The sequence below is a fragment of the Pseudomonas sp. HN2-3 genome (assembly GCF_020691745.1).
In the GTDB taxonomy this organism is placed as follows: domain Bacteria; phylum Pseudomonadota; class Gammaproteobacteria; order Pseudomonadales; family Pseudomonadaceae; genus Aquipseudomonas; species Aquipseudomonas capeferrum.
In genome coordinates, this window is the sequence record NZ_CP085704.1 from 4,950,229 (window position 1) to 5,061,212 (window position 110,984).

Here is a 110,984-nt window from a genome sequence, read left to right on the forward strand (position 1 = left end):
TTTCTTGTGGCTTGAAGCTTGTAGCTTGTAGCTTTTCTTGTGGAAGTTGCCCGATGAAAAAGACCGTCCTGGCCTTCAGCCGTATCACCCCGGCCATGGCCGAGCGCCTGCAGCAAGACTTCAACGTAATCCTGCCGAACCCCAAGCTCGGCGACATCAGCGCCCAGTTCAACGAAGCCCTGCCCGAGGCCCACGGGCTGATCGGCGTCGGCCGCAAGCTTGGCCGTGCGCAGCTTGAGGGCGCGGCCAAGCTTGAGGTGGTGTCCAGCGTCTCGGTCGGCTACGACAACTATGACGTCGACTACTTCAACGAACGCGGCATCGCCCTGACCAACACCCCCGACGTGCTGACCGAAAGCACCGCGGACCTCGGCTTCTCGCTGATCATGGGCTGCGCCCGGCGCACGGCCGAGCTCGATGCCTGGACCAAGGCCGGCCAGTGGCAGGCCACCGTCGGCCCGGCCCACTTCGGCAGCGATGTGCATGGCAAAACCCTGGGTATCGTCGGCATGGGCAACATCGGCGCCGCCATTGCCCGTCGCGGGCGGTTCGGTTTCAACATGCCGGTGATCTATGCCGGCAACAGCCGCAAGACCGCGCTGGAGCAAGAGCTGGGTGCGCAGTTGCGCAGCCTGGAACAACTGCTGGCCGAAGCCGATTTCGTCTGCATCGTGGTGCCGTTGTCCGAGGCAACCCGCAAACTGATCGGGGCCCGTGAGCTGAAGCTGATGAAGCCAAGTGCCTTCCTGATCAACATTGCCCGCGGCCCGGTGGTCGATGAAGCGGCGCTGGTCGACGCACTACAAAACGGCACTATTCGCGGCGCCGGCCTGGATGTGTACGAAAAAGAGCCGCTGAGCGAGTCGCCGCTGTTCAAGCTGCCCAATGCCCTGACCCTGCCGCACATCGGATCGGCCACCGCCGAAACCCGTGAGGCCATGGCCAACCGGGCAATCGACAACCTGCGTGCGGCGCTGCTGGGCGAGCGGCCGCGCGACCTGGTTAACCCGCAGGTGTGGAAGGGCTGAGGTTTCCTCCTAGCGTGCCAACACGGCAGCTGGCTTGAGCGAAGGCTTGCGAAACACCAGCACGTTACCCGCCATTACCGCGACGAGCCCCAGCAACGCTGGGGCCGTCCATTGGTACCCTTCGGCAAACGCCGACACGTTCAACGCCACCAACGGGAACAGCACCGTGCAATAGGCTGCCCGCTCCGGCCCCATGCGCCCGACCAGGGTCAGGTAGGCGGTGAAGCCGATCACCGAACCCGGGATTACCAGGTACATCAACGAGCCGATGTAGCGGGTGTTCCATTCCATGGCGAAAGGGATGCCGTTGAACAGGCAATACACGGTCAGCATCGCCGCGCCATAGACCATGCCCCAGGCATTGGTGGTCATGGGTTTGAGCCCGGCCTTCTGCTGCATGCTCGACAGCATGTTGCCAGCCGAGAAGCACAGCGTGCCGAGCAGCGCCAGGCCGAGGCCGTACAAGGTTTCACGACTGGCCGCATGGTGGCCGAGTTCGGGCCAGAACAGCAGGCCCAGGCCCAGCAGCCCCAAAGCGCCGCCGCCCAGCACATTGGCGGCGATCTTCTGGCCGAAGAACACCCGCGCATTGAGTGCGTTCCACAAGGTCGCGGTAGAGAACACCACGGCGATCAGGCCGCTGGCGATCCACTGGCTGGCGGTGAGAAAGCACATGAAGTTGACGCAGAACAGGCACAAGCCCTGCGCCAGGCAGATGAGGTGGCCGCGGCGGCTCATCGGTTGCAGGCGGCGGGTGAGCAGCAGGATGGCGAACAGGATCAGCCCGGCCAAGGCGAAGCGGTAGACGATCGATACGGGGATGGCGACCACGCCCAGTTGCAGTTTCAGGGCGATCCAAGTGGTGCCCCAGATCAGGACGGTGAGCAAGTACAGGGACAGGTTCATGGCGGTGGTTCCTTGGGCCTTTCGAGATCGGTGCCCGGCGCTTCGCGGGGCAAGCCCGCTCCCACTGGTACCGCCCAGCCTCGAAACCTGCGGCGCATCCGTGGGAGCGGGCTTGCCCCGCGAATCGAGGGCGCAACCCTCGCCGAGGCCCTCAGTGTTCGCCCTGCTGGCCCCTTCGCGCTTGCACAAACTTGCGCTTTTGTACTGCAGCTAGCTGCCTGCGCGGCCAACTCGCAGTACGATGGCGCTCAGAGGAATCGCCCATGACCCCACTGTCCCAGTTGCAAGTGTTCAACGCCATGCACGCCTCGCCCCATGCCCGTCTGGAGCTGAGCGCGCACCTGGGCGACGGCCTGGCTGCGGCACTGTGGCGAAACCGCGACGATGCCCGCGACTACCAGGCGCCAAGCCATCACACACTGTCGTGCTACATCGCCGATGGCACCGGCACGTTTCGCCGCCAGCGCCCGGCCGACAAGGGCGCGCCGAACAAGCTGTGCGTCATGCCGGCCGGCCACGAGTCGAACTGGGTGGTCAATGGCGAGATCCGCCTGGCCCACCTGTACATCAGCGAGGCACAGTTCGCCCTCGGCTGTGTGCGCCTGCTGGACCGCGAACCGCGGGAGCTGCAGTTGCAGGAGGCGACGTTTCTCGACGACCCGCAGCAGGCGCTGCGCTTTCACCAATTAATCAGCCTGGACTGGGATGAACCCGGCGAGCGCTTGCTGGCCAGCAGCCTGGCGCACGAGATCGTCGACCACGCGGTGCTCAGCCAGGTTGGGCTACGTGAGGGCTTGCGGTTGAAAGGTGGGCTGGCGCCGAGCCTGCGTCGACAGTTGGTCGAATACATCGAGGCGCACCTGGACCAGCCCATCACCCTCGGCGAGCTGGCGGTGCGCTGCAATTTGTCCGAGTACCACTTTGCGCGCATGTTCCGCAGCAGTTTCGGCTTGCCGCCGCACCAGTACCTGCTGGCTCGGCGGCTGCATCGGGCTTGCCAGTTGCTGCGCCTGGGCCAGTTGCCACTGGGCGAGGTTGCGTTGCTGTGCGGGTTTGCCAGTGCCAGCCATTTCAGCAACCGGTTTCGTCAGGCACTCGGGGCGACACCCGGCGCCTATCGTGCAGCCTTCACCCTTTGATGGGGCCGCTGCGCAGCCCTTCAGAATTCCAAGGTGCTGGAAAGGCTCACCTGCCGCGCATCCCCCACCGCCACGAAGTACTGGTTCACCGCCGAGCTGTAGTACACCTTGTCGAACAGGTTCTTCACATTCAGTTGCAGGCGCACGTTGTGTTCGTCGAGCTTGGTCTCATACGTGGCAAAGGCATCGGCCACGGTATAGCTCGGCAGGTCGAAGGTGTTGGTCGCATTCCCCGCACGCTCGCCCACATAACGGGCCCCGGCACCCAAGCGCAGGCGGTCAGCGCCGAACAGGCTGCCAAAGTCATACACCGCCGACAACGAGCCGCTGTGCCTGGCCACGTTCTGCAGGCGGTTGCCTTCAAGGTCAGGGTCTTTGGTCACCTTGGCATCGGTAAAGGCATAGCTGCCGATCAGGCTCCAGCGTTCGCTGAGCTGCCCGGTCAGGTCCAGCTCGACACCGCGTGAATTGACCTCACCGGCATTGCTGTAGACCGTCTCGCCGGTGCCGCTGTCGAAATTGGCCACCAGCACGTTGCGCTTGGTGATGTCGAACAGCGCCAGGGTACCGGTCAGGCTGCCCGGCATGTCGAGCTTGGCGCCCAGCTCCCACGACTTGCCCTCCTCCGGCGCCACCGAGGCGTCCAGCACCACGCCGCCGGTCAGCGGCGCAATGCTGGAGTTGGGCTTGAACGACTCGCTGTAACTGCCATAGAACGACAGCTGGTCATCGACCTTGTAGACGATGCCGGCATGCGGCACCCAGGCCTGGCCGCTGGTGTCGGTATTGGCCTTGAACGGGCGGCCGCGCCCGGCGTACTGGTCGAACTGCTGGAAGCGCGCGCCGGCCACCACAATCCAGTGGTCGTCCAGGTGCACCGCGTCCTGCATGAACAGGGCATCGGTGCGCAGTTTGTCGGTCTGGTCGCTGTCGCTGGCGCGCACGCTGCTGCCCTCCACTTCCTGGCCATACACCGGGTTCACATAGCTGAAGCTGGACTGCGCGGTCTGGCGAATCAGGTCGCCACGAAACACCTTGCGGTCTTCGTGATCGATACCGAGCAGCAGGTCATGCTGCAGGCCGCCCAGCTCGACGTTGCCCGCCAGGCTGACGGTGGCGAACTGGTCGCGGCTCATGGCGTTGTGGGTGCCATCGATGCTGCGCGTCAGCGTGCCCTTGGCCTCGTTTACACCGGTCACACGGACCTGGCTGGCATCGTAGGTTTCGCGGTTGAAGCTGTAGCCGAAGTGCAGCTTCCAGTCATCGGCCAGTTGATGGTCGACCTCCAGGCGGTACAGGTCGGAGCGCCCTTGCATGTCGTTGAACGGCTCGTCCAGGCGACGCGTGGCCGGTATGTCCAACGGGTGGCCGTTGCTGCCAAATGCCGTGCCGCGGTCGAACGGGTAGCGAAACTCGCGGTGCTCGTAGGCCAGCACCACCTGGGTGTCCTCGCCCAGCCAGGCCAGCGACGGCGCCACCAGCGATTCACGGTGCACGCCGAAGTTGCGCCAGTAATCTTCATCCTCATGATCGACGATCAGCCGGTAGGCGAACGGGCTGTCGCCCAGTGCCCCGGTGCTGTCGAAGCCGCCGCCGCTGCCGTTCTTGCCGCTGCCATAGGTCGAGCCGCGCACGGTCAGGGCGTTGTACTGCTGCAGTTGCGGGCGCTTGCTGACCACGTTGATGACCCCGCCCGGGTCCTGGATGCCATACAGCAACGAGGCCGGCCCCTTGAGCACCTCGACCCGCTCGGTATTGGCGTTGAGGCTGCGGCCCTGCACGATGGGCATGCCGTCACGCATGATCGAACCGTCGCGGTTGTCACCGAAGCCGCGCTTCATCACGGTGTCGGAGGTGCCGCCGAAGTTATTGCCCTGGGTAATGCCGCTGACATGGGTCAAGGCGTCATCGAGGTTACGTGGGGCCTGGTCACGGATGACCTGGGCCGGGACTACGTTGATCGCCTGGGGAATGTCCTGGTTCGGGCCTTGGCCACGCATGATCGAGGCACTGGCCGGGGGCTGGTAGCTGTAAGCGTCCATTTGCGAGGTCACAGTGGTGGCCTGCAGGTTCAGTGCCCCATCGGTGCCCACGGCTTCGAGGGTCAGGGTGCGCGCATCGACGCGGCGCCAGGCCAGGCCGGAGGTGCCCAGCAATTGCTGCAGCGCCTGCTCGGCGCTGAACGTACCGTTGAGGGCGGGTGCTTGCACGCCTGGAAGCTCGAGGGTGTAGACCACGCTCTGGCCGGTGGCACGGCTGAAAGCATTGAGCGCCGGGGCCAGGGGCTGGCTCGGTTGGGCGAAGGTGTACGCCTGCATCTGCTCGGCGGCCCTGGCCAGCGGTGCGATGGCGATGACCGGGAACACTGCAAGACCGAGCCAGAGGGGGACGCAACGCGGGGTGAACTTCATGGACGCTGACCTGTAAGTGGGTATTGACTGCGAATGAATCGCACTTCCACTCATTACACGGATGCCACGCCCTGTTACCTCATCCGTTATCTGAAAAATTTTTGCGCGACCGGTGCCTAGCGGATAAGGGTCAAACGCCCCAATACGGTCTGCCGCGAAAAGCCCATCACCTTGCCGAGCGAGTCGAGCGCCGCCAAAGGCTCCTGCACCGGGAAACTGCCACTGACCTTGCGCTGCCCCAACTCTCCATCAAGCAACAGGATGCGCCCCGGGTAATAGCGCCCAAGGTCTTCGACCACCTGCGCCAGCGGCACCTGATAGTAATTCAGCCAGCCCTGGCGCCAAGCCAGGCGGCTCTCGCTGTCCACGCTCTGGGTGCTGCCCGCCCGGCCGCCAACGTAGGCCAGTTGCTGATTGGCCGTCAGTTCTCGGGCAACCTCGCCTTGCACCGGTGTCACCGCCACACGCCCACTGCGCACCGTGACTTGCGCGCCATCACCCTGCTCACGCACCTCGAACTGGGTGCCCAGCACCCGCACCTCGCCGCCCGCGGCGGCTACCAGAAACGGCTCACCCGTGTGGGTGACCTGAAAGAACGCCGCCCCGCGCAGCAGCCGTACTCGCCGCTCGCCGTGCGCAAAGTCGACCGCAATGGCGCTGCCCGCGTCCAGTGTCACTTGCGATTTGTCGGCCAGGGTCAGCTGGCGGACGTGCCCTGTGCTGCTGTAGTCGGCCTGCAGGTCCTGCAACCAGAAGCCGGGGTGCCAACCGCCCACAACGCCGACCGCCAGCACCAGGCAGGCTGCCGCCGCCAAGGCGGAGACACGTTGCCGCCAACGGCCTTGGGCAGGTGGCCGGGCGATGGCATCCAGGTACTGCTGCAGGCCTTCGCGCTCTTCATCGGCCAACCGCGCCGCCGGCACCGCGCTCATCTGCCACAGCGCCTTGGCCTGGGCATAGGCTTCGCGATGCCCCGGGTCGGCCAGTAACCAACGTTTGAACGCTGCGCCCTGGGCTTGCTCAGGCTGCTCGTTGATGCGGATCAGCCACTGCAGGGCGGCTTGTGACTGCGCGGCAGTGATCGAATTCGGACGGCTCATCGACGGGCGCTCCCTGGCCTGCGCATGGTGGACGCGGGCTCGGCGATACTCGCCTTGCACGCTTCGAGGGCGCGCATCATATGCTTTTCCACAGCGCTCTGGGACAGTTGCATGGCCGTGGCAATCTCGCTGTACGTGCAGCCGTGGATGCGGTTGAGCAGAAAGATCTGACGCGTACGCGCGGGCAAGGCACGCAATGCGGCTTCGATGCGTTGCAGGTCGTGATCGACCTCCAAGGCTTGCTCAGGCTCCGCGGCGCTGGCTTGCTCATCCACGGCGTGGGTGGCTTCTGCCACGCGCTCGCGGCTGCTTTCACTGCGCAAGTGGTCGATGGCGAGGTTGCCGGCACAGCGCAGCAGGTAGGTGTCCAGTGCCTCGACCTTGACCTCGGGGCGGCGCCAGAAACGCAGGAACAACTCCTGCACCAGGTCCGATGCCGTGGCCCGGCAGCCGACGCGGCGGTTGACCAACGCTTCCATGCGCGCCCGCTGCGCCAGGAACACCTGAACGAAACGCGCACGCCCGCTGGCGCTGTCGGCGTCAGGTTCGCGCATGTCTTGCGGCTGGCTCAAGCGGTCACCCCGCCAGCACAGCCAGCAGCGGGCCCAGCACCAGGCTGGCGGCGGCCAGGCCCAGCAACAGACGTGGCTGGTACGGCAGGACGAACACCCAGAGGGTCACCCCCGCCATCAACACCGCGATCCACTCCACCAGGCCATGGCCCCAGCCCCGCAGGTGCACGCTGAGTACCAGCGACAGCATCAGCAGCAGCCAGCCAGCGACGCGCAGCAAGCGCACCTGTTGCGGGCGCGGCTTGCACCCAAGCAGGTCGCTGAAGTGTTTTTCCATGGCCAGGCACAGGGCAGCGAAGCCTGCGAAGCCGATCAGCGCAATACCTAGCATCAGCCTACCTCGACCACGTCAGCAGTCGGTTTTTTTGCCGCGCGCGAGGCGCGCTTGGCCACAGGTTTGGGGGCGCGCAGCATCTTGCTGGCCGCCCAGGCCAGGAACAGGCCGACGGCCAATGCCGTGAGATCGAACCCGGCCATGGCCCAGTCGCCAACCTGCAGCGAATGATCCAGGCCCTGGCCGGTGGTCAGGCCATTGACCAGTGGTAGCAAGGCGAACGCCAGCGCGCCCAGCGCCAGTTGCTCACCCCAGGCGCGACGCCCGGGACGCAACACGGCATGCACCAGCGACAGCAGCCAGGCCAGGAAGAAGGCGTTGACCTCCCAGTCGGCGCGGCCTTCCAACGCCACAGGAACCAGCCGGTTGGCCCAGAAGAACCCCGCCACCGCCAGCAGCAGGCCGCTCATGCTGGCAATATTGAGCACCTCGACCAGGCGCAACTCGCTTGGCATGTGCTCGCTCTTGGCATGCTTGAGCTGACGCTTACCCAGCCACATCACCAGGCCTGTGCCGATCACCGCCGTGCCGGCCACACCGAACACGAAGTACAGCCAGCGCAGCCAGGGACCCGCGAAATTGCCCATGTGCAGGCCGGCGAAGCTGAAGGCCGTCGCCATCGCGCCGCTCTCCGGCGCACCTTGGCTCAGCAGCGCGCCGTTGGTGCCGTCGAAGGTCCACTTGGCGCTGCGCTTGTAGGCGATGTTGTCGGCGGAGGCCTGGGTGAAGGTGACCTGGGCATTGCTGTCGCCGGGGTTGTGCAGCTGGATGTAGCCGATACGCGCACCTGGCACTTGTTCCTGAACCTTGGCGTACAGCGTCGGCAACGGCACCAGCGGCGTCGCGACGTTGGCCGCCTTGGGTGGATCGTCACGGCCGAACAGCTCGTTGAAGTAATCGCCGGTGTTGCCGCTGTAGCTGGCCAGAATGCCGGCAGGCATCACCATGTACATGAACAGCACCAGGCTGCTGTAGCTGATCATCAGGTGGAACGGCAGCACCAGCACACCGATTGCGTTGTGCCCGTCCAGCCACGAGCGCTGGCCCTTGCCAGGGCGGAAGGTGAAGAACTCCTTGAAGATCTTCTTGTGGGTGATGATCCCGGTGACCAGGCCTACCAGCATGATGAAGGCACAGAAGGTCGACAGCCAACGGCCAAACGGATACGGCATCTCGAGCTGGAAGTGGAAACGGTAGAAGAACTCGCCGCCGCGGCTGTCGCGGGCCTCGACCGGCTGGCCGGTCTGCGCGTCGAGGCTTTTGCTGACAAAGCCGCGCCGCCCGGCCTCGGGGTCACGCCAGCTCACGCTCAGCGCAGCCTCGCGGGCATTAGGCAAACGGATCATCCAACTGCCGGCGTGCGCGGCATTGGCCTCCAGGTAGCGCTGGGCCAGGCCTAGGCTGTTGACCGGGTCGAGCGCATGGCGGCGCACTTCGGGCTGGGACCAGTGGTTGATCTCTTCCTTGAAGTAGGACAGCGTGCCGGTGAGGAAGATGGCAAACAGCAGCCAGCCGAAGATCAGGCCGGTCCAGGTGTGCAGCCAGGCCATGGCCTGGCGGAAGCCTTCTTTCATGGGGTTTTCATCCAGTAGGCAATCCCGCTGGCCATGGCCATCAGCAGGCTGGGCAACAGCACGCCCAGCCAGGCACGCCAGGCGCTGCGGCAAGCAAAGCACCAGATGAAGGCCAGCAGGTAGAAGACGAACGACAGCAGCAAGCCGATGAGCGTCGCGTCTACCCGTGACAGGGGCGCCAGCAACGCGATGCAGACACTGGCCATGGACGCCAGCAGATAACCGCCCAACAACGCGGCCAGGCAACGTGAAGCCACGGCCAGGCGGTAGCTGAGTGGGAGGCCGGCGGCTTTGCTCTTCATGGCGGAGGTCCGGGCATTTTCGGGGCTGCAATAGTAATGATTTCAATTCTCATAAGCAAAGCATTGCCTGTTGCGCAGGAGGTTGCGCGGCCCTCAACGTGCATTTGCAACAAGAAATTTATTTTCAAAAAGGGCTTGAAATCATGCCTCGGTTGCCTGACCTTAGAGTCAAGAGGCGCAGAAATTCCAAGGGTCTCAAGGGCCTAGGCACGCCTCCATGCGAGCAAGCTGAATAAGGATTGAATCATGCAAATCCAGGTCAACAGCAGCAACCATATCGAAGGTAACGCCCGGCTCGACGAGTGGGTCCGCAGTACGCTGGAAAGCTCACTCGAACGTTACGAGGACGACCTCACCCGCATCGAGGTCCACCTGCGCGACGAGAACGGCGCCAAGCCCGGACCGCATGACAAACGTTGCCAAATGGAGGCTCGCCCGAAAGGCCACCAGCCGATTTCCGTGACCCACACCGCCACCTCGCTGGACCAGGCGGTCGATGGTGCCGCCACCAAGCTCAACCATGCGCTGGAACACTTCTACGGCAAGCTGCGCAGCAAGCGCGGTGTGCTGGAACTGAGTGACCCAGACGCCTGATGGTTACAACAAAACGCCCGGCCTAGAGCCGGGCGTTTTCGTTTCTGCCGATCAACGGCGCTGAACCAATGAGGTTTTTGTCCGGTCAACCTGTGCAATCCATTTGCTGCAGAAGCATGACCATGAACAACCCATTCGAACTCATCAGCGCCGCCTTCGCCCCCGAGTACCGGGTCAACCTGAGCATCGCCAACCTCGATGGCAGCATCATGCTGACCCTGTCCGACGACGCCGGCGTGGTCGCCAAGCGCCTGATCAGCCAGGCCCAGCGCAACGACCCGGTGCGCCTGCAGCGGGTCATCGACAGCATCCGCCTGGGCCTGGCCATAGAACTCGGCCAGAACCCCATGCAGGTGCTTGCCGCGCTGACCCGTGATGCGCAACACGCGCCGCGTCACTTCGTGGCCAACTAGGGTTTGGCCAGGGGTTTTACTTGCCCTCCTCCACTTCCTTGCCGTTGGCATCCAGCACCTTGGTCGAGGGATAGCGGTACGAGGCGTAGCGCACCACCAGGATCGAGAACGCCAGCAGCAGGATGCCACCGCACAGGTACAGCAGGCCCTCATCCGGCGCCTTGTGATGCGAGACATCGCCGATCAGCAGGCGCGTCAGCGCAGTGATCGCCACGTACAGCAGGAAGCGGATGGGCATGTGGTTGGTCTTGAAGTAGATCCCCACCATCGCCCCCAGCTCCAGGTAGATGAACAGCAGCAAGATGTCATCGACACTGACCCCGCCCTTGCCGAGCATGTCCAGAAACGTCACCACCGCCGCGTAGGCAGTGATGGCACCAATGCCGAACAGCGCCAGATAATGGAATGCCTCGACGCACAGGTTGCCCAGTGAGTCGGCCGAGCCGTGCAGGCCCTTGCGCAGCTTTTCAGCCCATTTGATGTTCACGATTGTCCCATTCCCCGATACGCCATGAAGGATGATGCGCCACCTCTGTGACGCTTGTGCCTTGCAGTTAAAGGGCCAGGCCCCCCGCTTTGGAAGGCGACCGATTGCCGCAAGGCACCTGTGGGCTACGCTTTTGCGCAAGATTCTGGTTGCGCAACGATGCCCGATGCCATTACTGTATATAGATACAGTAAAACGCAACCCAACCAGCAAAAAGGCATAGAGGTGATGAATGGCCGTCGAAGTGGTGTACCGCAGCAGCCGCGACCCGGAGCGCTTGTTCATGGATAAGGCCGAAGCAGATCGTCACGACAAGATGCTCGAACTGGCCGAGCGCCTGGCCGAAGTGCTGCACAAGGCAGTGCCATCGCTGACCGAGCAGCAGGTCGAAGAAGCCGGTATCTACATGGCCAAGAACCGCGATGTGTTCGCCCGGGCGTTCAAGAGCCAGCCAGACGCTTTGGCCGAGCTGCTCGATGGCCAAGCAGCCGAATAGTATCGCGCGGCATTTGGGGGAGCAGGTTTAACCGCTCCCACAGGCAACAACGCCGCACTCAACCGTAGAGCAACCGCTCCGCCAGCATCTGTGCCACCCGCGCCGGCGAACGTTTCTCCGCCTGGGCATGGCCAAACACTTCGGTCAGCCGCGTGGGAATACGCGCCAGGTGCGCTGTGATGGTGCTCAGGTCCTCACCCCGATGGGTCAATGCCACATAGATCAGCCCACCGGCATTGATGACATAGTCAGGCGCATACAAGATGCCGCGCGACTCCAACTGGTCGGCCACCTGCAGGGTAGTCAGCTGATTGTTCGCCGCCCCCGCCACCGCCGCGCAACGCAGTTGCATCACGCTCTGCCCGTTGAGCACCGGCCCCACGCCACAAGGGGCGAAGATATCGCAGGGGGTGCTGATCAAGGCATCGTTGGTCACCGGGTGCGCATTGAACTGCTCGACCGCCAGTCGCACACGCCCAGGGTCCAGGTCACTCACCAGCAGCTCCGCACCCGCCGCGTGCAACTGCTCGGCCAAGGCATAGCCAACGTTGCCCAAGCCTTGCACCGCAACGCGCAAGCCTTCCAGGTTGTAGCTGCCCAGGCGGGCATAGGACGTGGCGCGAATACCCGCGAACACCCCCATGGCGGCATGCGGTGAAGGGTCACCCGAGGCTGTGGTGCTGGTCACATGCGGCGTACTCTGGGCGATGCAGTCCATGTCCACGGTTGAGGTACCGCTGTCTACGGCGGTAATGAAACGCCCCTGCAGGGTGTCGACGAAACGGCCGAACGCCTCGAACAGCGCTGCGCGGTTTTCGACATGGGGGTTGCGCATGATCACCGCCTTGCCCCCCCCCAGCGGCAACCCCGCCAGCGCGGCCTTGTAGCTCATGCCCTGGGCCAGGCGGATCGCGTCGGTCATGGCGCTCTCGTCATCGGCGTAAGGCAGGTAGCGACACCCGCCCATGGCGGGGCCCAGTTGCTCGCTGTGGATAACCACCACGGCCTTGAGCCCCGTAGGCGGGTCGATGAACAAGTGCAACGATTGGGTACGGGTACTTTGCATGAGTGCGAACATCGGCGGGCTCCCCAACGAGGTGCTCCTAGCAGTATAGGCACGCCCGCGAGCGTAGAGCCTTGGTCAGACCACTGGACGAAACAGCGCGCCACGGCTAATAGTTAAACGTGTGTGGAGATCCCCCCATGAAGCCACGTCAAGCCTGCCTGGCCTGCCTGGAACGCGAGCCTGTCGCCCTGCTGGAAGCCGCATTGTGGATTGCCGCCGAGCACGACGCTGCTGTCGAGCCCGCGCACAGCCTCGCCCTGCTGCACGACCTGCACCGCGAGATCAACGCCAACCTGCCGATGCTGCCCCTGTGCGAACTGGCCCAGCCGCTGCTGCGCCAACTCAATGCATTGGGTTTTCAGCAAGACGAATATCACCCATTGCGGCCCCAAGCGGCGTTGCTGAACAACGTCTTGCAACGCCGCCGTGGCCAACCGTTGACCCTGGCCATTCTGGCGCTGGAGCTGGCGGGGCGCCTGTCCATCCCGCTGGAAGGCGTGGGCTTCCCCGGCCACTTCCTGCTGCGCGTGCCCGGCGCCGACCACCTGCTTGACCCCTGCGGTGGCAGGCGCCTGTACCCAAGCGATTGCCGTGACCTGCTTGCCCGCCAGTTCGGCCCGCACGTGCCGCTGAACGCAGAGCACATGCGCACGGCCAGCCCACGGCAGATGCTGCAACGCCTGTCACGCAACCTGCGCCAGTTGCACATCAGCAACGACAACCACCTGGCCGCGCTGATCGATGCCGAGCGGGTCATGCAACTAGGCCCGGTGCAAGTCAGCGACTACACCACCCGCGCTTCGCTGTACCAGTCCCTGGATTGCCCGCAGGCCGAGCGCTTCGACCTGGAGCATGCCCTGCTACTGACGGACGACCCGGTGCAACGCCTGAAGCTGTCCGAACGTATCGGCAAACTCCCGGCGCCGACCCATTCCATTCACTGAACCGGGGTATCGGACTGCTGCGAGGGGTGCGCCTTGGCGAACGCCGGGTGCTGGGCAGCCAGTGCCGCAACGCGACGCAGCCGCGGGTAGCCGCTGAGGTCAATGTTGAAGCGCTCGGCAGCGTACAGCTGCGGCAGGAGGTAGACATCCGCCAACCCCGGCTCATCGCCAAAGCAGAAGCCGTGCTCGCCGATCAGTTGCTCGACCGCCGACAGCCCTTGGCTGATCCAGTGCGCGATCCACTGGTTGACCTGAGCCTCGTCCTGGCCGGCCTGGCGCAGCAGGTTGAGCACGCTGACGTTGTGCAGCGGGTGAATGTCGCAACCGATGATCGCCGCCACGCCGCGCACCTTGGCCCGCGCTTCGGCCGTGTCCGGTAGAAGCGCAGGCTGTGGATAAACCTCTTCCAGGTATTCGATGATCGCCGGTGACTGCACCAACAGCGCACCGCTGTCGGTGCGCAGGGCCGGCACTCGGCCCTGCGGGTTCACCGCGACATAGCCCGCATCGCGCTGCTCGCCCTTGAGCAGGTTGACCGGCAGTGACTGGTAATCCAGCCCCTTGAGCGCCAGCGCGATGCGTACCCGATAGGACGAGGTGGAACGGTAGTAGGTGTACAGCTCCATACCCCTGCCCCCTCAGTTGGCCGCGATGACAGTGCCGCGGCATTCGCCGAAGCCAATGCTGGCCACGCCATCACGCGTGCACCGGGCGCGCAGGATGATCTCGTCGCCGTCTTCGAGGAACTTGCGCACCTCGCCGCTGGCCAGTTCCACCGGCAGCTTGCCGCCCTCGGTGATCTCCAGCAGGCTGCCAAAGGAGCCCGGCGTTGCGCCCGACAGCGTGCCCGACCCGAACAGGTCGCCCGGTTGCAGCTGGCAACCGTTGACGCTGTGGTGGGCCACCATCTGCGCCACGGTCCAGTACATGCTGCGGGTGTTGCTCAGGGTCAGGCGGTGAGCGGCAAGGCCTTGCTCGCGCATGCGCTCGGTGAGCAGCAGCACTTCAAGCTCGATATCAAATGCGCCATTAGCCTGGTCACGCGCGTCCATCAGGTAGGACAACGGCTGCGGATCGCCTTGCGGGCGCGCCGGTTGTGCCGTGCGGAACGGCTCGAGGGCTTCGGCGGTCACCACCCAGGGCGAAACGCTGGTAATGAAACTCTTGGACAGGAACGGCCCCAGTGGCTGGTATTCCCAGGCCTGGATATCACGCGCCGACCAGTCGTTGAGCAGGCAGAAGCCGGCCACATGCTCGGCGGCATCACCCACCGGGATCGACTGGCCCATGTCGTTGCCCTGGCCGATCCAGATACCCAGCTCCAGCTCGTAGTCCAGGCGTGCGCAGGGGCCGAAGCTCGGCTCGCTGTGCCCGGCCGGCAAGGTCTGGCCTTTGGGGCGGCGCACATCGGTACCGGACGGACGGATGGTCGACGCACGGCCGTGATAACCGATTGGCACGTGCTTGTAGTTGGGCAGCAGCGGGTTGTCCGGGCGGAACAGCTTGCCCACGTTTTTGGCGTGTTCGATGCCGACATAGAAATCGGTGTAGTCGCCGATGCGGGCCGGTACATGCAGTTGGCAATCAGCGGCCGGGTACAGCGCGGCGTTGAGCGCCGACTGGTGTTCGCTGTGTTCGCCGAGCAGTACCAGCAAGCGCTCGCGCAGGGCCACACGGGCGCCACGGCCGAGGGCAAAGAAGGCGTTCAGCGCACCGCCGCGGGTGGCTTCTGCCGCCGCCTTGGCTTCACCTTCGAACAGCCCCGCGGCAAGTACTGCCTCGAGGTCAAGAATGGCATCGCCGATGGCCACGCCGCAGCGCAGCGCTTCACCCGGCCGACTGAAGATGCCCAACGGCAGGTTCTGCAGCGGGAAATCGCTGTGCCCGTTGGCATGCTCGACCCAGCTATGGGTAATGGCGGTCTGGTTCATGGGTTATCTCCGGTTCGGGTTGAAGGTGCTCGGCAAGGTGGCCCAGCAACTATCGTAGTCGGCCTGCAATTGCGGGCATTCGAGTGCATGGCGGCTCGGACGCAGCACTTGGCTGGTCTCGAACATGAAGGCCATGGTGTTGTCGATCTTGTGCGGCGCAAGGTCGGCGGCGATGGCCTTGTCGCAGGTATCGGCGTCCGGGCCGTGGGCGCTCATGACCCCGTGCAGCGAGGCGCCGCCAGGCAGGAAGCCCTCGGCCTTGGCATCGTAGGCACCCTGGATCAGGCCCATGAACTCGTTCATCAGGTTGCGGTGGAACCAGGGTGGACGGAAGGTGTTCTCGGCCACCATCCAGCGCGGCGGGAAGATCACGAAGTCCATGTTGGCAAGGCCATGCACGCTGGTGGGCGAGGTCAGCACCGTGAAGATGGACGGGTCGGGGTGGTCGAAGCTGACCGTGCCAATGGTGTTGAAGCGGCGCAGGTCGTATTTGTAGGGCACGTTGCTGCCGTGCCAGGCGACCACGTCCAGCGGCGAATGCTGCAGCTCGCAGGCCCAGTGTTCGCCAAGAAACTTCTGCACCAGTTGCACGGGGCCTTCGGCCTCTTCGTAGTGCGCCACCGGGGTGAGGAAGTCACGCGGGTTGGCCAGGCCATTGCTGCCGATCGGCCCGAGGTCCGGTATACGCAGCGGCGCGCCATGGTTTTCGGCAAGGTAGCCACGAGCCTGGCCATCGAGCAGTTCGATGCGAAACTTCATACCCCGCGGGATCACCGCGATTTCCAAAGGCTCGACGTCCATGATCCCAAGCTCGGTGGCGATCCGCAGGCGGCCCTGTTCCGGCACCAGCAGCAGTTCGCCGTCGGCATTGAAGAACACGCGCTCCATGGAGCGGTTGGCGCTGTAGATGTAAATGCTCACACCCGCCGGCTTGTCCGCTGGCGCATTGGCCACCATCGGCACCCAGCCTTCGATGAAGTCGGTGGGTTCGGCCGGGATCGGTTGCGGGTTCCAGCGCAGGCGGTTGGGCGTGACCGCACCCAGCGGCCCAGCCAGTGGCTGGCGCGCCAGGCGTTCGAAACGGGGGTGCAATGCAGACGGGCGGATGCGATACAGCCAGGTGCGACGCAACTCACTGCGGCTCATGGTGAAGGCCGTGCCCGAAAGCAGTTCGGCATACAACCCATAGGGGGCTTTTTGCGGCGAGTTCTGGCCGACCGGCAAGGCGCCAGGCAGTGCTTCGCTGGCAAACTCGTTGCCGAAGCCGCTCAGGTAGTGAAGGTCGGGGGACGTGTCGCGGTTCATCGATGCCTCCGGGCTCTGGCAGAGCCGTTGCTGGCAGCTGGCTGCTGACCTGGCCCGGCGGTTTCCGGGGTCAGGCACTGGGGTGGCAGCACGTCTGCATTGTTTTTATCGTAATCAGATTACGAATAACGTAATTTGCTACGGACAAGGCGTCAAGCTATAAAGGCGCCACTCGACGAATCCGGAAGCCCATGCCCATGGCCAAAGCCAGCTCACCCACTGATAACGGCAAGCAGAAGGTCCGCTCGGCGGAAGTCGGCACCGATATTCTCAAGGCACTCGCCGAACTCGCCCCCTCCACGTCGCTGTCACGCCTGGCAGAGCATGTGCAGATGCCGGCGAGCAAGGTGCATCGCTACCTGCAGGCGCTCATCGCCAGCGGTTTCGCCGAACAGGATGCGGCCACCAACCACTATGGCCTGGGGCGTGAAGCGTTGCGCGTGGGGTTGGCGGCGTTGGCCAGCATCGATGTGCTGAAGATCGCGGCGCTGCCGCTGTCGCAGTTGCGCGATGAGCTCAACGAAAGCTGCTTTATTGCCGTATGGGGCAACCAGGGCGCGACGGTGGTCAGCATTGAACCGGCGGTGCGCGCGATCACGGTGGTGACCCAGATAGGCTCTGTGCTGCCGCTGCTCAGCTCGTCCACCGGGCTGGTGTTCGCCGCCTATCTGCCAGAACGCGAAACCATCGACTTGCGCGACCGGGAGCTGACTGCGCTGCAGCACCAAGCCTGCGACTACGCAGCCTTGCTGGAAGGCATTCGCGTGCGTGGCCTGCACCATGTGCATGGCCTGCTGATGCCAGGTGTGGATGCGCTGTCGGCACCGGTGTTCAATGCCATGGGGCAGATCGCTGCGGTGATGACCGTGGTGGGGCCGACGTCGATATTCCATGCTGACGAACATGGCCCTGCGGCGCAGCGATTGTTGGCGGCTGCGCGGGATACCAGTTGGCGGATGGGGTATGCGCCTGCGGGTTGAGCGAAGGGGCACTATTGCCCGAAACGTAAAGGTGAATGTCATAGGCGGCTATTTTTCCCACGGGATCAAGCGCTTATTCTTGACTCACTGGCCGGCATGAAGGGCACTACCCCCCCGCCTTTCAGGCCTGCGAGGTTCACCGACGTAGATTTTGAAGCTCCTTGATCTAACGTCTCGATTGGCCGCTGCGATTGCAGCGGCCTTTTTTTTTGGGTGATCGCCTGAGGGCTGGGAGGGGCAAGCCCCCCCTCAAGACCACGCCACCTTCTGCTGCAAGAAACTCAGCGGTTGCTCACGAAAGGCCAGGTAATGGCGCAGCACCTGCACCGGCGCTTCGGTATGCGGGTAATGCCCGATGCCCTGCAGCAGCACGGTATCCGGCTGCGGCACCAGTTGCCGGTAGCGCTCGACCATGCGCCCGCCAGACACCGGGTCGACCACACCGTTGATGAAACGCAGTGGCACCCCCTCGCGTTGCAACGCACCCACCCAACGCTCGCGATGCACGGTGCGCTCCGGCAAGTAGCCGACCAGCTTGTGCAAGATACGCGTGCCCCGGTTGGCGGCGATCAGGCTCCAGCAATCATCCAGCGCGCTTTCACTCGGGTGGGTGCAGGGGCCATAGACCTGCGACACGTTGCGCACCAGGTCGTCCCGCCCGAACGAGCGCCCCACCAGCCAGCCCAGGCGGCTGAGCAACAGCTTCTGGATCAGCAGCATCCGGTAGCTCTCGGGGAACAGCCCGCTGTTGAGAAACACGCAACTGGCGATGTTCGCTCGCTGCTCGTGGTGCCGCGCCAGCAGCTCCTGGGCCACGCTGCCGCCATAGTCATGGGCCAGCAGGTGCACAGGCTGGTTGACCTTGAGATGGGCAAGCAACGCTTGTTGCAGGTCTGCCTGTTCCATCAGGCTGTAGGCATGGTTGACCGGCTTGGCCGAATCGCCAAAGCCGAGCATGTCGCAGGCAATCAGCCGAAAACGCTGCGCCAAAGGCGTCCATAGGTAGTGCCAGTCCCAGCTGGCGGTGGGGAAGCCATGTAACAGAAGCAGGGGCTCTCCTTGCCCTGCGGTCCAGTAGCGGATGCTCTGGCCCCGGAAGATGAAACTCTGTCCCCGGGTACGCCAGACGCACAATGGAATTTCGGCCAAAGGCATCAGATCGGTCCCGGTGGAGTTGTGTTGACGGAATAGGGCAAGGCTGCGGTCATTGCATGTTACCTCGGCACTTACATGTGCTCTCTATGTCGAGGCTGAGTCTAGCCAGCAGCCCATGGGCTGAAACTTGCGTTGCCAGCCAGCTTGATGACCTTGCGAGTCAGTGGCACGAACGGTCAGAGCAGCATGGCCAGCAGCGGTGCGGCGAACAGGTTCAGCAACCCGGTCAGGACCATGACCAGGCCGGCCACGGAACCTTCTTCGCGGCCCATTTCCTGCGCCCTGCTGACTCCGGCACCATGCGCGCCCACCCCGAACAACGCGCCCCGCGCCAGCGCGGTACGCAACGGCAACCAGCGCAGCAGCACACCGCCGAACAGGGCGCCCAGTACCCCAGTGAACATCACGAACACCGCAGTCAGTTCCGGCACGCCGCCCAAATCGTGGGCCAGCGGCATGGCAAACGGCGTGGTGATCGAGCGCGGCACCAGCGACAGGCTGGTTGCATTGTCCAGCGCCAGCAGGTGGGCCAACCCCCACGAGCTGGCGATCGAGGCCGTGCTGCCAGCCAGCATGCCCATCATCAGCGCCGGCCAGTGACGCGCCAGCAGCGCCCGCTGTTGCCATATGGGCACGGCGAACGCCACGGTCACCGGGCCGAGCACGGCCATCAGCCAATGGGTGTTGCGGGCGTATTCGGCATAGGCGGTATGCAGCGGTACGGCCACCGCCAGCAGCAATGCGGGCACCAGGATCAGCGGAGACAGCACATAGCGCCCGCTGCGCCGGTACAGCCAGCGGCTGCCCAGGTACGCCAGCAAGGTCAGCGCCAGCCAGAACAACGGCATGGGTTCAAGGCTCATGGCGCAAGCTCCAGCGGCACACCAGTTCGACGGTGAGTGCGGTCACTACCATGACCATCAACGTGCTCACGGCAATCACCAACAGAATGCGCCAACCTTCTTCGCGCACCAGGGTGCCGTAATCGAGCAGGCTCATCAGCGCCGGAATGAAGAACAACAACATCTCGGCCATCAGCCAGCCGGCGCCCAGTTGCAGCGTGGCCGGCTTGACCACGCCGCTGGCGAACAGCAGCAGAAGCAATGCCAGCCCCATGACCCCGGCGGGGATCGGCCAGCCCAGCCAGGCAGCCAGCTGGCCGCCGAACAGGAACAAGGCATAGAGGGTCGCCAACTCGACAAGCAGGCGCAGGGCTTTTTTCACTAACGCAGGTTTCATGGGGCTTCCTCGACAGGCCCTCATTTTAAGATTTGCCTGCCTAGGCCAGAAGCGAATTGTTAGACTGGCCTGCATTCCAGAATGGAATTGGAAACATGGAATTCAAACAACTGCGCAGCTTCATCGAAGTGGTCCACCGCGGGGGCTTTACCCAGGCGGCGCAGACCCTGCACATCAGCCAGTCGGCGGTGAGCAAGCAAGTGGCTCAGCTGGAGCAGGACGTGGGCCAGCCGCTGCTTGAACGGCAAGCCTCGCAACTGCACCTGACTGCGGCCGGGCGCATCGTGCTGGAGCGCGGCGAAGCACTGCTGCGCCAGCGCCAGGCATTGCTCAGCGAACTCGATGACCTCGGCCAGATGGCTCGCGGCGAACTGCGCCTGGGCTTGCCGATGCTGGGCAGCGATGCCCTGTTCGCCGGCCTGTTCGCCGAATACCGGCAACGCTACCCGAACATCACCATCCAGTTGCTTGAAGGCGGCAGCCGTAGCGTCGAGCAAGCGGTACGCAGCGGCGAGCTGGAACTCGGTGGTAGCCTCACGCCCAGTGACAGCGCCTTCGAGCACCAGCCTTTCTGCAACGAACCACTCGATGCTCTGCTGCCCGCCGGGCATGCGCTGGCGGGCGCGGATGGCGTGCATCTGCGGCAACTGGCCGATACGCCGTTTCTGCTGTATCAGCGCAGCTTCGTGCTCAATGACCGGTTGCTAAAGGCCTGCCAGCAACAGGGCTTCACCCCGAAAGAAGGCGGGCGCAGTGGCCAGGCGGATTTTCTGGTGGCGTTGGTGGCAGCGGGCCAGGGCGTGGTGTTGCTGCCCCGGGTGGTGGCCAAGGCCCTGGAACGCCCCGGGGTGGTGCGCTTGCCGCTGCAGGCGCCGCTGGACCTGCGCTGGGACATCGCGTTCATCTGGCGGCGGGGGGCGTACTTGTCACGGGCAGCGCAGGCGTGGTTGGCGTTGCTGCGTGAGCGCGCCAGTTGAATCGCAGGTTGGAGCGGGTCAGCCGTTGAGGGCCTGCGCAAACGAGGCCAACCACGGTTCGGCATCGGTTTCAGGGGTCACCGTCTCACTGGCATCCAGGCGCAGCATGGGCTGCACTTCATGCACCCCCAGCTCAGCGAACAGCTCACGCATCTGCTCGCCACCGCCGCAGTACGTATCACCATAACTGGAGTCGCCCAATGCGATCACCGCACCCGGCAGACCACGCCAGGCGGCGGGCAAAGTGTCGCGAATCATGCTGTACAGCGGCATGAGGTTGTCCGGCAGCTCGCCCATGCCGGTGGTCGAAGTCACCGCCAGCAATGCCTCGGGGGCAAAACCTTCTACGTCCTGCAGGGTGGCACGCGCGGCATGCCAAGCCTCATGGCCCGCAGCCTTGAGCAACGATTCGGCATGGCGGGCGACTTCTTCGGCGGTGCCGTACACCGACCCGGAAATAATGGCGACTTTCATCGGGAAGAGGATTCCGAAACTGAGTGAAAACGTAGGATACTAGCATTCAACGCTGGCAAAAGGCCGCCTCGACCCAACTACCAGCCCCCTTTTCTCGCCCAATGGCCCGGACATGATCAACGCGCAACTGCTGCAATCGATGGTCGATGCGTCCAACGACGGCATCGTGGTCGCCGAAAAGGAAGGTCAGCCGCCAGGTCGAACTGGAGCGCGAACTGGCAGAAATGTACGCTCGTCAGAAATCTGACCTACGCTCCTGAACCAAGCGCGCCTCGCACGGTCAATCACGTTGAAGAAATCGCCACCGCCGAGTTCGATCATGCAAGCAGATGCGCTCCTGACCCAGGACGAGCTGGATTTCATACAGAACATGCAGCACTCGCCCCAGTTCAACCTGGCTGACACGATGTCCAGCCTGCTGGTCAATGGCGACCGCCGGATTCAGACCTTGCTCACCCGCCTGGTGGCCAACGAGCAGGTGACCTTGCAGGCGCAGTTCAACAACCAGCAGATCAGCTTTCCGCTGCAACTGGTGGAAGACGAGTTCCATGCCCTGCACCTGCAGTTAGGCTCCCCGGAAATCTACGAAGACGGCCCGATGCTGCGCCCATGGCGCTTGTCCATGGACCAGCCAAGCGCCCTGCTCGATGCACATGATCAGCAAAGCGGCCTGTGGGTTCGCGAGATCTCGTTCAAGGGCGCTTTACTGGAGGTCCGCGACCTGGCACAAGCCCCTGCGCGCTTCGAATTGTGCTTTGCACCTGCCGGCATTGCCCCTATCGAGCTGCACGGCGTGCTGCGTCGGCGCATTGGCCCCGACCTTGCGGCCTACGATTTGAGCTGCAGCCCCGCCGAAGAGATCGAGCGCCTGCGCGAATACATCCTGCAAGCCCATCGCCAGGCTCACCCGGAGCTGCACAGTCACGTATCGAGCTGACCCCCCAGAAACTGCCGCAGCCGTTGGCGCATCACGCTGCCTTGTGCCCCCAGGCACGCTACCGGGCTGCCTGCCAGGCTGTCCTGGGCGAGCTCGGCCACTTTACCGGCCAGCAGCAACGGGCACTCAAGGCCCACCACCAGGCGCCCAAGGCGCTTGCTCAACTCGGCGGTCGGCGCCTGGTTGGAAAACAGCACCAAGGCATCAGGCCTGAGCCGCTCGCAAATCAGCGTCAGCTCTTGCAAAGGCTGCCCTGGCGCCAACACACTTACCTCCACCTCATCGCACCCCAGCAACAAGGCCGTCACCAGCAATTCCAACTCGTGACAAGGCCCCGCCAATGGCGCCAGCAAGACGCTGCGGCTGCGCGGCATGCGCGATAGCTGCAAGCGCACGAATACGCGGCTGCGCATGAACTGATCGAAGAACAGCCATTCACTGGCCTGGCCGAAGGCCCGCTGGCCGTAGCCGCTCTGGCCTGCCGCCAAATCGTGCCACACCGGCATGAAGATTTCGCCGAATACCTGATCCAGCGAATGGCTCGCGAACGCCTTGTCGAACAGACGGTGCAGGCGCGTGCCATCAAAGCGCAGAACCGCCTCGTGTATCTGCTGCCGCCATCTCAGCCGGGCACTTTGCTCATCGCCGTTATCCTCCACCAGCGCCTGGCTACGGACAAGGATGCTAGCCACCTTGCTCACTGCAACGCCGCGCTCCAGCCAGCCGAGAATGTTGCGGATATCATCGATATCGGCTTGGGAGTACAGGCGATGGCCACTGTCGGTACGGGTGGGCAGAATGAGCCCATAACGGCGCTCCCAGGCGCGCAGGGTCACTGGGTTTACGCCCGTCAGGCGGGAGACTTCACGAATCGGGAACAGCTCCTGGTGTTGCAGTCCCTCGTCGATCGGCGAGGTACGTCCCTGTTTGCTCATCTGCACTGAGTACCCGTGTGCGGAAGCTGAACGCGCATGTTACTACGAACAGCATAGTGCGCATGTTAACAACTGTTCGCCCCTTTGCTCTTGCGGTACGACGCCATATCGCGATAATTCGCGCCCGATTCTTGCATGCATGCCTGCGTCGCCCACCACCCCGGGCGACGCCGCCAAAGGGGCCAGCTACCCGCCAGCCCCGTCGCCAGGAGATACACGATGTCTACCCCACCCGTCACCTTGCTGGTGTCGCGCCGCGCCGCCAATGGCCGCTACCAGGCCCTGCTGGCTTGGCTCCACGAAGGCGAGCAACTGGCCACCGACTTCCCCGGCTACCTCGGTTCGGGCATCTTCGCGCCGCCTCGCGATAGCGATGAATTCCAGATCATCTTTCGCTTCAGTGACGAACCTACACTGCACGCCTGGGAACATTCCGCCTCGCGCCGGGCCTGGCTGCAACGTGGCAACGGGCTGTTCGAACGCCCCAAAGAAGCGCGCGTAAGCGGTCTCGATGACTGGTTTGGCACCAATAGAGTGCAAAAACCGCCACGCTGGAAGCAGGCAGTCGCTATCTGGCTAGCCTTTTTCCCAGTCTCGTTGCTGTTCAACCTGTTGTTCGGGCATTGGCTGGCAGGCATGGACCTGGTGCCGCGTGTGATGCTCAGTACCCTGGCCCTGACGCCTGTGATGGTGTACCTGTTCATCCCCCTCTCCACACGCCTGCTGGCGGGCTGGCTGCATGCCGCCCCAGCTACTGCTGCAGCCCTGCGCAGCCGCTGAGGGCTGGTCTACAAGAAGGAAACAGTTCGGGTATGCTGGGCGGCAACGAAAGGACAGACAAGTTGACCGCCCCGAACATGAACAGCCCAATTCTCGTTACCGGAGCCAGCCAGCGCGTCGGGTTGGCCCTGGCCCTCGAACTGGCGCAAGCCGGCCATACGGTGGTCAGTGCCAGCCGCAGCCTGCAGCCGCAATCCGCACACCCCAACATCGTGCAGTTCCAGGCCGACCTGTGCCAGGCTGCCGACCGCCAGGCGCTGATCGACTACCTGCAAGGCCACTACGACGGCTTGCGCGCGATCATCCACAACGCGTCCCTGTGGCTCGACGATGGCCTGGCCAACCTCGACACCATGTTCCGCCTGCACGTCGAAGCGCCGTACCACCTCAATCTGGCCCTCGGCGAGATGCTGGGCAAGGCAGGCAGCGTGGGCAAGGCCGACATCATCCACATTTGCGACGAAACCTCTTCGCGGGGCAGCAAGAGCCACATTGGCTACGCCGCCACCAAGGCCGCGCTGCAGAACATGGTGCTGTCGTTCGCCGAAAAGTACGCGCCCAAGGTGCACGTCAACGGTATCCTGCCCGGGCTGCTGATCCTCAAGGAAGGGGGTGACGAAGCCTACCGCCAGCAGACCCTGAAAAAGGCCCTGCTGGAATTCGAGCCCGGCGCCGGCCCGCTGATCGAGACGGTCAAATACCTGCTCGAAAGCCAGTACAGTACCGGTAGCCAGGTGGTCATCAACGGTGGCCGCCACCTGAAGAATCGCATGACCTGAGAGAAGCCCATGACCCCGCAACAACAGCTCGAACTCGAAGCCGCCGCGTTCCGGCGCCTGGTCGACCACCTGCAAAAACGCACCGACGTGCAGAACATCGACCTGATGAACCTGTCCGGCTTCTGCCGCAACTGCCTGTCCAAGTGGTACAAGGCCGCTGCCGACGAGCGCCAGGTCGATGTCAGCCTGGATGACGCCCGCGAAGCGGTGTACGGCATGCCCTACGCCGAGTGGAAAGCCCAATACCAGAAAGAAGCCAGCGCCGAACAACACGCGGCGTTCGAAAAAGGAAAACCTCGTGACTGATCTGAACACCCTGCGCGCCAGCCTGAAAAGCGGCGAACACGTCTTTGCCGATACCTTGGCGTTCATCGCCGCCCACTACAGCTATCAGCCACAGGCCTTCAACAACGGCGGCGTGGAAAATGCCGCCGGGCAGAACGAAGGCTCGTGCAAGACCCTGGGGCTGGCGCTGCTGGAGGGCTTGAGCGATGAAGAGGCCCTGTTGGCCTTTGGTGAGCATTATCGCGATGTGGTGGCCACGCCTGAGGGCAGCGACCATGGCAATATCCGTGCGCTGATCGCGCATGGCCTGGCTGGGGTGAAGTTCACCGGGCAGCCACTTTCGCGTAAGGCTTGAGCGTGCTGGGGCCGCTTTGCGGCCCTCTTCGCGACGCGAGGCCGCGCCTACAAACGTTACCCGATCCCTGTTATTTGATGACCGTCCCCGGCACCTCTTCGGGCAAGCCGCCCTGCTGCAACCACGCCAAGGCAATCGGCCACAGGCTGCCCCGAAAGCGGTCATGGAAAAACGCAAAATGGCCAATTTTCTCGACCGAGATATCCACAGGTGCAATACGCAGGTGCTGACGCTCAGCCCCCTGCAGGTACCCTAGCAATCGCTCTGTAGCCGCCACGGTGCCAAACGGGTCATCGGTCAGGCTGATTGCCAGCGTCGCCCCCCGCACCTGTGCAAACGGCACCCCCTGCAACCGGCGCCCGCTTGGCCGGTGCTCATAGCGTGGCGTACGGGTCGTCCAGTCGTGCACCACCCCGGCCGGCGTGTCTTCCATCCAGCCCAGGCGCTTGCCGGGGAAGTAGCCGAACGCACGGGTCAGCAAAGGCATCACCAGATGCCATTTACCGAACAGCCGCCAACGCTGATCAGCGGCGTAATCGCGCCAGTAGGCGAATTGCGCACCCACCATCACCACCCGCCTGACCTGCCCGGCAGACGGTGCCAACCCCACCGCGCAACCGCCGAAGCTATGCCCCACCACGTCCACCGGTTGCCCGGGAAACGCCTGCGCGGCGTGGGCCAGCATGGCTTCGAAGTCCAGCCGGCCCCAGTCGCTCCAGGACGCCTGGAAGCCACGCAGTGACGGCGGCCGTGATTCGCCGATGCCTCGGTAATCGTAGGTCAGCACATCGCAGCCATGGGCGAACAGGTAGTCGGCAAAGCGGGCGTAATAGCGGCAACGCACAGAGGTGGCGGCGTTGATGATCACCAGCGGGCGCAGGGGGTTGGGCTGGGCGTGGCGCCAGCAGAAGCCGCCGAGGCTGTAGCCGTCGGCTGCGGTGTGGCGAAAGGCGGTGGCCGGTTGGGTGAGGCTGCTCATGGCGCGCGTCCTGTTGTTGTGCGCCAACGCTAGCAAAAAAATCGGGGGCTGTACCGGCCTCTTCGCGGGGCAAGCCCGCTCCCACAGGATCCCCATTGAGCCAAAGCCTTGTGGAGCACCGGTGGGAGCGGGCTTGCCCGGCGAAGAGGGCGGTACAGCCCCCTCATGTTTCAGCCGTGCTTACAGCTCGATGCAGTCGAACTTCACATCGGTGGCCACGTCTTCGTCGTAGTTGACGTCAGCGCGCTCGAAGCCGAACAGGTTGAGGAACTGCTTCTTGTAACCGGCATAGTCGGTCAGCTCGAACAGGTTCTCGGTGGTGACTTGCGGCCACATGGCCTTGCAGGCGTCCTGCACGTCATCACGCAGCTCCCAGTCGTCCAGGCGCAGGCGGCTCTTCTCGTCGACTGCGGCCGGGGCACCGTCTGCACGGTACAGGCGATCACGGAACATGCGGTCCAACTGGTCCTGGGTACCCTCGTGAACACCCTTCTCCTGCATGATCTTGAAGACCATCGACAGGTACAACGGCATCACCGGAATGGCCGAGCTGGCCTGGGTGACCACCGACTTCAGCACGGCCACATTGGCGCCGCCCTTGATTTCGCCGGCCAGTTTCTGGTCAAGGCGCAGCGCGGTTTCGTCCAGGTCCTGCTTGGCCTTGCCCAGGGCACCGTGCCAGTAGATCGGCCAGGTGATCTCGGTACCGATGTAGCTGAAGGCCACGGTGCGGGCGCCTTCGGACAGCACGTCGGCACCGGCCAGGGCATCGATCCACAGCTGCCAGTCCTGGCCACCCATGACGGTGACGGTGTCAGCGATTTCCTGCTCGGAAGCCGGCTCGATGCTGGCCTCGATGATGGTGTCCTTGTTGGTGTCGATGGCGGTCGACTTGTAAGGCTGGCCGATAGGCTTGAGCGCCGAGCGAATCACTTCACCGGTTTGCGGCAGCTTGCGCACGGGGGAGGCCAGGGAGTAGATGACCAGGTCGACCTTGCCACCCATTTCGTTCTTGATCAGCTCGATGACCTTGGCACGGGCCTCATCGGAGAACGCATCACCGTTGATCGACTTGCTGTACAGGCCTTCGGCCTTGGCAAACTTGTCGAAGGCGGCGGAGTTGTACCAGCCCGCAGTACCGGCCTTGGTCTCGGTACCTGCTTTTTCGAAGAACACGCCCAGGGTGTCGGCCTTGAAGCCGAACGCTGCGGTGATGCGGGCCGCCAGGCCGTAGCCGCTGGAAGCACCAATCACCAGGACCTTCTTCGGGCCATCCTCGCGCACGCCCAGCTTGCGGGTGGCTTCGATCTGGTCACGGACGTTGAGCTCGCAGCCCTTCGGATGGGTCGTGGTGCAGATGAAACCGCGGACCTTAGGATGAATGATGGCCAATGTCTGTACCTCGTCAGGTTTATGCCAGGGAAGCGCCGCCACGGGCGATTCCGATTGATCAGAGGGTGAGACTACCCCCGCCGGTTATCCGACACATATTACGGGGTGATTGGGGGTATACAAAACCCAGGTTGCCGCCGAGTACCGCTTTCAGCCACTGCAGAAACGGCTGCGCCAGTGGATCGTCCTGTTGCACTAACACGCAACGCGCCATGCCTGGCGCACAACTAAAAAGGGCCAGCCAAATGGCCAGCCCTATTGCTTTCAACCGCCTGGTCAGGCCGCCTTGTGCTTCACAGTGATATCAATTTCCAGATTTGCGCTGGCCAGCATGTTCACCAGAGCATCCAGGGAAAATTTGTCGATTTTCCCATTCAGCAGCTCGCTCAAACGCGGCTGTGTTACGTGCAGCTGACGTGCTGCATCTTTCTGTGGGAGGTCCCAAGACTTAACTGTCTTGGTAAGGATACGCATTAGCTTTGCGCGTACCCGAAGGTTCTCGGCGTCTTCTGGCGAGTCAACCAACGCGTCCCAAACGGAGGTAGTGCGTTCGTTTGCCATTTTATATGTCCCTCTGTTACGGATTAGGTTGTTTCTTGCACAAAGCAATTCGTAAGTTAATCGAGTGGGCCCTAGGTCTAGAACTTTACCCCTTGCCGTGAGGGAAGGGGTATCCAAGTCCTTTACCCCCAGCATTGGCAGGGGATAGCAGCAGTCCATCAGTCCAGCGACTTGTACCGAGCCTTACCCAGGTCGATATCGCGCTTTTCCGTCTTTTCAGTGGTCTTGCGAAACGCATGCAGGACGTATACCGCTTCCGGCCGGTTTACCACATAAAACACGCGAAAAGCCCCGTCTTTGCATTTGATACGGATTTCCCGCACCCCCTGCCCTACGCTTTCCATTGGTTTCCAGTCGTTAGGTTCATCACCGTACTGGATCAGCTCCAGCTGGTAACCAGCCCGCTGTTTCGCACCCTCCGGGAAATCCCGCAGGTCTTCCCTACTGCTGCCAACCCATTCGAGGGGCTTTTGCTCGTCTTGCATGGGACAAACTCCTTAATCGTTCGTGACAAAAATGTTGAGCGCTCATCATGAGATCCATCCTGGTATTGGTAAGGGAGGCTGAGTACCCGGCGTGCCTATCGTGGGGCTCAAATGCGCGGGGTTAGCGACATCAGCAAGGCGAAGATTATATCGGTTTCGAGATAACATCAAGCTCCCGTCACGATTTTTATATCGATATCAATATACGACAAAGACACCACCGCCCAGCCTACAGGCTCTACTGTGTGGGATTTTGAAGAGCGTCGGGGCATCGAGCGCCATTGCGGCAGGGGGTGACGGCATCTATTGCGCGACCCATCAGTGCCCGGCGGTGTAGGTGGCCGCGAGCGTAAAACGCTCACTGATCTTCCGGTAATCGTCTCCGGCCGGTGATCATCGACAAGGGCAGGTTCTCGCCCAGGCGCAGGCTTTCGACGATGGCTGCCAATACATGCACGCAGACCAACGCCAGCACCGCGTCGGCCAGAAAGCTGTGCAGGCTCATCGGCCAGTCGGCGCCCCACAGGGCGTCGACCTCTTGCGACGCCCAACCGGTCAGGCCCAGGCCCGCGATGCCGGTGAGCATCAGCAGCATCACCAGGGCGCCGATCGGCGAATGCCCCAGGCGATGGTAGGGCTGCCCGCTTATCAGCGCGCGGGCGTGGGCGGCCAGGCGTGCCGGGGTCGGCCAGAAGTCGGCCCAGCGCGCGCTTTGCGGCCCGACGAAGCCCCAGACCAGGCGCAACATCACGCACGCCAACCCGTAATAGCCCAGCCACTGGTGCCAGTCGTCGCCCTCTTCATTGAAAAAATAATCCGCGAAGAACACCGTGGCCAACGACAGGTGGCACAGCCGCAGGAGCGGGTCCCACAGCTGTACCGTGGGGCGGGCCTTCAATCGTGGTACTCGGTCTTGACCGCCTTGCCGCTGACCGGGTCATGGTAGATCTCGATCTTGCGGCCATCCTTGTCGAAACCATAGATTTCGTAGCAGTTGCCTTTAGTGACCTTGAACTTGCTGATCTTGTAGCCCTGATCCTTGAGCTGGGCCTGGAACTTGCCCGGGTCTTGCCAGGTGCTTTTGTCTGCAGTGGTGCACTGGGTGGCGGCGAATGCTGTGCTGCTGCCGATCAGGAGGGTAAGAGCGATCAAGATGCGCATGGCCATGAGCTCCGTTGCGTTGAGTGAAACAGCACGACATCCAGCTTAGACCCAGGGTCAGCGCCTTGCCTGCTGGGCCGGCATCATTCATTTGCTTTCCAGAACAATCACAAAGAAAAACAAACTTAACAAATGAACCAAACCCGCCGATGCTGACAACATCCTGCCCTCGCGGCGCCCACCCTTGCACGGAGAACAACAACATGAACGACGTGGTCATCGTCGCCGCCACCCGTACCGCCATCGGCAGCTTCCAGGGCGCCTTGGCCACAGTGCCCGCCGTCGACCTCGGCGCAGCCGTGATCAAGCGCCTGCTGGAACAGACCCAACTGGACCCTGCCCTGGTCGACGAAGTGATCCTCGGCCAGGTACTCACCGCCGGCGCCGGCCAGAACCCAGCCCGCCAGGCCGCGATCAAGGCCGGCCTGCCCTACAGCGTGCCCGCGCTTACGCTCAACAAGGTCTGCGGCTCGGGCCTCAAGGCCCTGCACCTGGCAGCCCAGGCTATTCGTTGCGGTGACGCCGAGGTGGTGATTGCCGGCGGCCAGGAAAACATGAGCCTGGCCCCCTACGTCATGCCTTCGGCCCGCACCGGCCAGCGCATGGGCCACGGTCAACTGGTCGACAGCATGATCACCGACGGCCTGTGGGACGCCTTCAACGACTACCACATGGGCATTACCGCCGAGAACCTGGTGGACAAGTACGGCCTCAGCCGTGAACAACAGGACGCCTTCGCCGCCGAGTCCCAGCGCAAGGCCGTGGCCGCGATCGAGGCCGGCCGATTCAAGGACGAGATCACGCCGATCGTGATGCCGCAGAAAAAGGGCGAGCCCACGGTCTTCGAGCGCGACGAACAACCCCGCCCAGGTACCACTGCCGAGTCTCTGGGCAAGTTGCGCGCAGCCTTCAAGAAAGAGGGCAGCGTGACGGCCGGCAATGCTTCCAGCCTCAATGATGGCGCCGCCGCCGTATTGCTGATGAGTGCCGCCAAGGCCAAGGCCCTGGGCTTGCCGGTGCTGGCGAAGATCGCGGCCTATGCCAGCGCGGGCGTGGATCCGGCGATCATGGGTATTGGCCCGGTTTCGGCTACCCAACGCTGCCTGGACAAGGCGGGCTGGCAGCTGGCGGACCTGGACCTGATCGAAGCCAACGAGGCCTTTGCCGCACAGGCGTTGGCGGTGGGCAAGGCCCTGGAATGGGATGCGGCGCGGGTCAATGTGAATGGCGGGGCGATTGCCCTGGGCCACCCGATCGGTGCGTCGGGGTGCCGAGTGCTGGTGACCCTGTTGCACGAGATGATCAAGCGAGATGCCAAGAAAGGGCTCGCCACGTTGTGCATTGGGGGTGGCCAGGGGGTAGCGCTGGCGATCGAGCGTTGATCCGTCATTGATGCCTGCAGGCTCGGCCCCTTCGCGAACAAACCCGCGAAGAGGCCGGGCCTGGTTACTCAGAAGCGCTCATCGGCAATCGCTGGCAGTGTCAGCTCACGCACATAACTGGCCGCCGACAGTTCCAGCATCGTGCGCACCACCAGCACCACATCGTGCAGCGGAATCAGCCCCCCTTCCCCGCGCGCCGCGGCTTCTGCCACTGGCACATCCAAGCCATCCTCGGTGTTCAGGTAGCCCAGGTTCAGGCACGTCACACCAAGCCCCTGCTCGCGATACCCTTCACGCAAGGCTTCGGCAATACCGCGCAGGGCGAACTTGGACGCGGCAAAGGTCACTTCAGGGCGCCCGCTTTGCGGCAGACCCGAGGTGGAACCGGTAAGCAGGATCCGTGGCTTTTCGCTTTCGAGCAGCATCGGCAGCAAGCGCTTGATCAGCAGGATGGTGGCCGTGATGTTGCAGTCGACCATGCCTTGCAGTTCGGCATCGCGGTCGGCAAGAAAGCTGTAGTGCTCGGCAAACGCCTCGGCTTCCCACAGCCCGAGGTTGTAGATGAGGGTATCCACGCCACCGCCCGCCAGCGCCTGGGCAATGGCCTCGACGGCGGCGGCCGGCTGAGCGAGGTCGGCCGCGATCCACTGCACCTCGACATCCTTGCTGGCCACCACCCGCTCGGGGCGCGAGCGGGCCACGCCGATCAGCGTATCACCCGGTTTGCCCAGCCCTTCCATGAAGGCCTTGCCCAGCCCCTTGCTGGCGCCGACTACCAGAACTCTCATCGCATCATTCCCTGTCGATTACCTTTCGAGCCGGCATTATAAGCACCCGTAGCGGCCCGATGATCAAGCCGTGGCGCGCAACGCGCGGGCAGCCTCTGGCGCGTCGAGCGCTTTGCTCAGCGCGGCCACTTCCTGGCACTTCTGCACGGCGAAGGCCAACCCGCCTTTGCGCTCGGCGTCGAGCTGGTCTTCACAGGCCAGCCCCAATGGGTTGTGCAACAGCGAGCAGGACGGCGCGACCCACAGGCGGTCACCCAGGCGTTCGGCCGCGTGCTGCAACACAGCCAGGGCTTTTTCCAGGTCGCAGGCCGAGACACTAGAGCCGTCGACCAGGCCCAACGACAGGATCTTGTAAGCCGGCAGGCGGTCGAGCAGGGTCGGGTACTGGTCTGGCGCACGCACCAGGTCGATGTGCAGGCCATCGACGGGCAGGTTCGCCGCCAGGCCCAGGTTTTCTTCGAGGCCCCCAAAGTAGGTGGCGATCAGTTTCTTCAGCGGCGCACGTTGCAGGATGTTGTAAACGCGCTCGTAGGCGTTTTTCCAGTCTTGCGGCAAATCCAGCACCAGGATCGGCTCGTCGATCTGCACCCATTCAACGCCCTGTGCGGCCAGGCGGTTGAAGATTTCGTCGTACAGCGGCAACAACCGGTCGACCAGCTCCAACTTGTCGACGTCGGCGCCTTGGGCCTTGCCCAGCCACAGATAGGTCAGCGGGCCGATCAGCACAGGTTTGACCGCATGGCCCAGGGCCTTGGCTTCTTCGACCTCTTCGAACAGCTGCTCCCAGCTCAGGGCAAACTGTTGGTCGGCGGTGAATTCCGGTACCCGGTAGTGATAGTTGCTGTCAAACCAGCGGGCCATTTCCTGGGCGTGGGCACCGCCGCTGTCGCTGCGCTCGGTCGTGCCTCGCGCCATGGCGACCAAGGTTTGCAAAGTAGGCTTGGCACCATCGTGGCTGCGAAAGCGCTGCGGGACGACACCGAAGGTCAGCGAATGGGTCAGCACCTGGTCGTGCCAGGCGAAATCGCCCACCGGCAGCAGCTCGATGCCGGCGTCCTTCTGCACCTGCCAATGGCTGGCACGCAGCGCGCGGCCCACAGCGCGCAGGCCGGCTTCGTCGAGTTCACCTTGCAAGAAGGCTTCCTGGGCTTTTTTCAGATCGCGATCATGGCCGATGCGTTGAAAGCCCAGGGAATGTGCCAGTGCCATGTCTCGTGCCTCAGAATGTCTAAATGAATATGGGCATTTTCGGGACCAACGAGCGCTGAGACAAACTCATTTAATTTGATATGAAATCAAGATTTACTCATGTTGATGTGTCCACCTGCATGTCTCGTTCAGAGCAGCACCCTACGCATCCGGACATGACCCCATCGGCCCTTTGCCGCACAATGCCACCCTGCCCCAACCCGGTGCCCGATCCATGAGCCTGCTGAAAACGGCGCTGCACGAAAAAACCTTCGTCTGCGTCATGGAGTTCGTCCCCAAGCCCTCGGCGGAACGTTTCGCCGCCATGGAAGCGATCATGGCCCGTGCGCACCTGTGTGGCTGGCCGATGACCCTGGCCATCGGTGATCGCGTCGGCAGCCCACTGGACCTGTCGCCCCTGGACGCCCTCGCCAGCTTCAGCTCACCCGTGCCTGCCCTGCCGCACTTTTCTGGCAAGGACCGCGAACGGCACCACTTGCTGGCGCAACTGCAACGCATGGATGCCGACGGGCTTGACCAACTGCTGCTGCTCACTGGCGACCGCCTGCCTGGGCATCAACCCGCAGAGCGCCCGGTGCGCTACCTGGAATCGGTGGCCGCCCTGCAGCTCGCGCGCCAGGCTTGCCCACACTGGTTGCTCGGTGCCGCGCTCAACCCATTCAAGTACTGCGAGGAAGAAGGCGGCGCGCAGTACTTCAAGGCCGAGAAAAAACTGGCTGCGGGCGCCGACTTTCTGACCCTGCAACTGGGCTTCGATGCCAGCAAGCACCAGGAAGCCCAAACCTGGATGAACCGCCAGCCGCACCCGAAACCCTTGCTGGCCTGCCTGATGAGCCTTACCCATGGCCGCGCCGCAATGCTCGATCACGTGGCTGGCGTGACGGTCACGCCGTCCATGCGCGACATGCTCGAAGCGGAAGCAGCCGTGTCCAAGGCCCACGCCCAGGCGCGCAGCGTCGACCGGCTGGCGCTGCAGGTGATTGGTGTAAAACTGATGGGCTACGCCGGGGTGCACGTGTCGGGTATTCACGAACTCAAGCAGCTGTTGGCCCTGGAACAACGCATCGAACACTGGCAAGCGCAGATCCACTCACTGGAACAGTGGGCGCCAGCCTGGGCGGCCAGTTGGCAGGTGCCCGGCCTGCCTGCCGTGGTCTTTCATCCGCCGTCAGCGAGCTGGCGCCAGGGCGAGTCGAAGGTCAGCGCGTCGAACAAAGAGAAGGCGCGGTACCACCTGCTGCACGCGTCCCATGCCTTGCTGTTCAGCCGCAGCAACTGGCTGAGCCAGGCATTCGGCTGGGCCGTTCGCCAACCGTTGTGGGCAACAGCCCGCGGTGCGCGCGTGCTGCACGGGGTGGAGCGTGCGCTGAAGCGACCGCTGGTGGGCTGCGATACCTGCGGCCGCTGCCGCCTCGAAGACACCCTCTACATCTGCCCGGAAACCTGCCCCAAGGGCCTGGCCAACGGCCCCTGCGGCGGTACCTCGCTGAACCGCTGCGAATTCGGCGACCGCGAATGCATCCACAGCGTCAAATACCGCACCGCCAAGGCTGCGCGGCAGACGGCTGTGCTCACCGAGCGGCTGATCCCGTGCATCGAAGTGCAAACCCGCCACCGCAGTTCATGGCCGGCCTGGTTCGCGGCCCAGGCACCTCACCGGCTCAAGCCCTGCTCAAAGCCTCGAACCCAGCCCGAATCGTAGCCTCGGGCAGGTCATCGGCAATGAACACCAGCACGCTTTCGCGGGCCTCGCCTGCTGCCCATTCGGCATCCCAGTCAAAGCCGTAGAGCTTGAGCACGCCCTGAAACACCAGGCGACGATCGTCCCCGGCAATGTTCAGCACGCCCTTGTAACGCAGCAATTGCTTGCCGTGGGTTTCCAGCAGCGCGTTCATGAAGTCGCTGAGGCGGTCGATGTCCAGCGGGGTGTCGGTGCGCAACACCAAGGTCGAGATACGGTCCGGGGTGGCCGGCTTGAGCACCGGGCGCAGGGCCGGCTTGAGGCTGGCGCCCAGGTCGCTATTGAGGTTGAAACCGCGCACATCGAGTAGTTCGGCCAGGTCGATGCGCCCCTGTTCGACCACACGAATGGCGGCACGGCCGTTGATGCGCGACAGGCGCTCGCGCAGGGCATCCACCGCCGCAGGTTCGACCAGGTCGGTCTTGCTCAGCAGCAGGCGGTCGGCAAACCCGACCTGGGCCTGGGCAATGGCCTGGGTCAGGTGCAGCTCGGCATGGGCGGCGTCGACCAGGGTGATGATGCCGTCGAGGATGTAGCGATCACGCAGGTCCTCGTCGATGAAAAAGGTCTGCGCAACCGGTGCAGGGTCGGCAAGCCCGGTGCATTCGATCACCAGGCGGTCGAAGGCGATCTCGCCGGCGTCCAGGCGCTCCAGCAGCAGGTACAGGGCGCGAGTGAGGTCGCCATGGATGCTGCAGCACACGCAGCCGTTGGCCAGGGTCATGACCTGCACCGGCTCGTCGCCCAGCAGCTGGCTGTCGATACCGGCCTCGCTGAACTCGTTCTCGATCACGGCGATCTTCAGGCCGTGCTCGGCCTTGAGCATGTGCTTGAGCAAGGTGGTCTTGCCGGCACCCAGAAAGCCGGTCAGTACGGTGACGGGAATAGGCGATTGCACGCAAAAAGCTCCTGAAGCTGAAAATGAATGTGGGAGCCCGGCTGCCCGGGCTCCCACAGGTTCACAGGTGTTGCAGGCTCAACAGCACTTGGGCCCGGACTTGCCACCGTAACGCGCTTCCTGGCGTTCACGGAAGAACGCCTCGTAGCTCATCACCGGTTTGTCCGGGTGCTTGTTCTGCATGTGTTCGACATAGTTGTCGTAGTCGGGCATGCCGACCATCAGGCGGGCTGCCTGCCCCAGGTACTTACCCAGTCGACCCAGGTCGTTGAACATAGCTGCAGTCCTCTCGTTTACGCGTCAGGCAGCGCCTGGAACGGGGTTTCCTTGTCGGTGCGTTCCTTGCGGCCCCAGGCGGCGTAGCCGACCTTGATGGCGAAGAACAGGATGCTGAACACCACCAGCAGGAACAGAATCGTCAGGCCCGCGTTGGTGTAGGCGTTGTAGATCACGTGCTGCATCTGCCCGATGTCCTTGGCCGGGGCCAGTACCTGGCCGGCGTCCAGCGCAGTGCTGTACTTCTTGGCCAGGGCCAGGAAGCCAACGGCCGGGTTCGGGTCGAACAGCTTGATCAGGCCTGCGGCAGTGGTACAGATCAGCAGCCACACGGCCGGCACCAGGGTGACCCAGATGTAGCGCTGACGCTTCATCTTGATCAGCACCACAGTACCGAGCATCAAGGCGATACCGGCCAGCATCTGGTTGGAGATGCCAAACAGCGGCCACAAGGTGTTGATGCCACCCAGCGGGTCGATCACGCCCTGGTACAGCAGATAACCCCACATTGCCACGCAGCCAGCGGTGGCGAGCAGGTTGGCACCCCACGATTCGGTGCGTTTGAGCGCCGGCACGAAGCTGCCCAGCAGGTCCTGCAGCATGAAGCGCCCCGCACGGGTACCGGCGTCCACGGCGGTGAGGATGAACAGGGCTTCGAACAGGATCGCGAAGTGGTACCAGAAGGCCATGGTGTTCTCACCCGGCAGCACCTGGTGAAGGATCTGCGCGATGCCCACCGCCAACGTTGGCGCACCACCGGCACGGGCCAGCACGGTGTGCTCGCCAATGTCGCGGGCGACCGCTTCGAGCTGCTCAGGGGTGATCAGGAAGCCCCAACTGCTGACCGTCTGCGCCACCGTAGCAACGTCGGCGCCTACCACCGCAGCCGGGCTGTTCATGGCGAAGTACACGCCAGGCTCGATCACCGAGGCGGCGACCATGGCCATGATGGCGACGAACGACTCCATCAGCATGCCGCCGTAGCCGATGTAACGGGCGTTGGTTTCGTTATCCAGCAGCTTGGGCGTGGTGCCCGAGGAGATCAGCGCGTGGAAGCCCGATACCGCACCGCAGGCGATGGTGATGAACAGGAACGGGAACAATGTGCCCTTCCAGACCGGCCCAGTACCGTCGGTGAACTGGGTCAGGGCCGGCATTTTCAGCTCTGGCGCGATGATCAGGATACCGATGGCCAGGCCAACGATGGTGCCGATCTTGAGGAAGGTCGACAGGTAGTCACGCGGTGCCAGCACCAGCCATACCGGCAGTACGGCAGCGACGAAGCCATAACCCACCAGCATCCAGGTGATCTGCACGCCGGTGAAGGTGAACGCCGGGCCCCAGACCGGGTCCGCAGCGATCACGCCGCCCAGCCAGATCGACGCCAGCAGCAGCACCACGCCGACTACCGAAATCTCGCCGATGCGGCCCGGGCGGATATAGCGCATGTAAATGCCCATGAACATCGCGATCGGAATGGTCGCCATCACCGTGAACATGCCCCATGGGCTCTCGGCCAGGGCCTTGACCACGATCAGCGCCAGCACCGCGAGGATGATGATCATGATCAGGAAGCAACCGAACAGGGCGATGGTGCCCGGGATCCGGCCCATTTCCTCGCGCACCATGTCGCCCAGCGAGCGACCGTTGCGGCGGGTAGACATGAACAGGACCATGAAGTCCTGCACCGCACCGGCCAGCACAACGCCGGCGATCAGCCAGAGCGTGCCGGGCAGGTAGCCCATTTGCGCGGCAAGTACCGGGCCCACCAGTGGGCCGGCGCCGGCAATAGCGGCGAAGTGGTGGCCGAACAGGATGTGCTTGTTGGTCGGGACGTAGTCCAGGCCATCGTTGTTGAGCACCGCCGGGGTGGCTCGGCGCGGGTCGAGTTGCATCACCTTGGTGGCGATGAACAGGCTGTAGTAGCGGTAGGCGACCAGGTAGATGGCCACTGCCGCGACCACGATCCACAAGGCGTTGATCGCCTCGCCGCGACGCAGGGCGACAACACCCAGCGCGCAGGCTCCTATGACCGCCAACGCCAGCCACGGGATGTGGCGTAGCAGGCTGTTATTGTTGTTCATGGCATGCTTCCAGCTAAGTGGTTGGAATAGACAGCCCCTTGAGTCTAGGGCCTGCTTGACGGCTTTACCATCCCGATTTGGTGCTCAGCCACTGACCAGCACGCGCTCTAGCACGCTGCTAGCCGAACTACCCGCAGTCCATGGCGACAACGTTACTTCGGCTGACCTGTCATTTCTGCCAGTTGCGCAGGGAGGCCCCCGCGCATCCAATGATCAGGCAAACCCGTTGTCACGACATGACGCACGGGTTCAAGTGCGCAAACGCTCGAACCGTGCGTCGAACATTTGATAACCAGCAAGCAGGGACCGATGATGACTCAGGATAAGAGCAGCTCCACGTGTGACTCAGACCCAATCGAACTCCAACATGGCTCGATCTCGACGCCCAAGTCCCGAGCGACTTTCGCTGAGGAGAGACGCCTCATCGAGGGAAATCTTCACAACGGCATCGAAAGCGGCAAATTCTTCCCTCAGACCACGGGCGGGCTGGCCGACCCCTACGCCAAGGACGACGTGAGAAGTATAGCGCCACCGGTCGATGGCAAGATTGCCAGCGGCGCGCAGCGGGGCGCTACCTACCTGGACCGCACAGATGTCGACTGGGACAAGCATGACGTGACCAGCGGCACACCGCTGGAGTTCGTCTGGAGCTTCACCGCGCGCCACAAGTACCGCCGTTTCAACTACTTCATCACCAAAGCCGGATGGAACCCGACTCAGCCGCTTTCGCGTGCACAGTTCGAATCTGAACCCTTCGCCACTTTCCTCAATGAACGCCAACCCTATTGGAGTTACTCGGACGAAGAAATGTGGCCGGAGCAGCCGACCAGACACACCCTGACGTTGCCTGAGCGCGACGGTTATCAAGTGCTGCTTGGGGTATGGGAAATTGCCGAGACCGATAAAGCCTTCTATCAGGTGGTTGACCTGAATTTCGTCTCCAAGTAAGGGTGGCACCGGGCGACGCCCGCAGACGGTACCTTGTCGCTCGCCCTCAGGCAGAAAAGGCCATGGCTGGTCTATAGTCAGAACATCTGACGAGGGGCCCGCCATGACCACTTCTTCCAACAATCGCCGACGCTTCCAGCGCATAGACTTCGACGCCCCCACCGAACTGCGCCAGGGTGACCGCCGCTGGCCGGTCAAACTGCTTGACCTGTCGCTCAAGGGCCTGCTGGTCGAGCGCCCCCAGCCGTGGAATGCCGACCTCTCACAGGACTTCGATGCGGTCATCCATCTTGACCCGCATACCCACGTGCGGATGCAGGTGGAGCTTCGTCATGAAGAAGCACAGCGCCTGGGCTTCGTCTGCCTCTACATCGACCTCGATTCGATGAGCCATTTGCACCGTCTTGTAGAACTGAACGTGGCCGACAGCACCGAAATGATGCGTGAGCTGCGAGAACTCATCGAATAATGGGATCTCTTAGCTAGCTAACATCCTTCCCACCTAGCGTTTCCTGTCTACCCAGACAGCTTTAAGCCTGGGTAGCAGCTCTTTGTACACACCCCTCTAATACAGCCTTTCATGACTTGGTACGCGTTCTGCATTGGGATTCAGGCCACCCTGAAGCCGGGCTTGTTCGCGCTCCGATCAAAATATTGTATACAATTCTTGTAGCAATCAATTGTAGGAAGTGTCTACAGTAGCGGCACAACAATAAACGCAGAGAGCCTGCTCCATGACTACGTCCCCTAGCACGTCTCCCGCCAAGCGCCCCGAGGATGAAAACCTCGGCCTTGGGGCCAACCTGGCCTATGGTCTGCAGCATGTGTTGACCATGTATGGAGGGATCGTTGCGGTACCCCTGATCCTGGGGCAGGCCGCGGGCCTGAATGGTGCCGAAATCGGCATGCTGATCGCCGCGTCATTGTTTGCCGGTGGCCTGGCCACCTTGCTGCAGACGCTTGGCCTGCCATTCTTCGGTTGCCAGTTGCCGCTGGTGCAGGGCGTATCGTTCGCCGGCGTGGCAACCATGGGCGCCATTCTCAGCAGCGAAGGCGGTGGTGGCCTGCCGGGTGTGCTGGGTGCGGTCATGGCGGCTTCGTTCATCGGCTTCCTGATCACGCCGGTGTTCTCGCGCATCACCAAGTATTTCCCACCGCTGGTAACCGGCATCGTCATCACCACCATCGGTTTGACCCTAATGCCGGTGGCCGCACGCTGGGTGATGGGCGGCAACAGTGCTTCGCCGGAGTTCGGCAGCGTGGCCAACATCGGCCTGGCGGCACTGACCTTCGCCATCGTGCTGCTGCTGAGCAAACTGGGCAGCGCGACCATCTCGCGCCTGTCGATTCTCCTGGCCATGGTGTTTGGCACCCTGATCGCCTGGGCGCTGGGCATGACCGACTTCAGCAAGGTCACCCAAGGCCCGATGTTCGCCTTCCCCACGCCGTTCCATTTCGGCATGCCGGAATTCCACATCGCCGCGATCCTGTCGATGTGCATCGTGATCATGGTGACCCTGGTGGAAACCTCGGCCGACATTCTCGCGGTGGGCGACATCATTGAAACCAAGGTCGACTCCAAGCGCCTGGGCAATGGCCTGCGTGCCGACATGGCGTCGAGCATCCTGGCACCGATCTTCGGCTCGTTCACCCAGAGCGCCTTCGCCCAGAACGTCGGCCTGGTGGCCGTGACCGGAGTCAAGAGCCGCTACGTGGTGGCCACCGGTGGCGTCATTCTGGTGGTGCTCGGCTTGCTGCCGGTCATGGGCCGGGTAATTGCCGCCGTGCCAACCCCGGTATTGGGCGGCGCGGGGATCGTGCTGTTCGGCACCGTGGCAGCCAGCGGTATCCGTACCCTGTCCAAGGTCAGCTACAAGAACAACGTCAACCTGATCATCGTCGCCGCTTCGCTGGGCTTCGGCATGATCCCGATTGCCGCACCGACCTTCTACCACCACTTCCCGAACTGGTTCGAGACCATCTTCCACTCGGGCATCAGCTCGGCGGCGATCATGGCGATTCTGCTGAACCTGATCTTCAACCACTTCACCACTGGCAACTCGGACCAGCAGTCGGTATTTGCCGCAGCCTACGAACGCACCATCCAGTATTCGGACATTTCTGCACTGCGCGATGGCGATTACTTCAAGGATGGCAAGCTGTTCGATGCCGAGGGTATTGAAGTGCCGATGCTGGAGCTGGACGAGCATGGCAACGAGGCGCCCAGGCGCAGCCCGGTTGCCGAGCATTGACCGCTGATTGAGCGGTTAAGCAAGGGGAGCCGATGCGCATCGTCGGCTCCCCTTTTTGTTTGCCTTTACAGGCAATACATCACTCGAACAGGGCATCCAAAGCCTGTTCCAGCCGGGTCACGGCGATCACCTGCAACCCTGCCGGCGGCTCCTTGGGCGCATTGCCCTTGGGCACGATGGCCCGCTTGAAGCCATGCTTGGCCGCCTCTTTCAGCCGCTCTTGGCCACTGGGCACCGGCCGCACCTCGCCCGACAAGCCAATCTCGCCAAACACCAGCAACCCATGGGCCAACGGCCGGTTGCGCAGGCTAGACATCACCGCCGCCAACAAAGCCAGGTCAGAAGCCGTCTCCAGCACCTTCACGCCGCCCACCACGTTGAGGAACACATCCTGGTCGTGGGTAGGAATGCCGCCATGTCGGTGCAGTACTGCCAGCAACATGGCCAGGCGGTTCTGGTCCAGGCCCAGGGTCACCCGGCGCGGGTTGGCCAGGTGGCTGTCATCGACCAGCGCCTGCACCTCGACCAGCATCGGCCGAGTGCCCTCCCAGGTGGCCATCACCACACTGCCCGGCACCTCTTCCTGGGTGCGATTGAGGAAGATCGCCGAAGGGTTCGAAACCTCCTTGAGGCCGCGGTCGGTCATGCCGAACACGCCCAGTTCGTTGACCGCACCAAAGCGGTTTTTCACCGCCCGCAGCAGGCGCAGGCGGCCATCTGACTCGCCCTCGAAATACAGCACGGTGTCGACCATGTGCTCCAGCACCCGCGGCCCGGCCAGCGAGCCTTCCTTGGTGACGTGGCCCACCAGGAAGATGGCCGTGCCGCTCTGCTTGGCGTAACGCACCAGCAACGCCGTGCTCTCGCGCACTTGGGCCACGCCACCGGGCGCTGATTGCAGCTGTTCGGTGAAAATGGTCTGGATCGAGTCGATGACCATGACTCGGGGCTTTTCCTGGCGAGCCGTGGCGATGATGGTCTCGATACAGGTTTCGGTCATCACCTTGAGCTGGTCCTGGGGCAGGCCCAGGCGGCGCGAGCGCATCGCCACCTGCTGTTGCGACTCTTCGCCGGTGACATACAGCGCAGGCATGTGCACGGCAATGTTGCACAGGGTCTGCAACAGAATGGTCGACTTGCCGATACCCGGGTCACCGCCGATCAGCACCACCGAGCCATCGACCAAACCGCCACCCAGCACGCGGTCCAGTTCGCTGCTGCTGGTGGTGAAGCGCGGGATCTCTTCCACGCTGACTTCGGCCAGGGTCTTGATCTGCGCCTGTTGCCCGGTCCAGCCGGCACGGCCACTGCTGGGTGCCGCCGCCCCGCCGCTCTCGATCATGGTTTCGACCAGGGTGTTCCAGGCCCCGCATTCGCCGCACTGGCCGGCCCATTTGGGGAAGGTCGCGCCGCATTCGGTGCAGCCATACAAGCGCTTGGCCTTGGCCATGGGCGGTTTCTCCTGGAAAAAACCGCCATGATAGCCGAGCGAGACGTGTCTCGAACGCTTCGGCGTGCGACAAAACTATTCGTTCTAACCGCAGTCACTACCCCTGAACACAACGCATGAAGCGTTTTAGTGGCTTACACTGCGTTAACCTCACCATTTGTTACAAAGGAATCGAACATGGGCATGATCAGTGAGTTCAAGGCCTTCGCGGTCAAAGGCAACGTCGTCGACATGGCGGTCGGTATCATCATCGGCGCGGCCTTCGGCAAGATCGTCTCGTCCTTCGTGGGTGACGTAGTCATGCCACCACTGGGCCTGTTGATCGGTGGCGTGGACTTCAGCGACCTGGCCATTACCTTGAAGGCTGCAGAAGGCGACGTTCCGGCAGTAATGCTGGCCTACGGCAAGTTCATCCAGACCGTGATCGACTTCTTGATCGTTGCGTTCGCCATCTTCATGGGCGTGAAGGCGATCAACCGCCTGAAGCGCGAAGAGGCCGTGGCACCGAGCGCGCCACCCGTGCCAAGTGCCGAAGAGACGTTGCTGACCGAAATCCGCGACCTGCTCAAGACGCAGAACCAGAACCGCCTGCCTTGAAGGTGCCGGGGCCGCGTTGCGGCCCCCGTGTCACCAGTAGTTTTCTACCGCCACCTGCCCTGGCCGCTTGCTCAGGCTCAACTGCAGATCACGCGCCTTGAGCACCTTGCGCGTTTCATCGATCATCTCCGGGTTGCCGCAGAGCATCACGCGTGAATGCTCGGGCGACAGCGCAAGCCCCGCCGCCTTCTCCAGCTCACCGTTCTCGATCAACGTGGTAATGCGTGCATTCAACGCGCCCGGATGCTGCTCACGGGTCACTATCGGGATGAACTGCAATTTGCCGGCGTGCTCTGCCAGGTAGTCGCGCTGCTCCAACTCGGCGATTTCCTTCACGTAGGCCAGCTCCTTCGCTTCGCGCACCGAGTACACCAGCTTGATGCTGTCGAAACGCTCCCAGGCCTCGAAGTCCTGGAGGATGGACATGAACGGTGCAATGCCGGTGCCGGTGGCCAGCAACCACAGGTCGCGGCCGCCAATGAAGCGATCAAGTGTCAAAAAGCCAAAGGCCTGCCGATCGATCAGCAGGCTGTCACCCTCGCCCAGCCGGCTCAGCTCGCTGGTGAACTCCCCGCCGGGCACCACGATCGAGAAGAAGTCGAGGTACTCGTCATGGGGCGCGCTGACCATGGAATAGGCGCGCCACACCACACTGCCATCGGCCTTGGTCACCCCGAGACGAGCAAACTGGCCGGCCCGGAAGCGAAAGCCCGAATCGCGTGTTACCCGCAGGCTGAAGAGGTTCGGCGTCAGTGGCTGAACATCGAGCAGGGTCTGGCGGGTGAACTTTTCGGCGCTGGCAGTCATATCGGGCTCCAAGGTTGACGTGCGCACAGTGTCGCGCAAAGCGGCCTGGATAAAAACCACCCGTTTGTAAGGCCTCACCACCTCGATGCTGCCGATGTCGCAGACAAACATGATCGCTATAACAAAAAATTCCCAACGCTTTGGTAGGTTTTTCCTACAATGATGCGGGTATGCAAACGGATTGGATCCTGTTGCCCCATCCATAGGAGCGTTACGGATGCCTCACTGGAAACCCGAGCATCTCCATCAATTTGTCAGCGAGCGGTGCCCGCGCAAGTTGTTCAACATCGCTGTGCATCTGGTGCAAGACTTGGGTATGGAACACTTGGGGCTGAACATTCGCATCCAGATTGCCACGCAGACACCCCGGCTTTACCTCTACAGCAATTACCCAAGCGAATGGATCGAGCGCTATCAGCGCGATGATTTCTACAAGCAAGACCCGGCCGCACGCTTGAGCCATGGCCAGACCACACCTGTATTGTGGACCGACGAACTGTATTGCGAGGCCCCGCAATTTCGCGAGGCTGCCTGCCAGCACGGGCTGCGTCATGGTTGGACACAGTCGCTGCACGACCTGCAGCACAATGAAAGCCAAGTCAGCGTCGCCAGGCCAGCAGGCCAGATTGCAATCAACGAACTCTACGAAAAAGCCGCCAGCGTGCAGTGGCTGTGCCACACCCTGCACTCGGTACTGTGCGAGCACCACCTGGACGCGCTCTGCCCGCCTCAGCCGAAAATGAGCGAGCGGGAGCTGGAAGTGCTGAGGTGGTCAGCTGCAGGCAAGACCGCCGCCGACGTTGCCTCCATCCTGTCGCTGTCACAAAGTACGGTCAACTTCCATATCCGCAGCGTGATCACCAAAACCAACGCCTCCAACAAGGCAGGCGCCATCGCCATAGCCGCCCTGCGTGGGTGGATCTGATAGCCACCCCTGCGACTACCGGCAAAGCCCTGTAGAATGGCGCGGCAAAGCCCGTGGCGATCCGCAACGGGCAGATTCGTACCCGAGCCAGACGCCATGCCCTTGTTGACCACCCCCTACGCCGAACTCGACCTGATCCGCCAGCCGGACCAGGCCAACGAACCTCTGCAGGCATTCGACGCCGCTGACGAGTACCTGCTCGCGCACTTGCATGAGCAGGCGCCTGACGCCAGCTGCCGGGTATTGGTGCTCAATGACAGCTTCGGTGCCCTGGCCGCCAGCCTGGCCGGGCAGCTTGCAGTGACCAGCAGTGGCGATTCGCACCTGGCGCACCTGGCCTTGGAAAAAAACCTCGCGCGCAACGGCAAGCCGTTCGACAGCGTGCCGTTCGTACCGGCCAGCGAACCGTGGCAGGGTCCGTTCGACCGGGTGCTGGTACGCGTGCCCAAGACCCTGGCCTTGCTCGAGGAGCAACTTATTCGTCTGCAGGGCCACCTGGCGCCCGGCGCGCAGGTGATTGCCGGGGCGATGATCAAGCACCTGCCCCGTGCCGCCGGTGAGCTGATGGAAAAGTACATCGGCCCGGTTCAGGCCTCGCTGGCGCAAAAGAAGGCCCGACTGCTGACGGCCACCGTTGCCGACCGCCCGGCCGCGCGCTCGCCCTACCCTAGCCGCTATCAGCTCGAAACGCCGGCCCTTGAGCTGCTCAACCACGCCAACGTGTTCTGCCGCGATGGCCTGGATATCGGCACCCGTGCCTTTCTCCCTCACCTGCCGCGCAACCTGGGCCAGGCCCGTGTTGCCGACCTTGGCTGCGGCAACGGCGTCCTGGCGATCGCCAGCGCACTGGCCAACCCCGAGGCGCATTACACGCTGGTCGACGAGTCGTACATGGCGGTGCAATCGGCGCGGGAAAACTGGCAGGCGGCACTGGGCGAGCGCCCGGCATTGATGCTGGCGGCCGATGGTTTGGCGGGGGTAGAAAAGCAGTCGCTGGACGTGGTGCTGTGCAATCCGCCGTTCCACCAGCAACAGGTGGTGGGCGACTTCCTCGCCTGGCGCATGTTCCAGCAGGCCCGGGAGGCACTGGTGGTGGGCGGTGCGTTGTATATCGTCGGTAACCGTCACCTGGGTTACCACAGCAAGCTGGCGCGGCTGTTCCGAGGGGTGGAACAGGTGGCGGCGACGCCGAAGTTCGTGATTCTCAAGGCCCGCAAGTAAGTGGCTGGGGCCGCTTGGCGGCCCCAGCCCCTTTAATGGGTAGTCAGGCCGGCTGCCCCCATGAACAGCCGCATTACCCAGGCCGCCACCCCCAGGGCCGCCACGCTCATCGCCCAGATCAGCACCAGCCAACCCAGCCGCTGCCACAAGGGCTTTTTCTCTTCTACACCATGCTTGCCGGTCATCATGCGGCCCTCCTAGTGATAGCCGTCTTCGTGAGTCACCTTGCCGCGGAACACGTAGTAGCTCCAGAAGGTATAGCCAAGGATGAACGGCAGGATGAACAACGTCCCCACCAGCATGAACCCTTGGCTCTGCGGCGGCGCCGCTGCGTCCCAGATCGAGATCGACGGCGGGATGATGTTCGGCCACACACTGATACCCAGGCCGCTATAGCCGAGGAACACCAGCACCAGGGTCAGCAGGAACGGCGTGTAGTTGGCATTGCGCGCGACTGCCTTGAGCAACCCGTAGAAGGTCACCAGCACCAGGATCGGCACCGGCATGAACCAGATCAGGTTGGGCATGCTGAACCAGCGATCGGCAATCTGCGGGTAGGCGAGCGGCGTCCACAGGCTGACGATGCCGATTACCACCAGCAGCACCAGCGCCAGCGGCCTTGCCAGGTCATGCATCTGCAGTTGCAGCGGCCCCTCGGTCTTCATGATCAGCCAGGTGCAGCCCAGCAGGGTGTAGGCGACGATCAGGCCCAGGCCGCTGAACAGGCTGAACGGGGTCAGCCAGTCGAGCGTGCCACCGGCATAGTGGCGGTCGACCACCTTGAAGCCCTCGATGAACGCGCCCAGGGCAACCCCCTGGAAGAAGGTGGCGATCAGCGAACCCCAGATGAACGCCTTGTCCCAGATGTGGCGCTTGTCGTCCTTGGCCTTGAAGCGGAACTCGAAGGCCACGCCACGGAAGATCAGCCCGATCAGCATGAGTATTAGCGGCAGGTACAAGGCTTCGAGCACCACCGAATAGGCCATCGGGAAGGCCCCGAACAGCCCGGCGCCGCCCAGCACCAGCCAGGTCTCGTTGCCGTCCCATACCGGGGCGACGGTGTTCATCATCACATCACGGTCACGCTCGCCCTTGACGAAGGGGAAGAGCATGCCGATGCCCAAGTCGAAACCATCCATCACCACGTACATCATGACGCCGAAGATGATGATCACGGCCCAGATCAGCGGAAGGTCGATACCCATGGCTCAGTTCCCCTTGCTCAGGCTGGCAGTGTCGGCCTCATGGCCATCATCGGCGGCGGACAACGGCCGCGCCGGCGTGCGTTTCTGGCCTGGGCCACCCGGGTTGGGTTCATCACCCTCGCCCGTCTGCGGCCCTTTGCGCACCAGGCGCATCATGTAGCCAAGGCCGGTGCCGAACAGCGCGAAGTACACCACCACGAACGCCACCAGGGTAAAGCCGAGCTGCGCATAACTGTGGTTGGACACCCCTTCGGAGGTGCGCATCAGGCCATACACCACCCACGGCTGGCGGCCGATTTCGGTGGTGAACCAACCCGCAAGGATGGCGACAAGGCCAGAGGGGCCCATCCACAAGGTCAGGTACAGGAACGGCCTGGAGCTGTAGAGCGTGCCGCGCTTGCGCAGCCACAGGCTCCACAGGCCAACGAAGATCATCAGCAAGCCCAGCCCGACCATGACCCGGAACGACCAGAACACGATGGTCGAGTTAGGCCGGTCCGCCGCCGGGAATTCCTTCATCGCCGGCACTTGCTTGTCCAGGCTGTGAGTCAGGATCAGGCTGCCAAGCGCTGGGATCTCGACCTTGAAGCGCGTGGTCTCGGCTTTCATGTCGGGGATGCCGAACAGGATCAGCGGGGTCGGCTCGCCCGGCACGTTCTCCCAATGGCCTTCGATGGCCGCGATCTTCACGGGCTGGTGCTTGAGCGTGTTGAGGCCGTGGAAGTCACCGATCACCGCCTGGACCGGCGCGACGATCAGCGCCATCCACATGGCCATCGACAGCATCTTGCGCACGGCCGGGTTGTCACGCCCGCGCAGCAGGTGCCAGGCCGCCGATGCACCGACGAAGAAGGCGGTGGCGACGAACGCGGCGGTGGCCATGTGCATCAACCGGTAGGGGAACGAGGGGTTGAAGATCACTGCCAGCCAGTCCACCGGCACCACCCGGCCATCGATGATTTCGTGGCCTTGCGGGGTCTGCATCCAGCTGTTGGACGCCAGAATCCAGAAGGTCGAGACCAGCGTGCCAAGCGCCACCATGACCGTGGCGAAGAAGTGCAGGCCACGGCCCACACGGTTCCAACCGAACAGCATGACGCCCAGGAAGCCTGCCTCGAGGAAGAACGCCGTCAGCACCTCGTAGGTCAGCAAGGGGCCGGTGACGGCGCCGGCAAAATCGGAGAAGCGGCTCCAGTTGGTGCCGAACTGATAGGCCATGACCAGGCCAGAGACCACGCCCATGCCGAAGTTGACGGCGAAGATCTTCGACCAGAAGTGGTAAAGGTCACGGTAGACCTGGTGGTGGGTCCGCAGCCAAAGGCCTTCAAGGACCGCCAGATAGCTCGCCAGACCAATGGTGATGGCCGGGAACAGGATGTGAAAGGACACGGTAAACGCAAACTGGATTCGGGCGAGATCTAGGGCCTCTAAACCGAACATAGTGCTTCCTCTTCAGATAATCCGGCGTTCGGGCTCGTGGCCTTTGCGCCTACTGCCCCCACGGTATCGAGTGCGGCGAGTTTGAATTGTTCTGTGCAATCGCAGGGATTCCGGCCCAAGGGCCACATCGTTGCCGGTTCGTTGCAAATACAACGATTGATCCAGATCAACGACTGACTGCAAGCATAGTCCTGAATAGCCAGCCGGGCCGTGTGGTTGATTGCCGCGTGACCTGTTGCCCCACCCTCTTTCAGAACCTGTGAAAAAGTGCCGATCACGGCAAACAGTAACTGCTTGTTACAAACAGATGATAATCTGCCGGCCCCTCTACTGCGCCGAGGCCACAGGTTTCCGATGCCCGATTCCGCACCGCAGCTGTTGCGCCATCATCGCCCCTTCCTCGCCTTCTGGCTGGCCCGTGTGTTCACCGCCAGCGGCTTCCAGATGCTCACCGTGGCCATTGGCTGGCACCTCTACCAGCTCACCGGCAATGTGCTCGACCTGGGCCTGGTCGGCCTGGTCGAATTCGCCCCACGGGTGCTGTTCATGCTGCACACCGGGCATGTCGCCGACCGCTATGACCGGCGCAAGGTCGCGGCCCTGTGCCAAAGCCTGCAGGGGCTGATTGCCCTGGCGCTGGTAGTGGGCAGCGCCACCGACAACGTCAGCCGCGAGCTGATCTTCGCCCTGGCCTTCCTGCTGGGCGCCACGCGCTCGTTCGAGATGCCGGCCACCCAGGCCCTGCTGCCCAATGTGGTGCCGCCGGGGTTGTTCCCACGGGCGGTGGCGGCCTCGGCCTCGGCGACCCAGGCAGCCACCATCGTCGCCCCGGCGGTGGGCGGGTTGCTGTATGCCTTCGGCAGTATCTGGGTGTACGGCCCGACCGTGGCGCTGTACGCCATTGCCTGTGCACTGACATTGAGCCTGGACGCACGCCAGCAAGTGGCCCAGCGTGGCCGTGCCAGCCTGGAGTCGCTGCTGGCCGGCATCCGCTTCATCCGCAGCCGGCCAGACATCCTCGGCGCCATCTCGCTGGACCTGTTCGCCGTGCTGCTGGGCGGTGCCACCGCGTTGTTGCCGGTGTTCGCCAAGGACATCCTGCTGACCGGCCCCTGGGGCCTGGGTCTGCTGCGCTCGGCACCGGCGGTGGGGGCGTTGCTGATGTCGCTGTGGCTGGCGCGCTTCCCGTTCGAGCGCAAGGTAGGCCGCACCATGTTCACCGCCGTGGGCGTGTTTGGCGTGGCGACCATCGCATTTGGCCTGTCGACGTCGTTCTGGTTCTCGCTGGCGGTGCTGGTGGTACTCGGTGCGGCGGACATGATCAGCATGGTCATTCGCAGTTCGTTCGTGCAACTGGAGACGCCGGATGAGATGCGCGGGCGGGTGAGCGCTGTGAACGGGTTGTTCATCGGTGCCTCGAACCAGCTCGGTGAATTCGAATCGGGGGTCACCGCGCACTGGTTTGGCACAGTGCCGGCGGTAGTGCTGGGGGGCGTGGGCACGCTGGTGGTGACCGGGGTGTGGATAAAATTGTTCCCGACCCTGGCCAAGCGCGACCGCTTGCACAGCGGTTGATGGCTCGGCGGTACTGGCCTCTTCACAGCTAAACCCACTGCCACGGGCGATGGAAAAGCCATTCCCCGAAGGCCATAGGCCCCTGCCGAGCATGCTGGTATGATGCGCGGCTTTTTTCCGCCCCAGATAAAACCACGGCAACCGGTACGGTCTGTGCTTTGCTGATGGGGTCGATATATATCACGGCGCCGGGGGCGCCTTGGGGAGCGGGCATGCTGGAAAGGCTGTTTCAACTAAAAGCACACGACACCAATGTGCGCACCGAGATTCTTGCGGGCGTCACCACCTTCCTGGCCATGGCCTACATCCTGTTCGTCAACCCCAGCATCCTGGGCGAGACCGGCATGGACAAAGGTGCGATCTTCGTCGCCACCTGCCTGGCCGCGGCCATCGGTTCGGCGACCATGGGCCTGATCGCCAACTACCCGATCGCGCTGGCGCCGGGCATGGGCCTGAACGCCTTCTTCACCTATACCGTGGTTCTGCACATGGGCCATACCTGGCAGGTTGCGCTGGGTGCTGTGTTCCTGTCGGCGGTGATGTTCTTCCTGTTGTCGATCTTCCGCATCCGCGAATGGATCGTGAACAGCATCCCGCTGCCGCTGCGCTCGGCCATTGCCGCAGGCATCGGTTTGTTCCTGGCACTGATTGCCCTGCATAACGCGGGCATCGTCGTCGATAACCCAGCCACCCTGGTGGGCATGGGCGACCTCAAGCAGCCCTCGGTGATCCTCGCCACGCTGGGCTTCTTCCTGATCGTCGGCCTTGAGTCGCTGAAGGTGCGCGGCGCGGTGCTGATCGGCATCCTGGCCGTCACTGTCGCGTCGATCGCGATGGGCGTCACGCCGTTCGGCGGCATCGTGTCGATGCCCCCTTCGCTGGCACCGACCTTCCTGCAACTGGACATCGCCGGTGCCCTCGATGTGGGCCTGATCAGCGTGATCTTCGCCTTCCTGTTCGTCGACCTGTTCGACAACTCCGGCACCCTGATCGCCGTGGCCAAGCGCGCCGGCCTGATGGGCAAGGACGGCCACATGCCGAAGATGGGCCGCGCCCTGATCGCCGACAGCACCGCGGCCATGGCCGGTTCGCTGCTGGGCACCTCGACCACCACCAGCTACATCGAATCGGCTGCCGGCGTGAGCGCGGGCGGGCGTACCGGCCTGACAGCCATCGTGGTGGCCGTGCTGTTCCTGCTGGCGCTGTTCTTCGCACCGCTGGCCGGTAGCGTACCGGCCTTCGCCACGGCACCGGCGCTGCTGTTCGTCGCCGTACTGATGGCTTCGGGCCTGGCGGAAATAAACTGGGACGACGTCACCGAAGCCGCGCCCGTAGTGGTGACGGCCCTGGCCATGCCACTGACCTACTCGATCGCCAACGGCATCGCCTTCGGCTTCATTTCCTGGACTGCCATCAAGCTGATTTCCGGCCGCCACCGCGACCTGAACCCGGCCCTGGTGATCCTTTCCATCCTGTTCGTCATCAAGCTGGGCTGGTTCAACGCATGAGTGCTGCTTTCGACCCCTCCTCCTACGCCACCCAGCTGGACGCCAAGGTTGCCCGGCTGCGCGAGCTGCTGGCGCCGTTTGGCGCGCCGGAACCGGCTGTTTTCGATTCGCCGCGCGAGCACTACCGCCTGCGCGCCGAGTTCCGCCTGTGGCGCGAGGACGGTCAGCGCCACTACGCGATGTTCGCCCCAGGCGAGAAGCACAAGGCGATCCTGATCGACGACTTCCCCATCGCCAGCGAGCGCATCAACCTGCTGATGCCGCGCCTCAAGGCGGCCTGGCAGGCCAGCGAGGCGCTGAGCAACCGGCTGTTCCAGGTGGAGTTCCTTACCACCCTGGCGGGCGATGCGATGGTCACGATGTGCTACCACCGCCCGCTGGACGAGGCCTGGGAAGTGGCCGCACGGCAACTGGCCGAAGACCTGGGGGTGAGCCTGATCGGCCGCTCCAAGGGCAAGCGCCTGGTGATCGGCCGTGATTATGCGGTGGAGCAACTGGACGTGGCGGGCCGCGTATTCAGCTACCGCCAGCCAGAAGGCGCGTTCACCCAGCCCAACGGCGCGGTGAACCAGAAGATGCTGAGCTGGGCCTACGACGCCATTGGCGAGCGCGACGATGACCTGCTGGAGCTGTACTGCGGCAATGGCAACTTCACCTTGCCGCTGGCCACCCGCGTGCGCCAGGTGCTGGCCACCGAGATCAGCAAGACGTCGGTCAATGCAGCGCTGAGCAACCTCGATGAGAACGGTGTGGATAACGTGCGGCTGGTGCGGCTGTCGGCTGAAGAGCTGACCCAGGCACTGAACGAGGTGCGGCCGTTCCGCCGGCTGGAAGGCATCGACCTGAAAAGCTATACGTTCGGCACCGTGTTCGTCGACCCGCCGCGTGCTGGCATGGACCCGGACACCTGCGAGCTGACCCGGCGTTTCGAGCGCATTCTGTACATCTCGTGCAACCCGGAAACGCTGGCGGCGAACATCGCCCAGCTGCAAGATACCCACCGTATCGAACGCTGCGCGCTGTTCGACCAGTTCCCGTATACCCATCACATGGAAAGCGGGGTGCTGCTGGTTCGGCGCTGATCCGTGTCGCGTTGGGGCCTGGCCGGCCCCAACGCACACTGCCAGGAGAGTTGCGCCGATGGACCAGTTCAGTGCCATGCACACCTTCCGCCGGGTCGTAGACCTCGGCAGCTTCAGCGCCGCCGCCAACCAGGCCGGCGTCTCGCATACCGTGCTGTCACGCCAGGTGAAGCACCTCGAACGCCACCTCGGCACGCAGTTGCTCACCCGTACCACCCGCCGCCTGCACCTGACCGAAGCCGGTGCGCTGTTCTATCGCCATTGCGTGCAGATCCTCGAACAGATGCAGGCCATGACCCTGGAACTGTCCGAGCATCAGCAACAACCTGCCGGCACCTTGCGCCTGGGCGTTGCCACGGCCTTTGGCGAGCTGGAACTGGGGCGTTGGTTGCCAGATTTTGTCGAGCGCCATCCACAGCTACAGATCGAGCTGCACTGCAGCGATCGCTTCGTTGACCTGCTGGAGGAGGAGATCGACGTGTGCCTGCGGGTCACCGACCACCTGCCTGACTCCAGCCTGGTGGCACGCCGTCTGGCCACCAGTGAAGTCCTGCTGGTGGCCGCACCGCGCTACCTGCAACGCCACGGTACGCCCGCCTCACCCGACGACCTGGCCGGCCACCCGTTGCTCGGCTACAGCCAGTTGCTGCACCCGCAACGCTTGCAGGTGGCCAACGACGCGGGCGAGCAGCGTGAAATCCTGATGCCCCGGCGCTTGAGCGCCAACTCCCCCATGGCCCTGCGCGCCGCCGCCATCGGCGCCCTGGGCATCGCCAGTTTCGACCGTTTCATCGTCGATGATGCGCTGCGCGACGGGCGCCTGGTGCAGGTGCTGAGCCATTGGCGGCAGCCGGCGCGCAGCCTGTTCGCGGTTTATCCACAGAGCCGTTACCTGGCGCCCAAGGTGCGTGCGCTGCTGGATTACGTGCAGCACTACTACGCAACGCCCAGGTGGCAGGACTGATTTGTGCTTTATCTGCACAAGTCTTGCGGAGTTTAGGCCGTATTTGTGCTCTTGATGATTCATTAACCTTCGCTGCACGTTACTTCAGCGAAGGACTCATCATGAAATCATTGCAGGCAGTCATCACCGGCATCGCGCTCAGCGCTGTGGCAATCGTCGCCCATGCAGCAGAACAAACCGTTTCGGTCCCTGACAACGCGGGCTTGAAGTGGCAGGACGTGCCCAACACCCGCGGCGCCGTCAGCTACGCCAACGTCGAAGGCGATATCTTCGGCAAGGGGCCGTATTCGGCTTATGTGAAATTCAGAAAAGGCACCGACAACGGCCTGCACCAGCACAGCCAGACCTTGCCGACAGTGGTATTGAGCGGGACGTTCTACGCAGTGATCGATGGCAAGCGCACCGAGTACCCGGCCGGGGCCTACTACAAACTGCCCGCCGACCTGGTGCATGAAAGTGGCTGCACGGCGGCTGCCGATTGCCTGTTGTTCCAGTATCAGGCCGATGCCTTTGACCTGAAACCGGTCAAAGGTTGAGAGGCCGGGGCCGCCTTGCGGCCCCAAGCTTCACTCAGAAGTCGAAGAACACCGTCTCCCCTTCCCCCTGAATACGGATATCGAAACGATAGGCCGTCTTCCCATCCACTTCGCAACGCTTGGCAACCAACGTCTCACGGCGCTGCGGCTGCTCGATCAGGTTGAGCACCGGGCACTTGGCGTTGGCTTCGGCTTCATCGTCGAAATACAGGCGCGTGTGCAGGTGGATGTTGATGCCACGGGCAAACAGGCTGATGTTGATGTGCGGCGCCATCGGCACGCCAGCAGCATTGTTCACCACACCCGGCTTCACCGTTTGCACGGTCCATTCACCGGCATCAAAGGTGGTGGCGGTGCGGCCAAAGCTGTTGAAGGCGTTTTCCAGGTTGTATTGATCCTGGTACTGGCCGGCGGCATCGGCCTGCCACAGCTCCAGGAACGAATCGCGCACCAGGTGCCCGTTACCGTCATAGACCTGGCCGATCAACAGGATGTGTTCACCCGGTGCTTCTGGCTTGGCCAGGCGGTTCCAGATTTCCTGGTCGCGGGTCGGGTTGCCGGCCGCTTCCAGGGCCAGGCCGATGTGCACGTAGGGGCCGGCAGTCTGCGAAGGGGTTTCCGGCAGCAGTTCGATTGGCATGGCGGGGTCCTCAGCAGTTTTCGAAGTGGGTCTTGCGCTGGCCGCGCAGCACGATGTCGAAGCGGTACGCCAGGCAGTCCATCGGGTTGGCGTTGCTCATGTCGAGCTTGGCGATCAACTGCTGTACGGCCTCGGGGTTGGCGATCGACTTGACGATCGGGCACTTCGGGATCAGCGGGTCGCCCTCGAAGTACAGCTGGGTGATCAGCTTGGTGGCGATCGACGGGCCGCTGATGCCGAAGTGAATGTGCGCAGGGCGCCAGTCATTCGGGCCGTTGCGCCATGGGTACGGGCCGGGCTTGATGGTGCGGAAGCTGTAGTAGCCGTCGCGGTCGGTCAGGCAACGGCCAACGCCACCGAAGTTCGGGTCCAGCGGGGCCAGGTAGCGGTCGTTCTTGTGCCGGTAGCGGCCGCCGGCATTGGCCTGCCACATTTCTACCAAGGTGTTGGGCACCGGTTTGCCGTACTGGTCGACAACCCGGCCGGCAACGATGATGCGCTCACCGACTGGCAGGCCACCGTTGTTGAAGTTCAGCAGCAGGTCATGGTCGTGGGCACCGAAACCCAGGTGGGTGAAATCCGGGCCGGTGGTTTCGCTGATCGACTGCGGGATGCTGACCAGTGCCTGGCGCGGGGAGCGGGCAATGGACGTCTTGTAGTCGGGGGTCAGGGCTTTGGGGTGCCAGTTGCGATCACGGATCACGAAGCGGCTGGTGTCCTGGGCGGGCATGCCGTTTTCCTCTCTTGGTATTATCAAAACGCCTGTACGTGGCAGGCGGACTTGCAGTTTCGGATAACTCGCGTGGGATGAATACTGAAATCAGCCCCTCAATACATAACCATATGGTTATGGCTCAACACCTTTGGCTGACACCTTTCGCTGAGGTGAACTAATCTTTGTCTTCTTGTTTCACGCTCCGGAGAGCATTCATGGAATGGCGAAAAGGCCGACGCAGCGACAACGTGGTCGATGCCCGAGGCGAAGGTGGCGGTGGTGGCGGCATGCGCTTTGGCGGCGGCAAGGGCCTGGGGCTGGGGGCGATCCTGCTGATCGTGGGCATTGGCTGGCTCACCGGGCAAGACCCGCTGCAGATCCTTGGCCAGCTCACCGGGCAAATGCAACAGCAACAGCAGGCCCCCAGCAGCGTGGGCACCAAGGCGCCGCCGGCCAATGACCAGCAGGCCGAATTCGTCGCCTCGGTGCTGGGTGACACCGAGGACACCTGGAAGGCGCTGTTCTCCCAGGCCGGCAAGCAGTACCGCGACCCCAAGCTGGTGCTATTCAACGGCCAGGTCAACTCTGCCTGCGGCTTCGCTTCGGCGGCGGTGGGCCCGTTCTACTGCCCGGCCGACCAGCGGGTGTACCTGGACATGTCGTTCTTCCGCGAGATGGAAACCCGCTTCGCCGCAGCGGGCGACTTCGCCCAGGCCTATGTCATCGCCCACGAAATCGGCCACCACGTGCAGACCCTGCTCGGCGTGTCGGCCAAGGTTGATGCGGCCCGTCGCAATGGGCAGCGCATGGAGGGCGACAACGGCTTGCTGGTACGCCAGGAACTGCAGGCCGATTGCCTGGCCGGGGTGTGGGCGTATCAGGCACAAAAGCGCCTGAACTGGCTGGAGCCAGGTGACGTCGAGGAAGCACTGAATGCGGCCAACGCCATTGGTGACGACCGCCTGCAGCAGAAAGGCCAGGGGCGCGTGGTGCCCGACTCTTTCACCCACGGCACCTCGGCGCAGCGCGTGCGCTGGTTCAAGGCTGGCTTTGCCGAGGGCGAAGTGAACAGCTGCGATACCTTCAGTGCACGTAACCTGTGACACCCTGCGGGGCTGCCTGGCAGCCCCCGCTTCAACCGGACGACCGGTTACAAATCTGCTGAAAAAGCGTTTCAGCTTCCAGATTCATTGCCGATAACCCCTGCACGAATCAGCGGGCACCCAGAACAACAACGCCTTGCGATCGACGATCAAGAGAGCGAAAACAACTTCTGGAGTGCGTGCATGAACAGCTGGTTTGCCAACATCAGCGTCAACCTCAAACTCGGCCTGGGCTTCGGCCTGGTGCTGATCCTCACCGGCCTGCTGGCCCTGACCGGCTGGACCAGCCTCGGCAGCCTGATCGACCGCAGCAACTGGATGAGCGATATCAGCCAGCTCAACAAGGACCTGACTGACCTGCGCATTGCCCGCCTGCAGTACATGATTGCCAACGGCGACGATGCGGCGGCTGCCAACACCCTGGCCAAGCTGGATACCTTCAGCAACCAGCAGCAACGCCTGGTCGGCTCGTTCAAGAGCCCGGAGAACGTCAAACTGCTGCACGACCTTGGGCAGACCATCAGCCAGTACAAGGTGTCGCTGGGCACCATGCGCGCAGGCTACAACGCCACCCGCGCCGCCCGCGATGCCATGAATGTTTCTGCAGCCAAGGCCGACCAGGCCATGGATGCCCTCAGCCAGGACGTCATGGCACGCCTCGAAAGTGACAGCGTGCGCCTGGCCCAGTACCAGCTGATCAGCAAGGCCCGCCAGCAACTGCTGCAGGTGCGCATCGACGTGCGCGGCTACATTGCCGATAACAGCGCGGCCAACGAGCAGGCTGCGCTGCGCCAGCTCGAAGCGGCGCTGGCCGAGGTCGACAACCTCAAGCGCCAACTGCCCACTGCTGATGCCCGCCTGCAACAGTTCGAACAGTCGGTGCTGGCCTACCGTGACGCCGTGCGTCAGTTCCGCGATGCCCTCGCCGATATCACCAGCGCACGCGCAGAAATGACCGTCCAGGGCGCCGACATCGTCAAGACCAGCGACGCGCTGTACAAGATCCAGCTGGAGCGCCGCGACATCGAGAGTGCACAGGCCCGCAGCCTGCAGGCCATCGCGACCCTGCTGGCGTTGCTGGTAGGCGTACTGGCAGCGGTGCTCATCACCCGGCAGATCACCCGCCCGCTGCAGGAAACCTTGCAAGCGGTGGAACGCATCGCGGGCGGCGACCTGACACACGACCTGCGTGTCACCCGCCGTGATGAGCTGGGCGTGCTGCAACAGGGCATCGCCCGCATGGGCACCACCCTGCGCGAACTGATCAGCGGCATCCGCGACGGCGTCACCCAGATCGCCAGCGCCGCCGAAGAGCTGTCGGCCGTTACCGAACAGACCAGCGCAGGTGCCAACAGCCAGAAGGTCGAAACCGACCAGGTGGCCACCGCGATGCATGAAATGGCGGCAACCGTTCAGGAAGTCGCCCGCAACGCCGAGCAGGCCTCGCATGCCGCCACCGGTGCCGACGACGAAGCCCGCGCCGGCGACCGTGTGGTCGGTGAGGCAATCAGCCAGATCGAACGCCTGGCCGCAGAAGTGCACCGCTCCACTGAAGCCATGAGCCTGCTGCAGCAGGAAAGCCAGAAGATCGGCAGCGTCATGGACGTGATCAAGTCGGTGGCCGAACAGACCAACCTGCTGGCGCTGAACGCCGCGATCGAAGCCGCCCGTGCCGGCGAGGCGGGCCGCGGCTTTGCCGTGGTCGCCGACGAAGTGCGCGGCCTGGCGCAGCGTACGCAGAAGTCCACCGAAGAGATCGAAGAGCTGATCGCCAGCTTGCAGCACGGCACCCAGCAAGTGGCCACGGCCATGCAGGGTAGCCGGACCCTGACCGACAGCAGCGTCGAACTGGCACGCAAGGCCGGTGCCTCGCTGGAAAGCATCACCGGCACGGTGTCGAACATTCAGTCGATGAACCAGCAGATTGCGGCGGCGGCGGAAGAGCAGAGCGCGGTGGCGGAAGAAATCAGCCGGAGCATTCTGAATGTGCGGGATGTGTCTGAGCAGACCGCGGCGGCCAGTGACGAGACGGCGGCGTCCAGTGTTGAGCTGGCGCGGTTGGGGGGGCAATTGCAGATGCTGGTGAGCCAGTTCCGCGTTTGACCTTTAGATAGCATTCGCGGGGCAAGCCCGCTCCCACAGGTTTACGCTCTCGGAAGGCAGCGGTAATCCTGTGGGAGCGGGCTTGTCCCGCGAAGAGGCCAGCACTGAGTCTACAGAATTACTTGACGATCATCCCCACCCCACGCCCACGCGGGTCAGAAGCCGTCTCAAGCTTGTCTCCGTTCACCCGGATCGCCTGGATATCGCCCATCTCCCAGCCTTGGTCTTCGAGCACATAACCCATTTTCTTAAGGTCGTCCGCTACCGGCCCGGTCAGCGGCGCATAGCTGTCGAAATAAAGGGTGTCCTTGGGCAGCAACTGATGGTGCACGCGCTGTGCGGCCACCGCTTTCTCAAGCGGCATTCCGTAGTCGTACAGGTTGTTCATCACCTGGAAGATCGACGTGAAGATCCGCGAACCGCCCGGCGTGCCGATCACCAGCTCGACCTTGCCATCGCGGGTCATCAGGCTTGGGCTCATGGATGACAGCATGCGCTTGCCGGGCTCGATGGCGTTGGCATCACCGCCGACCACGCCAAAGGCATTGGCCGCCCCCGGCTTGGCGCTGAAGTCGTCCATCTCGTCATTGAGCAGGAAGCCGGCGCCCTTGACCACTACACCACTGCCGTAGTCGAGGTTGAGGGTGTAGGTGTTGCTGACCGCATTGCCCTGCTTGTCGACGATCGAGAAGTGCGTAGTCTGGTGCGGCTCCAGGCCCGGCTTGACGTCGTCGGTTGCCGAAATGGCCTTGGGGTTGACCTGCGCGGCGCGCTTGGCCAGGTAATCCTTGGCAATCAATTGATCCACCGGCACCTTGGTGAACGCCGGGTCACCCAGGTAGTCGGCGCGGTCGGCGAACACGCGCTTCTCGATCTCGGCCAGCAAGTGGATGTACTGCGCAGAATTGTGCGCGACGCCTTTGAAGTCCGCCGCACGGTCTTCCTTGATACCCAGCAGCTGGGCCAGGGCCACACCGCCAGAGCTTGGCGGCGGCGCGGTGTAGACCACGTTGCCACGCCAGCTCAGGGCCATCGGCTCACGCCAGACGGCCTTGTAGTCCTTGAGGTCTTGCTTGGTGATCAGGCCTTTGTCCGCCTGCATCTGCGCCACCAGCAGGTCGGCGGTCTTGCCCTGGTAGAACTCGCTCACGCCCTTGTCGGCAATGCGTTCGAGGGTCTGGGCCATCTCGGGCTGCTTGAACAGCTCGCCCACCTTCATGGTGCCGAAATAGTCGTTGAAATTGGTCGCGGTCTTGAACAGGCCTTGGGCATCGTTGCGGTACTGGTATTGCTTTTCGGCGATCTTGAAGCCGTTTTTCGCATAACCGATGGCCGGGGTCAGCAACTCGCTCCAGGGCAGCTTGCCGAACTTCTGGTGCGCCTCCCACAACCCCATCACCGTGCCGGGCACGCCGGCGGCGCGCACGCCAACCAGGCTCAGGTTCTCGATCACTTCGCCCTTGTCGTCCAGGTACATATTGCGGCTGGCGGCCTTGGGCGCCACTTCGCGGTAGTCGAGGAAGTAGGGTTTGCCGTCGACGAACAGGGTCATGAAGCCACCGCCGCCGATGTTACCGGCTTCAGGGTAGGTCACCGCCAGGGTGAACGCCGTTGCCACGGCGGCGTCCACGGCGTTGCCGCCTTTTTTCAGAATATCGGCGGCCACCTGTGCGCCATATTGATCAGGCGCGGCCACTGCGCCACCCTCAAGGGTGGCCGCAAAGGCCGAGGAACAGCTCAGGATAGCGGCTCCGAGGGCCATGGACTGGAACAGGACAATACGCATGACACTTCCTTGGTGTTGTTTTTGTTGATCAGTCAGTAAGGCCGAAGCGCGTCGACTGCGCAATCCAACGTAGGAAGTTTCGCCGCCTTTGGGCAGGATTTGTCGCGTTCAGGCAACTCAGCAGGCGTACATCGCCAGCTTGCGCTGGATGAAGTCGAGGAAGCACTGGATGCGCAGCGCCAGCTGGGTGTTGCGGTAATACACCGCATGGATCGGCTGACGGTACCCGTTGTTGGCATCGCCCAGCAGCACCTGCAGGCGGCCGCTGCGGATGTCTTCGTGGGTCATGAAGTGCGACAGGCTGACGATGCCCTCCCCGGCCAGGGCCAACTGGCGCAGGGTCTCGCCGCTGGAGGCGATCAGCGCGGGGCGGATCGCCCAGCGGTCGCCCTGGGCATGGCGCAACGGCCAGTGGTTGAGCGACTCAGGCTGGCTGAACCCCAGCAGGCAGTGGTTGGCCAGGTCTTCGACGTGCTGCGGCGTGCCATGGCGTTCCAGGTAGGTAGGGCTGGCCAGCACCTGCACCGGGCTGCAGCCCAGGTTGCGGGCGTGCAGGCTGGAATCGGCCAGCTCACCGATGCGGATCGCCACATCGGTGCTTTGCTCCAGCAGGTCGATGATCAGGTCGTCGGTGTTGAGTTCCAGCTCGATGCCGGGGTACTGGCGGCGGAATTCGCCGATCCAGGGCAGGATGGCATGCAGCATGAACGGCGCAGCGGCGTTGATGCGCAGGCGCCCGGTGGCGGTCTGGCGGTTCATCGACAGGCGCTCTTCCATCTCGTCCATCTGTTCCAGAATCACCCGCGAGCGCGCCAGGAAGAAACGGCCTTCTTCGGTCAGGTCCATGCGCCGGGTGGTGCGGTTGACCAAGGTGGTGCCGAGTTTGGCCTCCAGGCGTGACAGGGTGCGGCTGACGGCGGACGGGGTCTGGCCCATCTGCTCGGCAGCGGCGGAGATCGAACCGCAGTCGATCACGGCGACGAATACCTGGAGTTCTTCGGATCGGGTTTTCACGCGCTTGGCCTTGGCTGGAGTGTGCGGTGATAGATAGCGGGTCAGTGGGGTCTGTGCAAGGTGGCTGCTGTGCAGCCCCTGTCACAGGCGCTTACGCAGCCTTGCCAAACACCTCGCCCAGGTGCGCTTCATAAGCGGCCAACGCCGCTGGTACATCCGGGCGCTTCATTACATCCACCGCCAGGAAGGTCGGCAACCCGGTCATGCCGAGGAACTGGTTGGCCTTGTGGAACGGGAAGTACACGGCGTCCACACCCTTGCCCTCGAAGAAATCGCCAGGGTTGTCGAACGCTTGCTGCGGGGCATTCCAGGTCAGCGACAGCATGTACTGCTTGCCCTGGATCAGGCCACCGCTGCCGTACTTCTGCGAAGCATCCGAGCGGGTCCGGCCGTCGCTGGCGTACAGGCTGCCGTGCCCTTCGGTGAAGACATCATCGATGTACTTCTTCACCGTCCACGGTGCGCCCATCCACCAACCGGGCATCTGGTAGATCACCACATCCGCCCAGAGGAACTTCTCGACCTCCTCCTGCACGTCGTAGCCACCATCGATGAAGGTCTGGCGCACGTCGAAACCGGCACGGTCCAGATGAGCGAGCGCCGCTTCGTGCAGGGTCGCGTTGAGGCGGCCATCGGAGTGAGCGAACTGTTTACCGCCGTTGAGCAAAAGGATCTTTTTCATGCTGGCCTCGATGTGTCGATGTCGATCCGAGGCCTGATTGCCTTGATCGAGTCAAATGGGATGACCGGCAGATTAGGGAGTCGCTGGCCTGGGAAAAAGCAGGCATGAGGCAAAATACAATTGACTTGAAATCACGAATGACCAAGCCATTATTGCCTTAGAATCGTTTCATCATTCATCAGCGAGTAGCGATCCATGAGCGAGCAGTACGCTTTTATCCTCAAAGCCAAGACCCGCCCGGAAATGGCCGAAGCCTTCGAAACCCTATTCCGCGCCTATGTCGAACCAAGCCGCCAGGAGCCGGGCTGTATCGAGTACCACATGCTGCGCGACAAGGCCGACCCCAGCCTGTTCGTGTTCTACGAGGTGTGGGCAGACAAGGCGGCACTGGATGTGCACTCGGCCCTGCCGCACATGGCCGCGTTCTTCGAAAAGCGCATGGACTACCTGGAGCGCGAATTCGATGTCCAGTTGATCGACATGCTCAGCGCCGCCTCTGCTAACCGTTGATCAGCAAATGGCCGCCGAGCACGGCCAGGCCGATCAAGAAGCAGCGTTTGAACAGCGCCGCGCTGATGCGCTGGCGCAACCACTGGCCCGCCAGCATGCCCACCAGCGCTGGCGCCAGCATCAGCAATGACGCACCCAGCGCCTGGCCGCCCAAAGCATCTTGCCCGGCCAGGCCCAGGGCCAATGCCACGGTCGAGACCGTGAACGCCAGGCCCAGCGCCTGGATCATCTCGTCACGGTTCAAACCCAGGCTTTGCAGGTACGGCACTGCCGGCATCACGAACACCCCGGTAGCGGCCGTTACCACGCCCGTCACCAGCCCGCAGATCGGCCCTAGCCACCACTCCCGCCTGTGCGCCACGCTCAGCCCAGGGCCAATCAGCCCATACACGGCATAGGCCACCAGCGCTGCGCCAAGCGCATGCACCGCCCAGGGGCCGCTGTTGATGCCCAACCAGGCGCTGCCGGCCAGGGTGCCGACGAAGATCATCGCCAGCATTGGCCCCAGCCGCCGCAGCAGTGCCAGCAGATGGCCCCCGGCCGCCAGTTGCCAGAGGTTGGTGAGGGTCGAAGGTACGATCAACAAGGCGGCAGCCTGCGCGGGCGGCATAGCCAGCCCCAGCAGCCCCATGGCGATGGTCGGCAGCCCGAGGCCGATGACACCTTTGACGGTGCCTGCCAGCAGGAAGGTAATCACCACCAGCAAAGTCAATGCCGGGCCGAGGGTCTGATAGAACGCGATCAAGGTATTCATGCCGCCATGATGGCGTGCGGCTGGCTGGCTGAAAATCTGCCATATACTCAGCCAGACTATCGCCAGGACAGAGGCACATGCACTTCGACCTGATTGACCTCGCGCTTTTCCGGCACACCCTGGAGTGCGGCAACATCACTGCCGGCGCGCGCCGCAGCCACCTGTCGCTGCCCGCTGCCAGCGCCCGTATTCGCGCCATGGAAGCCTCCCTGGGTACACCGCTGCTCGCGCGTAATCGCCGTGGCGTACAGCCGACCCCAGCCGGCCAAGCGTTGCTGCAACATGCCCGGCTGATCGGGCAGCAGGTCGAGCGCCTGCAGTTCGACCTGGCTCACTATGCCCAGGGCCTGCAAGGCCAGGTACGGCTGCTGTGCAACACGGCGGCGCTGACCGAATACTTGCCCGAGTTGCTGGCCTGCTACCTCGCCGACCACCCCGCCGTCAGTGTCGATGTCCAGGAGCTGCCGAGCTTGCACATCGTGCAATCGATCACTCAGGGCATGGCGGACCTGGGGATCATCTCGAGCGCAGCGCCCAGTGAGCATCTGCAGACCCTGCCGTTTCGCGATGACCCACTGGTGCTGGTGACACCCCTTGAGCACCCCTTGGCGGCGCACCCTGCCCCGAGCTTCATCGACAGCCTCGCCCATGGCCATGTCGGGCTGGGGGCGGACAGCGCCTTGGCGTTGTACCTGGAGGAACAGGCACTGCGTGCGGGCAGGCGTATGCGCGTACGGGTGCGGGCCGATGGCTTCGATGGGGTGCTGCGCATGGTCGCGGGCGGCGCGGGGGTGGGGGTGGTGCCACTGGCTTCGGTGAAGCGCTGGCAAGGGCTGTTGCCGCTGCACTGGGTGGCGCTGCACGAGGGCTGGGCCAATCGCCGGCTGCTGGTGTGTGCACGGGACTTCGCCGCATTGCCGGGGTATGCCGCGGGTTTGGTCAGGCGCTTGACCAGCCGGCCAAGCGCGGTTTTGTAGGCGCGCAAATTTGGCGACCGCGCTTGCCGCCAGGCGGGCTCTTTGCCCACAATCAGGCTGCACCAAGAAAAGGAGTTTCCAGTGCCATCGATCTACCAGCTCAAGCCCCGCTTCCAGGCCCTGCTCCGCCCCGGCGTGAAGCGCCTCCACGAGCGCGGCGTCACCGCCAATCAGGTCACCGTCGCCGCCGGCCTGGTGTCGGTCCTGCTGGGCCTGCTGCTGGCAGGCCTCAGCCACATCACTTGGCTGTTCATCCTGATCCCGGTGTGGATGCTGCTGCGCATGGCCCTCAATGCCGTCGACGGCATGCTTGCGCGCGAATTCGGCCAGCAATCCAGGCTCGGCGCCTACCTCAACGAACTGTGCGACGTGATCGCCGACGCCGCGCTGTACCTGCCCTTCGCCCTGTTGGCCGGCGTCTGGCCGAGCCTGGTGGTGCTGGTGGTACTGAGCGCCACGGTGAGCGAATACGCCGGGGTAATGGGCCCGCTGGCAGGCGCATCCAGGCGCTACGACGGGCCGATGGGCAAGAGCGACCGGGCATTTGCCTTCGGCGTGCTGGGCACCGCCGTAGCCTTCGGCCTGCTCGATGCCAACTGGCTGAACGGCCTCTTGCTGGTCATCTTCGCGCTCTCGCTCTATACCCTCTACAACCGGGTTCGCCGAGGGCTGGCCGAAGCCCGCTGAGCCCATCGCCCCGGACAAGGATTCTCGCCATGCGCCAAGCGCAATCGCTGCATTTCTCCACCCATGACGGTGTCGAGCTGCACTACCGTCATTGGCCCGCTACCCGCAACGAACACCAGCCACGCCGTGCCGTGGTGATGTTCCACCGTGGCCACGAACACGGTGGGCGCATGGCCCACCTGGCCGACGAACTGGACATGCCGGGCTTCGACTTTTTCGCCTGGGACGCCCGCGGCCACGGCCAGTCGCCGGGTGCCCGCGGCGACAGCCCGGGGTTCGCCACCAGCGTGCGCGACGTGCAGACCTTCATCGAGCATCTGCAGACCGTGCATGGCATCGCCGAGCAGGACATGGTGGTGCTGGCGCAAAGCGTCGGTGCCGTACTGATCGCCACCTGGGCGCACGACTACGCGCCCAAGGTGCGCTGCCTGGTGCTGGCCTCGCCGGCGTTCAAGGTCAAGCTGTACGTGCCCTTCGCACGCCCTGGCCTGAAACTGCTCAAGGCCGTGCGCGGCAACTTCTTCGTCAACAGCTACGTCAAGCCGCGCCTACTCACCCACGACCCCGAGCGGGTCATGTCGTATGTGGCCGACCCGCTGATCAGCCGGCCGATTTCGGTGACCATGCTGTTGGGCCTGTACGACGCGGCCGACCGCGTAGTGGCGGACGCCCAGGCGATCCAGGTGCCGACCCAGCTGCTGGTCTCGGGTGCCGACCTGGTGGTCGAGCGCAAACCGCAGGTGCGCTTCTTCGAGCGCCTGGGCAGCGCGCGCAAGGAAATGCACACCCTCCCAGGCTTCTTCCACGACACCCTCGGTGAGCGCGACCGCGCCCATGCACTCAGGCGTATCGAGCGTTTCGTCGGGCATTGCTTCGACAGCCCTGTGCAGGCCCCTTCGCTGCTCGATGCCGACAAGGTCGGCGCCAGCTGCGCAGAGGCCGAGAGCCTGGCCGCGCCCTTGCCGCGCAACTCGCCCCGCGACCTCTACTGGCGTGCCACCCGCGCCGGCCTGCGCCTGGGCCAAGGGCTGGCCGAAGGCGTGAAGCTGGGGTTCGACACCGGCTTCGACTCCGGCAGCACCCTCGACTACGTCTACCGCAACCAGGCAACAGGCAAAGGCACGCTGGGCCGCATGATCGACCGCAACTACCTCGACGCCATTGGCTGGCGCGGCATACGCCAGCGCAAAGTGCACGTCGAAGCGCTGCTGCGCGAGGCCATCACCCGCCTGCGCGCGCAGCAACGGCCGGTGCATATCGTCGACATCGCCGCCGGCCATGGTCGCTACATCCTCGAAGCCCTGCAGGACCTCGAACAACTGCCAGACTCGATCCTGCTGCGCGACTACAGCGAGCTGAACGTGCAACAAGGCAGCGCATTGATCGCCGAAAAAGGCCTGGCCGAGGTTGCCCGCTTCGTCCAGGGCGATGCCTTCGACCGCGCCAGCCTCGCGGCGCTGCAGCCAGGCCCTACGCTGGCGGTGGTATCCGGCCTGTACGAACTGTTCCCCAGCAACACCCAGGTAGGCAACTCTCTCGCTGGCCTGGCCGATGCCGTCGAAGAGGGCGGTTACCTGGTCTACACCGGCCAGCCCTGGCACCCGCAACTGGAAATGATCGCCCGCGCCCTGACCAGCCACCGCGGCGGCGAAGCGTGGGTAATGCGCCGGCGCAGCCAGGCAGAGATGGACCAACTGGTCGAGGCGGCGGGCTTTCGCAAGCTGGCCCAGCGCATCGACGAATGGGGCATCTTCAGCGTCAGCCTGGCGCAACGGGTGCGTGAATGAACCCACCGCGTGAGCCCGGGCTGATCCGCCGTGGCGTGCTCTGGCTCCTGCTGCTGGGGCCGTTCTTCTTCCTCAGCTATGGGCTGGTGAACACCCACACCGCCGGGCGCAGTGATGTCGGCAGCCTGGTATTCGGCTGGGAACAGCACATGCCGCTGTGGCCGTGGACGATCATCCCGTACTGGTCGATCGACCTGCTGTATGGCTTGTCGTTCCTGCTGCCGCGCACCCGCCGGGAGATGGACCGGCATGCCCTGGCGTTGCTCACGGCACAGGTGATCAGCGTGAGCTGCTTCTTGCTCTGGCCGCTGCGCTTCACCTTCGAACGGCCCGAGATAGGTGGGCTGTATGGCGGGTTGTTCGATGTGCTGATGGGCTTCGACAAGCCTTACAACCAGGCGCCATCGCTGCATATCGCCTTGCTGGTGATCATCTGGGCGATGTTCGCCCGGCACGTGCACCGCCAGCCCTGGCGCTGGGCCATGCACAGCTGGATGGCGCTGATCGGCGTGTCGGTGCTGACCACCTGGCAGCATCATTTCATCGACGTGCCCACCGGCGCGCTGGCGGGGTTTGCCTGCCTGTGGCTATGGCCGCGCCAAGGGCTGTTGCCGTGGCAGCAGGCGCGGCTGGCGCGCGATCGTAAATGTTGGCGGCTTGCGCTCTACTACGGTTTGGGGGCGTTGCTGTGCGCGCTGGCGGTGTTCACGGCAGGTGGCGCATGGCTGTGGTTGGCATGGCCTGGCGTGGCGCTGCTGCTGGTGGCGCTGAACTACAGCGTGTTCGGTGCCGGCGGTTTTCAGAAAGACACGCAGGGGCGCTTGTCGGCTGCTGCCTCCTGGCTGATGGCGCCCTACCTGATCGGGGCGTGGATCAACTCACGGCTATGGACCTGGCGCCGTCCGCAGCCAGACGCGGTATGTGACGGTGTATTCCTGGGGCGGCTACCTGGGCGTGGCGAAGGTGGGCAGTTCGCTGCCATCGTCGACCTTTGCGCAGAGCTGCCGCGCCGTTCGGCCGGCACTGGCCCCTTCGCGCAGCAGGGCTATCGAGCGCTCGCCACCCTGGACCTGATCGCCCCCGACAGCACCCTGCTGCACGACGCCGCCGCCGCCATCGAGCAACTGCGCCCTCAAGGCCCCTTGCTGGTCTGCTGCGCCTTGGGTTACTCGCGCAGCGCCAGCGCCGTGGCGGCGTGGCTACTGCTCACTGGCCGCTGCCCCGACGCAGAGCAAGCCGAGCAGCGGGTTCGCCAGGCCCGCCCTGGCGTGGTCTTGCACCCCGCCCATCGGCAGGTGCTGCAACAGCTAGGCGCGCAGCGATGAGCCTGCACCTGATCGCCAGCCTGCTGGCCCGTGGCCGTCAGCTGGAGCACCTGTCGGACGGCATCACCCTGTTGGCCCTGGGCTATGGCCTGGCCCCCTTGCTGGGCGCACAACTGCCTGCCCTGGCCAGCCTGTTGTGCGCCGTGTTGCTGGTGCTGGGTGTGCTGCACAAGTACTGGGCCATCCGCGTCGCGCTGGACGCCGAGCTGTTCGCCCGCCTCGCCAGCAGCCCTGACCTGCCAGCCGACACCCAGGCCCTGGACCGCGCCCTGTTCGACCTCAACCTCAAACCGCATGCCACCGACAGCCGCGACTGGCCCGCCCGCAGCCACGCCGCGCTGGCCCTGCTGCGCCGTCAGGCCGCGTGCCTGGGCCTGCAACTGTCGCTGACCTTGGCTACCCTGCTGACACTGCCTTTTACCGGATGACTACCGCCCCATGCTTGCGACCCTGACCGCCTTCGTCATCACCTCCGCCGCCCGGCTGATCACCGGTGCCCGTGCCTTGTGGCTCGGCTGCACGCCGTTGCCGGTGCAACGCCTGTACTTCGCCAACCACAGCAGCCACGGCGACTTCGTGCTGCTGTGGGCGTCGCTGCCAGAACCCCTGCGCAAGCGCACCCGCCCAGTGGCCGGAGCCGACTACTGGGCAAAGCCCGGCATCCGCGATTTTCTCATCCGCAAAGTCTTCAACGGCATATTGATCGAGCGACAGCGCACAGAAGGCCAAGGCAGCCCCCTGCAGCCAATACTCGAAGCGGTGGCCCAAGGCGACTCGTTGATCTTCTTCCCGGAGGGCACCCGCAACCTTGGCGACGAACCGCTCATGCCGTTCAGAAGCGGGCTGTTCCACCTGGCCGCAGCCAACCCCGAGGTCGAGTTGGTGCCTGTGTGGATCGCCAACCTCAACCGGGTCATGCCAAAGGGCCGCGCCCTGCCATTGCCGCTGCTGTGCACATTGAGCTTCGGCGAACCCCTGAACCTGCACGCTGATGAAAGCAAGCAGGCCTTTCTGCAGCGGGCCAGCCAGGCCCTGCTGAACCTGGCGCCGAAGGATGCCTGACATGGATGACAACACACTTTCCCTGTTCGCCGGCATCGGCGCCCTGCTGCTACTCGCCAGCGTGATCGGCCGCCTGCTCAAGTGGCGTGCCGGCCCGGCGCCGCATGCGGTGATCGACAACCTCAATGCCCGCATCAACGCCTGGTGGGTGATGGTGCTGGTGATCGGCATCGCCTTCGTATTTGGCAAGTACGGCGTGATCGTGCTGTTCTATGGCGTGTCGTTCTACGCCCTGCGCGAGTTCATGACGCTGACCCCGACCCGGCGCAGCGACTACCCGGCGCTGGTCGCCGCGTTCTATGTGGCGCTGCCGGTGCAGTACCTGCTGATTGCCATGGACTGGTACGGCCTGTTCAGCATCTTCATTCCGGTGTACCTGTTCCTGCTGCTGCCGATCCTGGCCAGCTTCGGTGGCGATACCACACGCTTTCTGGAGCGCGCATCGAAGGTGCAGTGGGGGCTGATGATCGCGGTGTACTGCGTTTCCTCCGTGCCCGCGCTGATGACGCTTGATATCCCGGGTTTCGAGGGCCGCAACCTGCTGCTGATCGCCTGGCTAATCCTGGTGGTGCAGATCAGCGACGTGTTGCAGTACGTGTGCGGCAAGCTGTTCGGCAAACGCAAGGTGGCGCCCAACCTGTCCCCCTCGAAAACCCTCGAAGGCCTGGTCGGTGGCGTGGCACTGGCCACTTTGATCGGCGCCCTGCTGTGCTGGATCACCCCGTTCAACTTCTGGCAGGCGGCCCTGATGGCCCTGACCGTCAACGCCATGGGCTTCTTTGGCGGGTTGGTGATGTCGGCGATCAAGCGTGACCGTGGGGTGAAGGACTGGGGGCACATGATCGAAGGCCACGGCGGCATGCTCGACCGGATGGACTCGGTGTGCTTTGCGGCGCCGGTGTTCTTTCACTTCGTGCGGTACTGGTGGGCTTGAGTAATGAGCGGCTCTGACACGCCGGGGCCGCTATGCGGCCCATCGCAGGCAAGCCAGCGCCTACAGGTGCCGCGTATACCCTCGGAAGACCAGATATAGCGCGGTCAGGCACCTGGACGTCGAGCCCAGGCAACTGCGGCCCGGCCGATAGCCCTATGGTGACGGGTCATTCATCCAGTCACCAGGAGTTGTGCCATGTCCGATTTCATCACCGTCCTGCGCGAGACCTGCCCGACGCCGGTCGTGGACGCCACCAAGTGGAAGCGCATCGGCGGCGATCCGCACACCGTCAACCTCAATGCCTACCTGTCGGCCGACGGCAGCAAGATCATGGGCACCTGGATCTGCACCCCGGGCAAGTTCGAGGTCAACTACGACAAGTGGGAGTTCTGCCACTTCCTCGATGGCTACTGCATCATCACCCCGGAAGGCGAAGAGCCGAAGCACCTGAAGGCAGGTGATGTATTCGTGATCGAACCCGGGATGAAAGGCACCTGGGAAGTGGTCGAGACCGTGCGCAAGTACTTCGTTTTCGCCTGATAGCCAAGCCCTGCTTACGCAGGGCACCTTCAGCATCCGTAAATCCTGGGCAAAAAAAATCGCGGAGCAGGTGCCCTTCCCTCTGGTGCGCAGTTACAGAGGGAAGGCCGCCTGGCCCGCGATGAAGTCCACCTCGCTCGTCAATCCTTTTTGCGGTACCCCTCGACGATGGCCGAGAAGTCCTTGCCACCCTCCCCGCGCAGGCTCATCGCCTGATACAACTGCTGGGCCACAGCCCCGAGAATCACCGGCTGGTGCGCCTGACGGGCAGCCTCGGTAGCCAGCCCCAGGTCCTTGAGCATCAACTCGGCGCCAAAGCCGCCGGTGTACCCGCGTGAAGCAGGCGCGGTCTCGATCACGCCGGGCCATGGGTTGTACGTGTCTGAGCTCCAGCAACGGCCGGTCGAGCTGTTGATGATGCCGGCCAGCACCTGGGTGTCGATGCCCAGTGCATTACCCAAGGCCATGGCCTCGGACACGCCGATCATCGAAATGCCCAGCAGCAGGTTGTTGCAGATCTTGGCAATTTGCCCGGTACCCACCTCACCGCAATGCACGATGTTGCGGCCCATCTGCTCCAGCACCGGTTTGAGCGTGGCGAACAGCTCGGCGCTGGCACCGACCATGAAGGTCAGGGTGCCGGCCGCCGCGCCGCCGGTGCCACCGGAGACCGGTGCATCGCCCATGTCGACGCCCTTGGCCGCTGCGGCCTTGGACACCTCACGGGCGGTCTGCGGGTCGATGGTGCTGCAGTCCACAGTCGGTGTGCCGGGGCGTACGCCGGCCAGCACGCCGTCATCGTTCAGGTAGACGCTGCGCACATGGGCTGCGGCCGGCAGCATGGTGATCACCAGTTCGCTGTTGGCCGCTGCTTCCTTGGGTGAAGGGCTGACCTGCCCGCCCAGTTCGGCGAGCTCGGCCAACACGGTCTTGTTCAGGTCGAACAGGTTCAGCTGATGCCCGGCCTTGATCAGGTTGCGGGCCATGGGCGCGCCCATGTTGCCCAGGCCGATGAATGCGATACGCATGGCGAACTCCTTAGCGCAGGCTGATGGTGGTGTTCACACCGTCATTGACGCTGTCGTCATCGAACCAGCGGGCGGTGACGGTCTTGGTCTGAGTGTAGAACTGCACCACTTGCTTGCCGTACGGGCCGAGGTCGCCGAGCTTGGAGCCGCGCGAGCCGGTGAAGCTGAAGTACGGCACCGGCACCGGGATCGGGATGTTGATGCCGACCTGGCCGATATCGATCTCGCTCTGGAACTTGCGCGCCGCCGCGCCGCTCTGGGTGAACAGGCCAGTGCCGTTGCCGAACGGGTTGCTGTTGACCAGGGCGATGGCCTCATCGAGGGTATCGACCTCCAGGGTTACCAGCACCGGGCCGAAGATTTCCTGGGTGTAGACCTGCATGTCGGTTTTAACCCCGGAGAACAGGGTTGGGCCGACGAAGTTACCTTGCTCATAGCCTGGCACTTTGACGTCGCGGCCATCGAGTTCGAGCTTGGCGCCTTCCTTGATGCCGCTTTCGATCAAGCCCAGCACCCGCTCCTTGGCACGCTTGGAGACCACCGGCCCGACGTCGGTACCCGGCTCGGACCCTGCATTGACCTTGAGCTTGCTCGCGGCCTCCTTGATGTCCGGCAGCCACTCGCGGGCCTTGCCCACCAGCACCGCCACCGAGGTGGCCATGCAACGCTGGCCGGCAGCACCAAAGGCCGCGCCGACCAGGGCATTGACGGTCTGGGTGCGGTTGGCGTCAGGCAGTACCACGGCGTGGTTCTTCGCGCCCATCATCGACTGCACACGCTTGCCGTGCTGGCTGCCCAAGTTGTAGACGTGGGTGCCGACTTCGGTGGAACCGACGAACGAGATCGCCTTGATGTCCTGATGGGTGCAAATCGCATCCACCACCTGCTTGCCACCGTGCACCACGTTGAGCACACCGGCCGGCACGCCGGCTTCGAGCGCCAGCTCGACCAGCATCATGGTCGACAGCGGGTCCTGTTCGGAAGGCTTGAGCACGAAGGTGTTGCCGCAGACGATGGCCATGGGGAACATCCACAGCGGGATCATGGCCGGGAAGTTGAACGGGGTGATGCCCGCGCACACGCCGATGGGCTGGCGCAGGGTGTAGGTGTCGACGCCGCCGGCTACGTTCTCGGCGAATTCGCCCATCTGCAAGGTGCCGATGGACGCCGCATGCTCGACCACTTCCAGGCCGCGGAAGATATCGCCTTCGGCATCGGCAATGGTCTTGCCCTGCTCGGCGCTGAGGGTCTGGGCGATGCGTTTGGAATGTTCGCGGATCAGCGCCTGCAGCTTGAGCATGATGCGCATGCGCGCGCCGATCGGGGTGTCACGCCAGGTCTTGAAGGCGCGATGGGCAGCCGCCACGGCAGCGTCGACTTCTTCGACGGTGGCGAACGGCACCCGCGCCAGCACTTGCTGGGTGGCCGGGTTGACGATATCGCGCCACTCGTCGGTCTTGGATTCGACCCACTGGCCATCGATCAGCAGCTTGACCTGCTCGACCTTGGTCTGGTCGGGGGATTGAGGTGCGTTCATCTGGGTTCTCCTTGGAATTATTGTCGGGTCGAGATCGCCAGCGCCGTGCAAACGCGAGGTGGCGTCCTGGGGCTTGTTTCGAGTATAGATGTGCAAACATCCAACAAGAACGCACAAAAAAACCGGATCATCATGCAAAAAGACCTCACATCCCTCAGCTCGCTCAACTGGGACGACCTGAAGTTTTTCCTCGAAGTGGCACGCACCCGCAAAGCCAGCAGCGCCGCCAAGCGCCTGAGCGTCGACTACACCACGGTGTCACGGCGCATCACGTCGCTGGAGGGGGCGCTGGGCACGCTGTTGTTCGAGAAGTCCCGGACCAACGGCTTCGTGCTTACCGCCGAAGGCCAGCGTTTGCTGGGCTATGCCGAGTCGATCGAGAGCACGCTGCACATGGCATGCGAGCAGGTGTCAGGCTCGGGGGTGGCGTTGTCGGGGCATGTGCGCATGGGCTGCACCGAAGGTTTCGGCAGCTTCTTCGTCACGCCGCAACTGAGCCACTTCGTCGATGCGTATCCGGCCATTTCGGTGGATATCCTGCCGCTGCCGCACTTCATCAGCCTGTCCAAGCGCGAGGCGGACATCGTCATTGCCCTGGAACGGCCCGAGCACGGCCCTTATGTGTGCTGCAAGCTGTGCGACTACCGGTTGCGGCTGTATGCGACCCAGGCGTACCTGGATAACCACGCGCCGATCCGCCAGGTGGGGGATTTGGCCAAGCACCCCTTCATCAGCTACGTGGATGACCTGGCGTTCAGCTCCGAGCTGCTGTACCTGGCCAACCTGATCCCCAATGCCAACGCGCATTTGCGCAGTACCAGCGTGATTGCGCAGTACACCGCAGCATTGCAGGGGCGTGGGCTGGCGATTCTGCCGTGTTTTCTGGCGGCGCAAGACCCGCGATTGGTCACGGTGCTACCAGAGCAGATCGAGGTGACGCGGCAATTCTGGATGTATTGCCGGGAAGATTTGCGCAAGTTGAAGCGCATTACCCTGCTGTGGGATTACATCCGTGGGGTGACCGAGGCGAATGCGCCGTTGTTGATGGGGGAAACCCGTGAGATGCGGTTTGCTCAGGAATGATGCAGCCCTCAGCAACGGCGCCGTACAGGTAGGAGCTGGCTTGGCCTGCGATGGGCCGCAACGCGGCCCCAGGTTGTTGCGGGCTATTGAAGATTCTTGCCCATGCCCCGCTCCATATCATCGATCAGCGCCTTCGCCATTTCGCTCAGGATTCTCGCTGCACTTCCTGCCACACGGTCATCCTCCATTTCAGCTTCAGTGGTCAGGTGACGAATGCAGCCGAGCAGCACTGACAGCTGAGAGAAAGCATGCTTGAAAGGTACGTTTGGTTGCAGGCGAAACAGATCGAAGGTTTCTACACCCGCTGTCGAAGAGTCTCTTGGATTGTGGGTCATCTAGACACTCCCTGAGCCGTGGCGCGAGAACTTTTGTGATCGGTAAGGGCGTTGATCACTCGGCACAGCAGACGGATATTCATGCCCATGGCGTCGCGCATGAGGCTTGGACCGCTCTCGATCAGAACGGTGGTGGTCTGTTCCACTGTCAGAGTCAAAGCTCGGATCAGCAGGTCGCATTCCTCGATGCCAGGAGGATCTTGGAGTGATAGGCGGGGAGGATCTAACAGAAGAAGGGTTGATGCAGGAGGATCGGGGACGAGCTTTTTCATGATGGAGCTCCCTTAAGCAAACCAGGAACTGCCTCCCTCTTCGTCTCAAGGATTTGGGTGGCAGTCGTGCACGGTTTGAGACCCGGGACACATGAATACCGGCCAGGCCGAAGCCTGCCCGCGCACGACCGCCATGAAGCGGTGCCAACACATGTAGTCCGGGGGTCTCAAGCCCGATCGCCTTGAACGGCGACTCAGGGACGTTATCCCAGGGGCTCTTTCCCGCCTACGTGGCAACTTCTGACAGCGGCGTAGGATAGTTCGCTATATGCCGAAACCCGAAGCAATTGGTTTCAAACTCAGAAATGTCTTACGGCTAGACGGCCAAGTCGAGGGCTGCGCCCTCGATCGCAGCCAAGCCAGCGCCTGCAGGGACCGAGTCGGTCTGCAAGAGATCGCTCAGTACGACGCGACAACAATCGACACCCGTCGATTCTCGGTGCGCCCGGCACTGCTGCGGTTGTCGGCCACCGGTTGGGTACTGCCCAGGCCGCGGGTCTGGATGTTCTGCGCAGGCATGCCGATACCGATCAGCGTTCTGGCCACACTCTGCGCCCGGCGCTCGGACAATTGCTGGTTGTAGGCCGCCCTGCCCGAGGCATCCGCGTGCCCATCCACCCGCACACCCTGGATACCAACCCCCAGCAGTGCCTTGCCGATACGCTCGACAATCGCCTGGCTCTGGCTATTCAGGCCGTCCAGGTCACTGCCGAACAGTACCTTGCCCGACAGATCGAAGGCCCAGCCTTCATCAGTCGGGGCAAAGCCTTCGCGCTTGAGCACGGCGATCTGCTCGGCAGTCAGGCCCTTGGGCGGTGTGCTCTGGCAGCCGGTCAGCGCGAGCAAGGTGAGCAGCAAAGCCCAAAGGGGGAAACGCAAACGATGAATCACGGGTTCAACTCCTGTTTTTGATTTCGGCGGCGGACCGTTCCGTCTGCGCCACTTGCCACTGGCCACGGCGTTTTCGCTTGGCCTGGTACATTGCCGCATCGGCGGCGTCGAGCAGGCTGGCAGGGTCAGTGCCATCGACCGGGTAATAGGCGATGCCGACACTCAGCGAGGTGGCAATGCTGCTGCCACTGTCCAACTGCACCGGCAGCTTCATGCTGGCGACGATCTTCTCGGCGATGAGCTCGGCGTCTTCACGCGAATGCAGCGGCGTCAGCAACACCGCAAACTCGTCACCGCCCAGGCGCGCCACCAGGTCGTGCTCACGCAGTTGGGCGCGGATGCGGTCGGCAACGCTGATCAGCACCTCGTCGCCTACGGCATGGCCCAAGCTGTCATTGATCTGCTTGAAGTGGTCACTGTCGAGGAACAGCACCGCCAGGTGATCCTGCTGGCGCGCAGCATTGCGCAGGCAACGGCTGAGGCGCCCTTCGAAGAAGGCGCGGTTGGGCAGGCCGGTCAGGCTGTCATGGCTGGCCTGGTGGGCCAGGGTCTGGTTTTCGCTCTGCAGGTGGCTGTGCCACACCTCCAGTTCATCGAGCAAGGCGTTGAAGTCGTTACCCAGCTCGTTGAGTTCGGCGATCGGCGCCTCCGGCACGCGACGGTCGAAGCGCCGTTCGCGCCGCGCGGCATGAGCAACGCTGGCCAAGCCGCGCAATGGCCGGACGATGTCGCCGAGCAGGCGCCGCGACAAGTACAGGGCGATGACTGCGCTGAGCACCATGCACAACAGGATCCCGCCCAACCCGCCGAGCAGGAACAGCAACAGGCTGCGGCCTTGGCCAATCAGCTCGATGTGCCCGACCTTTTGCTGCTGGTGATGGATCGGCAGGTTGACCGGTTCGTCCAGCAGCGTGGTAGCGACAAGGGTTTCCAGGTGGGCGAGCATGCCGCTGTCGTTGCGTTGCCAGTGGGCCAGTTGCTCACCGTCATTGTTGAACACCTTGGCGTCGGCCACCTCTTCGGTACTGGCGATCAGCGCCAGCGCCTCATTGGCTGCGACGCGGTCGTCGAACACCACGGCGGCTTCCACGGTGTAGGTGATCGAGCGGGCGATCAGGTGCAGGTTGTGGTTGGCATAGACCTGCAGGGCAAGCACGCCCAGCACGGTCAGCGAAACACCGACCAGGCCTACGGCGAGCAGGGCAACATTGAGGTGCCCACGGCCGAGCACCGAACGCAGGGTCGGGCGCATGCGCTTGTTGGCAGCTTTCATGGCTGCGCACCTCGGCGCCGGGACAATTGCAGCACGCTGGGGTGGATGCGTACGCCCGAACGGGCCACGGAGTCGAGGTTCACTTCAAAGGCGACCTGCTGATCGCTGACCCGCAGGCAGAACAAGCTGCCGACGGTACAGGGGTCGTCGGCCTCGCTGATGCTCAATACCGGGTGACCGCTGACGCGCTGGAACAACCGATCGCGTTGGCCTTGATCGAGCTTGCCGATGTAAATGGCATCGCAGGCCTGGGCGACTTGTGCATCGTCAGCCAGCAGGCGACGCACCTGCAAAGGCCGCCCGGATTCCTGCACATGCCCTTTGATCAGGTCGTCGGCGTACTCGGTAGGGCCGACCAGGCACAGGCGCAACGGCGCAGGTTCGGCTGGCCAGCGTGCGTAGCTGAAGATTCCCAACACCACCTGGGTGACGGCCTTGGCGCGTTGCTGTGCTTGCACAGCGGTGGCTGAGGATTCCGCCCAGGCAGGGCCTGCCGGTAGCGACAGGGCGGCCAGCAACAGCGAAAGCATACAGCTCGTCAATCGCCTCCCGGCCACGGTCATGTGGGAAATCTCTCGAAGTCCTTTCAGATATTGGCGCAACGATAGCACATGGCCGCCAACCCTGACTTGCGTGGCTTTTGTAGGAGCGGCCTTGCGTCGCGAAAGGGCTGCGCAGCGGCCCCGGCGATCTTGTTGCAACCACAGAACCTTGTTGCAACACAGAACCTGGGGCTGCTGCGCAGCCCTTTCGCGACGCAAGGCCGCTCCTACAAAGGCCGCGCCGCAATGATGGCAGCAGTGGGCGATTCAGACCTGTTCGAGCATCAAGCCGGAAATCCGCCGTACCTTGCGTGACACCGCCTCTTCGAATATGCCCTGGCGTGGCTCGATCAGGCTGAAGCAATGCTTGGCCCGGGTGATGCCGGTGTACACCAGCTCCTTGGTCAACACCGGGTTGAGGGCATCCGGCAGCACCAGCGCGGTATGGCTGAACTCCGAGCCCTGGGACTTGTGCACGGTCATGGCAAACACGGTTTCCACCTCGTTGAGCCGGCTTGGCAAGACAAAACGTACTCCGCCGTTGCCATCGTTACGCGGGAAGGCCACCCGCAGCAGCGGCTCGCCCCGCTCATCCGGCAGGCGCAAGGCGATGCCGATGTCACCGTTCATCAGGCCCAGGCCATAATCGTTGCGCGTCACCAGCACGGGCCGGCCCTCGTACCAGGGCTGCTGGGCGTCGATCAGCCCGGCATTGTGCAGCACCCGAGCCACCCGCTCATTGAGGCCCTCCACCCCCCAAGCGCCCCGGCGTACCGCACAGAGCAGCTGGAAGTCCTCGAAACCGTGCAGTACCTTGCTCGCCCATTGCTCCCACAGTGGGTCGTCATAAGCGGTGCCAGGTGCCGGCCGATAACGCCCCAGGGTCCGCAGGTAACTGCGATAGCCTTGCGGGCCCTCGGCGCCGCGGTTGAGGCCGTCGAGCAGCAAACGGTCGAAGGCCCGGTCCTGTTCGTTCTTCAGCGACAGGCCATTCACATCGGGCGGTGGCAGGGCGAGCAGTTTGCGCGCCGCATGCGATTCCTGACGGTTGACCAGCCGAGCCAATTGGCCAATACCGCTGCCCTCGCCGAAGCGCCGGGAAAAACGCAGCATCACCACTTGCTGCGCCAGCGGATTGCGCTGCGCATCACCGGCCACCAGGCCACTGCCCTGCAGCGACTGGCCGCCGATCTGCTCCAGCCACGCCTGGGTCGCGGCCGAGTAGCAACCGTCCTCGGCATCCCGGCACAGGTCACCCAGTACCGCACCCGCCTCGACCGAGGCCAACTGGTCTTTATCACCCAGCAAGATCAGCCGCGCGCGAGGTGGCAGCGCATCGAGCAGGTTGGCCATCATCTCCAGGTCGATCATCGAGGCCTCGTCCACCACCAGCACGTCCAGTGGCAACGGATTACCCGCATGGTGGCGGAAGTGCCGCGACCCTGGGCGGCTGCCCAGCAGCCGGTGTACGGTGCTGACCTCGGTGGGGATCTGCCCGCGCACGGCAGTACTGACCTGCAGCCGCTCGACCTGCTGGCCGATGGACTCGGTCAGGCGCGCCGCCGCCTTGCCGGTCGGCGCGGCCAGGCGAATGCGCAAAGGCCTGCCCTGCTCCACCGCCGGCGCCTGCAGCAAGGCCAGCAACCGCACCACCGTGGTGGTCTTGCCGGTGCCGGGGCCGCCAGTGATGATGCTGAAGCCGGCCCGGGTCGCCAGGGCGCAGGCAAGCTTTTGCCAATCGACCTGGCCAGCCAGGGCGCCTTCGTCGAACAACTGGCCCAGGCGAGCCGGCAAGTCGCTGGGCGCTGCCTCGTGCTGGCTCAGGCGCTGGCGCAGGTTGTGGTCGATGCGCCGCTCGTAGCTCCAGTAGCGGCGCAGGTACAGACGCTCGCCACTGATCACCAGCGGCCGCGCCTGCTGGCCGGGTGTGTCACCACTGGCCACCAGTGGGCTGGCCGCGATGCGCTGACGCCAGGCCTGAAGGTCCAGGCCGGCAAGCAGTTGCGAAGGCAACAGCAAGGGGCCGATCAGGGCGTCACCCTCCGGCGGCAGCGACAGCGCGAAGTCTGGCTCGGCCAGGGTCTGCTGCAGGTCAAGGCAGACATGCCCATGGCCCAGCTGATGGCTTGCCAAGGCTGCCGCCAGCAACAGCAACGGATCGCTGCCGGGCGCACGTTCTTCGAGAAACGACACGAAGGCACGGTCGAGGGCACGCAGCCAACCACGCTCGACCCAACGGTCCAGCAGTAGCAGCAGGTCGCCGCTGTCGCGCTGCGGCGCGAGGGCCAGCAGGTGCTCGGCATGCAAGGGGGTGGGCAACAGGTCGGTGAGGCTGCGGCTCATGGCGCGGCTCCGGCAAACAGGTCCTGCTGCTCGGGCGCAGACTCACCCCGGAACAGTGCATCGAGTGCTTCGATCAGCACACGCGGCGGCTTGGCGAAGTACACGCCATGGCCGCTGCTGCTGGCACCACGCAGGAAGATGAACAGGGCGCCGCCGACATGGCGGTCGTAATCGTAATCAGGCAGCCGGGCGCGCAACTGACGGTGCAGGGCCAGCAGATACAGGACGTACTGCAAGTCGTAGCGATGCTCGAGGATGGCTTTTTCCATGGCCAAGCTGTCGTAAGCCTGGACGTCCGGGCCCAGCCAGTTGGATTTGTAATCGGCCACGTAATAGCGCCCGTCCAGTTCGAAGGCCAGGTCGATAAACCCCTTGAACATGCCGTTGAGCAACGTCGGTTGCGCCGCCGGGCGCGCATGGCCTGGGTGGGTGTGGCGCGCCACCAGCCGATCGAGCTGTTCGGCGTCGACCTGATGGCTGGCGAACCAGAACTCCATTTCGATCTGGTAATGACGCAACTGCGCAAGGGTCAGGCTTACTTCCTGGCCCAGGACAGGCATTGGTTCGTTCAGCAACTGGTGCAGCCAGGGCGTCAGCGTCGCGATCCAGCCGGTCCAGTCACGCCGATTGCAGCGCTGCCCGACGGTGCGTTCGATCAGTTCAAGGTTGCCGCTGACCTCGGCGAAGCCTTCCCGGCCGGCCCACTCCAGCAGGCCGTGCAGGAAGGTGCCGGGGTTCGGCCCCCGCGGGAAGCGGTGGATATCGCCGCCTTCTGCCGGCAACTCGCGCAGTACCTGGGCGTCGACCACTTCGTCATCCAACAGTTGCTGGGCCTGCGAGCTGTCGGCGCCGAGAGTCTGCTCGCCGACGCGCAGGGCACTGTAGGACGCGATCCACCAGTTCTCTGCGGCCGCCCGCCGGGGTTTGCGCGCAGGCAGCAGCTCACGTTCGGCATGCGGCATGCGATACCCCTGATCGTCGGCCAGCGGCAGCGGCGGGCAGGCAATGTACGGGCAGGCCGATGCCAACGCCTGCAGCCAGCCCGCCAGTTGCTCGGAACTCGGCAGGGCAAGGCCACCGCCCAGCAGGTAACCGAGCGCCGAACGGTGCAGTTGCGAGTGCTTCTGGTTGCCGCGTTTCAGGTCGGCGACGCCAAGCCAGCAGGCATGCTGGGCGCGGGTCAGAGCCACATAGAGCAGGCGCAGGTCTTCGGCCAGGCGCTCGTCATCGGCCCGGGCGATCTGCTCTTGATCAGGCGTAAGGGTCAGGTGGGCGTTGCCTTGGCTGTCATGCCAGGCCAACGGCAGGCGCGTACCGTCTACCGGCTTGCTGGTGCAGATGAACGGCAGGTAGACCAAGGGGTATTCCAGGCCCTTGGACTTGTGGATAGTCACCACCTTGACCAATTGCTCATCGCTCTCCAGCCGCAGGATCTGCTCTTCGCCGGCCTGGCCGGAGCTGGACAGGTGCTCGGCCAGGTGACGGATCAATGCCTGCTCGCCATCCAGCTCACCTGCCGCCTGTTGCAGCAATTCGGCCAGGTGCAGCAGGTTGGTCAGCACGCGCTCGCCGTCACTGCGGGCGATGAGCGTGCGCGGCAGCTGGAAGTCATGCAGCAGGTGCCGCAGCATCGGCAGCACACCCTGGCGCTGCCAGGTCTCGCGGTAGCGACGAAAACGCATGACCCAGTCTTCCCACACGCGCTCGTCCTGGTTCAGCTTGTCCAGCGCGGCCAATGACAGGTCGAGGGTGAGGCTGGCCAGGGCGGCCTTGAGCAGGCGCTCCGAGTCCGGTTCGGCGCAGGCCTTCAGCCACGCCAGCAGGTCATGGGCCTCCTGGGCGGCGAACACCGAGTCCTTGTCGGACAGGTACACGCTGCGCACATCCCGAGCAGCCAGCTCGCCACGGATCATCTGGGCTTCGTGGCCGTCGCGCACGAGGATGGCGATATCCGATGGCAGGCAAGGGCGCAGTTCGCCTTCGCCGTTACGGAAACCCGCCGTGCCCTGCTGGCCACCGTTGAGCAGGGCGACGATATGGCTGGCGCAACTGGCCGCCAACTGCTGACGGTACAGGGTGCCCGAGACCGGTTCTTCGCTCTGCAGTTGCCAGCATTGCAAGGCTGCACACACCTCGCCATCCACCAGCAACTGTTCACCACGGCCTTTGGCACGCACCTCGATGAACGGCAACGGGTTGTCATCGGCTTCACGGAACAGGAACGCCCCTCGCCCCTGGCTTCGCGTCTCGGCCTGGAGGAACACCTGGTTGACCGCCGCGACCATCGCCTGGCTCGAGCGGTAGTTGGTGTCCAGGCTGTGCAGGCGCCCGGTGGTGGCACGCCGGGCGGCAAGGTAGGTATAGATGTCGGCGCCGCGGAAGGCATAGATCGCCTGCTTGGGGTCGCCGATCATGAACAGCCCGGTTTCGGTGCGGTTTTCGGTGATCTGGTAGATCCGCTCGAAGATGCCGTACTGGACCGGGTCGGTGTCCTGGAATTCGTCGATCAGTGCCACCGGGAACTGCTCACGAATCAACCCGGCCAGGCGCTCGCCGGCCTCGCTGGCCAGGGCATGTTGCAGGCGCAACAGCATGTCGTCGAAGCCCATTTCGGCGCGCCGACGCTTCTCCACTTCAAAACGCGCCGAGACCCAGCTGGCAGCATGTTCGAGCAGCCGCGCATCCGGGCTGGCCAGCGCCTGCAATTGCTGCTGCAGCGTCTGCATGGCACGCAGCCCCGGGTGATCGGGTGGCTCGCCTGACTTCCAGGCCTCGGCCATGCCGGCCGGGGTCAGGCGGGTGAAGCCGGTACCCAGGTCGAGTTCGACGATGTGTTCGTCGGCGGCCCATGCGCTCAGCTTGTCGAACCAAGGTTCGAAGTAGCGTGCCTGCATCTTGCGGCCGTCGGCCAGCTTGGCGGCCACGGCATCGCGGCAGATCTGCCGCAGCTCATCAGCCCACTGTGCCCAGGGCGCCTTGAGCTGGGCCAACTGCTCGGTACGTTGCGCAAGCGCGTCTTCAATCAACGCCTCGGGTTCTTGCTCGTGCTGCTGGGCCCGTACCCGACCGAACAGCGGGCGAATGCGCGGCAACAGCGCGTCGGGGCTGCCCCAGTGGCCACGCACCCAGGCCAGCGCTTCACCCTGCATGCCATAGCAGAACCGCCGCCAGTAATCGCGCATGACCTGGCCAAGCAGGTCGGTGTGATCGGTCTCCAGCGTCTGGGTGAACAGGCTGCCGCTGTCGAACGCGTGCTCGCGAAGCATGCGCTGGCACCAACCGTGGATGGTCGACACCGCCGCTTCGTCCATCCATTGCACGGCGATTTCCAGGCGGCTGGCGCAACGCGGCCAAGCTTCTTGCGGGTAATCGCTGCGCAATTGATGCAGCAGTGGGTCGGCCGCTTCAAGCTCGCCACGGAAGAACCGCGCCGCTTCGGCCAGGCGGGCCCGTATGCGTTCGCGCAGCTCTTTGGTGGCGGCGTCGGTAAAGGTCACCACGAGGATCTGCGGGGGCAACAGCTCACGGCCGAAAGCCTGTTCGCCGCCGTGGCCGAGGATCAGCCGCAGGTACAGCGCCGAGATGGTGAATGTCTTGCCGGTACCGGCGCTCGCTTCGATCAGCTGGCTGCCATGCAGGGGAAAACTCAGTGCCAGGGGACGGTCCAGCGTCATGCGCCACTCTCCGGGTTGCCCAGGGCCTGCCAGGGTGCGTTGAACAATGGGCGGTACAAGGTTTCGCACCAGCCTTCAAAGGTTTCGTCGGCGCTAAGCGCGGCGAAATCACGGAACTGCCGGGCCAGGGCAATACTTTCGCTGCGCTCGCCGAAGCTGTTGCGCTCGTCACCTTCATAGGCACGGGCCGCTGCGGCCAGCGCCTTGTCGGCATCGTCCTGGCCCAGCCAGGCAAAGGCGGTCTTGGCTGCCACCGACAGTGGCGCGTTCATTGCCGCCTGGCGCGCTACCAGCAGGTCGCCGAGCAGCTGCGCCGCCTCACCTTGCGGCAAGGGCGCGAGCAGCAGGGTCAGGTCACTGGCCACCAGCGCACTGTTAAGCGGGTAACCCGCAGCACAGGCGGCCAGGTGCATGACCCAGGGCGCGATCAGCCGGTGCCACTTGTAGTTGTTGCGCCCGGCGCTGATGGTGTTCGGTACCGTGGTGATACTGAGCAGGCTTTGATCTTCTGCCTGGTAAACCCGGCCCAGCCAGCCTTCGAGGCGATGCCTGCCCTGTTCAAAATGAACAGGCAATGCGCCTTCGACCAGGTGAGGCCAGCGTTGCAACAACTGGCGATGGCGTTGCAGCAGATCGGGCAGCGGCTGGATCAGCTCGGCCTGCAAGAGCTGCCCGAAACCGGCAAGGGGTAACAGGCCACAGGCTTGCAGGCGGCGGGCCTGCGCCTGCAAGGCAGGCTCGGCATGGTCCGGGTCAGCCAATGCGGCATTCAACAGGCTTTCGGCGGCACCATAGCGTTGCAAGGTATCGAGCACGAACGGCTCTTCATCCGGGGTCGGCGCCTCCAGGGCCTCGAAGAACACCTTCAAACGCTGGCTGAAGAAGTGCCGCACCGGGTGGCGAAGAAAGTCGTGCAGTTGCGTCAGGCTCAGCGCTTCATCATCGACGTAGGGCGGCAGATCGGGATCGGGCTGCGCGACCGCCTGCCCGGGCAGATGCAGCACCTGCCACTCATGGGCGAAGCTGAACAAAGGGCTGCCCTTCTGGAAGTAACGCGGGCTGAACGGCTGTAGCGGGTGCTCCTGCGTCAAGGCATGCAGCAACCGCTCGTCCGGCCCAAACCCTGGGCCCGCGTCGGTGCCGGCCAAACGCCAACCTGCAGCCACATGGTCGCGTAACTGGCCGATAAGCACTGAGGCCGGGCGCTCACTGTTGTCGCGGATACTGCGCCCGACCCAGCTGACATACAGCTGATCGCGTGCCGACAGCAGGGCTTCGAGCAGCAAGTAACGGTCATCCTCACGGCGCGAGCGATCACCGGGGCGGTAGTCGCTGGCCATCAGGTCGAAGTCCAGCGGCTGCTGGGCGCGGGGGTAGTCACCATCGTTCATGCCCAGCAGGCAGACCACCCGGAAGGGGATGGCGCGCATGGGCATGAGGGTGCAGAAGTTTACCGAGCCGGCGAGGAAGCGCTGGGACAGCTTGCCCTGATCCAGGCCAGACAACCATGCTTCGCGGACCACGGTCAGCGGTAGCGAGTCCTGCAGGCCGACGGTTTCGCACACTTGCAGCCAGGCATCGCGCAAGTCCTGCAGCTGCATCAACAGAAACTCGTCGTGCTCACCTTCAGCCAGGAAGAACACCTGCAACAAGGCATTCAGGCGTTCGCCCCACTGGGTGACGGTCGCGGGCTGGGCCAGTGCCTGGCACGCCACATCCAGGGCATCCAGCAGGGCCACCAGCGGGCCGATCAGTGCAGCATCCAGGCCGCCGATTTCGTCATAGGGTTCAATGCCATCACAGCCCTCACCTACGCCAACGGCATAACCCAGCAGCATACGCCGCAGGCCGAACCGCCAGCTGTTCTGCTCCAAGCCTTCCGGCAAGCCCAGGCTGGCGCGCTGCTCGGCATCCAGGCCCCAACGGATACCGGCGCCTTCGATCCAGCGATGCAGGGTGGGCAAGTCACTCTCACGGATGGCGAAACGGGCGCGTACCGCCGGCACGTCGAGCAGGTCGAGCACTTCGCTGACGGCGAAACGGCTATCCGGCAACTTGAGCAGGTGCTCCAGGGCAATCAGCAATGGCTCCCGACCACGTTGGCCTTGATCGGTGAGGGTGAACGGAATGTAGCGTGGGTCATGACGCTGCAACTGCCCGAATACGGCGCGGATATGGGGCGCGTAGGTGTCGATTGCCGGCAGCATCACGATCACGTCGCGCGGGCGCAGGGTAGGGTCGGCGCTGAAGCGTGCCAGGAGCTGGTCGTGGAGAATCTCCACCTCGCGCTGCGGGCTGTGCGCGACGTGAAAGCGCATCGAACGGTCCTGCCCGAGGTCGACTTGCGGCCAGCGCTCACGGGTTTCGGCGAGCGGGCGCAGTTCAAGGATGTCATCTTGCAGCTGGTTGAGCAGCGTGGTCGGCGAACCCTCGCTGAACAGGTCGATGCGCCCCTCGCTGAACACACCGCGGTAGCTGCCCGGGTCGTCATAGCTGTCGAGCAGGTTGATGTAGTCACGGCCCTGCTTGCCCCAGGCGGCCAGCAGCGGATGCGCGTGCTGGTGCAGGGATTGGTCATCCAGCAGCAGCGGCATGCCCTGCTTGCGCTGTTGGCGCTTGTACTGATGGCGCAGCAGGTCTTTGTCGGCGACGATATCGGCCCAGTGATGGCGGCAAGGGTTGTGAACGCAAAGCAGTACTTGGCTGAACCGGGCCAGCCCAGCCAACGCCTCCAGTGCCTGAGCCGGCAGGGAAGAGATACCGAACACGATCACCCGCGATGGCAGGCCCGCAGGGGCTTGTTCCAGGCTGTTGATGCGCTCGATGAAACGCTGATGCACGCCCGCGCGACTCTGCGCCATGCCTTGTTCGCCGACATCTTCCAGCAGGGCGCGCCACAGCTCGGCCTGCCAGCGATTGCCAGGGGGCAGCGCTTTACGCTCGCCCCGAGCGGTATTGAGGACGTGATCACCGCCCGCCCAGTCCTTGAGCCAGTCAGCTCGGTAGACCTGGTATTGGTCGAACAAGTCGGCGAGGCGCTCGGCAAGCTGATAACGCTTGCGCAGGTCGCTATCGTCGGTAAGAAAACGCCGCAAGGGCTCGAAGTGCTCGCGCTCGATCAACGACGGCAGCAAGCGCATCAGGCGCCAGGTCAGCGGCGCCTTATCGAGCAAGGACACCTCAGGGATTTCATCGCGGCCCAGCACTCGACGGTAAAGCTGCCACATGAAACTGCCGGGCAGTTGCACATCGATCGCGGCCGCGATGCCACAGCCGCCCAGGTCACCCTCTTCAGGGTCTTCAGCCAGCGCCAGTTTCAGCCACTGGGCAATGCCGTTGCTTTGCACCAGGGCAATTTCGTTTTCCAACGGCGCTAACGGGTACCGACGCATCCAGCTCACCACCAAGCTGCGCAAGTCGTCTAGGCGGTTGCCATGCACGATCATGAAGCCGGGCTGAAGGGTGGTGGTGTTGACCATTGAGCATTCCCTGGAAGGCAGTGGGTTCTGATGCGGAACCATATCACGGGGCATGGCCGGGCTTATGGCGAGCATGGCGACAATTCTTTTCCAGCCGCAAAGACAAAACCCCTACCTGCTTGCGCAGATAGGGGTTTTGCGAAATGAATCTTGACGATGACCTACTCTCACATGGGGAAACCCCACACTACCATCGGCGATGCATCGTTTCACTACTGAGTTCGGGATGGGATCAGGTGGTTCCAATGCTCTATGGTCGTCAAGAAATTCTGTTGCCAGAATGTCCAGATGGACAGCCCAGCGAATTCGGATATGTGATGTTGTGATGTACATTCGAACTTTCGGTTCGTGTGTCTTCACCACCGCAATCTGCATGAGCAAATTGCTTGGGTGTTATATGGTCAAGCCTCACGGGCAATTAGTATTGGTTAGCTCAACGCCTCACAGCGCTTACACACCCAACCTATCAACGTCGTAGTCTTCGACGGCCCTTTAGGGGATTCTAGATCCCAGTGAGATCTCATCTTGAGGCAAGTTTCCCGCTTAGATGCTTTCAGCGGTTATCTCTTCCGAACATAGCTACCCGGCAATGCCACTGGCGTGACAACCGGAACACCAGAGGTTCGTCCACTCCGGTCCTCTCGTACTAGGAGCAGCCCCTCTCAAATCTCAAACGTCCACGGCAGATAGGGACCGAACTGTCTCACGACGTTCTAAACCCAGCTCGCGTACCACTTTAAATGGCGAACAGCCATACCCTTGGGACCGGCTTCAGCCCCAGGATGTGATGAGCCGACATCGAGGTGCCAAACACCGCCGTCGATATGAACTCTTGGGCGGTATCAGCCTGTTATCCCCGGAGTACCTTTTATCCGTTGAGCGATGGCCCTTCCATACAGAACCACCGGATCACTAAGACCTACTTTCGTACCTGCTCGACGTGTTTGTCTCGCAGTCAAGCGCGCTTTTGCCTTTATACTCTACGACCGATTTCCGACCGGTCTGAGCGCACCTTCGTACTCCTCCGTTACTCTTTGGGAGGAGACCGCCCCAGTCAAACTACCCACCATACACTGTCCTCGATCCGGATAACGGACCTGAGTTAGAACCTCAAAGTTGCCAGGGTGGTATTTCAAGGATGGCTCCATGAGAACTGGCGTCCCCACTTCAAAGCCTCCCACCTATCCTACACAAGCAAATTCAAAGTCCAGTGCAAAGCTATAGTAAAGGTTCACGGGGTCTTTCCGTCTAGCCGCGGATACACTGCATCTTCACAGCGATTTCAATTTCACTGAGTCTCGGGTGGAGACAGCGCCGCCATCGTTACGCCATTCGTGCAGGTCGGAACTTACCCGACAAGGAATTTCGCTACCTTAGGACCGTTATAGTTACGGCCGCCGTTTACCGGGGCTTCGATCAAGAGCTTCGCTTGCGCTAACCCCATCAATTAACCTTCCGGCACCGGGCAGGCGTCACACCCTATACGTCCACTTTCGTGTTTGCAGAGTGCTGTGTTTTTAATAAACAGTCGCAGCGGCCTGGTATCTTCGACCGGCATGGGCTTACGGAGCAAGTCCTTGACCCTCGCCGGCGCACCTTCTCCCGAAGTTACGGTGCCATTTTGCCTAGTTCCTTCACCCGAGTTCTCTCAAGCGCCTTGGTATTCTCTACCTAACCACCTGTGTCGGTTTGGGGTACGGTTCCCAGTTATCTGAAGCTTAGGAGCTTTTCTTGGAAGCATGGCATCAACCACTTCGTCGCCTAAAGGCAACTCGTCATCAGCTCTCGGCCTTGAAATCCCGGATTTGCCTAAGATTTCAGCCTACCACCTTAAACTTGGACAACCAACGCCAAGCTGGCCTAGCCTTCTCCGTCCCTCCATCGCAATAACTGCAAGTACAGGAATATTAACCTGTTTTCCATCGACTACGCTTTTCAGCCTCGCCTTAGGGACCGACTAACCCTGCGTCGATTAACGTTGCGCAGGAAACCTTGGTCTTTCGGCGTGGGAGTTTTTCACTCCCATTGTCGTTACTCATGTCAGCATTCGCACTTCTGATACCTCCAGCAAGCTTCTCAACTCACCTTCACAGGCTTACAGAACGCTCCTCTACCGCATCATCATAAGATGATACCCGTAGCTTCGGTGCATGGTTTGAGCCCCGTTACATCTTCCGCGCAGGCCGACTCGACTAGTGAGCTATTACGCTTTCTTTAAAGGGTGGCTGCTTCTAAGCCAACCTCCTAGCTGTCTAAGCCTTCCCACATCGTTTCCCACTTAACCATGACTTTGGGACCTTAGCTGACGGTCTGGGTTGTTTCCCTTTTCACGACGGACGTTAGCACCCGCCGTGTGTCTCCCATGCTCGGCACTTGTAGGTATTCGGAGTTTGCATCGGTTTGGTAAGTCGGGATGACCCCCTAGCCGAAACAGTGCTCTACCCCCTACAGTGATACATGAGGCGCTACCTAAATAGCTTTCGAGGAGAACCAGCTATCTCCGAGCTTGATTAGCCTTTCACTCCGATCCACAGGTCATCCGCTAACTTTTCAACGGTAGTCGGTTCGGTCCTCCAGTCAGTGTTACCTAACCTTCAACCTGCCCATGGATAGATCGCCCGGTTTCGGGTCTATACCCAGCGACTAAACGCCCTATTAAGACTCGCTTTCGCTACGCCTCCCCTATTCGGTTAAGCTCGCCACTGAATATAAGTCGCTGACCCATTATACAAAAGGTACGCAGTCACCTAACAAAGTAGGCTCCCACTGCTTGTACGCATACGGTTTCAGGATCTATTTCACTCCCCTCTCCGGGGTTCTTTTCGCCTTTCCCTCACGGTACTAGTTCACTATCGGTCAGTCAGTAGTATTTAGCCTTGGAGGATGGTCCCCCCATATTCAGACAAAGTTTCTCGTGCTCCGTCCTACTCGATTTCATTGATAAGAGATTTTCGTGTACGGGGCTATCACCCACTATGGCCGCACTTTCCAGAGCGTTCCACTAATCTCAAACCAACTTAAGGGCTGGTCCCCGTTCGCTCGCCACTACTAAGGGAATCTCGGTTGATTTCTTTTCCTCAGGGTACTTAGATGTTTCAGTTCCCCTGGTTCGCCTCTTGCACCTATGTATTCAGTACAAGATACTCAGCTTATGCTGAGTGGGTTCCCCCATTCAGAGATCTCTGGATCACAGTCTGTTTGCCGACTCCCCAAAGCTTATCGCAGGCTACCACGTCTTTCATCGCCTCTGACTGCCAAGGCATCCACCGTATGCGCTTCTTCACTTGACCATATAACCCCAAGCAATCTGGTTATACTGTGAAGACGACATTCGCCGAAAATTCGCATGCTGCTCAGTTAAGAGCACATCACAAATTTTACCTTAGCCTGATCCACTACCAGTGAAAGTAGTGTTCAGTCTATTTCTATCACATATCCGAATTTTTAAAGAACGATCTGACAAAAGTCAGAAATCAACATTCATCAACGAATGTTCATTTCTAAGTTCTGAGCAGTGCTGCGAAACCTGAAGAGTGGTGGAGCCAAGCGGGATCGAACCGCTGACCTCCTGCGTGCAAGGCAGGCGCTCTCCCAGCTGAGCTATGGCCCCGTATTTTGTAGGCCGCACCAAGTAATTGGTAGGTCTGGGCAGATTTGAACTGCCGACCTCACCCTTATCAGGGGTGCGCTCTAACCAACTGAGCTACAGACCTATAACAGGGTCGCGTTACAGCATCGTCTTTATACAAAGAATCAAGCAATTCGTGTGGGAGCTCATCAGCAGGCTGATGTCGTCGATTAAGGAGGTGATCCAGCCGCAGGTTCCCCTACGGCTACCTTGTTACGACTTCACCCCAGTCATGAATCACACCGTGGTAACCGTCCTCCCGAAGGTTAGACTAGCTACTTCTGGTGCAACCCACTCCCATGGTGTGACGGGCGGTGTGTACAAGGCCCGGGAACGTATTCACCGCGACATTCTGATTCGCGATTACTAGCGATTCCGACTTCACGCAGTCGAGTTGCAGACTGCGATCCGGACTACGATCGGTTTTGTGAGATTAGCTCCACCTCGCGGCTTGGCAACCCTCTGTACCGACCATTGTAGCACGTGTGTAGCCCAGGCCGTAAGGGCCATGATGACTTGACGTCATCCCCACCTTCCTCCGGTTTGTCACCGGCAGTCTCCTTAGAGTGCCCACCATAACGTGCTGGTAACTAAGGACAAGGGTTGCGCTCGTTACGGGACTTAACCCAACATCTCACGACACGAGCTGACGACAGCCATGCAGCACCTGTGTCAGAGTTCCCGAAGGCACCAATCCATCTCTGGAAAGTTCTCTGCATGTCAAGGCCTGGTAAGGTTCTTCGCGTTGCTTCGAATTAAACCACATGCTCCACCGCTTGTGCGGGCCCCCGTCAATTCATTTGAGTTTTAACCTTGCGGCCGTACTCCCCAGGCGGTCAACTTAATGCGTTAGCTGCGCCACTAAAATCTCAAGGATTCCAACGGCTAGTTGACATCGTTTACGGCGTGGACTACCAGGGTATCTAATCCTGTTTGCTCCCCACGCTTTCGCACCTCAGTGTCAGTATCAGTCCAGGTGGTCGCCTTCGCCACTGGTGTTCCTTCCTATATCTACGCATTTCACCGCTACACAGGAAATTCCACCACCCTCTACCGTACTCTAGCTTGCCAGTTTTGGATGCAGTTCCCAGGTTGAGCCCGGGGCTTTCACATTCAACTTAACAAACCACCTACGCGCGCTTTACGCCCAGTAATTCCGATTAACGCTTGCACCCTCTGTATTACCGCGGCTGCTGGCACAGAGTTAGCCGGTGCTTATTCTGTCGGTAACGTCAAAACAGCAAGGTATTCGCTTACTGCCCTTCCTCCCAACTTAAAGTGCTTTACAATCCGAAGACCTTCTTCACACACGCGGCATGGCTGGATCAGGCTTTCGCCCATTGTCCAATATTCCCCACTGCTGCCTCCCGTAGGAGTCTGGACCGTGTCTCAGTTCCAGTGTGACTGATCATCCTCTCAGACCAGTTACGGATCGTCGCCTTGGTGAGCCATTACCCCACCAACTAGCTAATCCGACCTAGGCTCATCTGATAGCGCAAGGCCCGAAGGTCCCCTGCTTTCTCCCGTAGGACGTATGCGGTATTAGCGTTCCTTTCGAAACGTTGTCCCCCACTATCAGGCAGATTCCTAGGCATTACTCACCCGTCCGCCGCTGAATCGAAGAGCAAGCTCTTCTCATCCGCTCGACTTGCATGTGTTAGGCCTGCCGCCAGCGTTCAATCTGAGCCATGATCAAACTCTTCAGTTCAATACTGCTTGGGTTTTTAAGAAACCCTAAACTTGGCTCAGCAATCTCAAATGACTATGTGATTTCTCGCATGGTCACTTGTGATGCTGATAATCTTTGTGACTATCAGTCCGTACTCACAAGCACCCACACGAATTGCTTGATTCAATTTGTTAAAGAGCGGTTGGTCAAGAGCTTTTCGTCTCAACCGAGGGGCGCATTCTACGCTTTCCTCATTTACTGTCAAGCGTTTATTTTGAAGTTTTTTGCGAGAAACTCGTTTAGCTTCAAACACTTGACTCGCTGCGATCTCTCGTAGCGGGAGGCGAATCATACAGCGTTTAGAAGCGCTGTCAACCACCATCTTAACCGCTGACGACCTTTCGATCGGAGCCCTTCAAACTTCGTCTTGACTATTTAACTCATTGAATCTCAAGGAGTTTTTCGTTCCGACTACGCTGGAAGTGGGGCGCATTATAAGGGGATTCGAAATCGCGTCAACCCTTAATGTTCATTAAAGTGAAATAACCGCAGAAAAGACCGTATCAAGGCTGACAGGTGCCCGCCATTACCCTTTCGGCGCCCCCCCACAAACCCAACGACGAGCAAGCCACACCCCTACGAAGCCACTCCCCCCCGCCGCCCCACCAACCGCGGCACGCGCCGCGCTACTGCGGGAATCCGCAATACCATCAGCAAGCCACCAATGCCCGCATAGATAGCCCACTCCCGCAGGTCCGAGCGCACAATCCACAGAAAATGCAGCAACCCCAACCCCAGAATCACATACACCAGCTTGTGCAGCTTTTTCCAACGGGCCCCCAACCGCCGCTGGCTGTACCGATTGGAGGTGACCGCCAGGGCCAGCAAACCAAGAAAACCCAGCGCACCCACAAAAATGTAGGGCCGCTTGCGTAGCTCGACAGCCAACTGCCCCCAGTCCAACCCCAGAATAAAGAACAGATAACAAAGGATGTGCAGCACGATATAAGCAAAACACCACAGCCCCAGCTGCCGGCGCACGACGATCCAGCCCGACCACCCGGTCAGCCGCTGCAACGGCGTCATGCACAACGTCACCAGCAAGAACGTCAGCGCACCCAAACCCAGCCGGTCCATCAGGATCTTGCCCGGGTCAGGCCCCAGCAGGCTCATCGCCGCTTCATACAACCACCAAAGCGGCAACGCGCACCCCACTATAAAGATGGCCAGGCGCAACCAGGGATAACGCATCAATAGTTCTTCCGCAGGTCGAGGCCGGTATACAGCGACGCCACCTCATCGGCGTAGCCATTGAACATCTGGGTCTGCCGCACATTGGGGCTGAACAGGCCACTGGGTAAACGGCGTTCACGCGCCTGGCTCCAACGCGGGTGATCGACTTCCGGGTTGACGTTGGCATAGAAGCCATACTCGTCTGGCGCCAGCCCCTCCCAGGTGGTTTGCGGCTGCTCGGCCACCAAGCTGATACGCACGATCGACTTGATGCTCTTGAACCCATACTTCCACGGCACCACCAGCCGCAGCGGCGCGCCATTCTGGTTAGCCAGCTCGCGGCCATACATGCCCACCGCCAGAATCGCCAAGGGGTGCATCGCCTCATCCAGGCGCAACCCTTCTCTATAAGGCCAGTCGATCAAGGCAAAGCCTGAGCGCTGCCCGGGCATATGCTCCGGGTCCTTCAAAGTCTCGAATCGCACGTAGCGCGCTTTCGATGTCGGCTCTACCTGTTTGAGTACCTGAGCCAGCGGGAAGCCAAGCCAGGGGATGACCATTGACCAGGCCTCGACACAGCGCAACCGGTAGATGCGCTCTTCGAGCTGATACGGCTTGACGAAGTCTTCGAGGGCATAGCGCCCTGGCTTACCAACCTCGCCATCGACCACCACCGACCACGGCTCGGTCTTCAAGCTATTACCATTGGCCGCTGGGTCGCCCTTGTCAGGCCCAAACTCATAGAAGTTGTTGTACTGGGTCGCATCTTTGAACGGGGTGATGGCCTCGCCCTTGACCGTTACCGCCTGCCATTGCGTGGCAGCCAGCTTGTCGCTGAACCAGCCTGGTGCGGCGCCCGCCTCGACATCAGCGTAACGGCTGGCCTCGGCCGCATGCGCCAGGCCTGGCAGTGCGCCCAGGGCTAGCCCTGCCAGCGAACCACCGAGCAAGCTGCGACGAGAGAGATAGAGACCTTCGGGGGTGATCTCCGATGCATTGCACTCGGACGACCTGGGTAGCTTGATGAGCATGGACGGCTCCACAGCACTGGATAACGGATGTACCAGTAAGACTATGGAGCCGGAGGGTTATTCCATCATTAAATCATTGTCACGACTTACGACGGCGAGACCGCAGCAGGAACTGGATCGGCCCAGACGCCGCGTAGGCCAGGAAGATCAGCAGCAGAATGCGGGGCGGGTCGCTGAAGACCACCGCGAATACCAGCACCACAGCCAGGATAGCCACAAACGGCACGCGCCCTTTGAGGTCGAGCTCCTTGAAGCTGTTGTACTTGATGTTACTGACCATCAGCATGCCGGCAGCCGCAACCAGCAGCGCCACCAGGAACGACAGCTTGGAGCCCTGGATGCCGTAGTCACTGAAGGCCCACACGGTACCTGCAACCACCCCGGCAGCGGCCGGGCTGGCCAGGCCGATGAAGTAACGCTTGTCGGCGGTACCCACCTGGGTGTTGAAGCGCGCCAGCCGCAGAGCGGCTCCCGCCACATAGATGAAGGCGACCATCCAGCCGACCTTGCCCATGTCGCCCAGTGCCCAGCCAAAGGCCAGCAGCGCCGGGGCCACACCGAAGGCGACCATGTCCGACAGCGAATCGTACTCGGCGCCGAAGGCGCTCTGGGTGTTGGTCATGCGTGCTACACGGCCATCAAGGCCATCGAGCACCATGGCAACGAAGATAGCGATGGCGGCGAAGGCGAAGTACTTGCTTGCCTCGCGCGGGTCACCGGCGCTCAGCGCACTCTGCGCGCTCATCGAGTTGATGATGGAATAGAAGCCGGCGAACAGGTTGGCGGTGGTGAACAGGTTGGGCAGCAAATAAATGCCGCGATGCCGGACCTTGCGCCCTTCGGCGTCATGGCCTTCTTCAATGTGCTCATCGACAGGTAGCAGGCTTTCGGCGTCGGAGGGCTTGTTCGGCTCTTCGGGACGTTCGCTCATGTAGGGTACCTTGCAACAGGGTGGAATATGTTCGACACGGGCCTGCGAAACAGGTTCTGACGGCAGGCCACTGGTCTGCTTTATACCAGATGCCGGCTGCCTAAACGAAAAAACGCGGCCGAAGCCGCGTTTTTCATGTTGCGAGAAACTTAGTTCTTGGCTTTGTCGACGATCTTGTTCGCCGAGATCCAAGGCATCATCGAGCGCAGTTGCTCGCCGATGACTTCGATGCCGTGGGCAGCGTTGTTGCGGCGCTTGGCGGTCATCGATGGGTAGTTGGTGGCACCTTCGGAGATGAACATCTTCGCGTACTCGCCGTCCTGGATGCGCTTCAGAGCGTTGCGCATGGCCTTGCGGGATTCTTCGTTGATGACTTCTGGGCCGGTGACGTACTCACCGTACTCGGCGTTGTTCGAGATCGAGTAGTTCATGTTGGCGATGCCGCCTTCGTACATGAGGTCAACGATCAGCTTCAGCTCGTGCAGGCACTCGAAGTAGGCCATTTCTGGCGCGTAGCCCGCTTCGACCAGGGTTTCGAAACCGGCTTTGACCAGCTCGACGGTACCGCCACACAGAACAGCCTGCTCACCGAACAGGTCGGTTTCAGTCTCGTCCTTGAAGGTGGTTTCGATGATGCCGGTACGGCCGCCACCGACGCCTGCAGCGTAGGACAGCGCAACGTTTTTGGCGTTGCCGGAAGCGTCCTGGTAGATAGCGATCAGGTCAGGGATGCCGCCGCCTTTGACGAACTCGGAACGCACGGTGTGGCCCGGGGCTTTCGGCGCGATCATGATCACGTCGAGGTCGGCACGCGGAACAACCTGGTTGTAGTGGATAGAGAAGCCGTGGGAGAAGGCCAGGGTGGCGCCTTTCTTGATGTTCGGCTCGATCTCGTTCTTGTACAGAGCGCCTTGGAACTCGTCCGGGGTCAGGATCATGACCAGGTCGGCAGCAGCGACAGCGGTAGCCACGTCGGCAACTTTCAGACCGTGGGCTTCGGCCTTGGCAACGGTGGCCGAGCCTTTACGCAGACCGACGGTAACGTCTACACCGGAGTCTTTCAGGTTGCACGCCTGGGCGTGGCCTTGGGAACCGTAACCGATGATGGCGACTTTCTTACCCTGGATGATGGAAAGGTCGCAGTCTTTATCGTAGAAAACTTTCATGAAAATACCCCTGGTTATATCTCGGCCCCTGCGGAGCCATCGCTAATTTTTGAATTTAGATGCTGAGCACTTTGTCGCCACGGGCAATGCCGGTGACGCCACTGCGCACGGTTTCGAGAATCGATGCGGTGCCGATGGCCTGGATGAAGCTGTCCAGTTTGTCGCTGGTGCCGCTCAGTTGCACGGTGTACACACTGGCGGTCACATCGACGATCTGGCCACGGAAGATATCCGTGGTGCGCTTGATTTCGGCGCGCTGGGCTCCGGTGGCCTTGACCTTGACCAGCATCAGTTCGCGCTCGATATGAGCGCTTTCCGACAGGTCGACAAGCTTCACCACTTCGACGAGCTTGTTCAGGTTCTTGGTGATCTGCTCGATCACTTCGTCATGGCCAACGGTGGTCAGCGTCAGACGCGACAGGGTCGGGTCTTCGGTCGGCGCCACGGTCAGGCTTTCAATGTTGTAGTTACGCTGGGAGAACAGGCCAACGACGCGAGACAAGGCACCGGGTTCGTTTTCCAGCAGCAGGGAAATGATGTGCCGCATATCAGGTACGCTCCGTCTTGCTCAGCCACATGTCACGCATCGAGCCATCCTTGATCTGCATCGGATAGACGTGCTCGGTACGGTCAACCGCGATGTCGATGAACACCAGGCGGTCTTTCATCGCAAACGCCTCTTCCAGCTTCGGCTTGAGGTCCTTCAGGCTGGTGATGCGGATACCCACATGGCCATAGGCCTCGGCCAGCTTGATGAAGTCAGGCAGCGACTCGACATAGGAGTGCGAATGACGGCCGTTGTACGCCATGTCCTGCCACTGGCGGACCATGCCCAATACACCGTTGTTCAGGTTGACGATTTTTACCGGCAGGCCGTACTGCATGCAGGTAGACAGCTCCTGGATGTTCATCTGGATACTGCCTTCGCCAGTGACGCACGCCACGTCCTGATCCGGGAAGTTGAGCTTGACGCCCATGGCCGCCGGGAAACCGAAGCCCATGGTGCCCAGGCCACCGGAGTTGATCCAGCGGTTAGGCTTGTTGAAGCGGTAGTACTGCGCCGCGAACATCTGATGCTGGCCAACGTCGGAGGTGACGAAGGCATCGCCCTTGGTCACTTCGCACAGGGTTTCGATCACGGTCTGCGGCTTGATGACGCTGCCGTCCCCTTTGTTGTAAGGGAAAAGGTCGCCATCGCCACGCCACTCGTCAATCTGCTTCCACCAGGCTTCTGCGGCGGCCTTGTCAGGCTGCTCGCCGATTTCCTTGAGGATGCCGAGCATCTCGTTCAAGACGCTGTCGACCGGGCCCACGATAGGCACGTCGGCCTTGATCATCTTGGAAATCGACGCCGGGTCGATGTCGATGTGGATGATCTTGGCATTCGGGCAGAACTTGGCCGGGCCGTTGACCACGCGGTCATCGAAGCGCGCGCCGACGGCGAAGATGACGTCGGCATTGTGCATGGCCATGTTGGCCGTGAAGCTGCCGTGCATGCCGAGCATGCCGACGAACTGACGGTCGGTACCCGGGTAGCTACCCAGACCCATGAGGGTATTGGTAACCGGCAGGTTCAGCGACTTGGCGATTTCGGTCAGGGCTTCGGAGCCACCGCCGAGGATCACGCCACCACCGGCATAGACAATGGGGCGCTTGGCAGCCAGCAGCATCTCGGCGGCCTTGCGGATCTGGCCGGAGTGGCCACGTACCGCCGGGCTGTAGGAGCGCAGCTTGACCTTCTTCGGATAGACGTACTCGAACTTCTCGGCCGGGTTGGTCATATCTTTTGGAATGTCGACCACGACCGGGCCGGGACGGCCGGATTGCGCCAGATAGAAGGCTTTTTTCAGAACTTCAGGGATCTCGGTGGCATTCTTGATCATGAAGCTGTGCTTCACGATCGGCCGCGAGATACCGATCATGTCGGTTTCCTGGAAGGCATCGGTACCCACCATGGTGCTAGGCACCTGGCCGGAGAGGATGACCATCGGAATCGAATCCATGTAGGCGGTGGCAATGCCGGTGATGGCATTGGTCGCACCCGGGCCGGAGGTTACCAGCACCACACCGGCCTTGCCGGTGGCACGGGCGTAGCCGTCCGCCATATGGGTCGCAGCCTGTTCGTGACGAACCAGGATGTGTTCGACTTCCGGTTCCTTGAACAGGGCGTCGTAAACATGAAGAAGAGCACCGCCAGGGTACCCGTAGATGTGCTTAACGCCTTCGTCACGCAAGAAGCGGACGACCATCTCAGCGCCAGATAAAAGCTCCACGTTGTTCACCTCTAAAACGCCAGAATACCGTCCCTAGTGGACGGGTCTTAATAGGTTTACTGCCAAGCAGAGCACGAGCGAACGTCAGCACTGACTGAGCAAGTATTGGGAGCGCCCCAGAGTGTTGCGGGGTTTTCCCACCCAGCGCGAGGTAACGCGTTGCGGGGTGTTGCAGGTCGGCGCGGGTGTGCGCCTCATGATCTGCTTAGCGGGTCTGCTTCTGGCAGTCCCTCTACAGCGGAAGTTGGATTCTTGTGATTTGGCGGCTACAAGTCAAGAAAAATTATTGCCAATTTTTCCTCAAGATGAATTCCTGCCACCACTAAAAAGGATACCAGCAGCAGAATTAATAAGATTTCCATAAAAAAGGGCCACAATCTGCGGCCCTTGAAGGAAAAAGAGAAGAAATCAGGCTCAAGCAGCGATCAATTGATCGAACTCTGCTAGCAGGCGCCGTAGCTCGCGACTCTGCTCCGGGCGATCGGTGAACACCGTTTCGGCCATTACCAGAATGCCCGACGCGTTAGGCAGCGGCTGGCCTAGCTCAATGATGATCTTCATGCGCGGCAGGAAGATCCATTGCAGCCACTGCTCCAGGCTCATGGTGTCGACCGCGAAGGGCACGGTGCTGGCCAGCGCTTCATCGCTGGGCGGCTCATCGCCCCACCAGCCCTGCACCTTCAGTTCACGCTCGATCAGCAGCAGGTGGTCGGCGATGTCCAAAATGCGTTGCTCGATCATTACGAGTTCACCCGTGCCTTCTGCCGCGCCAGCGCCGCACCGGCACTGTCACCTTGCTTCTCGCGGGCCTGGGCGATGGTGTTCCACAGTTCGGCCTGCAGGTCAGGGCGGCCATTGGCATAGGTCAGGGCTCGGCGGGCCAACTGCTCGGCCTGCGCGGCATCACCCTGGGCCAGGCGCACCTGGGCCAGGCGGAACAGCACCTGCGGTTCGCGCGGCGCGATACGCTGGGCACGCTCCAGGCTCGACGAAGCACCATTGAAGTCGCCACTGCCCTGTTGTTGCTGGGCAGTGGTCAACAGCGCCAGCACTGGCCCGTCGAGCTGTTCATCGGCAGACAGCCCACCGGCTGCGGCAGTGCTACGCGGAATACCGGTCGGCGCGCTACTGGCTTTCGCCGGGCTGTTCATCGACGCGATGTCGAACGGTTCGTCGGCAATCGGGTTGGGGTTGGTGGTCATCGGCCCGGTGGAGACCGGGCCAGGGGTAATCGGCATGGCGCTGATCGGTGCCGCCCCATTGGCGGCCGGGAACGTCTGGATGCCCGAGGCACCGGCACCCTGCGGAATCATCACGGTCACGCCGGAGTCCTCAGGCAGCGTTTGCGCTTGTGAGGTGCCGCTGTTCATGCCAGCCGCCGAGCGGTTGGCCGTTACGCGTTCACTGTTGGACACGCGCGTGCTCGAGTCGACCACCGGGATATTGCCACGCTGGACGCTGGAGCAACCCTGAAGCACAACCAACGCCGTCAAGGCAGGAAACAGCCACTTATTCACTTCACACCTCATCAATGCAGCTCGCGCTTAATTCATCCAGCCTTTGACCCAGTCCATGACCGATTCTGCCGGATTCTGCTCACCGCCACAGGTTGCCCCGGCGGGCGGTTCGCTGCCGCGAATATACGGCATCTGCACCGCTCCCGGACAGCTGCCATCAGAACCTTGCCCGCTGTACGGGTCGATCCAGGCTTGCACGATGTTGTCCGGCTGCGGCATGTCCAGCGGCAACGGGTCGGCCTTCTTCATGAAGCTGGTCCAGACCTGCAGGGCGCCAGTGGCACCGGTGAACGGCGTCTTGCCGTTATCGTCGCGGCCCATCCACACCACCGCCAGCAGGTCCTGGCTGAAGCCGGAGAACCAGCTGTCACGCGAGTCGTTGCTGGTACCGGTCTTGCCGGCCAGGGTGAGCGAACGCGGCAACACGTTGTACACCGAACGGCCGGTACCTTCGCGCATCACCCGTTGCATGGCGTTCTGCACCAGGTAGATGGAACCCGGGTCGAAGGTTTGCTGAATCTGGAACGGGTAGCGCTTGAGCGGTTCGCCCTCGGCGGTCAGCACGCTGCGGATACCGCGCATCGGCGTGTTGAAACCACCATTGGCAATCGTCTGGTACATGGTCGCGACCTGCATCGGCGACATACCACCGGCCCCCAGCAGCATCGCCGGGAAGGCTGGCCAATCGACATTCACGCCCAGCCGACCAATGGTCTTGATCACATTGGGCACGCCCACTTCCAGGCCGAGCTTGGCCGTCGACAGGTTGTAGGAGTTGGCCAGGCCCTGGTACAGATAAATGGTGCCATGGGGCCGGCGGTCATAGTTCTGCGGGCGCCAGACCTGGCCGTTGGCCCCTTTGACCGAGAACGGCTCGTCCTGTATCCAACTGGTCAGGGTGTATTTGCTGGGCTGCTCCAGGGCGGTCAGGTACACCGCCGGCTTGACCAGTGAACCGATCGGCCGCACTGCGTCGATGGCCCGGTTGAAGCCGGCAAAGCCCGACAGACGGCTGCCGATCAGCGCTTGGACTTCCCCGGTTTCCGGGTTGGTCACGACCATCGCCGACTCGACCTCGTCAGCCCCCTTGCGCCCGGCCAGGCGCTTGAAGGTCTCGTTCATCGAGGTTTCGGCCTTCATCTGCAGGATCGGGTCGAAGCTGGTGAAGATACGCAGGCCTTCTTCGGTCAAGTCTTCGTCGCGGTAGTCCTGGCGCAACTGGCGCTTGACCAGGTCGAGGAACGCCGGGAACGAGCTGTCTGCCAGGCTGCCGCGCTTGGTCACGCCCAGCGGCATCTTCTTCGCCGCCTCGATCACGTCCTTGCTCGCCACGCCCTGCTCGGCCAGCAGGTCGAGCACCAGGTTACGACGGGCCAGGGCGCGGTCAGGATAACGCCGCGGGTTGTAGTAGGACGGCCCCTTGACCATGCCCACCAGCAAGGCGATCTGGTGCAGCTTGAGCTCTGACAGCGGTTGGCTGAAGAAGAACTGGCTGGCCAGGCCGAAGCCATGCACCGCACGCTGGCCGTCTTGGCCGACGAATACCTCGTTGAGGTAGGCCTCGAGGATCTCGCGCTTGTCGTAATGCAGCTCCAGCAGCACGGCCATCATCGCTTCAGTCAGCTTGCGGCTGAGGCTGCGCTCGCTGGTGAGGTAGAAGTTCTTCACCAACTGCTGGGTCAGGGTACTGCCGCCCTGGCGCATGGCCCCGGACGAGGTGTTGACCCACACCGCACGGGCGATGGACTTGGGCGACACGCCAAAGTGGCTGTAGAAGTCGCGGTCCTCGGTTGCCACCAGGGTTTCGAGCAGGTACGGCGGCACCTGATCGATCTTGATCAGGATGCGGTCTTCGAGGTTTTTCGGGTAAATGCCGCCGATCATCAACGGCTCCAGGCGTACCACATCGAGCTTGCCGTTGTTGGCGCCGGAAAGCCCGGCGACATAATCGCCAGAGAAGCGCACGCGCACGAACTGCGCTGGCTCCATCCCTTCGTAGAACTGAAAACCACGGGTATTGAGGTCGACGGTATTACCGTTGACTGCCGCTGCGCCCGGGCCGTTGGCCGCGCTTTCACGGCGATAGCCAAGGGCGTCGAGTTCGGTGAGGAAGTCGTTCTTGCTCAGTTTTTGGCCGACGAACAGCTCCAGCGGCCGGGCATACACCTTGGCCGGGATGGTCCAGCGCTTGCCGGAGAACTTTTCCTGGACGACAGCATCGAGGTAAACCGCGAAGCCGGCGATGATCACCAGGCCGACCAGGCTGAGCTTCAAAGCCCAGCCCAGCCAGGCGCGAGAGCGGCCGGTCGGGCGTTTCTGAGGGGTACGAGCGTTTCGAGTTCGAGTCATGGCGGCGGATTATACGCACTTTGTAAAGGCTGGGCAGGCGCCCCCGGCGGTATGCAGGGACGGCACCATTGACCATAATGGCGCATTCGAATTCCCTGCCCTCGGAAGGATTTCCCGTGAGCCAAGCTCTTATTACTGCGTTGCAGAACCCAGCCCTCTACCCTCACCCCGTGGATGGGTTCCAACTCATCGAGACGCATATCTCCTGGGTCCTGTTGACTGGCGAGTACGCCTACAAGGTCAAGAAGCCAATGAACTTCGGCTTCCTCGACTTCACCCGCCTGGATCAGCGCGCGCATTTCTGTAACGAAGAATTGCGCCTGAACCAGCGCCTGACCGAAGACCTGTACCTTGAAGTGCTGCCGATCACCGGCAGTGCCGAAGCCCCGCAAATCGGCGGCGAGGGCGAGGCCATCGAGTACGCACTGAAGATGCGCCAGTTCCCCCAAGGGCAGATGCTCAGCACCTTGCAGGCCAACGGCGAGCTCAACGCCGAGCACATCGACCAGATGGCCCGGCAGGTTGCCGAATTCCACCTGCAGACGCCCAAGGTGCCGGCAGAGCAACCTTACGGCTCACCTGAAAGCGTGATGGCCCCGGTCGAGCAGAATTTCGAACAGATCCGCCCATTCCTCACCGACAAGGCCGACCTGCAGCAACTGGACAACCTCCAGGCCTGGGCACGTAGCAGCTTCGAGCGGCTCCAAGGCCTGTTCGCGGCCCGCAAGGCCAATGGGTTCACCCGTGAATGCCACGGTGACATCCACCTGGGCAACGCCACCGTGATCAACGGCAAGGTGGTGATCTTCGACTGCATCGAGTTCAACGAACCGTTCCGCATGACCGACGTCTGGGCCGACACCGGCTTCCTGGCCATGGACCTGGAAGACCGTGGCCTCAAGTGCCTGGCCCGGCGCTTCGTCAGCCAGTACCTGGAACTGACCGGCGATTATGAAGGCCTGGAAGTGCTGAACTTCTACAAGGCCTACCGCGCCTTGGTGCGCGCCAAGGTGGCGCTGTTCAGCATGCCGGCCGACGCCGATGGCGTGCAACGCGCCACGACCCTGCGCACCTACCGCAACTACGCCAACCTGGCGGAAAGCTACAGCGCCATCCCTTCGCGGCTGCTGGCCATCACCCATGGCGTCTCGGCAGTGGGCAAGAGCCACGTGGCGATGCGCCTGGTCGAGGCCCTGGGCGCGATCCGCGTACGCTCCGATGTCGAGCGCAAGCGCCTGTTCGGCGAACAGCAGCAAGCAAACGTCGGCCAGCTGACTGCCGGCATCTATGACCAGGATGCCAGTGCCGCCACCTACCAGCGCCTGCACGAGGTAGCGGAGACGGTATTGCGCGCGGGCTTCCCGGTCGTGCTGGATGCCACCTACCTCAAGCGTGAACAGCGCCAGGCGGCGGCGGATGTCGCCAACCAGACGGGCGTCCCCTTCTTGATCCTCGATTGCCACGCACCGGAGGCGGTCATTGCCAGCTGGCTGGCCCAGCGCCAAGCCGCAAACAGCGACCCGTCGGACGCCACCCTGGAGGTGGTCAAGGCGCAACAGGCCAGCCGTGATGGGTTGAGCGAGGAAGAACTGCTGGTCAGCAAGCGCGTCGACACCCAGGAAGGTGCCAGCATGGACCAGGTGATCGAACAGGTGCGTCAGCGCTTGCCGGGCCTGTAATCCTCGCAGGGCCCCTGTGGTAGCGGGTAAACCCGCACCACTGGGGCCCTGCCACACCAAAAGAGGCGGCTACTGAAAAGCCAGGAGGCCCCGTATTCAGGGCTGTTCGTCGCCACAGATGGCAAAAAGCCGCGCATTTTCCAAGCCCCGCTACACTCCTCTCTGACCTGCTCGCGATTTATCCCCCAAGACCCGTTCAGCCATCGCAAGGAGGCTCGATGAACGATGAATTGCAGCATCTGAAGAATCTTGGCAAGACCTCTGCGCAGTGGTTGCACGCAGCCGGTATCCACAGTGCGTCGGATTTGCGCCGCCTGGGCGCGGTGGGTGCGTACCAGGCTGTAAAAACGCGAGGGTTCCGGGCCTCTAAAGTGCTGTTGTACGCCATAGAAGGCGCGTTGCTGGACATGCACTGGAATGATTTGCCGATCGAACGAAAGGAAGCGCTCAATCAACAACTGGATGAAAAAAGACCTCCGCAAAAAAATTCAAAATAAACCTGTGCAGGGGATTGACTCCGAAATGAGAATCGTTATGATTATCACAACTGGTCGCGAGACTGGTTGGATAAACTGAAAGCCCCTGGTTCGGACTCTCAGATTATCTCCTCATCAGGCTAATCACGGTTATTGACCCGGCTTTTTGCCGGGTCTTTTTTTTGCCTGTCGTTTGGCCTTACTGACGCAGTTGAGCGCAATAGTCCTGCTCAGGCACCGCCGCCGTGAACCAGACATAGTCGGCCATACCCGCCTCGACCTCTTCCCCCACCTCGGCCAACAGCACGACCGCGCTGCGCCCCTGCGCCCCGAGGTCGGCCAGATGCAACGGCACCCCCAGGTCCTTGCGTACGTGGTAAGCGCCCGCCAACAGCAAGGCCGGCTGCGGTGCCGCCATCAAGCGTTCGGCCATGCGCCGGTCACGTTGCTGCTGGACCGCAAGCATGGCTGGCAACTGGCTTCGCGGTAGCAGGCCGCAGTGCCCGGTACGCACCTGCTCAAGCAGCGCGGCCTTCACCCCTGGGGCATTGGAACGCGCGCCCGACAACGCCGCCGGCTGGCGATAGGCTTGGCGCATCTGAGCGGGCGAAAGGTTGGCGGCCAACAGCGCAATGTCGCCCTGCAAAGCGTGCGTCACAATAGGCCCGTACAGCTGCCAGTCCCAGCCATCCTCCCAGGCCAGTGCCTTGGGCAGGTCCGCAGGCAGCGTTTGCTGCGCCTCAAGTCTGTCGACAAGCGGCTGCTGCTCGGGCTGCAGCATCTCCATCAGCAGGCTGCCCTGGGGGCGCTGAGCCTGCAGGGCGCGCAACAGCCACAACTGCAACGCATGATGATCGGGGTTGTCATGCTTCTCCCCTACCAGTACACGTGGCGCGTCGGCCAACTGCCTGATCAGTTGCTCAGGGCTGATGAGCCGGCCGCTGGCCAGGTCCGTGATTTGCCCAAGCTGGGCGTGGGCACGCCCTTCGGGGCTCTGCCAGCCCGGTAACGGCGGCAGGCTGGCCTGGCACCCCGCCAACGCCAGCACCAGGCACAGCGCAAGACCGGACAGCAACGGATGGCGCATCGGCAATGCCTCCTAGGCTCTATACGAAAAGTTTTGTGGGAGCGGGCTTGTCCCGCGATGGAGTGCGAAGCGCTCCTGTACCCGATATTAAATAGTGTCAAAGACGCCGCGAATTCAGGCTTTGCTGCCGCGTTGCGGCAGATCGCGGGGCAAGTCGGATCGCCGCACCGCCGCTCCCACAATGATGAATGACCATACTTTTCGTACAGAACCTAACGCGTGATGATCAGCGGGTGGCCGCGCTCGGGGTGCGCCTGCACCAGCACATCGATGCCGAACACCGCCTTCAGTGCCCCCGGCGTCAACACCTCCTGGGGTGATGCAAGGGCATGGCAGCGGCCCTGTTCGAGCAGCAGGATACGATCACAGTAGCGTGCCGCCAGGTTCAGGTCATGCAGGATCACCAGCACCGCAGCGCCGCGATCAGCGAAACGCCGCACCGCTTGCAGGGTCGTGTGCTGGTGCAGTGGGTCGAGCATCGAGGTCGGTTCGTCAAGCAGCAGTGTAGTGCCCTGCTCACCTGGCCACAGCTGGGCCAGCACGCGGGCCAGGTGTACCCGTTGCCGCTCACCGCCCGACAATGCCAGGTAGCTGCGCCCCAGCAGGTGCCAGGCATCCGCCGCACGCAAGGCCGCTTCGACGATCTCGGCGTCGCGCAGCTGGCCGCTGCCATGGGGCATCCGCCCCATCGCCACCACCTCTTCGACCCTGAACGAAAAGCCCAGGCTGGACACCTGCGGCAGCACCGCCAGGCGCTGTGCCCGCGCCTGCCCGGCCCAGTCAGTCAATGGCCTGCCCTGTAGCGTCACTCGCCCCTGGCCGGGGGCCAGCTCGCCACACAACACCCCCAGCAGGCTGCTCTTGCCCGCGCCATTGGGGCCGAGCACACCCACGACCTGCCCCGGGGTCAGTTGCAGGTGGATGTCATGCAGCACTTCATTGCTGCCCCGCCGCAGGTGCAGGCCCTCGACTTGCAACATCAGCTACGCCCTCGAATCAGCAGGACCAGGAAAAACGGCGCACCGATGAGGGCGGTGACGATACCGATCGGCAGCTCGGCCGGCGCCAGCACCAGCCGCGCCACCAAGTCGGCGAACAGCATCAGCACACCGCCGGCCAGCAGCGAGGCGGGCAACACCACCCGATGGTCGGGCCCTGCCAGCAATCGCACCAGGTGCGGCACCACCAGGCCAATGAAGCCGATCAGCCCGGCGGCGGCCACCGCCGCACCCACCCCCAAGGCGGTACAGAACACCAGTTCGCGCTTGAGCCGCTCCACCTCGATACCCAGGTGCCGCGCCTCCGATTCACCCAGCAGCAAGGCATTCAGCGCCCGCGCCCGACGCGGCAACCACAGCGCCACGCCCCCGGCCACCATCAGCAGCGGCCACAACCGCTCGTAGCTGGCACCATTGAGGCTGCCCAGGTTCCAGAAGGTCAAGGTGCGCAAGGTGGCATCATCGGCCAGGTAAGAGAACAAGCCCACCGCTGCGCCGCCCAATGCGGTCATCGCCACGCCGGCCAGCAACATCGTGGCGACATTGGTCTGGCCGTCACGCCGCCCCAGGCGATAGACCAGCGCGGTCACCCCCAGGCCACCGATAAAGGCACACAGCGACAACAGATAGGGCGCGAGCACATCGGGCATGCCGCCAAACCAGCTGCCACCGACGATGGCCACCGCAGCGCCCATCGCCGCCCCGGCAGCGACCCCCACCAGCCCCGGGTCGGCCAGCGGGTTGCGGAACAGCCCCTGCATGGCCACGCCGGACAGCGCCAGCACCGCCCCGACCGCCAGCCCCAGCAAGGTGCGCGGCAGGCGGATCTGGCCGAGGATCATCTCGGCCTGCTGCAGGTCATCACCCGCCACGGGCAGCCCCAACAAACGCAGGCCCGCGCGCAAGGTATCGAACAGCGGCAGGCTGACCGGCCCCAGGGCCAGGGACAACCACACCGCCAACAGGCACAGCAGGCTCAGGCAGACGATCAGTGTGCGTGGCTGAACGCGCTGCTTCATTGCGCGAAGCTGGCCTTGGCTGCTGGGTAGAAGGCCCCAGCCAGCGTGCGCAGGGTCGCCGGCAAGCGTGGCCCAAGGCCGCCCACCAGCAGCGTCGGGTCGAGTGACACCAGGCGCTGCTCACGCACCGCACGGGAGGCCGCCAGCGCCGGGTTCTCCTTGAGCAACGCCTGCAGCGCCTGCTCATCGGCCAACGCACGGTCGGAAAACACCACCACGTCCGGGTCCAGCGCTGCCAGCGCTTCGCTGGAAAAGTTCTTGTAGCCTTGGTGCTCCGCCAGGTTGCGCGCCCCGGCCTGTCGCAGCAGCCAGTCGCCCGCGGTGCCTTGGCCAGCGATCAACGGCTTGGCACCGGCATGGCCAACCAGCAGCAACACGCCGGGCGCCTTCTGGCCCGCCTGGGCCTGCTTGACCTCGGCCTGCAGCGCATCCAGCTGCTGACGATAGCCTGTTGCCAGCGCAGTGGCTTGTTGCTCTGCACCAAGCAATTGCCCCAGGTGCCTGAGGTTTTCATCGACCGCGTCGAGTTCGGCCTTGCTCGAGAACAGTTCAACCCGCACGCCCGCCTTGCGGATCTGCGCCAGCACCGGTGGCGGCCCCATCTCTTCGGTACCCACCAACACATCAGGACGCAGGCTCAGAATGCCTTCGGCGGACAACTGCCGCTGATAGCCGACACTCGGTAGCGCCTTCAGCGACTCGGGGTGTTGGCTGGTGGTATCGACACCAACCAGGTGCGCTTCGCCGCCCAGCGCACTGACCCATTCGCTAAGCGCGCCGCCAGCGCTGACCCAACGCTGCGGCAGTTCGGCAGCCAGGGCCTGGGTAGACAGCACTAAACCTGCGCACAGGGCGATCAGGGCGACGGGGCGGCGCATCATCGGATTTCCTTCTGAAGGCGGGCCGCGCGCCTTGTGGCGGGCGGCGGAACTGCGCACCATAGACGGCTGGGCGCAGCGAATGCGGGCAATTTGATAATTATTCGCATTGAAGCGTCAAGCCATCACGTGTTTCACGAGTCTTCCTTGCCATGCACTTGCTTTGTATTTCCAGCTCATTGGCCGAGGGCCACAGCCGCGCCTTCAGCGTAGACGGCGTCGACCTGTTCGGCGTCCGCCGCCAGGGCCAGGTGTACCTTTATCGCAACCGCTGCCCACACCGGGGCATCCCCCTGAACTGGGCAACCGATGCATTTCTCGATGACAGCGCCAGCCTGATTCACTGCGCCCATCATGGCGCCTTGTTTCTTATAGAGAGCGGCGAATGCGTGGCTGGGCCTTGCGAGGGCGATGCGCTGCAGGCCCTGGGCTGCCACGAAGACAGCCAGGGCATCTGGCTCACGGGTTGAGCAACACGGGCAATGGGCGGTTGATGACAATGCGTTCGGCATCCAGATGGGTGCCGTAGGCCAGCACCTCGACCCCTTCAGCCACGGCGGCGCGCAACGCCTCGGCATAGGCCGCGTCGATTTCCTCGGCTGGGCGCACCGCTCCGACCCCGGTCAGGTTCACACAATAAAGCTGCACGGCACGAACACCATTGCGGGCCAACGTCGCCAGCTCGCGCAGGTGCTTGGCGCCGCGCTGGGTGACGGCATCGGGAAATGCCGCAACATCAGTGTCGGGGTAGCCCAGGGTCACGCTCTTGACTTCGACATAGGCCGGGCCGCTGTCGAACTCCAGGCGAAAATCGATGCGGCTGCCCTCTTCGCCATAGGCCACTTCGCGCCTGAGCGCCGTGAAGCCGGCCAGCTCGCTGATCACCCCGGCCCGCAACGCCTCTTCAACCAGTGCGTTGGCGCGCCCGGTGTTCACGCAGGCCAGCCGCCCCTGTGGCGTTTCGCTGATTTCCCAGGTGCCGGGCAGCTTGCGCTTGGGGTCGTTGGAGC

General features: G+C 62.8%; 104 protein-coding genes, 2 tRNA genes, 3 rRNA genes and 1 pseudogene (1 of these 110 running past the window's edge). 42 read left to right on the top strand and 68 right to left on the bottom strand.

Annotated elements, in window-relative coordinates:
• Nucleotides 1–53 precede the first annotated feature (53 nt).
• Nucleotides 54–1,028, top strand: coding sequence for a 2-hydroxyacid dehydrogenase (locus tag LJX93_RS22445; RefSeq protein ID WP_156311121.1), 975 nt, complete (start codon nt 54–56; stop codon nt 1,026–1,028).
• A 9-nt stretch (nt 1,029–1,037) separates the two neighbouring features.
• Here the strand turns inward: LJX93_RS22445 and LJX93_RS22450 are convergent, their stop codons facing one another.
• Nucleotides 1,038–1,934 carry a DMT family transporter gene (locus LJX93_RS22450; RefSeq protein ID WP_033702897.1) on the bottom strand — a complete coding sequence of 299 codons (897 nt, stop codon included), beginning with the start codon at nt 1,932–1,934 and terminating at the stop codon, nt 1,038–1,040.
• Between the two features lie 263 nt (nt 1,935–2,197).
• On the opposite strand from LJX93_RS22450, the gene LJX93_RS22455 reads away from it, so the two are divergent.
• Complete coding sequence (locus LJX93_RS22455; protein ID WP_156311120.1) at nt 2,198–3,073, top strand: helix-turn-helix domain-containing protein; 876 nt, start codon at nt 2,198–2,200, stop codon at nt 3,071–3,073.
• A gap of 20 nt (nt 3,074–3,093) precedes the next feature.
• Here the strand turns inward: LJX93_RS22455 and LJX93_RS22460 are convergent, their stop codons facing one another.
• From LJX93_RS22460 to LJX93_RS22485, 6 genes are all read right to left on the bottom strand, one after another.
• The gene (locus tag LJX93_RS22460; protein WP_033702899.1) at nt 3,094–5,484 is read right to left on the bottom strand and encodes a TonB-dependent siderophore receptor; all 2,391 of its coding nucleotides are present in this window, start codon (nt 5,482–5,484) and stop codon (nt 3,094–3,096) included.
• A gap of 116 nt (nt 5,485–5,600) precedes the next feature.
• Nucleotides 5,601–6,584, bottom strand: coding sequence for a FecR family protein (locus LJX93_RS22465; protein WP_227696427.1), 984 nt, complete (start codon nt 6,582–6,584; stop codon nt 5,601–5,603).
• A complete protein-coding gene (locus LJX93_RS22470; RefSeq protein ID WP_371856414.1) occupies nt 6,581–7,138 on the bottom strand; it encodes an RNA polymerase sigma factor in 558 nt (185 codons plus the stop codon). The genes LJX93_RS22465 and LJX93_RS22470 overlap by 4 nt, the downstream gene beginning before the upstream one ends.
• Before the next feature lie 22 nt (nt 7,139–7,160).
• Complete coding sequence (locus LJX93_RS22475; RefSeq protein ID WP_033702902.1) at nt 7,161–7,487, bottom strand: DUF3325 domain-containing protein; 327 nt, start codon at nt 7,485–7,487, stop codon at nt 7,161–7,163.
• The gene (locus LJX93_RS22480; RefSeq protein WP_033702903.1) at nt 7,487–9,064 is read right to left on the bottom strand and encodes a PepSY-associated TM helix domain-containing protein; all 1,578 of its coding nucleotides are present in this window, start codon (nt 9,062–9,064) and stop codon (nt 7,487–7,489) included. Before LJX93_RS22480 ends, LJX93_RS22475 begins: the two co-directional genes overlap by 1 nt.
• Nucleotides 9,061–9,366 (bottom strand): DUF3649 domain-containing protein, encoded by a 306-nt coding sequence (locus LJX93_RS22485; protein WP_033702904.1) that lies wholly within the window; start codon nt 9,364–9,366, stop codon nt 9,061–9,063. The genes LJX93_RS22480 and LJX93_RS22485 overlap by 4 nt, the downstream gene beginning before the upstream one ends.
• A 246-nt stretch (nt 9,367–9,612) precedes the next feature.
• Here LJX93_RS22485 and LJX93_RS22490 point away from each other — a divergent pair, with 246 nt between their 5' ends.
• Nucleotides 9,613–9,960, top strand: a complete 348-nt coding sequence (locus tag LJX93_RS22490) for an HPF/RaiA family ribosome-associated protein (RefSeq protein WP_027595269.1) — start codon at nt 9,613–9,615, stop codon at nt 9,958–9,960.
• A 122-nt stretch (nt 9,961–10,082) separates the two neighbouring features.
• Complete coding sequence (locus tag LJX93_RS22495; RefSeq protein ID WP_033702905.1) at nt 10,083–10,373, top strand: DUF3509 domain-containing protein; 291 nt, start codon at nt 10,083–10,085, stop codon at nt 10,371–10,373.
• Nucleotides 10,374–10,389: 16 nt separating this feature from the next.
• Here LJX93_RS22495 and LJX93_RS22500 read toward each other — a convergent pair whose 3' ends face one another.
• Nucleotides 10,390–10,860: a phosphate-starvation-inducible protein PsiE gene (locus tag LJX93_RS22500; RefSeq protein WP_012274137.1), complete on the bottom strand. Its 471-nt coding sequence runs from the start codon at nt 10,858–10,860 to the stop codon at nt 10,390–10,392.
• 232 nt (nt 10,861–11,092) lie between these two features.
• On the opposite strand from LJX93_RS22500, the gene LJX93_RS22505 reads away from it, so the two are divergent.
• Nucleotides 11,093–11,356: a YebG family protein gene (locus LJX93_RS22505; protein WP_033702906.1), complete on the top strand. Its 264-nt coding sequence runs from the start codon at nt 11,093–11,095 to the stop codon at nt 11,354–11,356.
• A 58-nt stretch (nt 11,357–11,414) separates the two neighbouring features.
• Here LJX93_RS22505 and LJX93_RS22510 read toward each other — a convergent pair whose 3' ends face one another.
• Complete coding sequence (locus LJX93_RS22510; protein ID WP_033702907.1) at nt 11,415–12,434, bottom strand: Leu/Phe/Val dehydrogenase; 1,020 nt, start codon at nt 12,432–12,434, stop codon at nt 11,415–11,417.
• A gap of 125 nt (nt 12,435–12,559) precedes the next feature.
• On the opposite strand from LJX93_RS22510, the gene LJX93_RS22515 reads away from it, so the two are divergent.
• Nucleotides 12,560–13,366 (top strand): SirB1 family protein, encoded by an 807-nt coding sequence (locus LJX93_RS22515; protein WP_033702908.1) that lies wholly within the window; start codon nt 12,560–12,562, stop codon nt 13,364–13,366.
• On the opposite strand, the gene maiA is transcribed toward LJX93_RS22515, so the two are convergent.
• Genes maiA through hmgA form a run of 3 tightly spaced genes read right to left on the bottom strand, consistent with a single transcriptional unit; the run spans nt 13,360 to nt 16,602 of the window.
• Nucleotides 13,360–13,992: a maleylacetoacetate isomerase gene (gene maiA / locus LJX93_RS22520; protein ID WP_095064179.1), complete on the bottom strand. Its 633-nt coding sequence runs from the start codon at nt 13,990–13,992 to the stop codon at nt 13,360–13,362. The genes LJX93_RS22515 and maiA overlap by 7 nt on opposite strands.
• Before the next feature lie 12 nt (nt 13,993–14,004).
• Complete coding sequence (gene fahA / locus LJX93_RS22525; protein WP_227696428.1) at nt 14,005–15,297, bottom strand: fumarylacetoacetase; 1,293 nt, start codon at nt 15,295–15,297, stop codon at nt 14,005–14,007.
• Nucleotides 15,298–15,300: 3 nt separating this feature from the next.
• Nucleotides 15,301–16,602 carry a homogentisate 1,2-dioxygenase gene (hmgA, locus tag LJX93_RS22530; protein ID WP_033702911.1) on the bottom strand — a complete coding sequence of 434 codons (1,302 nt, stop codon included), beginning with the start codon at nt 16,600–16,602 and terminating at the stop codon, nt 15,301–15,303.
• Nucleotides 16,603–16,799: 197 nt separating this feature from the next.
• On the opposite strand from hmgA, the gene LJX93_RS22535 reads away from it, so the two are divergent.
• Nucleotides 16,800–17,582, top strand: coding sequence for an IclR family transcriptional regulator (locus LJX93_RS22535; protein WP_095064177.1), 783 nt, complete (start codon nt 16,800–16,802; stop codon nt 17,580–17,582).
• A 249-nt stretch (nt 17,583–17,831) separates the two neighbouring features.
• Here LJX93_RS22535 and LJX93_RS22540 read toward each other — a convergent pair whose 3' ends face one another.
• From LJX93_RS22540 to LJX93_RS22550, 3 genes are all read right to left on the bottom strand, one after another.
• On the bottom strand, nt 17,832–18,737 hold the full coding sequence (locus tag LJX93_RS22540) for an alpha/beta fold hydrolase (RefSeq protein ID WP_156311117.1): 906 nt from the start codon (nt 18,735–18,737) through the stop codon (nt 17,832–17,834).
• Nucleotides 18,738–18,913: 176 nt separating this feature from the next.
• Nucleotides 18,914–19,600, bottom strand: a complete 687-nt coding sequence (locus tag LJX93_RS22545) for an LrgB family protein (RefSeq protein ID WP_033702914.1) — start codon at nt 19,598–19,600, stop codon at nt 18,914–18,916.
• A complete protein-coding gene (locus LJX93_RS22550) occupies nt 19,590–19,976 on the bottom strand; it encodes a CidA/LrgA family protein (RefSeq protein ID WP_033702915.1) in 387 nt (128 codons plus the stop codon). The genes LJX93_RS22545 and LJX93_RS22550 overlap by 11 nt, the downstream gene beginning before the upstream one ends.
• A 95-nt stretch (nt 19,977–20,071) precedes the next feature.
• On the opposite strand from LJX93_RS22550, the gene LJX93_RS22555 reads away from it, so the two are divergent.
• A complete protein-coding gene (locus LJX93_RS22555) occupies nt 20,072–20,953 on the top strand; it encodes a LysR family transcriptional regulator (protein ID WP_033702916.1) in 882 nt (293 codons plus the stop codon).
• Between the two features lie 18 nt (nt 20,954–20,971).
• On the opposite strand, the gene LJX93_RS22560 is transcribed toward LJX93_RS22555, so the two are convergent.
• Entirely contained in the window at nt 20,972–21,427 is a 456-nt protein-coding gene (locus LJX93_RS22560; RefSeq protein ID WP_033702917.1) for a flavodoxin, read from the bottom strand.
• 112 nt (nt 21,428–21,539) lie between these two features.
• Between LJX93_RS22560 and LJX93_RS27330 the strand changes: the two genes are divergently transcribed.
• Nucleotides 21,540–21,674 (top strand): hypothetical protein, encoded by a 135-nt coding sequence (locus LJX93_RS27330; RefSeq protein ID WP_256577296.1) that lies wholly within the window; start codon nt 21,540–21,542, stop codon nt 21,672–21,674.
• Nucleotides 21,675–21,746: 72 nt separating this feature from the next.
• Nucleotides 21,747–22,364 carry a hypothetical protein gene (locus LJX93_RS22565; RefSeq protein WP_047582630.1) on the top strand — a complete coding sequence of 206 codons (618 nt, stop codon included), beginning with the start codon at nt 21,747–21,749 and terminating at the stop codon, nt 22,362–22,364.
• Here the strand turns inward: LJX93_RS22565 and LJX93_RS22570 are convergent.
• Nucleotides 22,349–23,299 carry a MerR family transcriptional regulator gene (locus LJX93_RS22570; RefSeq protein ID WP_047582628.1) on the bottom strand — a complete coding sequence of 317 codons (951 nt, stop codon included), beginning with the start codon at nt 23,297–23,299 and terminating at the stop codon, nt 22,349–22,351. The genes LJX93_RS22565 and LJX93_RS22570 overlap by 16 nt on opposite strands.
• Before the next feature lie 219 nt (nt 23,300–23,518).
• On the opposite strand from LJX93_RS22570, the gene LJX93_RS22575 reads away from it, so the two are divergent.
• Genes LJX93_RS22575 through LJX93_RS22590 form a run of 4 tightly spaced genes read left to right on the top strand, consistent with a single transcriptional unit; the run spans nt 23,519 to nt 25,498 of the window.
• Nucleotides 23,519–24,079 carry an antibiotic biosynthesis monooxygenase gene (locus LJX93_RS22575; RefSeq protein ID WP_047582626.1) on the top strand — a complete coding sequence of 187 codons (561 nt, stop codon included), beginning with the start codon at nt 23,519–23,521 and terminating at the stop codon, nt 24,077–24,079.
• Between the two features lie 32 nt (nt 24,080–24,111).
• Complete coding sequence (gene folM, locus LJX93_RS22580; protein ID WP_050506172.1) at nt 24,112–24,858, top strand: dihydromonapterin reductase; 747 nt, start codon at nt 24,112–24,114, stop codon at nt 24,856–24,858.
• A 9-nt stretch (nt 24,859–24,867) separates the two neighbouring features.
• Nucleotides 24,868–25,164, top strand: a complete 297-nt coding sequence (locus LJX93_RS22585; protein ID WP_033702921.1) for a DUF1244 domain-containing protein — start codon at nt 24,868–24,870, stop codon at nt 25,162–25,164.
• Nucleotides 25,157–25,498: a HopJ type III effector protein gene (locus LJX93_RS22590; protein WP_033702922.1), complete on the top strand. Its 342-nt coding sequence runs from the start codon at nt 25,157–25,159 to the stop codon at nt 25,496–25,498. Before LJX93_RS22585 ends, LJX93_RS22590 begins: the two co-directional genes overlap by 8 nt.
• Before the next feature lie 70 nt (nt 25,499–25,568).
• Here the strand turns inward: LJX93_RS22590 and LJX93_RS22595 are convergent, their stop codons facing one another.
• The 6 genes from LJX93_RS22595 to LJX93_RS22620 all read right to left on the bottom strand — a co-directional run bounded on the left by LJX93_RS22595 (nt 25,569) and on the right by LJX93_RS22620 (nt 30,076).
• Nucleotides 25,569–26,477: an alpha/beta fold hydrolase gene (locus LJX93_RS22595; RefSeq protein WP_033702923.1), complete on the bottom strand. Its 909-nt coding sequence runs from the start codon at nt 26,475–26,477 to the stop codon at nt 25,569–25,571.
• A gap of 180 nt (nt 26,478–26,657) precedes the next feature.
• Nucleotides 26,658–27,869: an enoyl-ACP reductase FabV gene (gene fabV / locus LJX93_RS22600; protein WP_047582624.1), complete on the bottom strand. Its 1,212-nt coding sequence runs from the start codon at nt 27,867–27,869 to the stop codon at nt 26,658–26,660.
• A 276-nt stretch (nt 27,870–28,145) separates the two neighbouring features.
• Entirely contained in the window at nt 28,146–28,430 is a 285-nt protein-coding gene (locus LJX93_RS22605; protein WP_033702926.1) for a helix-turn-helix domain-containing protein, read from the bottom strand.
• Between the two features lie 158 nt (nt 28,431–28,588).
• Entirely contained in the window at nt 28,589–28,915 is a 327-nt protein-coding gene (locus LJX93_RS22610; RefSeq protein WP_186658975.1) for a type II toxin-antitoxin system RelE/ParE family toxin, read from the bottom strand.
• 358 nt (nt 28,916–29,273) lie between these two features.
• Entirely contained in the window at nt 29,274–29,813 is a 540-nt protein-coding gene (locus LJX93_RS22615) for a cytochrome b/b6 domain-containing protein (RefSeq protein ID WP_186658862.1), read from the bottom strand.
• Complete coding sequence (locus LJX93_RS22620; RefSeq protein WP_047582639.1) at nt 29,810–30,076, bottom strand: PepSY domain-containing protein; 267 nt, start codon at nt 30,074–30,076, stop codon at nt 29,810–29,812. Before LJX93_RS22620 ends, LJX93_RS22615 begins: the two co-directional genes overlap by 4 nt.
• 203 nt (nt 30,077–30,279) lie before the next feature.
• On the opposite strand from LJX93_RS22620, the gene LJX93_RS22625 reads away from it, so the two are divergent.
• Complete coding sequence (locus tag LJX93_RS22625) at nt 30,280–31,458, top strand: acetyl-CoA C-acetyltransferase (RefSeq protein WP_047582619.1); 1,179 nt, start codon at nt 30,280–30,282, stop codon at nt 31,456–31,458.
• 68 nt (nt 31,459–31,526) lie between these two features.
• Here the strand turns inward: LJX93_RS22625 and LJX93_RS22630 are convergent, their stop codons facing one another.
• Nucleotides 31,527–32,246, bottom strand: a complete 720-nt coding sequence (locus LJX93_RS22630) for an SDR family oxidoreductase (RefSeq protein WP_227696429.1) — start codon at nt 32,244–32,246, stop codon at nt 31,527–31,529.
• 72 nt (nt 32,247–32,318) lie between these two features.
• Nucleotides 32,319–33,455 (bottom strand): annotated as a pseudogene (locus LJX93_RS22635) (5-methyltetrahydropteroyltriglutamate--homocysteine S-methyltransferase); the annotation flags it as partial.
• A 214-nt stretch (nt 33,456–33,669) separates the two neighbouring features.
• On the opposite strand from LJX93_RS22635, the gene LJX93_RS22640 reads away from it, so the two are divergent.
• A complete protein-coding gene (locus tag LJX93_RS22640; RefSeq protein ID WP_047582615.1) occupies nt 33,670–35,157 on the top strand; it encodes a methylenetetrahydrofolate reductase C-terminal domain-containing protein in 1,488 nt (495 codons plus the stop codon).
• On the opposite strand, the gene yjiA is transcribed toward LJX93_RS22640, so the two are convergent.
• From yjiA to LJX93_RS22655, 3 genes are all read right to left on the bottom strand, one after another.
• Complete coding sequence (gene yjiA, locus LJX93_RS22645; protein ID WP_033702933.1) at nt 35,117–36,094, bottom strand: GTPase; 978 nt, start codon at nt 36,092–36,094, stop codon at nt 35,117–35,119. The genes LJX93_RS22640 and yjiA overlap by 41 nt on opposite strands.
• A 78-nt stretch (nt 36,095–36,172) precedes the next feature.
• Nucleotides 36,173–36,370, bottom strand: coding sequence for a YbdD/YjiX family protein (locus tag LJX93_RS22650; protein ID WP_027595234.1), 198 nt, complete (start codon nt 36,368–36,370; stop codon nt 36,173–36,175).
• A 17-nt stretch (nt 36,371–36,387) separates the two neighbouring features.
• Nucleotides 36,388–38,454 carry a carbon starvation CstA family protein gene (locus tag LJX93_RS22655; RefSeq protein ID WP_033702935.1) on the bottom strand — a complete coding sequence of 689 codons (2,067 nt, stop codon included), beginning with the start codon at nt 38,452–38,454 and terminating at the stop codon, nt 36,388–36,390.
• A gap of 309 nt (nt 38,455–38,763) precedes the next feature.
• Here LJX93_RS22655 and LJX93_RS22660 point away from each other — a divergent pair, with 309 nt between their 5' ends.
• From LJX93_RS22660 to LJX93_RS22670, 3 genes are all read left to right on the top strand, one after another.
• Nucleotides 38,764–39,402: a lytic polysaccharide monooxygenase auxiliary activity family 9 protein gene (locus tag LJX93_RS22660; protein WP_227696430.1), complete on the top strand. Its 639-nt coding sequence runs from the start codon at nt 38,764–38,766 to the stop codon at nt 39,400–39,402.
• A gap of 103 nt (nt 39,403–39,505) precedes the next feature.
• Nucleotides 39,506–39,871, top strand: a complete 366-nt coding sequence (locus LJX93_RS22665) for a PilZ domain-containing protein (protein WP_033702937.1) — start codon at nt 39,506–39,508, stop codon at nt 39,869–39,871.
• 265 nt (nt 39,872–40,136) lie between these two features.
• A complete protein-coding gene (locus LJX93_RS22670) occupies nt 40,137–41,654 on the top strand; it encodes a nucleobase:cation symporter-2 family protein (RefSeq protein WP_033702938.1) in 1,518 nt (505 codons plus the stop codon).
• 79 nt (nt 41,655–41,733) lie between these two features.
• Here the strand turns inward: LJX93_RS22670 and radA are convergent, their stop codons facing one another.
• The gene (gene radA / locus LJX93_RS22675) at nt 41,734–43,104 is read right to left on the bottom strand and encodes a DNA repair protein RadA (protein ID WP_033702939.1); all 1,371 of its coding nucleotides are present in this window, start codon (nt 43,102–43,104) and stop codon (nt 41,734–41,736) included.
• A 177-nt stretch (nt 43,105–43,281) separates the two neighbouring features.
• Between radA and mscL the strand changes: the two genes are divergently transcribed.
• Nucleotides 43,282–43,701 carry a large-conductance mechanosensitive channel protein MscL gene (gene mscL, locus LJX93_RS22680; protein WP_033702940.1) on the top strand — a complete coding sequence of 140 codons (420 nt, stop codon included), beginning with the start codon at nt 43,282–43,284 and terminating at the stop codon, nt 43,699–43,701.
• 30 nt (nt 43,702–43,731) lie between these two features.
• Here mscL and LJX93_RS22685 read toward each other — a convergent pair whose 3' ends face one another.
• Complete coding sequence (locus LJX93_RS22685) at nt 43,732–44,508, bottom strand: ferredoxin--NADP reductase (RefSeq protein WP_033703015.1); 777 nt, start codon at nt 44,506–44,508, stop codon at nt 43,732–43,734.
• A 217-nt stretch (nt 44,509–44,725) separates the two neighbouring features.
• On the opposite strand from LJX93_RS22685, the gene LJX93_RS22690 reads away from it, so the two are divergent.
• Both LJX93_RS22690 and LJX93_RS22695 read left to right on the top strand, forming a co-directional pair.
• Entirely contained in the window at nt 44,726–45,433 is a 708-nt protein-coding gene (locus tag LJX93_RS22690) for an autoinducer binding domain-containing protein (RefSeq protein ID WP_033702941.1), read from the top strand.
• A 96-nt stretch (nt 45,434–45,529) separates the two neighbouring features.
• On the top strand, nt 45,530–46,654 hold the full coding sequence (locus LJX93_RS22695; RefSeq protein ID WP_047582611.1) for a methyltransferase: 1,125 nt from the start codon (nt 45,530–45,532) through the stop codon (nt 46,652–46,654).
• Nucleotides 46,655–46,686: 32 nt separating this feature from the next.
• Here LJX93_RS22695 and LJX93_RS22700 read toward each other — a convergent pair whose 3' ends face one another.
• From LJX93_RS22700 to LJX93_RS22710, 3 genes are read right to left on the bottom strand one after another with little or no spacing between them, the layout of a single operon-like run.
• Nucleotides 46,687–46,842 (bottom strand): DUF2474 domain-containing protein, encoded by a 156-nt coding sequence (locus tag LJX93_RS22700; protein WP_033702943.1) that lies wholly within the window; start codon nt 46,840–46,842, stop codon nt 46,687–46,689.
• 9 nt (nt 46,843–46,851) lie between these two features.
• Nucleotides 46,852–47,859: a cytochrome d ubiquinol oxidase subunit II gene (gene cydB, locus LJX93_RS22705; protein WP_033702944.1), complete on the bottom strand. Its 1,008-nt coding sequence runs from the start codon at nt 47,857–47,859 to the stop codon at nt 46,852–46,854.
• A 3-nt stretch (nt 47,860–47,862) separates the two neighbouring features.
• Nucleotides 47,863–49,299, bottom strand: a complete 1,437-nt coding sequence (locus LJX93_RS22710) for a cytochrome ubiquinol oxidase subunit I (protein ID WP_033702945.1) — start codon at nt 49,297–49,299, stop codon at nt 47,863–47,865.
• Between the two features lie 354 nt (nt 49,300–49,653).
• Here LJX93_RS22710 and LJX93_RS22715 point away from each other — a divergent pair, with 354 nt between their 5' ends.
• The 5 genes from LJX93_RS22715 to LJX93_RS22735 all read left to right on the top strand — a co-directional run bounded on the left by LJX93_RS22715 (nt 49,654) and on the right by LJX93_RS22735 (nt 54,964).
• Nucleotides 49,654–50,874, top strand: coding sequence for an MFS transporter (locus LJX93_RS22715; protein WP_033702946.1), 1,221 nt, complete (start codon nt 49,654–49,656; stop codon nt 50,872–50,874).
• 212 nt (nt 50,875–51,086) lie between these two features.
• Nucleotides 51,087–52,382: an NCS2 family permease gene (locus LJX93_RS22720; protein WP_033702948.1), complete on the top strand. Its 1,296-nt coding sequence runs from the start codon at nt 51,087–51,089 to the stop codon at nt 52,380–52,382.
• On the top strand, nt 52,379–53,464 hold the full coding sequence (trmA, locus tag LJX93_RS22725) for a tRNA (uridine(54)-C5)-methyltransferase TrmA (RefSeq protein ID WP_033702949.1): 1,086 nt from the start codon (nt 52,379–52,381) through the stop codon (nt 53,462–53,464). Before LJX93_RS22720 ends, trmA begins: the two co-directional genes overlap by 4 nt.
• A gap of 58 nt (nt 53,465–53,522) precedes the next feature.
• Nucleotides 53,523–54,428, top strand: coding sequence for a LysR family transcriptional regulator (locus LJX93_RS22730; RefSeq protein WP_227696431.1), 906 nt, complete (start codon nt 53,523–53,525; stop codon nt 54,426–54,428).
• Between the two features lie 101 nt (nt 54,429–54,529).
• Nucleotides 54,530–54,964 (top strand): cupin domain-containing protein, encoded by a 435-nt coding sequence (locus LJX93_RS22735; RefSeq protein ID WP_033702951.1) that lies wholly within the window; start codon nt 54,530–54,532, stop codon nt 54,962–54,964.
• Between the two features lie 34 nt (nt 54,965–54,998).
• Here LJX93_RS22735 and pcaG read toward each other — a convergent pair whose 3' ends face one another.
• Nucleotides 54,999–55,604 (bottom strand): protocatechuate 3,4-dioxygenase subunit alpha, encoded by a 606-nt coding sequence (gene pcaG / locus LJX93_RS22740; protein WP_033702952.1) that lies wholly within the window; start codon nt 55,602–55,604, stop codon nt 54,999–55,001.
• A gap of 10 nt (nt 55,605–55,614) precedes the next feature.
• Nucleotides 55,615–56,334, bottom strand: a complete 720-nt coding sequence (pcaH, locus tag LJX93_RS22745; RefSeq protein ID WP_033702953.1) for a protocatechuate 3,4-dioxygenase subunit beta — start codon at nt 56,332–56,334, stop codon at nt 55,615–55,617.
• A 200-nt stretch (nt 56,335–56,534) separates the two neighbouring features.
• On the opposite strand from pcaH, the gene LJX93_RS22750 reads away from it, so the two are divergent.
• On the top strand, nt 56,535–57,422 hold the full coding sequence (locus tag LJX93_RS22750; RefSeq protein ID WP_095064169.1) for a neutral zinc metallopeptidase: 888 nt from the start codon (nt 56,535–56,537) through the stop codon (nt 57,420–57,422).
• Between the two features lie 183 nt (nt 57,423–57,605).
• Nucleotides 57,606–59,525 carry a methyl-accepting chemotaxis protein gene (locus tag LJX93_RS22755; RefSeq protein WP_033702955.1) on the top strand — a complete coding sequence of 640 codons (1,920 nt, stop codon included), beginning with the start codon at nt 57,606–57,608 and terminating at the stop codon, nt 59,523–59,525.
• Between the two features lie 118 nt (nt 59,526–59,643).
• On the opposite strand, the gene ggt is transcribed toward LJX93_RS22755, so the two are convergent.
• The 3 genes from ggt to LJX93_RS22770 all read right to left on the bottom strand — a co-directional run bounded on the left by ggt (nt 59,644) and on the right by LJX93_RS22770 (nt 63,007).
• Complete coding sequence (gene ggt, locus LJX93_RS22760; protein ID WP_033702957.1) at nt 59,644–61,311, bottom strand: gamma-glutamyltransferase; 1,668 nt, start codon at nt 61,309–61,311, stop codon at nt 59,644–59,646.
• 117 nt (nt 61,312–61,428) lie between these two features.
• Entirely contained in the window at nt 61,429–62,325 is an 897-nt protein-coding gene (locus LJX93_RS22765) for a LysR family transcriptional regulator (protein WP_033702958.1), read from the bottom strand.
• Between the two features lie 91 nt (nt 62,326–62,416).
• On the bottom strand, nt 62,417–63,007 hold the full coding sequence (locus LJX93_RS22770; RefSeq protein WP_047582607.1) for an NAD(P)H-dependent oxidoreductase: 591 nt from the start codon (nt 63,005–63,007) through the stop codon (nt 62,417–62,419).
• A 195-nt stretch (nt 63,008–63,202) separates the two neighbouring features.
• Here LJX93_RS22770 and LJX93_RS22775 point away from each other — a divergent pair, with 195 nt between their 5' ends.
• Entirely contained in the window at nt 63,203–63,517 is a 315-nt protein-coding gene (locus LJX93_RS22775) for a putative quinol monooxygenase (RefSeq protein WP_033702960.1), read from the top strand.
• Here LJX93_RS22775 and LJX93_RS22780 read toward each other — a convergent pair.
• Entirely contained in the window at nt 63,507–64,271 is a 765-nt protein-coding gene (locus LJX93_RS22780) for a sulfite exporter TauE/SafE family protein (RefSeq protein WP_227696432.1), read from the bottom strand. The two genes, LJX93_RS22775 and LJX93_RS22780, sit on opposite strands and share 11 nt — an antisense overlap.
• Before the next feature lie 77 nt (nt 64,272–64,348).
• Here LJX93_RS22780 and LJX93_RS22785 point away from each other — a divergent pair, with 77 nt between their 5' ends.
• From LJX93_RS22785 to LJX93_RS22820, 8 genes are all read left to right on the top strand, one after another.
• Nucleotides 64,349–65,248, top strand: a complete 900-nt coding sequence (locus tag LJX93_RS22785) for a LysR family transcriptional regulator (protein ID WP_033702962.1) — start codon at nt 64,349–64,351, stop codon at nt 65,246–65,248.
• Between the two features lie 81 nt (nt 65,249–65,329).
• Nucleotides 65,330–65,935, top strand: a complete 606-nt coding sequence (locus tag LJX93_RS22790; RefSeq protein ID WP_095064164.1) for a CDP-alcohol phosphatidyltransferase family protein — start codon at nt 65,330–65,332, stop codon at nt 65,933–65,935.
• 29 nt (nt 65,936–65,964) lie between these two features.
• The gene (locus LJX93_RS22795; protein WP_227696433.1) at nt 65,965–67,722 is read left to right on the top strand and encodes a bifunctional alpha/beta hydrolase/class I SAM-dependent methyltransferase; all 1,758 of its coding nucleotides are present in this window, start codon (nt 65,965–65,967) and stop codon (nt 67,720–67,722) included.
• Nucleotides 67,719–69,047: a phosphatase PAP2/dual specificity phosphatase family protein gene (locus LJX93_RS22800; RefSeq protein WP_033702965.1), complete on the top strand. Its 1,329-nt coding sequence runs from the start codon at nt 67,719–67,721 to the stop codon at nt 69,045–69,047. Before LJX93_RS22795 ends, LJX93_RS22800 begins: the two co-directional genes overlap by 4 nt.
• Entirely contained in the window at nt 69,044–69,475 is a 432-nt protein-coding gene (locus tag LJX93_RS22805; RefSeq protein ID WP_033702966.1) for a hypothetical protein, read from the top strand. The genes LJX93_RS22800 and LJX93_RS22805 overlap by 4 nt, the downstream gene beginning before the upstream one ends.
• A 10-nt stretch (nt 69,476–69,485) precedes the next feature.
• Nucleotides 69,486–70,109, top strand: coding sequence for a lysophospholipid acyltransferase family protein (locus LJX93_RS22810; RefSeq protein ID WP_033702968.1), 624 nt, complete (start codon nt 69,486–69,488; stop codon nt 70,107–70,109).
• A 1-nt stretch (nt 70,110) separates the two neighbouring features.
• Nucleotides 70,111–71,043 carry a phosphatidate cytidylyltransferase gene (locus LJX93_RS22815; protein ID WP_033702976.1) on the top strand — a complete coding sequence of 311 codons (933 nt, stop codon included), beginning with the start codon at nt 70,111–70,113 and terminating at the stop codon, nt 71,041–71,043.
• Between the two features lie 195 nt (nt 71,044–71,238).
• On the top strand, nt 71,239–71,583 hold the full coding sequence (locus tag LJX93_RS22820; RefSeq protein ID WP_003251579.1) for a cupin domain-containing protein: 345 nt from the start codon (nt 71,239–71,241) through the stop codon (nt 71,581–71,583).
• 140 nt (nt 71,584–71,723) lie between these two features.
• On the opposite strand, the gene mmsB is transcribed toward LJX93_RS22820, so the two are convergent.
• Both mmsB and LJX93_RS22830 read right to left on the bottom strand, forming a co-directional pair.
• On the bottom strand, nt 71,724–72,611 hold the full coding sequence (mmsB, locus tag LJX93_RS22825) for a 3-hydroxyisobutyrate dehydrogenase (protein ID WP_033702977.1): 888 nt from the start codon (nt 72,609–72,611) through the stop codon (nt 71,724–71,726).
• A gap of 10 nt (nt 72,612–72,621) precedes the next feature.
• The gene (locus tag LJX93_RS22830) at nt 72,622–74,148 is read right to left on the bottom strand and encodes a CoA-acylating methylmalonate-semialdehyde dehydrogenase (RefSeq protein ID WP_033702978.1); all 1,527 of its coding nucleotides are present in this window, start codon (nt 74,146–74,148) and stop codon (nt 72,622–72,624) included.
• 132 nt (nt 74,149–74,280) lie between these two features.
• On the opposite strand from LJX93_RS22830, the gene LJX93_RS22835 reads away from it, so the two are divergent.
• Complete coding sequence (locus tag LJX93_RS22835) at nt 74,281–75,231, top strand: LysR family transcriptional regulator (protein ID WP_033702979.1); 951 nt, start codon at nt 74,281–74,283, stop codon at nt 75,229–75,231.
• An 83-nt stretch (nt 75,232–75,314) separates the two neighbouring features.
• Here the strand turns inward: LJX93_RS22835 and LJX93_RS22840 are convergent, their stop codons facing one another.
• From LJX93_RS22840 to mrcB, 22 genes are all read right to left on the bottom strand, one after another.
• On the bottom strand, nt 75,315–75,566 hold the full coding sequence (locus LJX93_RS22840) for a DUF3077 domain-containing protein (RefSeq protein ID WP_186658947.1): 252 nt from the start codon (nt 75,564–75,566) through the stop codon (nt 75,315–75,317).
• Nucleotides 75,563–75,838 carry a hypothetical protein gene (locus LJX93_RS22845; protein ID WP_227696434.1) on the bottom strand — a complete coding sequence of 92 codons (276 nt, stop codon included), beginning with the start codon at nt 75,836–75,838 and terminating at the stop codon, nt 75,563–75,565. The genes LJX93_RS22840 and LJX93_RS22845 overlap by 4 nt, the downstream gene beginning before the upstream one ends.
• 399 nt (nt 75,839–76,237) lie before the next feature.
• Nucleotides 76,238–76,729, bottom strand: a complete 492-nt coding sequence (locus LJX93_RS22850) for an OmpA family protein (protein ID WP_047582598.1) — start codon at nt 76,727–76,729, stop codon at nt 76,238–76,240.
• Nucleotides 76,730–76,733: 4 nt separating this feature from the next.
• Entirely contained in the window at nt 76,734–78,002 is a 1,269-nt protein-coding gene (locus LJX93_RS22855; protein ID WP_033702981.1) for a diguanylate cyclase domain-containing protein, read from the bottom strand.
• The gene (locus LJX93_RS22860) at nt 77,999–78,565 is read right to left on the bottom strand and encodes a YfiR family protein (protein WP_033702982.1); all 567 of its coding nucleotides are present in this window, start codon (nt 78,563–78,565) and stop codon (nt 77,999–78,001) included. The genes LJX93_RS22855 and LJX93_RS22860 overlap by 4 nt, the downstream gene beginning before the upstream one ends.
• Before the next feature lie 246 nt (nt 78,566–78,811).
• Nucleotides 78,812–80,887 (bottom strand): exodeoxyribonuclease V subunit alpha, encoded by a 2,076-nt coding sequence (recD, locus tag LJX93_RS22865; protein ID WP_095064162.1) that lies wholly within the window; start codon nt 80,885–80,887, stop codon nt 78,812–78,814.
• Complete coding sequence (gene recB / locus LJX93_RS22870) at nt 80,884–84,561, bottom strand: exodeoxyribonuclease V subunit beta (protein WP_095064161.1); 3,678 nt, start codon at nt 84,559–84,561, stop codon at nt 80,884–80,886. Before recB ends, recD begins: the two co-directional genes overlap by 4 nt.
• Nucleotides 84,558–88,040: an exodeoxyribonuclease V subunit gamma gene (recC, locus tag LJX93_RS22875; RefSeq protein WP_227696435.1), complete on the bottom strand. Its 3,483-nt coding sequence runs from the start codon at nt 88,038–88,040 to the stop codon at nt 84,558–84,560. Before recC ends, recB begins: the two co-directional genes overlap by 4 nt.
• A gap of 148 nt (nt 88,041–88,188) precedes the next feature.
• A 5S ribosomal RNA gene (gene rrf, locus LJX93_RS22880) occupies nt 88,189–88,304 on the bottom strand.
• A 133-nt stretch (nt 88,305–88,437) separates the two neighbouring features.
• Nucleotides 88,438–91,330, bottom strand: a 23S ribosomal RNA gene (locus LJX93_RS22885).
• A gap of 244 nt (nt 91,331–91,574) precedes the next feature.
• Nucleotides 91,575–91,650: transfer RNA gene (locus tag LJX93_RS22890), tRNA-Ala, on the bottom strand.
• 26 nt (nt 91,651–91,676) lie between these two features.
• Nucleotides 91,677–91,753 (bottom strand) — tRNA-Ile (locus tag LJX93_RS22895).
• Between the two features lie 86 nt (nt 91,754–91,839).
• A 16S ribosomal RNA gene (locus tag LJX93_RS22900) occupies nt 91,840–93,376 on the bottom strand.
• Together the 16S, 23S and 5S rRNA genes with 2 tRNA genes alongside form the textbook arrangement of a ribosomal RNA operon.
• Before the next feature lie 597 nt (nt 93,377–93,973).
• Entirely contained in the window at nt 93,974–94,588 is a 615-nt protein-coding gene (msrQ, locus tag LJX93_RS22905; protein WP_227696436.1) for a protein-methionine-sulfoxide reductase heme-binding subunit MsrQ, read from the bottom strand.
• On the bottom strand, nt 94,588–95,601 hold the full coding sequence (gene msrP, locus LJX93_RS22910; protein ID WP_033701543.1) for a protein-methionine-sulfoxide reductase catalytic subunit MsrP: 1,014 nt from the start codon (nt 95,599–95,601) through the stop codon (nt 94,588–94,590). The genes msrQ and msrP overlap by 1 nt, the downstream gene beginning before the upstream one ends.
• 79 nt (nt 95,602–95,680) lie before the next feature.
• Nucleotides 95,681–96,532 carry a CDP-diacylglycerol--serine O-phosphatidyltransferase gene (pssA, locus tag LJX93_RS22915; RefSeq protein WP_027594991.1) on the bottom strand — a complete coding sequence of 284 codons (852 nt, stop codon included), beginning with the start codon at nt 96,530–96,532 and terminating at the stop codon, nt 95,681–95,683.
• A 149-nt stretch (nt 96,533–96,681) separates the two neighbouring features.
• Entirely contained in the window at nt 96,682–97,698 is a 1,017-nt protein-coding gene (gene ilvC, locus LJX93_RS22920; RefSeq protein WP_033701544.1) for a ketol-acid reductoisomerase, read from the bottom strand.
• A gap of 55 nt (nt 97,699–97,753) precedes the next feature.
• Entirely contained in the window at nt 97,754–98,245 is a 492-nt protein-coding gene (ilvN, locus tag LJX93_RS22925; RefSeq protein ID WP_003250040.1) for an acetolactate synthase small subunit, read from the bottom strand.
• Between the two features lies 1 nt (nt 98,246).
• Nucleotides 98,247–99,971 (bottom strand): acetolactate synthase 3 large subunit, encoded by a 1,725-nt coding sequence (locus LJX93_RS22930; protein ID WP_033702567.1) that lies wholly within the window; start codon nt 99,969–99,971, stop codon nt 98,247–98,249.
• A gap of 414 nt (nt 99,972–100,385) precedes the next feature.
• Nucleotides 100,386–100,712, bottom strand: a complete 327-nt coding sequence (locus tag LJX93_RS22935) for a YqcC family protein (RefSeq protein ID WP_033701546.1) — start codon at nt 100,710–100,712, stop codon at nt 100,386–100,388.
• The gene (locus LJX93_RS22940; RefSeq protein ID WP_033701548.1) at nt 100,712–101,500 is read right to left on the bottom strand and encodes a tetratricopeptide repeat protein; all 789 of its coding nucleotides are present in this window, start codon (nt 101,498–101,500) and stop codon (nt 100,712–100,714) included. Before LJX93_RS22940 ends, LJX93_RS22935 begins: the two co-directional genes overlap by 1 nt.
• 15 nt (nt 101,501–101,515) lie before the next feature.
• The gene (gene mrcB / locus LJX93_RS22945) at nt 101,516–103,837 is read right to left on the bottom strand and encodes a penicillin-binding protein 1B (RefSeq protein ID WP_033701549.1); all 2,322 of its coding nucleotides are present in this window, start codon (nt 103,835–103,837) and stop codon (nt 101,516–101,518) included.
• Nucleotides 103,838–103,953: 116 nt separating this feature from the next.
• Here mrcB and LJX93_RS22950 point away from each other — a divergent pair, with 116 nt between their 5' ends.
• The gene (locus tag LJX93_RS22950; protein WP_227696437.1) at nt 103,954–105,516 is read left to right on the top strand and encodes an AAA family ATPase; all 1,563 of its coding nucleotides are present in this window, start codon (nt 103,954–103,956) and stop codon (nt 105,514–105,516) included.
• A gap of 218 nt (nt 105,517–105,734) precedes the next feature.
• Nucleotides 105,735–106,013 (top strand): TfoX/Sxy family protein, encoded by a 279-nt coding sequence (locus LJX93_RS22955; RefSeq protein ID WP_047583985.1) that lies wholly within the window; start codon nt 105,735–105,737, stop codon nt 106,011–106,013.
• A gap of 178 nt (nt 106,014–106,191) precedes the next feature.
• Here the strand turns inward: LJX93_RS22955 and LJX93_RS22960 are convergent, their stop codons facing one another.
• From LJX93_RS22960 to LJX93_RS22975, 4 genes are all read right to left on the bottom strand, one after another.
• Nucleotides 106,192–107,079 (bottom strand): ChaN family lipoprotein, encoded by an 888-nt coding sequence (locus LJX93_RS22960; RefSeq protein ID WP_227696438.1) that lies wholly within the window; start codon nt 107,077–107,079, stop codon nt 106,192–106,194.
• Between the two features lie 212 nt (nt 107,080–107,291).
• A complete protein-coding gene (locus LJX93_RS22965) occupies nt 107,292–108,059 on the bottom strand; it encodes a heme ABC transporter ATP-binding protein (protein WP_033701554.1) in 768 nt (255 codons plus the stop codon).
• The gene (locus LJX93_RS22970) at nt 108,059–109,042 is read right to left on the bottom strand and encodes a FecCD family ABC transporter permease (protein ID WP_162181160.1); all 984 of its coding nucleotides are present in this window, start codon (nt 109,040–109,042) and stop codon (nt 108,059–108,061) included. The genes LJX93_RS22965 and LJX93_RS22970 overlap by 1 nt, the downstream gene beginning before the upstream one ends.
• A 50-nt stretch (nt 109,043–109,092) precedes the next feature.
• On the bottom strand, nt 109,093–109,977 hold the full coding sequence (locus LJX93_RS22975) for a heme/hemin ABC transporter substrate-binding protein (protein ID WP_227696439.1): 885 nt from the start codon (nt 109,975–109,977) through the stop codon (nt 109,093–109,095).
• A gap of 149 nt (nt 109,978–110,126) precedes the next feature.
• Between LJX93_RS22975 and LJX93_RS22980 the strand changes: the two genes are divergently transcribed.
• Nucleotides 110,127–110,444 carry a Rieske (2Fe-2S) protein gene (locus LJX93_RS22980; protein ID WP_227696440.1) on the top strand — a complete coding sequence of 106 codons (318 nt, stop codon included), beginning with the start codon at nt 110,127–110,129 and terminating at the stop codon, nt 110,442–110,444.
• Here LJX93_RS22980 and sfsA read toward each other — a convergent pair.
• Nucleotides 110,434–110,984: the 3' portion of a DNA/RNA nuclease SfsA gene (gene sfsA / locus LJX93_RS22985; protein WP_033701558.1), read on the bottom strand. It continues 163 nt past the right edge of the window; 551 of the gene's 714 nt are visible here — the last part of the coding sequence; its start codon lies beyond the right edge, outside the window; the stop codon is at nt 110,434–110,436. The two genes, LJX93_RS22980 and sfsA, sit on opposite strands and share 11 nt — an antisense overlap.

What these genes read in the sequence shown, in the direction of transcription:
- LJX93_RS22445 (WP_156311121.1), top strand. Translation starts at nt 54, where the DNA reads ATGAAAAAGACCGTCCTGGCCTTCAGCCGTATCACCCCGGCCATGGCC.
- LJX93_RS22450 (WP_033702897.1), bottom strand. Translation starts at nt 1,934, where the DNA reads ATGAACCTGTCCCTGTACTTGCTCACCGTCCTGATCTGGGGCACCACT.
- LJX93_RS22455 (WP_156311120.1), top strand. Translation starts at nt 2,198, where the DNA reads ATGACCCCACTGTCCCAGTTGCAAGTGTTCAACGCCATGCACGCCTCG.
- LJX93_RS22460 (WP_033702899.1), bottom strand. Translation starts at nt 5,484, where the DNA reads ATGAAGTTCACCCCGCGTTGCGTCCCCCTCTGGCTCGGTCTTGCAGTG.
- LJX93_RS22465 (WP_227696427.1), bottom strand. Translation starts at nt 6,584, where the DNA reads ATGAGCCGTCCGAATTCGATCACTGCCGCGCAGTCACAAGCCGCCCTG.
- LJX93_RS22470 (WP_371856414.1), bottom strand. Translation starts at nt 7,138, where the DNA reads ATGCGCGAACCTGACGCCGACAGCGCCAGCGGGCGTGCGCGTTTCGTT.
- LJX93_RS22475 (WP_033702902.1), bottom strand. Translation starts at nt 7,487, where the DNA reads ATGCTAGGTATTGCGCTGATCGGCTTCGCAGGCTTCGCTGCCCTGTGC.
- LJX93_RS22480 (WP_033702903.1), bottom strand. Translation starts at nt 9,064, where the DNA reads ATGAAAGAAGGCTTCCGCCAGGCCATGGCCTGGCTGCACACCTGGACC.
- LJX93_RS22485 (WP_033702904.1), bottom strand. Translation starts at nt 9,366, where the DNA reads ATGAAGAGCAAAGCCGCCGGCCTCCCACTCAGCTACCGCCTGGCCGTG.
- LJX93_RS22490 (WP_027595269.1), top strand. Translation starts at nt 9,613, where the DNA reads ATGCAAATCCAGGTCAACAGCAGCAACCATATCGAAGGTAACGCCCGG.
- LJX93_RS22495 (WP_033702905.1), top strand. Translation starts at nt 10,083, where the DNA reads ATGAACAACCCATTCGAACTCATCAGCGCCGCCTTCGCCCCCGAGTAC.
- LJX93_RS22505 (WP_033702906.1), top strand. Translation starts at nt 11,093, where the DNA reads ATGGCCGTCGAAGTGGTGTACCGCAGCAGCCGCGACCCGGAGCGCTTG.
- LJX93_RS22510 (WP_033702907.1), bottom strand. Translation starts at nt 12,434, where the DNA reads ATGTTCGCACTCATGCAAAGTACCCGTACCCAATCGTTGCACTTGTTC.
- LJX93_RS22515 (WP_033702908.1), top strand. Translation starts at nt 12,560, where the DNA reads ATGAAGCCACGTCAAGCCTGCCTGGCCTGCCTGGAACGCGAGCCTGTC.
- maiA (WP_095064179.1), bottom strand. Translation starts at nt 13,992, where the DNA reads ATGGAGCTGTACACCTACTACCGTTCCACCTCGTCCTATCGGGTACGC.
- fahA (WP_227696428.1), bottom strand. Translation starts at nt 15,297, where the DNA reads ATGAACCAGACCGCCATTACCCATAGCTGGGTCGAGCATGCCAACGGG.
- hmgA (WP_033702911.1), bottom strand. Translation starts at nt 16,602, where the DNA reads ATGAACCGCGACACGTCCCCCGACCTTCACTACCTGAGCGGCTTCGGC.
- LJX93_RS22535 (WP_095064177.1), top strand. Translation starts at nt 16,800, where the DNA reads ATGGCCAAAGCCAGCTCACCCACTGATAACGGCAAGCAGAAGGTCCGC.
- LJX93_RS22540 (WP_156311117.1), bottom strand. Translation starts at nt 18,737, where the DNA reads ATGCCTTTGGCCGAAATTCCATTGTGCGTCTGGCGTACCCGGGGACAG.
- LJX93_RS22545 (WP_033702914.1), bottom strand. Translation starts at nt 19,600, where the DNA reads ATGAGCCTTGAACCCATGCCGTTGTTCTGGCTGGCGCTGACCTTGCTG.
- LJX93_RS22550 (WP_033702915.1), bottom strand. Translation starts at nt 19,976, where the DNA reads ATGAAACCTGCGTTAGTGAAAAAAGCCCTGCGCCTGCTTGTCGAGTTG.
- LJX93_RS22555 (WP_033702916.1), top strand. Translation starts at nt 20,072, where the DNA reads ATGGAATTCAAACAACTGCGCAGCTTCATCGAAGTGGTCCACCGCGGG.
- LJX93_RS22560 (WP_033702917.1), bottom strand. Translation starts at nt 21,427, where the DNA reads ATGAAAGTCGCCATTATTTCCGGGTCGGTGTACGGCACCGCCGAAGAA.
- LJX93_RS27330 (WP_256577296.1), top strand. Translation starts at nt 21,540, where the DNA reads ATGATCAACGCGCAACTGCTGCAATCGATGGTCGATGCGTCCAACGAC.
- LJX93_RS22565 (WP_047582630.1), top strand. Translation starts at nt 21,747, where the DNA reads ATGCAAGCAGATGCGCTCCTGACCCAGGACGAGCTGGATTTCATACAG.
- LJX93_RS22570 (WP_047582628.1), bottom strand. Translation starts at nt 23,299, where the DNA reads ATGAGCAAACAGGGACGTACCTCGCCGATCGACGAGGGACTGCAACAC.
- LJX93_RS22575 (WP_047582626.1), top strand. Translation starts at nt 23,519, where the DNA reads ATGTCTACCCCACCCGTCACCTTGCTGGTGTCGCGCCGCGCCGCCAAT.
- folM (WP_050506172.1), top strand. Translation starts at nt 24,112, where the DNA reads ATGCTGGGCGGCAACGAAAGGACAGACAAGTTGACCGCCCCGAACATG.
- LJX93_RS22585 (WP_033702921.1), top strand. Translation starts at nt 24,868, where the DNA reads ATGACCCCGCAACAACAGCTCGAACTCGAAGCCGCCGCGTTCCGGCGC.
- LJX93_RS22595 (WP_033702923.1), bottom strand. Translation starts at nt 26,477, where the DNA reads ATGAGCAGCCTCACCCAACCGGCCACCGCCTTTCGCCACACCGCAGCC.
- LJX93_RS22605 (WP_033702926.1), bottom strand. Translation starts at nt 28,430, where the DNA reads ATGGCAAACGAACGCACTACCTCCGTTTGGGACGCGTTGGTTGACTCG.
- LJX93_RS22610 (WP_186658975.1), bottom strand. Translation starts at nt 28,915, where the DNA reads ATGCAAGACGAGCAAAAGCCCCTCGAATGGGTTGGCAGCAGTAGGGAA.
- LJX93_RS22620 (WP_047582639.1), bottom strand. Translation starts at nt 30,076, where the DNA reads ATGCGCATCTTGATCGCTCTTACCCTCCTGATCGGCAGCAGCACAGCA.
- LJX93_RS22625 (WP_047582619.1), top strand. Translation starts at nt 30,280, where the DNA reads ATGAACGACGTGGTCATCGTCGCCGCCACCCGTACCGCCATCGGCAGC.
- LJX93_RS22630 (WP_227696429.1), bottom strand. Translation starts at nt 32,246, where the DNA reads ATGAGAGTTCTGGTAGTCGGCGCCAGCAAGGGGCTGGGCAAGGCCTTC.
- LJX93_RS22640 (WP_047582615.1), top strand. Translation starts at nt 33,670, where the DNA reads ATGAGCCTGCTGAAAACGGCGCTGCACGAAAAAACCTTCGTCTGCGTC.
- LJX93_RS22650 (WP_027595234.1), bottom strand. Translation starts at nt 36,370, where the DNA reads ATGTTCAACGACCTGGGTCGACTGGGTAAGTACCTGGGGCAGGCAGCC.
- LJX93_RS22655 (WP_033702935.1), bottom strand. Translation starts at nt 38,454, where the DNA reads ATGAACAACAATAACAGCCTGCTACGCCACATCCCGTGGCTGGCGTTG.
- LJX93_RS22660 (WP_227696430.1), top strand. Translation starts at nt 38,764, where the DNA reads ATGATGACTCAGGATAAGAGCAGCTCCACGTGTGACTCAGACCCAATC.
- LJX93_RS22665 (WP_033702937.1), top strand. Translation starts at nt 39,506, where the DNA reads ATGACCACTTCTTCCAACAATCGCCGACGCTTCCAGCGCATAGACTTC.
- LJX93_RS22670 (WP_033702938.1), top strand. Translation starts at nt 40,137, where the DNA reads ATGACTACGTCCCCTAGCACGTCTCCCGCCAAGCGCCCCGAGGATGAA.
- radA (WP_033702939.1), bottom strand. Translation starts at nt 43,104, where the DNA reads ATGGCCAAGGCCAAGCGCTTGTATGGCTGCACCGAATGCGGCGCGACC.
- mscL (WP_033702940.1), top strand. Translation starts at nt 43,282, where the DNA reads ATGGGCATGATCAGTGAGTTCAAGGCCTTCGCGGTCAAAGGCAACGTC.
- LJX93_RS22685 (WP_033703015.1), bottom strand. Translation starts at nt 44,508, where the DNA reads ATGACTGCCAGCGCCGAAAAGTTCACCCGCCAGACCCTGCTCGATGTT.
- LJX93_RS22690 (WP_033702941.1), top strand. Translation starts at nt 44,726, where the DNA reads ATGCCTCACTGGAAACCCGAGCATCTCCATCAATTTGTCAGCGAGCGG.
- LJX93_RS22695 (WP_047582611.1), top strand. Translation starts at nt 45,530, where the DNA reads ATGCCCTTGTTGACCACCCCCTACGCCGAACTCGACCTGATCCGCCAG.
- LJX93_RS22700 (WP_033702943.1), bottom strand. Translation starts at nt 46,842, where the DNA reads ATGATGACCGGCAAGCATGGTGTAGAAGAGAAAAAGCCCTTGTGGCAG.
- cydB (WP_033702944.1), bottom strand. Translation starts at nt 47,859, where the DNA reads ATGGGTATCGACCTTCCGCTGATCTGGGCCGTGATCATCATCTTCGGC.
- LJX93_RS22710 (WP_033702945.1), bottom strand. Translation starts at nt 49,299, where the DNA reads ATGTTCGGTTTAGAGGCCCTAGATCTCGCCCGAATCCAGTTTGCGTTT.
- LJX93_RS22715 (WP_033702946.1), top strand. Translation starts at nt 49,654, where the DNA reads ATGCCCGATTCCGCACCGCAGCTGTTGCGCCATCATCGCCCCTTCCTC.
- LJX93_RS22720 (WP_033702948.1), top strand. Translation starts at nt 51,087, where the DNA reads ATGCTGGAAAGGCTGTTTCAACTAAAAGCACACGACACCAATGTGCGC.
- trmA (WP_033702949.1), top strand. Translation starts at nt 52,379, where the DNA reads ATGAGTGCTGCTTTCGACCCCTCCTCCTACGCCACCCAGCTGGACGCC.
- LJX93_RS22730 (WP_227696431.1), top strand. Translation starts at nt 53,523, where the DNA reads ATGGACCAGTTCAGTGCCATGCACACCTTCCGCCGGGTCGTAGACCTC.
- LJX93_RS22735 (WP_033702951.1), top strand. Translation starts at nt 54,530, where the DNA reads ATGAAATCATTGCAGGCAGTCATCACCGGCATCGCGCTCAGCGCTGTG.
- pcaG (WP_033702952.1), bottom strand. Translation starts at nt 55,604, where the DNA reads ATGCCAATCGAACTGCTGCCGGAAACCCCTTCGCAGACTGCCGGCCCC.
- pcaH (WP_033702953.1), bottom strand. Translation starts at nt 56,334, where the DNA reads ATGCCCGCCCAGGACACCAGCCGCTTCGTGATCCGTGATCGCAACTGG.
- LJX93_RS22750 (WP_095064169.1), top strand. Translation starts at nt 56,535, where the DNA reads ATGGAATGGCGAAAAGGCCGACGCAGCGACAACGTGGTCGATGCCCGA.
- LJX93_RS22755 (WP_033702955.1), top strand. Translation starts at nt 57,606, where the DNA reads ATGAACAGCTGGTTTGCCAACATCAGCGTCAACCTCAAACTCGGCCTG.
- ggt (WP_033702957.1), bottom strand. Translation starts at nt 61,311, where the DNA reads ATGCGTATTGTCCTGTTCCAGTCCATGGCCCTCGGAGCCGCTATCCTG.
- LJX93_RS22770 (WP_047582607.1), bottom strand. Translation starts at nt 63,007, where the DNA reads ATGAAAAAGATCCTTTTGCTCAACGGCGGTAAACAGTTCGCTCACTCC.
- LJX93_RS22775 (WP_033702960.1), top strand. Translation starts at nt 63,203, where the DNA reads ATGAGCGAGCAGTACGCTTTTATCCTCAAAGCCAAGACCCGCCCGGAA.
- LJX93_RS22780 (WP_227696432.1), bottom strand. Translation starts at nt 64,271, where the DNA reads ATGAATACCTTGATCGCGTTCTATCAGACCCTCGGCCCGGCATTGACT.
- LJX93_RS22785 (WP_033702962.1), top strand. Translation starts at nt 64,349, where the DNA reads ATGCACTTCGACCTGATTGACCTCGCGCTTTTCCGGCACACCCTGGAG.
- LJX93_RS22795 (WP_227696433.1), top strand. Translation starts at nt 65,965, where the DNA reads ATGCGCCAAGCGCAATCGCTGCATTTCTCCACCCATGACGGTGTCGAG.
- LJX93_RS22800 (WP_033702965.1), top strand. Translation starts at nt 67,719, where the DNA reads ATGAACCCACCGCGTGAGCCCGGGCTGATCCGCCGTGGCGTGCTCTGG.
- LJX93_RS22805 (WP_033702966.1), top strand. Translation starts at nt 69,044, where the DNA reads ATGAGCCTGCACCTGATCGCCAGCCTGCTGGCCCGTGGCCGTCAGCTG.
- LJX93_RS22810 (WP_033702968.1), top strand. Translation starts at nt 69,486, where the DNA reads ATGCTTGCGACCCTGACCGCCTTCGTCATCACCTCCGCCGCCCGGCTG.
- LJX93_RS22815 (WP_033702976.1), top strand. Translation starts at nt 70,111, where the DNA reads ATGGATGACAACACACTTTCCCTGTTCGCCGGCATCGGCGCCCTGCTG.
- LJX93_RS22820 (WP_003251579.1), top strand. Translation starts at nt 71,239, where the DNA reads ATGTCCGATTTCATCACCGTCCTGCGCGAGACCTGCCCGACGCCGGTC.
- mmsB (WP_033702977.1), bottom strand. Translation starts at nt 72,611, where the DNA reads ATGCGTATCGCATTCATCGGCCTGGGCAACATGGGCGCGCCCATGGCC.
- LJX93_RS22830 (WP_033702978.1), bottom strand. Translation starts at nt 74,148, where the DNA reads ATGAACGCACCTCAATCCCCCGACCAGACCAAGGTCGAGCAGGTCAAG.
- LJX93_RS22835 (WP_033702979.1), top strand. Translation starts at nt 74,281, where the DNA reads ATGCAAAAAGACCTCACATCCCTCAGCTCGCTCAACTGGGACGACCTG.
- LJX93_RS22840 (WP_186658947.1), bottom strand. Translation starts at nt 75,566, where the DNA reads ATGACCCACAATCCAAGAGACTCTTCGACAGCGGGTGTAGAAACCTTC.
- LJX93_RS22845 (WP_227696434.1), bottom strand. Translation starts at nt 75,838, where the DNA reads ATGAAAAAGCTCGTCCCCGATCCTCCTGCATCAACCCTTCTTCTGTTA.
- LJX93_RS22855 (WP_033702981.1), bottom strand. Translation starts at nt 78,002, where the DNA reads ATGAAAGCTGCCAACAAGCGCATGCGCCCGACCCTGCGTTCGGTGCTC.
- LJX93_RS22860 (WP_033702982.1), bottom strand. Translation starts at nt 78,565, where the DNA reads ATGACCGTGGCCGGGAGGCGATTGACGAGCTGTATGCTTTCGCTGTTG.
- recD (WP_095064162.1), bottom strand. Translation starts at nt 80,887, where the DNA reads ATGAGCCGCAGCCTCACCGACCTGTTGCCCACCCCCTTGCATGCCGAG.
- recB (WP_095064161.1), bottom strand. Translation starts at nt 84,561, where the DNA reads ATGACGCTGGACCGTCCCCTGGCACTGAGTTTTCCCCTGCATGGCAGC.
- recC (WP_227696435.1), bottom strand. Translation starts at nt 88,040, where the DNA reads ATGGTCAACACCACCACCCTTCAGCCCGGCTTCATGATCGTGCATGGC.
- msrQ (WP_227696436.1), bottom strand. Translation starts at nt 94,588, where the DNA reads ATGCGTTATCCCTGGTTGCGCCTGGCCATCTTTATAGTGGGGTGCGCG.
- msrP (WP_033701543.1), bottom strand. Translation starts at nt 95,601, where the DNA reads ATGCTCATCAAGCTACCCAGGTCGTCCGAGTGCAATGCATCGGAGATC.
- pssA (WP_027594991.1), bottom strand. Translation starts at nt 96,532, where the DNA reads ATGAGCGAACGTCCCGAAGAGCCGAACAAGCCCTCCGACGCCGAAAGC.
- ilvC (WP_033701544.1), bottom strand. Translation starts at nt 97,698, where the DNA reads ATGAAAGTTTTCTACGATAAAGACTGCGACCTTTCCATCATCCAGGGT.
- ilvN (WP_003250040.1), bottom strand. Translation starts at nt 98,245, where the DNA reads ATGCGGCACATCATTTCCCTGCTGCTGGAAAACGAACCCGGTGCCTTG.
- LJX93_RS22935 (WP_033701546.1), bottom strand. Translation starts at nt 100,712, where the DNA reads ATGATCGAGCAACGCATTTTGGACATCGCCGACCACCTGCTGCTGATC.
- LJX93_RS22940 (WP_033701548.1), bottom strand. Translation starts at nt 101,500, where the DNA reads ATGAGGTGTGAAGTGAATAAGTGGCTGTTTCCTGCCTTGACGGCGTTG.
- mrcB (WP_033701549.1), bottom strand. Translation starts at nt 103,837, where the DNA reads ATGACTCGAACTCGAAACGCTCGTACCCCTCAGAAACGCCCGACCGGC.
- LJX93_RS22955 (WP_047583985.1), top strand. Translation starts at nt 105,735, where the DNA reads ATGAACGATGAATTGCAGCATCTGAAGAATCTTGGCAAGACCTCTGCG.
- LJX93_RS22960 (WP_227696438.1), bottom strand. Translation starts at nt 107,079, where the DNA reads ATGCGCCATCCGTTGCTGTCCGGTCTTGCGCTGTGCCTGGTGCTGGCG.
- LJX93_RS22965 (WP_033701554.1), bottom strand. Translation starts at nt 108,059, where the DNA reads ATGTTGCAAGTCGAGGGCCTGCACCTGCGGCGGGGCAGCAATGAAGTG.
- LJX93_RS22975 (WP_227696439.1), bottom strand. Translation starts at nt 109,977, where the DNA reads ATGATGCGCCGCCCCGTCGCCCTGATCGCCCTGTGCGCAGGTTTAGTG.
- LJX93_RS22980 (WP_227696440.1), top strand. Translation starts at nt 110,127, where the DNA reads ATGCACTTGCTTTGTATTTCCAGCTCATTGGCCGAGGGCCACAGCCGC.